General features: G+C 75.7%; 72 protein-coding genes and 3 pseudogenes. 41 read left to right on the forward strand and 34 right to left on the reverse strand.

Translation table 11 applies throughout. The annotated features are described in order from the left end of the window. Both ACZ7LB_RS28935 and ACZ7LB_RS28940 read right to left on the reverse strand, forming a co-directional pair. The coding region (locus ACZ7LB_RS28935) for a sugar phosphate nucleotidyltransferase (protein WP_365213003.1) at window positions 1-116 on the reverse strand (116 nt) is incomplete at its 3' end. After that, window positions 113-1,930, reverse strand: a complete 1,818-nt coding sequence (locus ACZ7LB_RS28940; protein ID WP_471472156.1) for a DUF5941 domain-containing protein — start codon at window positions 1,928-1,930, stop codon at window positions 113-115. The genes ACZ7LB_RS28940 and ACZ7LB_RS28935, both read right to left, overlap by 4 nt. A gap of 1,313 nt (window positions 1,931-3,243) precedes the next feature. On the opposite strand from ACZ7LB_RS28940, the gene idi reads away from it, so the two are divergent. Continuing rightward, entirely contained in the window at window positions 3,244-3,855 is a 612-nt protein-coding gene (idi, locus tag ACZ7LB_RS28945; protein ID WP_471472159.1) for an isopentenyl-diphosphate Delta-isomerase, read from the forward strand. Window positions 3,856-3,988: 133 nt separating this feature from the next. Here the strand turns inward: idi and ACZ7LB_RS28950 are convergent, their stop codons facing one another. Then, entirely contained in the window at window positions 3,989-4,441 is a 453-nt protein-coding gene (locus tag ACZ7LB_RS28950; RefSeq protein ID WP_471472278.1) for an ATP-binding protein, read from the reverse strand. Window positions 4,442-4,718: 277 nt separating this feature from the next. Here ACZ7LB_RS28950 and ACZ7LB_RS28955 point away from each other — a divergent pair, with 277 nt between their 5' ends. Together ACZ7LB_RS28955 and ACZ7LB_RS28960 are read left to right on the forward strand one after the other, a co-directional pair. Continuing rightward, a complete protein-coding gene (locus tag ACZ7LB_RS28955) occupies window positions 4,719-5,474 on the forward strand; it encodes an enoyl-CoA hydratase/isomerase family protein (RefSeq protein WP_471472162.1) in 756 nt (251 codons plus the stop codon). A gap of 260 nt (window positions 5,475-5,734) precedes the next feature. Then, window positions 5,735-8,185: a Tex family protein gene (locus tag ACZ7LB_RS28960; RefSeq protein ID WP_471472164.1), complete on the forward strand. Its 2,451-nt coding sequence runs from the start codon at window positions 5,735-5,737 to the stop codon at window positions 8,183-8,185. Between the two features lie 60 nt (window positions 8,186-8,245). Here ACZ7LB_RS28960 and ACZ7LB_RS28965 read toward each other — a convergent pair whose 3' ends face one another. From ACZ7LB_RS28965 to ACZ7LB_RS28995, 7 genes are all read right to left on the reverse strand, one after another. After that, entirely contained in the window at window positions 8,246-10,789 is a 2,544-nt protein-coding gene (locus tag ACZ7LB_RS28965; RefSeq protein ID WP_471472166.1) for an ATP-binding protein, read from the reverse strand. 2 nt (window positions 10,790-10,791) lie between these two features. Next, complete coding sequence (locus ACZ7LB_RS28970) at window positions 10,792-11,481, reverse strand: response regulator (RefSeq protein ID WP_471472168.1); 690 nt, start codon at window positions 11,479-11,481, stop codon at window positions 10,792-10,794. Between the two features lie 104 nt (window positions 11,482-11,585). Further along, window positions 11,586-12,260, reverse strand: coding sequence for a K(+)-transporting ATPase subunit C (gene kdpC / locus ACZ7LB_RS28975; RefSeq protein ID WP_471472171.1), 675 nt, complete (start codon window positions 12,258-12,260; stop codon window positions 11,586-11,588). 24 nt (window positions 12,261-12,284) lie between these two features. After that, window positions 12,285-14,387 (reverse strand): potassium-transporting ATPase subunit KdpB, encoded by a 2,103-nt coding sequence (kdpB, locus tag ACZ7LB_RS28980; protein ID WP_471472280.1) that lies wholly within the window; start codon window positions 14,385-14,387, stop codon window positions 12,285-12,287. 32 nt (window positions 14,388-14,419) lie between these two features. Beyond that, on the reverse strand, window positions 14,420-16,081 hold the full coding sequence (gene kdpA / locus ACZ7LB_RS28985; protein ID WP_471472173.1) for a potassium-transporting ATPase subunit KdpA: 1,662 nt from the start codon (window positions 16,079-16,081) through the stop codon (window positions 14,420-14,422). Between the two features lie 7 nt (window positions 16,082-16,088). Further along, entirely contained in the window at window positions 16,089-16,178 is a 90-nt protein-coding gene (gene kdpF / locus ACZ7LB_RS28990) for a K(+)-transporting ATPase subunit F (RefSeq protein ID WP_471472175.1), read from the reverse strand. A gap of 543 nt (window positions 16,179-16,721) precedes the next feature. Continuing rightward, complete coding sequence (locus ACZ7LB_RS28995) at window positions 16,722-18,365, reverse strand: ABC-F family ATP-binding cassette domain-containing protein (RefSeq protein WP_471472177.1); 1,644 nt, start codon at window positions 18,363-18,365, stop codon at window positions 16,722-16,724. A 196-nt stretch (window positions 18,366-18,561) separates the two neighbouring features. On the opposite strand from ACZ7LB_RS28995, the gene ACZ7LB_RS29000 reads away from it, so the two are divergent. Beyond that, window positions 18,562-19,518: an FAD-dependent oxidoreductase gene (locus ACZ7LB_RS29000; protein ID WP_471472178.1), complete on the forward strand. Its 957-nt coding sequence runs from the start codon at window positions 18,562-18,564 to the stop codon at window positions 19,516-19,518. Between the two features lie 259 nt (window positions 19,519-19,777). Continuing rightward, window positions 19,778-21,271, forward strand: coding sequence for a M1 family metallopeptidase (locus tag ACZ7LB_RS29005; RefSeq protein WP_471472180.1), 1,494 nt, complete (start codon window positions 19,778-19,780; stop codon window positions 21,269-21,271). An 89-nt stretch (window positions 21,272-21,360) separates the two neighbouring features. On the opposite strand, the gene ACZ7LB_RS29010 is transcribed toward ACZ7LB_RS29005, so the two are convergent. The 3 genes and pseudogenes from ACZ7LB_RS29010 to ACZ7LB_RS29020 form a co-directional block, all read right to left on the reverse strand. Further along, window positions 21,361-23,541, reverse strand: a complete 2,181-nt coding sequence (locus ACZ7LB_RS29010) for a 3-hydroxyacyl-CoA dehydrogenase NAD-binding domain-containing protein (protein WP_471472182.1) — start codon at window positions 23,539-23,541, stop codon at window positions 21,361-21,363. A 34-nt stretch (window positions 23,542-23,575) separates the two neighbouring features. Then, a complete protein-coding gene (locus ACZ7LB_RS29015) occupies window positions 23,576-24,790 on the reverse strand; it encodes an acetyl-CoA C-acetyltransferase (RefSeq protein ID WP_471472184.1) in 1,215 nt (404 codons plus the stop codon). Window positions 24,791-25,071: 281 nt separating this feature from the next. Beyond that, a pseudogene (locus ACZ7LB_RS29020) lies at window positions 25,072-26,151 on the reverse strand (CaiB/BaiF CoA transferase family protein); the annotation flags it as partial. A 489-nt stretch (window positions 26,152-26,640) separates the two neighbouring features. On the opposite strand from ACZ7LB_RS29020, the gene ACZ7LB_RS29025 reads away from it, so the two are divergent. Then, on the forward strand, window positions 26,641-27,843 hold the full coding sequence (locus ACZ7LB_RS29025) for a saccharopine dehydrogenase family protein (protein WP_471472186.1): 1,203 nt from the start codon (window positions 26,641-26,643) through the stop codon (window positions 27,841-27,843). A gap of 92 nt (window positions 27,844-27,935) precedes the next feature. Further along, window positions 27,936-28,124: a hypothetical protein gene (locus tag ACZ7LB_RS29030; RefSeq protein WP_161227594.1), complete on the forward strand. Its 189-nt coding sequence runs from the start codon at window positions 27,936-27,938 to the stop codon at window positions 28,122-28,124. Between the two features lie 3 nt (window positions 28,125-28,127). On the opposite strand, the gene ACZ7LB_RS29035 is transcribed toward ACZ7LB_RS29030, so the two are convergent. Next, a complete protein-coding gene (locus ACZ7LB_RS29035; protein ID WP_471472188.1) occupies window positions 28,128-28,826 on the reverse strand; it encodes an endonuclease V in 699 nt (232 codons plus the stop codon). 43 nt (window positions 28,827-28,869) lie between these two features. Between ACZ7LB_RS29035 and ACZ7LB_RS29040 the strand changes: the two genes are divergently transcribed. Next, window positions 28,870-29,166: a YciI family protein gene (locus tag ACZ7LB_RS29040; protein WP_471472190.1), complete on the forward strand. Its 297-nt coding sequence runs from the start codon at window positions 28,870-28,872 to the stop codon at window positions 29,164-29,166. Between the two features lie 108 nt (window positions 29,167-29,274). On the opposite strand, the gene ACZ7LB_RS29045 is transcribed toward ACZ7LB_RS29040, so the two are convergent. After that, window positions 29,275-30,327: a WD40/YVTN/BNR-like repeat-containing protein gene (locus tag ACZ7LB_RS29045; protein ID WP_471472282.1), complete on the reverse strand. Its 1,053-nt coding sequence runs from the start codon at window positions 30,325-30,327 to the stop codon at window positions 29,275-29,277. Between the two features lie 406 nt (window positions 30,328-30,733). On the opposite strand from ACZ7LB_RS29045, the gene ssgD reads away from it, so the two are divergent. Continuing rightward, window positions 30,734-31,150 (forward strand): spore wall synthesis regulator SsgD, encoded by a 417-nt coding sequence (gene ssgD, locus ACZ7LB_RS29050; RefSeq protein WP_471472191.1) that lies wholly within the window; start codon window positions 30,734-30,736, stop codon window positions 31,148-31,150. A 209-nt stretch (window positions 31,151-31,359) separates the two neighbouring features. On the opposite strand, the gene ACZ7LB_RS29055 is transcribed toward ssgD, so the two are convergent. Continuing rightward, window positions 31,360-32,031 carry a GOLPH3/VPS74 family protein gene (locus tag ACZ7LB_RS29055; protein ID WP_471472193.1) on the reverse strand — a complete coding sequence of 224 codons (672 nt, stop codon included), beginning with the start codon at window positions 32,029-32,031 and terminating at the stop codon, window positions 31,360-31,362. Between the two features lie 650 nt (window positions 32,032-32,681). On the opposite strand from ACZ7LB_RS29055, the gene ACZ7LB_RS29060 reads away from it, so the two are divergent. Next, a complete protein-coding gene (locus ACZ7LB_RS29060) occupies window positions 32,682-34,310 on the forward strand; it encodes an ABC-F family ATP-binding cassette domain-containing protein (RefSeq protein ID WP_471472195.1) in 1,629 nt (542 codons plus the stop codon). 312 nt (window positions 34,311-34,622) lie between these two features. Here ACZ7LB_RS29060 and ACZ7LB_RS29065 read toward each other — a convergent pair. Next, a pseudogene (locus ACZ7LB_RS29065) lies at window positions 34,623-35,148 on the reverse strand (alpha/beta fold hydrolase); the annotation flags it as partial. Between the two features lie 283 nt (window positions 35,149-35,431). Between ACZ7LB_RS29065 and ACZ7LB_RS29070 the strand changes: the two are divergent. After that, entirely contained in the window at window positions 35,432-35,968 is a 537-nt protein-coding gene (locus ACZ7LB_RS29070; RefSeq protein ID WP_471472197.1) for a hypothetical protein, read from the forward strand. 527 nt (window positions 35,969-36,495) lie between these two features. Here ACZ7LB_RS29070 and ACZ7LB_RS29075 read toward each other — a convergent pair. From ACZ7LB_RS29075 to ACZ7LB_RS29085, 3 genes are all read right to left on the reverse strand, one after another. Then, a complete protein-coding gene (locus ACZ7LB_RS29075) occupies window positions 36,496-37,221 on the reverse strand; it encodes a dienelactone hydrolase family protein (RefSeq protein WP_471472199.1) in 726 nt (241 codons plus the stop codon). A gap of 376 nt (window positions 37,222-37,597) precedes the next feature. After that, window positions 37,598-38,854, reverse strand: a complete 1,257-nt coding sequence (locus tag ACZ7LB_RS29080) for a DUF4241 domain-containing protein (protein ID WP_471472201.1) — start codon at window positions 38,852-38,854, stop codon at window positions 37,598-37,600. After that, on the reverse strand, window positions 38,851-39,555 hold the full coding sequence (locus tag ACZ7LB_RS29085) for a DUF6000 family protein (protein ID WP_471472202.1): 705 nt from the start codon (window positions 39,553-39,555) through the stop codon (window positions 38,851-38,853). Before ACZ7LB_RS29085 ends, ACZ7LB_RS29080 begins: the two co-directional genes overlap by 4 nt. Before the next feature lie 144 nt (window positions 39,556-39,699). On the opposite strand from ACZ7LB_RS29085, the gene ACZ7LB_RS29090 reads away from it, so the two are divergent. Next, window positions 39,700-40,674: an acyl-ACP desaturase gene (locus tag ACZ7LB_RS29090; RefSeq protein WP_471472204.1), complete on the forward strand. Its 975-nt coding sequence runs from the start codon at window positions 39,700-39,702 to the stop codon at window positions 40,672-40,674. Window positions 40,675-41,065: 391 nt separating this feature from the next. Here ACZ7LB_RS29090 and ACZ7LB_RS29095 read toward each other — a convergent pair whose 3' ends face one another. From ACZ7LB_RS29095 to ACZ7LB_RS29110, 4 genes are all read right to left on the reverse strand, one after another. Continuing rightward, complete coding sequence (locus tag ACZ7LB_RS29095; protein ID WP_471472206.1) at window positions 41,066-41,932, reverse strand: AraC family transcriptional regulator; 867 nt, start codon at window positions 41,930-41,932, stop codon at window positions 41,066-41,068. Between the two features lie 62 nt (window positions 41,933-41,994). Beyond that, on the reverse strand, window positions 41,995-42,807 hold the full coding sequence (locus tag ACZ7LB_RS29100; RefSeq protein WP_471472207.1) for a phytanoyl-CoA dioxygenase family protein: 813 nt from the start codon (window positions 42,805-42,807) through the stop codon (window positions 41,995-41,997). A gap of 304 nt (window positions 42,808-43,111) precedes the next feature. After that, window positions 43,112-43,459, reverse strand: a complete 348-nt coding sequence (locus ACZ7LB_RS29105) for a DUF4158 domain-containing protein (RefSeq protein WP_471472209.1) — start codon at window positions 43,457-43,459, stop codon at window positions 43,112-43,114. Between the two features lie 156 nt (window positions 43,460-43,615). Beyond that, complete coding sequence (locus ACZ7LB_RS29110) at window positions 43,616-43,861, reverse strand: WhiB family transcriptional regulator (protein WP_161227608.1); 246 nt, start codon at window positions 43,859-43,861, stop codon at window positions 43,616-43,618. 187 nt (window positions 43,862-44,048) lie between these two features. Here ACZ7LB_RS29110 and ACZ7LB_RS29115 point away from each other — a divergent pair, with 187 nt between their 5' ends. Further along, window positions 44,049-44,837, forward strand: a complete 789-nt coding sequence (locus ACZ7LB_RS29115; protein ID WP_471472211.1) for a VOC family protein — start codon at window positions 44,049-44,051, stop codon at window positions 44,835-44,837. Window positions 44,838-45,137: 300 nt separating this feature from the next. Here the strand turns inward: ACZ7LB_RS29115 and ligD are convergent, their stop codons facing one another. Continuing rightward, window positions 45,138-46,193, reverse strand: a complete 1,056-nt coding sequence (gene ligD / locus ACZ7LB_RS29120; RefSeq protein WP_471472213.1) for a non-homologous end-joining DNA ligase — start codon at window positions 46,191-46,193, stop codon at window positions 45,138-45,140. A 74-nt stretch (window positions 46,194-46,267) separates the two neighbouring features. Here ligD and ACZ7LB_RS29125 point away from each other — a divergent pair, with 74 nt between their 5' ends. Both ACZ7LB_RS29125 and ACZ7LB_RS29130 read left to right on the forward strand, forming a co-directional pair. Beyond that, entirely contained in the window at window positions 46,268-47,335 is a 1,068-nt protein-coding gene (locus tag ACZ7LB_RS29125; RefSeq protein WP_471472215.1) for an ATP-dependent DNA ligase, read from the forward strand. A 164-nt stretch (window positions 47,336-47,499) separates the two neighbouring features. Beyond that, window positions 47,500-48,516: a DUF3048 domain-containing protein gene (locus tag ACZ7LB_RS29130; RefSeq protein ID WP_471472217.1), complete on the forward strand. Its 1,017-nt coding sequence runs from the start codon at window positions 47,500-47,502 to the stop codon at window positions 48,514-48,516. Here the strand turns inward: ACZ7LB_RS29130 and ACZ7LB_RS29135 are convergent, their stop codons facing one another. Then, window positions 48,517-49,029 (reverse strand): MarR family winged helix-turn-helix transcriptional regulator, encoded by a 513-nt coding sequence (locus tag ACZ7LB_RS29135; RefSeq protein ID WP_471472219.1) that lies wholly within the window; start codon window positions 49,027-49,029, stop codon window positions 48,517-48,519. It lies immediately after the preceding gene. A gap of 592 nt (window positions 49,030-49,621) precedes the next feature. On the opposite strand from ACZ7LB_RS29135, the gene pcaH reads away from it, so the two are divergent. From pcaH to pcaDC, 4 genes are read left to right on the forward strand one after another with little or no spacing between them, the layout of a single operon-like run. Next, the gene (pcaH, locus tag ACZ7LB_RS29140; RefSeq protein ID WP_161227582.1) at window positions 49,622-50,395 is read left to right on the forward strand and encodes a protocatechuate 3,4-dioxygenase subunit beta; all 774 of its coding nucleotides are present in this window, start codon (window positions 49,622-49,624) and stop codon (window positions 50,393-50,395) included. A gap of 5 nt (window positions 50,396-50,400) precedes the next feature. Continuing rightward, entirely contained in the window at window positions 50,401-51,027 is a 627-nt protein-coding gene (pcaG, locus tag ACZ7LB_RS29145) for a protocatechuate 3,4-dioxygenase subunit alpha (RefSeq protein WP_471472222.1), read from the forward strand. Then, complete coding sequence (pcaB, locus tag ACZ7LB_RS29150; protein ID WP_471472224.1) at window positions 51,024-52,373, forward strand: 3-carboxy-cis,cis-muconate cycloisomerase; 1,350 nt, start codon at window positions 51,024-51,026, stop codon at window positions 52,371-52,373. The genes pcaG and pcaB overlap by 4 nt, the downstream gene beginning before the upstream one ends. Further along, complete coding sequence (gene pcaDC, locus ACZ7LB_RS29155) at window positions 52,370-53,491, forward strand: bifunctional 3-oxoadipate enol-lactonase/4-carboxymuconolactone decarboxylase PcaDC (protein ID WP_471472225.1); 1,122 nt, start codon at window positions 52,370-52,372, stop codon at window positions 53,489-53,491. Before pcaB ends, pcaDC begins: the two co-directional genes overlap by 4 nt. 49 nt (window positions 53,492-53,540) lie before the next feature. On the opposite strand, the gene ACZ7LB_RS29160 is transcribed toward pcaDC, so the two are convergent. After that, window positions 53,541-56,225: an ATP-binding protein gene (locus ACZ7LB_RS29160; protein WP_471472227.1), complete on the reverse strand. Its 2,685-nt coding sequence runs from the start codon at window positions 56,223-56,225 to the stop codon at window positions 53,541-53,543. An 844-nt stretch (window positions 56,226-57,069) separates the two neighbouring features. Here ACZ7LB_RS29160 and ACZ7LB_RS29165 point away from each other — a divergent pair. Continuing rightward, window positions 57,070-58,191 (forward strand): DUF2510 domain-containing protein, encoded by a 1,122-nt coding sequence (locus ACZ7LB_RS29165; protein ID WP_471472229.1) that lies wholly within the window; start codon window positions 57,070-57,072, stop codon window positions 58,189-58,191. Between the two features lie 236 nt (window positions 58,192-58,427). On the opposite strand, the gene ACZ7LB_RS29170 is transcribed toward ACZ7LB_RS29165, so the two are convergent. Beyond that, on the reverse strand, window positions 58,428-59,039 hold the full coding sequence (locus ACZ7LB_RS29170; protein ID WP_471472231.1) for a TetR/AcrR family transcriptional regulator: 612 nt from the start codon (window positions 59,037-59,039) through the stop codon (window positions 58,428-58,430). Between the two features lie 546 nt (window positions 59,040-59,585). Here ACZ7LB_RS29170 and ACZ7LB_RS29175 point away from each other — a divergent pair. Next, window positions 59,586-60,704, forward strand: coding sequence for a DMT family protein (locus ACZ7LB_RS29175; protein WP_471472233.1), 1,119 nt, complete (start codon window positions 59,586-59,588; stop codon window positions 60,702-60,704). 792 nt (window positions 60,705-61,496) lie between these two features. Here ACZ7LB_RS29175 and ACZ7LB_RS29180 read toward each other — a convergent pair. Then, on the reverse strand, window positions 61,497-62,156 hold the full coding sequence (locus ACZ7LB_RS29180) for an MmyB family transcriptional regulator (RefSeq protein ID WP_471472235.1): 660 nt from the start codon (window positions 62,154-62,156) through the stop codon (window positions 61,497-61,499). 232 nt (window positions 62,157-62,388) lie between these two features. On the opposite strand from ACZ7LB_RS29180, the gene ACZ7LB_RS29185 reads away from it, so the two are divergent. The 3 genes from ACZ7LB_RS29185 to ACZ7LB_RS29195 all read left to right on the forward strand — a co-directional run bounded on the left by ACZ7LB_RS29185 (window position 62,389) and on the right by ACZ7LB_RS29195 (window position 63,990). Beyond that, entirely contained in the window at window positions 62,389-63,045 is a 657-nt protein-coding gene (locus tag ACZ7LB_RS29185; RefSeq protein WP_471472237.1) for a helix-turn-helix domain-containing protein, read from the forward strand. A 45-nt stretch (window positions 63,046-63,090) separates the two neighbouring features. Beyond that, a complete protein-coding gene (locus ACZ7LB_RS29190) occupies window positions 63,091-63,630 on the forward strand; it encodes a toxin-antitoxin system, toxin component (protein ID WP_471472239.1) in 540 nt (179 codons plus the stop codon). A gap of 120 nt (window positions 63,631-63,750) precedes the next feature. Further along, window positions 63,751-63,990 carry a hypothetical protein gene (locus ACZ7LB_RS29195; RefSeq protein ID WP_471472241.1) on the forward strand — a complete coding sequence of 80 codons (240 nt, stop codon included), beginning with the start codon at window positions 63,751-63,753 and terminating at the stop codon, window positions 63,988-63,990. Between the two features lie 625 nt (window positions 63,991-64,615). Here ACZ7LB_RS29195 and ACZ7LB_RS29200 read toward each other — a convergent pair. The 3 genes from ACZ7LB_RS29200 to ACZ7LB_RS29210 all read right to left on the reverse strand — a co-directional run bounded on the left by ACZ7LB_RS29200 (window position 64,616) and on the right by ACZ7LB_RS29210 (window position 67,695). Beyond that, window positions 64,616-65,308 carry a 4'-phosphopantetheinyl transferase family protein gene (locus tag ACZ7LB_RS29200; protein WP_471472243.1) on the reverse strand — a complete coding sequence of 231 codons (693 nt, stop codon included), beginning with the start codon at window positions 65,306-65,308 and terminating at the stop codon, window positions 64,616-64,618. Beyond that, window positions 65,305-66,162: a metallophosphoesterase family protein gene (locus tag ACZ7LB_RS29205; protein WP_471472245.1), complete on the reverse strand. Its 858-nt coding sequence runs from the start codon at window positions 66,160-66,162 to the stop codon at window positions 65,305-65,307. Before ACZ7LB_RS29205 ends, ACZ7LB_RS29200 begins: the two co-directional genes overlap by 4 nt. A gap of 195 nt (window positions 66,163-66,357) precedes the next feature. Next, entirely contained in the window at window positions 66,358-67,695 is a 1,338-nt protein-coding gene (locus ACZ7LB_RS29210) for a 6-phospho-beta-glucosidase (RefSeq protein ID WP_471472247.1), read from the reverse strand. 705 nt (window positions 67,696-68,400) lie between these two features. Here ACZ7LB_RS29210 and zwf point away from each other — a divergent pair. The 4 genes and pseudogenes from zwf (at window position 68,401) to ACZ7LB_RS29230 (ending at window position 72,792) form a co-directional block, all read left to right on the forward strand. Next, window positions 68,401-70,167 carry a glucose-6-phosphate dehydrogenase gene (zwf, locus tag ACZ7LB_RS29215; RefSeq protein ID WP_471472249.1) on the forward strand — a complete coding sequence of 589 codons (1,767 nt, stop codon included), beginning with the start codon at window positions 68,401-68,403 and terminating at the stop codon, window positions 70,165-70,167. Then, the gene (gene opcA, locus ACZ7LB_RS29220; protein WP_471472250.1) at window positions 70,164-71,099 is read left to right on the forward strand and encodes a glucose-6-phosphate dehydrogenase assembly protein OpcA; all 936 of its coding nucleotides are present in this window, start codon (window positions 70,164-70,166) and stop codon (window positions 71,097-71,099) included. The genes zwf and opcA overlap by 4 nt, the downstream gene beginning before the upstream one ends. Before the next feature lie 131 nt (window positions 71,100-71,230). Continuing rightward, a pseudogene (gene gnd, locus ACZ7LB_RS29225) lies at window positions 71,231-72,118 on the forward strand (phosphogluconate dehydrogenase (NAD(+)-dependent, decarboxylating)); the annotation flags it as partial. Window positions 72,119-72,243: 125 nt separating this feature from the next. Then, window positions 72,244-72,792, forward strand: coding sequence for a GNAT family N-acetyltransferase (locus ACZ7LB_RS29230; protein ID WP_471472251.1), 549 nt, complete (start codon window positions 72,244-72,246; stop codon window positions 72,790-72,792). 96 nt (window positions 72,793-72,888) lie between these two features. On the opposite strand, the gene ACZ7LB_RS29235 is transcribed toward ACZ7LB_RS29230, so the two are convergent. After that, the gene (locus ACZ7LB_RS29235; RefSeq protein WP_471472253.1) at window positions 72,889-73,239 is read right to left on the reverse strand and encodes a hypothetical protein; all 351 of its coding nucleotides are present in this window, start codon (window positions 73,237-73,239) and stop codon (window positions 72,889-72,891) included. 524 nt (window positions 73,240-73,763) lie between these two features. On the opposite strand from ACZ7LB_RS29235, the gene ACZ7LB_RS29240 reads away from it, so the two are divergent. Genes ACZ7LB_RS29240 through ACZ7LB_RS29260 form a run of 5 tightly spaced genes read left to right on the forward strand, consistent with a single transcriptional unit; the run spans window position 73,764 to window position 81,265 of the window. Further along, window positions 73,764-74,282, forward strand: a complete 519-nt coding sequence (locus ACZ7LB_RS29240; protein ID WP_471472254.1) for a hypothetical protein — start codon at window positions 73,764-73,766, stop codon at window positions 74,280-74,282. After that, entirely contained in the window at window positions 74,282-75,673 is a 1,392-nt protein-coding gene (locus tag ACZ7LB_RS29245) for a hypothetical protein (protein ID WP_471472256.1), read from the forward strand. The genes ACZ7LB_RS29240 and ACZ7LB_RS29245 overlap by 1 nt, the downstream gene beginning before the upstream one ends. After that, window positions 75,670-77,184 carry a vWA domain-containing protein gene (locus ACZ7LB_RS29250; RefSeq protein WP_471472257.1) on the forward strand — a complete coding sequence of 505 codons (1,515 nt, stop codon included), beginning with the start codon at window positions 75,670-75,672 and terminating at the stop codon, window positions 77,182-77,184. The genes ACZ7LB_RS29245 and ACZ7LB_RS29250 overlap by 4 nt, the downstream gene beginning before the upstream one ends. Window positions 77,185-77,243: 59 nt before the next feature. Next, entirely contained in the window at window positions 77,244-78,368 is a 1,125-nt protein-coding gene (locus ACZ7LB_RS29255) for an ATP-binding protein (protein WP_471472259.1), read from the forward strand. Next, window positions 78,365-81,265 (forward strand): DUF5682 family protein, encoded by a 2,901-nt coding sequence (locus ACZ7LB_RS29260; RefSeq protein ID WP_471472261.1) that lies wholly within the window; start codon window positions 78,365-78,367, stop codon window positions 81,263-81,265. The genes ACZ7LB_RS29255 and ACZ7LB_RS29260 overlap by 4 nt, the downstream gene beginning before the upstream one ends. A 223-nt stretch (window positions 81,266-81,488) precedes the next feature. Here the strand turns inward: ACZ7LB_RS29260 and ACZ7LB_RS29265 are convergent, their stop codons facing one another. Further along, a complete protein-coding gene (locus ACZ7LB_RS29265; protein ID WP_471472263.1) occupies window positions 81,489-81,653 on the reverse strand; it encodes a hypothetical protein in 165 nt (54 codons plus the stop codon). Window positions 81,654-82,457: 804 nt separating this feature from the next. On the opposite strand from ACZ7LB_RS29265, the gene ACZ7LB_RS29270 reads away from it, so the two are divergent. The 8 genes from ACZ7LB_RS29270 to ACZ7LB_RS29305 are packed head-to-tail and all read left to right on the forward strand — an operon-like array spanning window position 82,458 to window position 100,074. Then, entirely contained in the window at window positions 82,458-85,721 is a 3,264-nt protein-coding gene (locus tag ACZ7LB_RS29270; RefSeq protein ID WP_471472264.1) for an amino acid adenylation domain-containing protein, read from the forward strand. Beyond that, a complete protein-coding gene (locus ACZ7LB_RS29275; protein WP_471472266.1) occupies window positions 85,718-91,570 on the forward strand; it encodes an amino acid adenylation domain-containing protein in 5,853 nt (1,950 codons plus the stop codon). The genes ACZ7LB_RS29270 and ACZ7LB_RS29275 overlap by 4 nt, the downstream gene beginning before the upstream one ends. After that, entirely contained in the window at window positions 91,567-93,072 is a 1,506-nt protein-coding gene (locus tag ACZ7LB_RS29280) for a class I adenylate-forming enzyme family protein (RefSeq protein WP_471472268.1), read from the forward strand. The genes ACZ7LB_RS29275 and ACZ7LB_RS29280 overlap by 4 nt, the downstream gene beginning before the upstream one ends. Then, the gene (locus ACZ7LB_RS29285) at window positions 93,069-96,137 is read left to right on the forward strand and encodes a non-ribosomal peptide synthetase (protein ID WP_471472270.1); all 3,069 of its coding nucleotides are present in this window, start codon (window positions 93,069-93,071) and stop codon (window positions 96,135-96,137) included. The genes ACZ7LB_RS29280 and ACZ7LB_RS29285 overlap by 4 nt, the downstream gene beginning before the upstream one ends. Before the next feature lie 4 nt (window positions 96,138-96,141). After that, a complete protein-coding gene (locus tag ACZ7LB_RS29290; RefSeq protein ID WP_161227557.1) occupies window positions 96,142-96,369 on the forward strand; it encodes an MbtH family protein in 228 nt (75 codons plus the stop codon). Beyond that, the gene (locus ACZ7LB_RS29295) at window positions 96,366-96,641 is read left to right on the forward strand and encodes a phosphopantetheine-binding protein (RefSeq protein ID WP_471472272.1); all 276 of its coding nucleotides are present in this window, start codon (window positions 96,366-96,368) and stop codon (window positions 96,639-96,641) included. The genes ACZ7LB_RS29290 and ACZ7LB_RS29295 overlap by 4 nt, the downstream gene beginning before the upstream one ends. Next, window positions 96,638-98,179 (forward strand): condensation domain-containing protein, encoded by a 1,542-nt coding sequence (locus ACZ7LB_RS29300; RefSeq protein ID WP_471472274.1) that lies wholly within the window; start codon window positions 96,638-96,640, stop codon window positions 98,177-98,179. The genes ACZ7LB_RS29295 and ACZ7LB_RS29300 overlap by 4 nt, the downstream gene beginning before the upstream one ends. Beyond that, window positions 98,176-100,074, forward strand: a complete 1,899-nt coding sequence (locus tag ACZ7LB_RS29305; protein ID WP_471472276.1) for a N,N-dimethylformamidase beta subunit family domain-containing protein — start codon at window positions 98,176-98,178, stop codon at window positions 100,072-100,074. Before ACZ7LB_RS29300 ends, ACZ7LB_RS29305 begins: the two co-directional genes overlap by 4 nt. The last annotated feature ends 613 nt before the right edge of the window (window positions 100,075-100,687 follow it).

Consider the following 100,687-nt stretch of genomic DNA (forward strand, 5'->3'; position numbering starts at 1 on the left):
ACCGTGATGCTCTCCTCCGCACCCTCCGGACCCACCGGCACCAAAGCCTTGGGCAGCGTCTCGGTGTAGGGGCGCAGACGCCGGCCGGCGCCGGCGGCCAGCACGAGGCCGATCATGCGGGTTCTCCTTCGTCGTGTACGGCGGGTGCGCCGCCCCGGTGGGCGGCGACCCAGAAGCGGATGCTCTCCACGAGCACCACGAGGGCGACGGCCACGGCGAGTGCCGTGAGCGCGGCGGTGAAACCGGTGGCGGTGAGCAGGACGGCCAGCACCGTGACCAGCAGGGTGCGGCCCTCGTGGCCCCCGATCGCCCGCACCAGCCAGTGCGGGGGGGCGCCCGCGTCACCGCGGATGCGGTAGACCGTGTCGTAGTGATGGTAGGCGACCGCGGAGACGAGTCCGAAGGCCGCCGGAAGGGCCCCGCCCACGTCCGCCCGGGCCGCGAGGACCAGGACGGTGCCGTACTCGGCGGCGCGCAGGAACGGGGGGACCAGCCAGTCGAGGGCGCCCTTGAGCGGGCGGGCGACCGCGAGGCCGGAGGTGAGGACGTAGCCGAGGGCGGCGAGGACCGGCCAGGGCCCGCCGAAGCCGGTCAGGGCCGCGGTGCCGACGACGAGGGCGCCGCCCAGCAGGGCGACGGCCGGGGCGGTGAAGGACGGCGCCCGCCGGGCGGGCCCGGCCAGCGCGTGGGCGGCGGCGCCGGCCAGCGGGCCGGAGTCCGCGAGGTCGGCCAGGGCGACGGCGGCCCGGTCGGTGCGCACGGCCCGGCGGGTCAGCGAGCGCAGCACCCGGCCCGCCGTGGTGTACGTCGCGGCGAGGGCGCAGCCGACGAGCAGCGCGTAGAAGGTGACGCGGGGTGTGGTGACGGCGGTCAGCACGGCGATCATGGCCCAGCGCTCGCCGATGGGCAGGACGATCATGCGGCGCAGCCAGACGGTCCAGCCGACGCTGTCCAGCCGGTCGGAGAGGGCGGCGGTGGGGCTGGTGTTGGCGGTGGCGTCGTGGTTCGCCTCGGTGAAGGAGAAGTCCACGACGTGCCGGCAGGTCTGGAGGACCATGGCGCCCAGCGCGAGGGCCCAGACGTCGTCGCCGCCGCGGGCGGCGCCGAGGGCGAGCCCCGCGTAGTAGGCGTACTCCTTGGCGCGGTCGAAGGTGGCGTCGAGCCAGGCGCCGAGCGTGGAGTACTGGAGGGAGTAGCGGGCGAGCTGTCCGTCGGTGCAGTCGAGGACGAACGACGCGATCAGCAGCACGCCGGCGGCGACGAAGCCGCCGCGGGTACCGGTGGCGGCGCAGCCCGCCGCTATGAGCGCGGTCAGCAGCGAGGCCGTGGTGACCTGGTTGGGGGTCAGCCCCCGGCGGGCGCACCAGCGGGCGAGGTAGCGGGAGTAGGGGCTGACCAGGAAGGTCGTGGCGAAGCCGTCACGGGCCTTGACCGCGGACTTCAGGCGTACGGCCTCGTCGTCGACCAGGGCCACGGCCTGGCGGGCCTCGTTGCGGGTCTGGGGGTCGGCGGGGACGGCGGCGACGAGGCGGCCGAGCTCCGGCCGGTGCACGGCGGCGCCGTCGGCGTCGAGGGCGGCGGTGACCCGGTCGGCGAGGGAGTCGACGGCGAGCGCGGTGCCGCCGCCGGGAGCGCCGCCCCCGGCCAGGGCGCGGGCCAGCGCGGGGCGGGCGTCGGGCCGGGCGGTGACGGCGCCGGGGACGGCGGCGAGCGGGAAGCGCGGGTCGGTGAGGCCGAGGCGCAGGGCGTGCGGGTGGCCCACGAAGCGGGCGTCGACCACGGCGACCCGTTCCCCGGCGGGGACCGCGGCCAGCAGCGCGCCGGTCCCGGCGGCGTCGGGAGCGTGGCGCACGTCGAAGCCGAGGGCCCGCAGATCGCCCTCGATCGACGAACCGGGAACCGGCGGACCGGTGAGGATGGCGGTCGACAACCGAACTCATCTCCCTGGATGCCGACGCCTGGGCGCCGGGGACCGTGCATGGTGGAACGCCCGTGCCTGCGGCTCCCGGGCGGCATGTCGGCAGAGGCTATCGGATGGCTCGAACACCGTGTTCACCGCCCGTTTCACGGTCGGTCGGCGTCGTGTGCACCCGCCTTCGCCGCGATCATCATTGTGGATGCGGGCCCCGGCCGACAAACCACACCGGTCCCGGCGGCCCTGGAACCGCCCGTTCCGTCCGGTATTCGCCCAGGTCGGGGCGGTGCGGCGGGGGACGGGCGGACAGCGTCCGCGGCCTTGACGGCGGGTGCGGGGCGCTCCGGCGCGCGGCCGGCCGGAGCGGGGGCGCGGTGCCCGGCGTGGGGGCCGCGGGTGACGTCGCGATCCCCACCGGTCGGGGGCGAGGTGCCGGGCCGGATGCGGAATGGGGTGCGGAACGGGGTGCGGTGCCGGGGCCCGGGTGCGGGGAGGTGTCCGGCGCGGGCGCCGGGGCGTGCGGGGCCGCGTGCCCGGCGCGGGCGCGCGGGGCGATCCGCCCGGGGAGCCGGTCCGCCCAGCGGAACGGTGCCCGGCGCGGGCGCGCGCGGGGCGATCCCGGTGAGCGGGACGGGAGCGTCCGGCGTCGGTGCCCGGCACTGGCGCGCGCGGAGGCGGTCTCCGCGGTGGCGGCGTCGGCCCAGCCGGTCATCGCCCGGCGCGGACGCGCACGAGGCGATCTCCAGGGGTCTGCCGCCCTTCTCGAAGGAGCCGTGCCCCATCGCGGACGGGCGTGGGGGTGAAGCCGGCCATGGGTGGGCGCCGCGGCCCCACCGTGCCGCGCGTGGGCGGGCGTGGGGCAACGGTCCGGGCTCGTGACCGCGCCGTGCGGCGCCACGACCGCCCGGGGCAGGCGCGGGCGGCGCGGCGGGCGACACGGGAACGCGGCGGTGCCGGGGAGCACGGCGGGTGCCGGTGGAAACCGGCGGCGGGCAGGGGCGGCGGGGTGGGAACCCGGCGGGCGCCGGAGGAACGCGCCGGGTGCCGTGGGGCACGGCGGGTGCCCGGCCATCGGGGGGCGCGCGGCCCTGGGAGTGCGCCGGGTGTTCGCGCCCTGGCAACCGTCGTGCTCCCCCGGGCGCGCCCGGGACGGTTCCAAGACCGCGGCCCCGGGAACGATCATCCATCGGGTCCCCATATCCCGGTGTCCCTGCGGTGCGGTCGCGCCCGCGCCGTGGCGCGCGGGACATGCGGTGCACCGGAAAGGGCCGGGACTGCCGCACGGGTACGGCACACTTGGGGCGCGAGGACCGAAGCGAAGGATGGGTATGCCGATCACACCTGCCACCGCGACGCACCGTTCACCGGACGCGTCGGACACGTCGAACGGCACCGCGGACGTGATTCTGCTGGAACTGGTCGACGAGAACGGCGCGACGATCGGCACCGAGGAGAAGCTGGCCGCGCACCAGCCGCCGGGCCTGCTGCACCGGGCGTTCTCCGTGTTCCTCTTCGACGAGCGCGGCCGCCTCCTGCTCCAGCAGCGGGCGCTGGGCAAGTACCACTCCCCCGGTGTGTGGTCCAACACCTGCTGCGGCCACCCCTACCCGGGGGAGGCGCCGTTCGCGGCGGCGGCCCGGCGGACCCACGAGGAGCTGGGGGTCTCCCCCTCGCTGCTCGCGGCGGCGGGCACGGTGCGCTACAACCACCCGGACCCGCTGTCGGGCCTGGTGGAGCAGGAGTACAACCACCTGTTCGTCGGACTGGTGCAGGGGACGCCGAGTCCCGATCCGGAGGAGGTGGCGCAGATCGTCTACGCCACGCCCGCCGAGCTGGCCGAGCGGCACGCCCGGGACACCTTCTCGGCGTGGTTCATGACGGTGCTGGACGCGGCGCGTCCGGCGGTGCGCGAGCTGACGGGGCCGGCCGCGGGCTGGTGAGCCCGGCGGGGGCAGGGCGGCCCCGGCCCGCCGGCGCCCCCGCCCTGCCCGTGCCCTCCCCGTCCCGTCCTCGCCCGGCCCCGTCGGCCCCGTCCCCGGTCCCGGCCGCGCCGCCCCGCCGGGCGGGCGCGGGTCAGTGCGGGGCGAGCGGCAGGGCGGCCCAGATCACCTTGCCGCCGCTCGCCGTGTGGGCGACGTCGCAGGCCCCGCCGGCCTCCACGGCGATCTCGCGCACCAGCAGCAGTCCGCGCCCGCCCGTCCGCCCGTGGTCGGCCTCCAGGGCGGTCGGGCGGTAGGGGTGGTCGTCCTCCACGGAGACCCTGACCCACACCGGCCCGACGGCGACCTCGACGGCCAGCACCGGTGACAGCACGGCGGCGTGCCGGACCGCGTTGGTGACCAGCTCGGAGACGATCACCAGCAGCCCGTGCGCCACCTCTTCGCTGACGGGCACGCGCAGGCGGCGGAGCAGGTCCCGCACCGCGTGCCGGGCCTGCGGCACCGAGGCGTCGACGGCGGGGGCGGTGAAGCGCCAGACCCCCTCGTACGGCACTGGTTGCGCGGGCGCGGGCCCGGTCTCGTCCATCGTCCGGTCGCCGCCCTTGGGCTCGATTGTCACCACGCCCCGAGTGTTGGCAACGCCCGGGTCCGTCCCGGGAGACTGAACGCAAGTCGGCGGGTATCGAGCGAAACTGACCGTCCCCGGCCGTCCCGGGCGGCAGCGGGACTGTTCCTGTCGCGCGGTGGCGGCCACGGACGCGGGGCGCCGCCCGCGGGACGCGGGGCACCCGCCGCGGGCACCGGCCGCGTGAGCGGGACACCGGCCGTGGGGCACCGCGCGCCCGGCGGCTACCATCCGTTGCATGGAGCCCCAGTTGACGCACCGGATCGCCGACTCGGTCGCCACCGTCGTCATCGACCACCCCGCCAGACGGAACGCCATGACGGCGGCGATGTGGCGGGCGCTGCCGGTGCTGCTGGAGAAGCTGGCGGCCGATCCGGCGGTGCGGGTGCTGGTGCTCACCGGAGCGGGCGGCACCTTCTGCGCCGGGGCCGACCTCACCTCGCTGCGGGACTCCCCCGAGGAGGGCACCGCGCTCGCCGTCGTCGCCGAGGAGGCCCTCGCGGCCTTCCCCCGGCCGACCCTGGCGGCGGTGCGCGGCCACTGCGTGGGCGGCGGCGCCCAGTTGGCGGCCGCCTGCGATCTGCGGTTCGCGGAGGAGGGGGCGCTGTTCGGGGTGCCGCCCGCGAAGCTGGGGGTGGTCTACCCGGCGCCGACCACCCGGCGGCTGGTGGCGCTGGTGGGCCCGTCCGCCGCCAAGTACCTGCTGTTCTCGGGCGAGTTGATCGACACCGGGCGCGCACTGCGCACCGGCCTGGTGGACGAGGTCCTGCCGGGCGGCGGACTCGACGACCGGGTCGCGGAGTTCACCCGCATCCTCGTCTCGCGCTCGGCGCTGACGCAGGGCGCGGCGAAGGAGTTCGCGGACGGCCGCGCCGGCCGGGAGGCGTACTGGGCCGGTGAGGCCCGCCGCAGCGGTGAGACCGCCGAGGGCGTCGCCGCCTTCCTGGAGCGCCGCGCCCCGCGGTTCGGCTGGCGGGCCACGGAGCCGGGCTGACGGACGCGCCGCCCCCTTCCGCGATGGCGCGGACGCGGTGCGGACCGGCCGCGGCCCCCTGCCCCCGCCCCCGCCGCGCTCCCCCGCCGTCCGCGCTCCCCCCACGCTCCGGACCGGCTCCCGGAGCGCCCGCGCCGAGGGGCCGGGGGCCGTCGCGCCGGGCCGGACGCGACCGGCCGGGACACCGCCCTGGCCCCCGTTCGCCGTCATCACCTGCCACAATTGCCGCGCAACCCCAGTGGAGAAGGCGGTACCGGATCGTGACGACACCCGGGTCCAGCGGCTCAGAGGCAGCGGGCTCCATCGAAGGCAGGATCGCCGAGGAACTCGGCGTACGGGAGCGGCAGGTGCGGGCCGCGGTGGAGCTGCTCGACGGCGGCTCCACGGTGCCCTTCATCGCCCGCTACCGCAAGGAGGCGACCGAGACCCTCGACGACGCGCAACTGCGCACGATCGAGGAGCGGCTGCGCTACCTGCGGGAGCTGGAGGACCGGCGGGCGGCGATCCTCGACTCGGTGCGCGAGCAGGGCAAGCTCACTCCGGAGCTGGAGGAGCGCATCCGCGGCGCGGAGACCAAGGCCCGCCTGGAGGACGTCTACCTGCCGTTCAAGCCGAAGCGGCGCACCAAGGCGCAGACCGCCCGGGAGGCGGGCCTCGGGCCGCTGGCCGAGCGCCTGCTCGGCGACCCCTCGGTGGACCCGTCGGCGGCGGCGTCCGCGTTCGTCGACCCCGACAGGGGCGTGGCCGATCCGCAGGCCGCCCTGGACGGGGCGCGGGCGATCCTCACCGAGAGGTTCTCGGAGGACGCCGACCTGATCGGCGAGTTGCGCGAGCGGATGTGGGGGCGCGGGCGGATCACGGCCCGGGTGAAGGAGGGCAAGGAGGAGGCGGGCGCCAAGTTCGCGGACTACTTCGACTTCGCCGAGCCGTTCACCGCGCTGCCCTCGCACCGGGTCCTGGCGATGCTGCGGGGCGAGAAGGAGGACGTGCTCGACCTCGTCCTGGAGCCCGAGGAGCCCACCGACGGCCCGTCCTCGTACGAGGGGATCGTGGCGCACCGGTTCGGCATCGCGGAGCGCGGACGGCCCGGTGACCGGTGGCTGAAGGACACGGTGCGGTGGGCCTGGCGCACCCGCATCCTGGTGCACCTCGGCATCGACCTGCGGCTGCGGCTGCGCACGGCCGCCGAGGACCAGGCGGTCGACGTCTTCGCGGCCAACCTGCGGGACCTGCTGCTCGCCGCGCCGGCGGGCACCCGGGCCACGCTCGGCCTGGACCCGGGCTTCCGCACCGGCGTCAAGGTCGCCGTGGTGGACGCGACGGGCAAGGTCGTCGCCACGGACGTGATCCATCCGCACGTCCCGGCCAACCGGTGGGACCAGTCGCTCGCGAAGCTGGCCCGGCTGGCGAAGGAGCACGCGGTCGAGCTGGTCGCGATCGGCAACGGCACGGCCTCCCGGGAGACGGACAAGCTGGCCGGTGACCTGATCGCCGCGCACCCGGAGCTGAACCTCACCAAGGTGATGGTGTCCGAGGCGGGCGCCTCCGTGTACTCGGCCTCCGCCTTCGCCTCGCAGGAGCTCCCGGACATGGACGTCTCGCTGCGCGGCGCGGTGTCCATCGCGCGCCGTCTCCAGGACCCGCTGGCCGAGCTGGTGAAGATCGACCCGAAGTCCATCGGCGTCGGCCAGTACCAGCACGACCTGTCCGAGGTGAAGCTGTCGCGTTCGCTGGACGCGGTGGTCGAGGACTGTGTGAACGGTGTGGGCGTGGACGTCAACACCGCCTCGGCGCCGCTGCTGGCCCGGGTCTCCGGGATCACCTCCGGGCTCGCCGAGAACATCGTGGCGCACCGCGACGCCAACGGGCCCTTCCGGTCCCGGACCGAGCTGAGGAAGGTGTCGCGGCTCGGGCCCAAGGCGTACGAGCAGTGCGCGGGCTTCCTGCGCATCCTCGGCGGCACCGACCCGCTGGACGCGTCCAGCGTGCACCCGGAGGCGTATCCGGTGGTGCGCCGGATGGTGAAGACCACCGGGCAGGAGGTGGCCGCGCTGATCGGCAACACGACGGTGCTGCGGTCGCTGCGGCCGGACGGGTTCGTGGACGGGACGTTCGGTCTGCCGACGGTCACGGACATCCTCCGGGAGCTGGAGAAGCCGGGGCGCGACCCGCGTCCGGCCTTCCGCACGGCCACCTTCAAGGAGGGCGTGGAGAAGATCTCCGACCTGGCGTCCGGGATGGTCCTGGAGGGCGTCGTCACCAATGTGGCCGCCTTCGGGGCGTTCGTCGACGTGGGCGTCCACCAGGACGGGCTGGTCCATGTGTCCGCGATGTCGAGGACGTTCGTGAAGGACCCGCGGGACGTGGCGAAGCCCGGGGACATCGTCCGGGTGAAGGTGCTGGACGTCGACATCCCGCGCAAGCGGATCTCGCTGACGCTGCGGCTGGACGACGAGGCGGCGCCGGACGGCGAGGAGCAGCGGGGCCGCCGCCAGGGCGGGCGTCCGCCGAAGCAGCGGCAGCAGCGCGAGGGCTCCGGGGCCGGGCAGGGCACCGGGAGCGACGGCCGGAGCCGGTCCGGAGGCGGCCAGGGCCGGTCCGGAGGCGGCGGGCAGGGCCGTTCGGGCGGCGGCGGGCAGGGCCGTTCCGGTGCGGCACCGGCCGCGAACGGGGCGATGGCCGACGCGCTGCGGCGGGCCGGACTGGCGTAGCCGCCGACGGCGACGCCGCCGGGGGCGGGCCGGACCCGGTCCGCCGCCGGGCGGCGTCGCTCAGGCCGGGGCGGTGTCCCGCGGCTCCGGCGGCCGGGGCCGGGCGGCCCGGGCCGTCGGCAGCGCCAGCACCATGGTCAGCCCGCCGCCCGGGGTGTCCTCCGCGCGCAGGGTGCCGCCGACGGCCTCGGTGAAGCCCCGGGCCACGGCGAGGCCCAGGCCGACGCCCGCGCCGGCCGGGGCGTCCCCGTACCGCTGGAAGGGCTCGAAGATGCGGTCCTTGGCCTCGTCGGGGACGCCGGGGCCGCGGTCGACGACGCGCAGTTCGACGCGGTCGCCGAGGGCGCTGGCCGATACCAGGACCGGGGAGCCGGGCGGGCTGTACCTCACCGCGTTCTCCACCACGTTGGCGACGGCGCGCTCCAGCAGGCCCCGGTCCACGTGGACCATGGGCAGCGTCTCGGGGATGTCCAGGTCGACCCCGTCCCCCGGGACGCCGACCAGCGCCATGGGGACCACCTCGTCGAGGTCGGTCTCGCGCGGCAGTGGTGTGACGGTGCCGGTGCGCAGCCGGGAGATGTCCAGCAGGTTGCCCACGAGCTGGTCGAGCCGGTCGGCGCCCTCCTCCACCGACCGGAGCAGTTCGGCCCGGTCCTGCTCGGACCACTCGACGTCGTCGGAGCGGAGCGAGGAGACCGCGGCCTTGATCCCGGCGAGCGGGGTGCGCAGGTCGTGGCTGACGGCGGCGAGCAGGGCGGTCCGGATCCGCCCGCCCTCGGCCATCCGGCGGGCGCGGCCCGCCTCCTCCCGCAGCCGCTGCTGGTCCAGCGCCACGGCGGCCTGCGCCGCGAACGCGGCGAGGACGCGGCGGTCGGCGGCGGGCAGGACCCGGCCGCGCAGCGACAGGAGCAGGTGCTCCCCGGCCGGGACGTCCACGTCCCCGGGCTCCGGCGGTCCGGCCGGGCGGGGGCCCACGCTGCCCGCGCTGGTCCAGGGGGCGGTCTCCGTCTCGCGTTCCAGCAGGGCCACCGACTCCTGGGCGAAGGTCGCCCGCACCCGCTCCAGGAGCGCTTCGAGGCTGGTCTCGCCGCGCAGGACGTTCCCGGCGAGGAAGGAGAGGATCTCCGACTCGACGCGCAGCCGGGCCGCCTGGTGGGCGCGGCGGGCCGCCAGGTCGACCACCGAGGCCACGGCGACGGCGACGCCGACGAATATGGCGATGGCGACCATGTTCTCCGGGTCGGCGACGGTCAGCGCGCGGGCGGGCGGGGTGAAGTACCAGTTGAGCAGCAGCGAGCCGACGGCGGCGGAGGCCAGCGCCGGGAACAGCCCGCCGACCAGCGCGGCGGCCACCGTCAGGGCCAGGTAGAGCAGCATGTCGTTGGCGAGGCCGACGGACGGCGCGGCGCCGGTGAGCAGCAGGGTGAGGAGGGCGGGGCCGAGCACCCCGGTCAGCCAGCCGGCCAGCACCCTGGACCTGCCCAGCCGGGCGCCCCGCGCCGCCGGCAGCCCCCGGCCCTTGCCCATGGCGTCGTGCGTGATGAGGTGGACGTCGATGTCCGTCCCGGACTCGCGGGCGACGGTGGCGCCGACACCGGGGCCGAAGACGTACTGCCAGGCCCTGCGGCGGGAGACGCCGAGGACGATCTGGGTGGCGTTGGCGCCCCGGGCGAAGTCGAGCAGGGCGGTGGGGATGTCGTCGCCGACCACCTGGTGGAAGGTGCCGCCCAGTTCCTCGGCCAGGGTGCGCTGGGCGGCGAGTTCCCCGGGCGGGACGGCGGTCAGGCCGTCGCTGCGGGTGACGTAGACGGCCATGACCTCGCCCCCGGCGCCCTTCTCGGCGAGCCGGGTCGCGCGGCGGATCAGGGTGCGGCCCTCGGGGCCGCCGGTGAGCCCGACGACGATCCGCTCCCGCGAGCCCCAGATCGCCTCGACCCGGTGGCGGCTGCGGTACTCGGTGAGGTACTCGTCGGCCCGGTCGGCGACCCAGAGCAGGGCGAGTTCGCGCAGGGCGGTGAGGTTGCCGGGGCGGAAGTAGTTGGAGAGCGCGGCGTCCACCTTGTCGGGCCGGTAGACGTTGCCGTGGGCCATGCGGCGGCGCAGCGCCTGGGGCGACATGTCGACCAGTTCGATCTGGTCGGCGCGGCGGACCACCTCGTCGGGCACGGTCTCGCGCTGGCGGACCCCGGTGATGGACTCGACGACGTCGCCGAGGGACTCCAGGTGCTGGATGTTGACGGTGGAGACCACGTCGATGCCCGCGGCGAGCAGTTCCTCCACGTCCTGCCAGCGCTTGGCGTTGCGCGAGCCGGGGACGTTGGTGTGGGCGAGTTCGTCGACCAGGGCGACCGCCGGGCGGCGGGCCAGCACCGCGTCCAGGTCCATCTCCGTGAAGGCGCCGCCGCGGTGGTCCAGCCGGACGCGGGGGATCCGCTCCAGCCCGCTCAGCATCAGCTCGGTGCGGGGCCGTCCGTGGTGCTCCACGAACGCCACGGCGCAGTCGGTGCCGCGCCCGACGCGCCGGTGCGCCTCGGAGAGCATGGCGTAGGTCTTGCCGACGCCGGGCGCCGCGCCGAGGTAGATCCGGAGTCTGCCGCGTGCCATGGTCATCCCTCGAAGCGGTAGCCCATGCCGGGCTCGGTGATCAGGTACCGGGGGTGGGAGGGGTCGGCCTCCAGTTTGCGCCGCAGCCGGGCCATGTAGACCCGCAGGTAGTTGCTCCGGCCGCGCTGGGAGGTGCCCCAGACCTCGTGGAGCAGGTGCCGCTGGGTGACCAGCCGCCCGGGGCTGGTCACCAGGATCTCCAGCAGGTGCCACTCGGTCGGGGTCAGCCGCACCTCGTGGCCGTCGCGCACGGTCCGCCGGGCGGACAGGTCGACCGTGAAGGTGTCCGTCTCGACGGTGGAGACCTCCGCCGCCGGTGCCGCGCCCTCGGTGCGCCGGACGGCGGCCCGGACCCGGGCCAGCAGCTCGTCCATGCTGAAGGGCTTGGTGATGTAGTCGTCCGCCCCGGCGTCCAGCGCGGCGACCTTCTCCCCGGACGCGTGCCGCGCGGAGAGCACCAGGACGGGCACCCGGGTCCAGCCGCGCAGCGCCCTGATGACGTCGACGCCGTCCATGTCGGTCAGGCCGAGGTCCAGCAGGACCACGTCGGGCCGCCGGACCCGCGCGGTGCGCAGCGCGGCGGCCCCGTCGGGCGCGGCGTCGGCCTCGTAGTCGCGGGCCCGGAGGTTGAGGAGCAGCGCGCGGGCCAGCCGGGCGTCGTCCTCCACCACCAGCAGGCGGGTCGCGGGCACGGGCGGCGCCTGCGGCGCGCGGCCGGGCGGCGTGGGCGGGGCGGGCGCGGCGGAGGCCGCCGGGAGGGGGGCCGGGGGTGTGACCCTCGGGCGGGCGGCGGTCGTCATCGGTCCGCCTCCGTCACGAGGCCGCGCAGCGCGATGTTCAGGGCGAGCACGTTGACCCGGGGCTCGCCGATGAACCCGAGGGTGCGGCCCTCGGTGTGCCGGCCGACGAGTTCCCGCACCCGTGCGAGGGGCAGGCCGTTGCGCAGGGCGACCCGGGGGGCCTGGAGGGCGGCGTAGGCCGGGGAGATGTGCGGGTCCAGGCCGGAGCCGGAGGAGGTGACGGCGTCGGCGGGGACGTCGGCGGGGTCCACCGGGTGGCCGGGAACGGAGTTGTCCCGGACGACGGCGGCCCGCGCGGCCCGGACCCGCCGGACGAGGACGGGGTTGTCGGCGGCGAGGTTGCTCGCGCCGGAGACGAGGAGGTCGTAGCGGGTGTTGAGGCTGTTGGTGCCCAGCCCCTCCCGGGGGCGGCCCTGGAACCACCTCGGGTCGGGCCGCGGGTCCTCCCCGGCCCCGCCGGACGGCAGGTCGTACGACTGGCCGATCAGCGCGGAGCCGGCGGTGCGGCCGTCGGCGCGCACCTCGGAGCCGTTCGCCCGGCCGGGGAGGAGCGCCTGGGCGGCGCCGGTGACCGCGAGGGGGTAGAGGACGCCGGTGAGGAGGGTGAGGGCGAGCAGGGCCCGCAGGCCCGCTCCGAGCGGACGGAGCGTACGGGAGACGGAGTTGTCCATGGCGGTCGGCACGCTTTCGGGGCGTCAGAGCCCGGGGACGAGGGAGAGGAGCAGGTCGATGAGCTTGATGCCGAGGAAGGGGGCGGCCAGGCCGCCGAGCCCGTAGACGGCGAGGTTGCGGCGGAGCATCCGGTCCGCGCTCATCGGGCGGTGGCGCACGCCCCGCAGGGCGAGGGGCACCAGGGCCACGATGACCAGCGCGTTGAAGATCACCGCGGAGAGGATCGCGGAGTGCGGCGTCGAGAGCCGCATCAGGTTGAGCGCGTCCAGCCCCGGATGCGCCCCGGCGAACAGCGCCGGGATGATCGCGAAGTACTTGGCGACGTCGTTGGCGAGGGAGAAGGTGGTCAGCGCGCCCCGGGTGACGAGCAGTTGCTTGCCGATCCCGACGATCTCGATGAGCTTGGTGGGGTCGGAGTCGAGGTCCACCATGTTGCCGGCCTCCTTGGCGGCCGACGTGCCGGTGTTCATCGCCACGCCCACGTCGGCCCGGGCCAGGGCCGGGGCGTCGTTGGTGCCGTCGCCGGTCATCGCGACCAGCCTGCCGCCGGCCTGCTCCCGTTCGATCAGGGCCATCTTGTCCTCGGGGGTGGCCTCGGCGAGGAAGTCGTCGACGCCCGCCTCCTCGGCGACGGCCCGCGCGGTCAGCGGGTTGTCGCCGGTGATCATCACCGTTCTGATGCCCATGCGGCGCAGCTCCGCGAACCGCTCCGGCATGCCGTCCTTGACCACGTCCTTGAGGTGGACGACGCCCAGGACGCGGGCGCCGTCCGTGTCCGCGTCCGCCACCAGCAGCGGGGTGCCGCCCGCCGCGGCGATCCCGTCGGCCCGGCGCAGCGCGTCCGGGGGGATCCGGCCGCCGCGCCCGGTCACCCAGGCGGCCACCGACGCGGCGGCACCCTTGCGGACCGCGCGCCCGCCGACGTCGACGCCGGACATCCGGCTCTGCGCCGTGAACGGGATCCACTCGGCGCCCTCCGGAGCCCGCCGCCCCGTGTCGCCCTCGCCGTGCAGCTCCTCGGCGAGGGCGACGACCGAACGGCCCTCGGGGGTCTCGTCGGCCAGTGAGGCGAGCCGGGCCGCCGCCGCCACCTCCGCCTCCGTCGCGCCGCCGACGGGGACGAACGCGGCGGCCCGCCGGTTGCCGTGGGTGATGGTGCCGGTCTTGTCCAGCAGCAGGGTGGAGACGTCGCCCGCGGCCTCGACCGCGCGGCCGGACATCGCCAGCACGTTGCGCCGCACCAGCCGGTCCATGCCCGCGATGCCGATGGCGGAGAGCAGGGCGCCGATGGTGGTGGGGATGAGGCAGACCAGCAGCGCCACCAGGACGGTCGTCGTCGGGCGGGCCCCGCTGTGCCCGGCGAGCGGCGGGAGCGTGGCGCAGGCCAGCAGGAAGACGATGGTCAGCGAGGCGAGCAGGATGTTCAGGGCGATCTCGTTGGGCGTGCGCTGCCGGGCCGCGCCCTCCACGAGACCGATCATCCGGTCGATGAAGGTCTCGCCGGGCCGGGCCGTGATCCGGACGACGATCCGGTCGGACAGCACCCTCGTGCCGCCGGTGACGGCGGACCGGTCGCCGCCGGACTCCCGGATGACCGGGGCGGACTCGCCGGTGATCGCCGACTCGTCCACCGAGGCCACGCCCTCGACGACGTCGCCGTCGCCAGGCACGGTGTCCCCGGCCTCGCAGACCACCCGGTCGCCGACGGCGAGCCCGGTGCCGGGCACCCGCTCCTCGGTTCCGTCCGCGCGCAGCCGCCGGGCGACGGTGCCGGTCCTGGCCCGGCGCAGGCTCTCGGCCTGGGCCCGGCCCCGGCCCTCGGCCACCGCCTCCGCCAGGTTGGCGAAGAGCACGGTCAGCCAGAGCCAGGCGCTGACGGCCCAGCCGAACGGATCGCCGGGGTCGGTGACGGCGAGGACGGTGGTCAGCACCGAGCCCGTCCACACGACGAACATCACGGGCGAGGCGATCTGCGCCCGGGGGTGCAGCTTGCGCAGCGCCCCCGGCAGGGCCCCGGCGAGCAGGGCGGGGCCGAGGGGTCCGGCGCCGGGGCGGGTCCCGGCGGGCGGACGGCGGGCGGCGGGGGCGTCGTCGGGGGACGTCCGGGCGGGTGTGGCGGTGGACATGGTGTCCTCGTGCCTCCGTGTACGGGTGGTCGTCACGCCAGCCCCTCGGCCAGCGGGCCCAGGGCGAGGGCCGGGAAGTAGGTGAGACCGGTGACGATGAGGACCGCGCCCGCCAGCAGTCCGGCGAAGAGCGGCTTCTCGGTGCGCAGCGTCCCGGCGGTGACCGGGACGGGCCGCTGCCCGGCGAGCGAGCCGGCCAGGGCGAGGACGAACACCATGGGCAGGAACCGGCCGAGCAGCATGGCGAGCCCGGTCGTGGTGTTGTACCAGTCGGTGTCGGCGGCGAGCCCCGCGAAGGCGGAGCCGTTGTTGTTGGCGGCCGAGGTGAAGGCGTAGAGCACCTCGGAGAGGCCGTGCGCGCCCGGGTTGAGGATCGAGTCCGGCGGGGTGGGCAGCGCCGTCGAGGCGGCGGTGAGGACCAGCACCAGGGCCGGGGTGACGAGGATGTTGAGCGCCGCGAGCTTCATCTCGCGGGGGCCGATCCGCTTGCCCAGGTACTCGGGGGTGCGGCCGACCAGCAGTCCGGCGACGAAGACCGCGACGACGGCCATCACGAGCATCCCGTACAGCCCGGAGCCGGTGCCGCCGGGCGCGACCTCGCCCAGCATCATCCCGGCCATCGCGACGCCGCCGCCCAGCCCGGTGAACGAGGAGTGGAAGGAGTCCACCGCGCCGGTCGAGGTCATCGTCGTCGCCACCGCGAAGATCGCCGAGCCGCCGACGCCGAAGCGCACCTCCTTGCCCTCCATGGCCCCGCCCGCCGCCTGGAGCGCGGGGCCATGGTGGGAGAACTCGGCCCACATCATCAGGGCGGTGAAGCCGAGCCAGAGGGCGGCCATGGTGCCGAGGACCGCCCGGCCCTGCCGCACCGATCCGGCCATCACGCCGAAGGTGCGGGTCAGAGCGAACGGGATCAGCAGGATCAGGAAGACCTGGAAGAGGTTGCTGAACGGGGTGGGGTTCTCGAAGGGGTGGGCGCTGTTGGCGTTGAAGTAGCCGCCGCCGTTGGTGCCCAGCACCTTGATGGCCTCCTGGGAGGCGACCGCGCCGCCGTTCCACTGCTGGACGCCGCCGGCGAACTGGCCGACCCCGTGGACGCCGGAGAGGTTCTGCAGGGCGCCGCAGGCGACCAGGACCAGCGCCCCGGCCGCCGCGACGGGCAGCAGCACCCGCACCACGCCGCGCACCAGATCGGCCCAGAAGTTGCCCAGTTCACCGGTGCGGGAGCGGGTGAAGCCGCGCACCAGGGCGACGGCCACGGCCATGCCCACCGCCGCCGAGACGAAGTTCTGCACGGTCAGGCCGGCGGTCTGCACCACGTGGCCCATCGTCTGCTCGCCCGCGTAGGACTGCCAGTTGGTGTTGGCGACGAAGGACGCGGCCGTGTTGAACGCCTGCGCCGGGTCCACCGGCCCGAAGCCCGGGGAGCCGGGCAGGAGGCCCTGCAGCCGCTGGAGCAGATAGAGGAGGAGGACGCCGACGGCGGAGAGGGCGAGGACGGCGCGCAGGTACGCGGGCCAGCGCATCCCGGCGTCGGGATCGGCTCCGATCCCCCGGTAGATCCACCGCTCGGCCCGCAGATGGCGGGTGGAGCGGTAGGTCCGGGCCATGTGGTCGCCCAGCGGGACGTGGAGCAGTGCCAGTGCCGCCACCAGGGCGAGCAGTTGGAGCACACCGGCGGTTACGGGACCCATGCGGCTCTCAGAACCTCTCCGGGAAGAGCAGGGCGAGGACGAGGTAGCCCAGCAGGGCGACCGCCACGACCAGGCCGGCGGTGTTCTCGGCGGTCACAGCTTCGCCACCCCCCGGGCGACGAGGGCCACCAGCGCGAAGACCGCGGTGGTGGTGAGGACGAAGGCCAGGTCGGCCATCGCTGGCTCCTTGGGCGTCGGGTCATCCGGCGAGCGGATCGGACGCCTTGAAGCAAACAGCCGGGCGGGGCCCGGTCACGAGGTCCGTTGACGCCTTCGATACGGCGCCCCGGCCACCTTTGACGGCTCCCTGACGAGGGGGCGGGCGGCGGGGCGGGGTCCGGCGCGGCCGTGCCGCCGCGCCGGGCCGAGGGCGCGGGAACGCACCGGGGCGCACCGGGGTGCCGGGAGGCGCGGTCCTCCCGGCCGGGCGCGGATGCGCGGGCCGTGCGCGGGGCCGCCGGGGGCGCGGGCGACGCGGGAGCCGTTGGGCGAGGGAGCCGCCGGGGCGCGGGCGACGCGGGGTCCGCCGGAGCCAGGGGGGGGCGGCGGGGGCGCCGGGACGCGGGCGCTGCGGGGCCGGGCCCCTGGCCGGGGCGCCCTTCCCCGGGCGCCGTCCGGGCGGGGAAGGGCGGCGGGGGACCTACGCGTGCTCGGTGAGGGTGCCGTCGGTCAGGTGCAGGCGCCGGGTCAGGCGTACGGAGTCGAGCATGCGGCGGTCGTGGGTCACCAGGAGCAGGGTGCCCTCGTAGTTGTCGAGGGCGGCCTCTAGCTGCTCGATGGCGGGCAGGTCGAGGTGGTTGGTCGGCTCGTCCAGGACGAGGAGGTTGACGCCCCGGCCCTGGAGCAGGGCGAGGGCGGCCCGGGTGCGCTCGCCCGGGGAGAGGGTGGCCGCCGGGCGCAGCACGTGGTCCGCCTTGAGGCCGAACTTGGCCAGCAGGGTGCGCACCTCGGCCGGTTCGGTGTCGGGGACGGCGCCGCGGAAGGCGTCCAGCAGCGGTTCGGGGCCGTGGAAGACGGCGCGCGCCTGGTCCACCTCGCCGAGCAGCACGCCGGAGCCGAGCGCCGCGTGGCCGGCGTCCAGCGGGACCCGGCCCAGCAGGGCGCCGAGCAGCGTGGACTTGCCCGCGCCGTTGGCGCCGGTGAGGGCGATCCGGTCGGCCCAGTCGACCTGGAGGGTGACCGGGCCGAGGGTGAAGCCGCCGCGGCGGACCTCGGCGTCCCGCAGGGTGGCGACGACCGCGCCGGACCGCGGGGCCGAGGCGATCTCCATGCGCAGCTCCCACTCCTTGCGCGGCTCCTCGACCACCTCCAGCCGTTCGATCATGCGCTGGGTCTGGCGGGCCTTGGCGGCCTGCTTCTCGCTGGCCTCGCTGCGGAACTTGCGGCCGATCTTGTCGTTGTCGGCGCCCGCCTTGCGCCGGGCGTTCTTGACGCCCTTGTCCATCCAGGCGCGCTGGGTCTGGGCCCGGTCCTGGAGGGCGGCCCGCTTGTCGGCGTACTCCTCGTACTCGTCGCGGGCGTGCCGGCGGGCCACCGCGCGCTCCTCCAGATAGCCCTCGTAGCCACCGCCGTAGAGGTTGATCCGCTGCTGGGCGAGGTCGAGTTCGAGGACCTTGGTGACGGTGCGGGCGAGGAACTCGCGGTCGTGGCTGACCAGGACGGTCCCGGCGCGGAGCGAGCGGACGAAGCGTTCGAGGCGCTCCAGGCCGTCCAGGTCGAGGTCGTTGGTCGGCTCGTCGAGCAGGAAGACGTCGTAGCGGGAGAGCAGGAGGGAGGCGAGACCGGCCCGGGCCGCCTGGCCGCCGGAGAGGGAGGTCATGAGCTGGTCCGGGCCGACCGTCAGTCCGAGGGTGGCGGCGACCTCCTCGGCCCGCTCGTCGAGGTCGGCGCCGCCCAGGGCGAGCCAGCGCTCCAGGGCTGTGGCGTAGGCGTCGTCGGCGCCGGGGGCGCCCTCGACCAGGGCCTCGGTCGCCTCGTCCATGACGCGCTGGGCCTCGGTGACCCCGGTGCGGCGGGCGAGGAAGTCCCGGACGGTCTCGCCGGGGCGGCGCTCGGGCTCCTGCGGGAGGTGGCCGACGGTGGCGGACGGCGGGGACAGGCTCAGCTCGCCCTGCTCCGGGGTCGCCAGCCCGGCGAGCATCCGCAGCAGGGTGGACTTGCCGGCGCCGTTGGCCCCGACGAGCCCGATCACGTCACCGGGCGCGACGACGAGGTCGAGCCCGGAGAACAGGGAGCGCTCGCCGTGGCCGGCGGCGAGGTTCTTGGCGACGAGGGTGGCAGTCATCAGGGCACCGATCCTAGGGCCTGCCGTCCCGCCGCCCTCGTCCGCCCGGAGGGGCCCGACGGCCCCGGGCGCGTGCTCGCGGTGCGCCGGGCCCCCGACCGGTCCCGGCGCCGCCCGGTCCGCCCGGTCCCGGTCCGCCCGGTCACCGGCCGCGGGGTCTCCCGCGGTCCGGCGGGCGGGGCCTATCGTCCCGGATGTGACGAGTGAAACGGATGACGGGATCGTCGTACTGGGCGGCGGGGTGATCGGGCTGACCACCGCCCTGGTCCTCGCCGAGCGGGGCCGCCGGGTGCGGCTGTGGACGCGGGAGCCCGTCGGGCGGACCACGTCGGCCGTGGCCGGGGCGCTGTGGTGGCCGTACCGGGTGGAACCGGTGGCGCTGGCCCGGCGGTGGGCGCTGCGCTCGCTCGACGTGTACGAGGAGCTGGCGGCGCGTCCCGGGGAGACCGGGGTCCGGCTGGTCGAGGGGGTCCTCGGCGAGACGGGCCGGGACGAGGTCGAGGGCTGGGCGGCGGCCCGGCTGCCGGGGCTGCGGGCGGCGACGGCCGGGGAGTACGCCGGGACGGGGCTGTGGGCCCGGCTGCCGCTGATCGACATGGCGGCCCATCTTCCGTGGCTGCGCGCGCGGCTGCTGGCGGCGGGCGGCACCGTGGAGACCCGGGCGGTGACCCGGCTGTCGGAGGCGGACGCGCCGGTGGTGGTCAACTGCACCGGGCTGGGCGCCCGGGAGCTGGTCCCGGACCCGTCGGTGCGGCCGGTGCGGGGGCAGTTGGTCGTGGTGGAGAACCCGGGCATCCGCACCTGGGTGGTCTCCACCGACCCGGTCTCGGGCGAGATGGCGTACTTCTTCCCGCAGCCCGGCCGCCTCCTCCTGGGCGGCACGGCGGAGGAGGACGCCTGGTCGGCGGAGCCGGACCCGGCGGTGGCGGCGGCCATCGTCCGGCGCTGCGCGGCGCTGCGGCCGGAGATCGCCGGGGCGCGGGTGCTGGAGCACCGGGTGGGGCTGCGGCCGGCCCGGGACACGGTGCGGCTGGAGCGCCGCGCCCTGCCGGACGGGCGGGTCCTGGTGCACAACTACGGGCACGGCGGCGGCGGGATCACCGTCGCCTGGGGCTGTGCGGAGGAGGCGGCGCGGCTGGCCGCGGGGGTCTGACGGGGCGGCGCCGGCCTGCGGCGGAGGGCGGGGGGCGGCGGGGCGGTGCCGTCGGCGACCGGGCGGTGGGCGGGCGACGGCCGGGCGGTGGCCGGGGCGCGTGCGGGGACGTGCGCCGGGGGGCGTGCGGCGGGGTGCGCCGGGGTCGTGTGGCGGCCGGATGACGATCGTGTGTCCGGTGGCACCGTCGACACGGCGGACGGCCCCGGGTCTCATTAGGCTCCGAACACCCCTACCGCCCCTACGACTTGGAGCTTACGTGCACCGCAGAATCCTCGTACCCGGCGCACTCGGCGCCGCCTCCCTGATGCTGGCGATCCCGGCCTCGGCCGCGGCCCACTCCCCCGGCGCTCCGGGCATCGGTGACCCCTACTACCCGACGTACGGCAACGGCGGCTACGACGTCTCCCACTACGACCTGCGCCTGCGGTACCAGCCGGCCACGGACCTGCTCGAGGGCACGGCGACGATCCTGGCCCGCACCACCCAGGACCTCGACCGCTTCGACCTGGACTTCCTGCTGGACGTGGAGGAGGTGCGGGTGAACGGCGCGAAGGCGTCCTTCGCCACCTCCGGCGAGCACGAGCTGGAGATCTCCCCGAAGTCCCCGCTGCGCAAGGACACGCAGGTCACCATCGTGGTCCGGTACACCGGGGTGCCCTCGTCGAAGCAGGCGTACGGCTTCACGAGCTGGCACCGCACCCCGGACGGCGGCATCGCCGCCAACGAGCCGGAGTCCGCCGCCTGGTGGTTCCCCAGCAACGACCACCCGCTGGACAAGGCCACCTACGACGTGTCGGTCCAGGTTCCGGACGGCGTTCAGGCCATCTCCAACGGCACGCTCCAGTCGACCAGTTCACGGCTCGGCTGGACCCGCTGGAACTGGCGCTCCGACAAGCCGCAGGCCACGTACCTCGCGACGCTGGCGGTCGGCCGGTTCGACCTCAGCACCGGCACCACCGAGAGCGGCATCCCCGTCATCAACGCCTACAGCAGGGACCTGGGCGCCAACGCCGGTGCCGCCCGGGCCAGCGTGGAGCGCACCGGCGAGATCGCCGACTGGCTGAGCGAGTACTTCGGGCCCTATCCGTACAACGCCGTCGGCGGCTATGTGCCCAACACCACCACCGGGTTCGCGCTGGAGACCCAGACCCGGCCGTACTACAGCCCCCGGCAGTTCGCCAACGGGTCGAACGTGTCGGTGGTCGTCCACGAGCTGGCCCACCAGTGGTACGGGGACCTCGTGTCGGTGCGGGGCTGGAAGGACATCTGGATCAACGAGGGCTTCGCCCGCTACGCCCAGTGGCTGTGGTCCGAGCACGAGGGCGAGGGGACGACACGGGAGCTGGCCGACCACGTCTACGCCACCTATCCGGCCGACTCCCCCTTCTGGACGGTGCGGCCCGGCGACCCGGGGCCGGACGACCAGTTCCACACCGCGGTCTACGACCGGGGCGCGCTGGCGGTGCAGGCGCTCCGCGAGACCATCGGTGACCGGGCGTTCTTCACCGTGCTCAAGGGCTGGCCGCGCCGGTACGCCCACGGCAACGCGTCGGTCGCGGACTTCCGCCGGTACGCCGAGGAGGTCTCCGGCAGGCCGCTGGCCGCCCTGTTCGACACCTGGCTGTTCCAGCCGTCGAAGCCGGCCGCCCGGTCCGCCCGCGCGGCCGCCCCGGCGGTGGCGCCCGCGGCGCCCGCCGAGCCCCGGTCGTGGCGCCGGATCGCCGCGACCAACACCGTCCACCAGCGCTGACGTTACGGGGGCGGGGCCCGTCGCGGCCCCGCCCCCGGGGTTCACCGTCCGGTGCGCGGGAGGTGTCGCGGCTCCCCGCGCGGCGGCGGTCAGTGTCCGTCGCTGAAGGTCTCGCCCCGCCCCGCCTTCTCCACCAGCAGCGCGGGCGGCGCGAACCGGTCGCCGTAGCGCCCGGCCAGCTCGCGGGCGCGGGCGACGAAGCCGGGCAGGCCGCCCTCGTAGCCGTTGATGTACTGGAGGACGCCGCCGGTCCAGCCGGGGAAGCCGATGCCGAACAGGGAGCCGATGTTGGCGTCGGCCACGGAGGTCAGCACGCCCTCCTCCAGGAGCCGGACGGTGTCCAGCGCCTCGGAGAACAGCATCCGCTCCTGCATGTCCCGGAACGGGACGCCGTGTCCGGGCCGGGTGAAGTGCTCGCGCAGCCCGGGCCACAGCCGGGTGCGCGTGCCGTCCTCCCCGTACTCGTAGAAGCCCGCGCCGCCGGCCCGCCCGGGGCGGCCGAACTCGTCGACCATGCGGTCGACGACCGTGTCGGCCGGGTGCTCCGTCCAGGTGCCGCCCGCCTCCTCCACGGCCCGCCGGGTCTCCTGGCGGATCCTGCGCGGGAGGGTCAGCGTCAGCTCGTCCATCAGGGCGAGCACCTTGGCCGGGTAGCCCGCCTGGGCCGCGGCCTGTTCGACGGAGGCGGGCTCGACGCCCTCGCCGATCATGGCGACGCCCTCGTCGATGAAGCGGCCGATGACGCGGGAGGTGAAGAAGCCGCGCGAGTCGTTGACGACGATGGGGGTCTTGCCGATCTGCCGCACCAGGTCGAAGGCGCGGGCCAGCGCCTCGTCGCCGGTCCGCCCGCCCCGGACGATCTCCACCAGGGGCATCCTGTCGACGGGCGAGAAGAAGTGCAGGCCGATGAAGTCGTCCTGGCGCTCGACGCCCTCGGCGAGGGCGGTGACGGGGAGGGTGGAGGTGTTGGAGCAGAGCAGGGCGTCGGGGGCGACGATGTGCTGGATCTCCTGGAACACCTTGTGCTTGAGGGCGGTGTCCTCGAACACCGCCTCGATGACCGCGTCGCACCCCGCGAGGTCGGCGGCCTCGGCGGTCGGGATGATGCGGGCCAGGAGCGCGTCGGCCCGCTCCCGGGTGGTGCGGCCCCGGGCGACGGCCCTGTCGCACAGCTTCTCGGAGTGGCCCCGGCCCCGGAGGGCGGCCTCGGGGGTGACGTCCTTGAGGACGACGTCGATGCCCGCGCGGGCGCACGCGTGGGCGATGCCGGCGCCCATCATGCCCGCGCCGAGGACGGCGACCCGGCGGACGGTGCGGGGCTCGACGTCCCGGGGGCGGCCGGCGCCGGAGTTGACGGCCTGGAGGTCGAAGAAGAACGCCTGGATCATGTTCTTCGCGGTCTGTCCGGCGGCCAGTTCCACGAAGTAGCGGGCCTCGATCACCTGGGCGGTCTCGAAGTCGACCTGGGCGCCCTCGACGGCGGCGGCGAGGACGGCGGCCGGCGCCGGGTAGGGCGCCCCGGCGGTCCGCTTGCGCAGGCCGGCCGGGAAGGAGGGCAGGTTGGCGGCGAACTTGGGGTGCGCGGGGGTGCCGCCGGGGATGCGGTACCCGGGGCGGTCCCAGGGCTGGGCGGACTCCGGGTGGGCGTCGATGAAGGCGCGGGCCCGGGCGAGCAGGTCGTCGGGGCTGTCGGCGACCTCGTCGACCAGGCCGTTCTCCAGGGCGCGGCGCGGGCTGTACTGGGTGCCCTGGAGGAGGACCTTGAGCAGGGCGTCGGCGATGCCCAGCAGCCGGACGGAGCGGACGACGCCGCCGCCCCCGGGCAGCAGGCCGAGGGTGACCTCGGGGCAGCCGATCCGGGAGCCGGGGGCGTCCAGGGCGACCCGGTGGTGGCAGGCGAGGGCGATCTCGTAACCGCCGCCGAGGGCCGCGCCGTTGAGTGCGGCGACGACGGGCCTGCCGAGGGTCTCGATGCGGCGCAGGTCGCGCTTGACGGCGAGGCCCCCCTCGAAGAGGTCCTGGGCGGTGTCGGGGGTGACGCGGATCAGGTCGCGCAGGTCGCCCCCGGCGAAGAAGGTCTTCTTGGCGGAGGTGACGATGACGCCGCGGACGGTGTCCCGCTCGGCCTCCAGGCGGTCCGCGACCGCGGCCAGGGAGTCGCGGAAGGCACGGTTCATGGTGTTCGCGGACTGGTCGGGGTCGTCGAGGACGAGGGTGACGACGCCGGTGTCGTCCCGCTCCCAGCGGATGGCGGTGGGCTCGGTGCTCATGAGGGGGTGCTCCAGGTGGTCCGTCGGGAGGGGGTCAGACGCGCTCGACGACGGTGGCGACGCCCATGCCGCCGCCGACGCAGAGGGTGGCGAGGCCGTAGCGCTTGTCCTGGCGCTCCAGTTCGTCGACGAGGGTGCCGAGGATCATCGCGCCGGTGGCCCCGAGGGGGTGGCCGAGCGCGATGGCGCCGCCGTTGACATTGATCCTGTCCAGGGAGAGCCCCATGTCCCTGGCGAAGCGCAGGACGACCGCCGCGAACGCCTCGTTGATCTCGACGAGGTCGATGTCGTCGATGGTCAGCCCGGCCCGGGCGAGCGCCTTGCGGGTGGCGGGGGCGGGGCCGGTGAGCATGATGGTGGGCTCGGAGCCGGAGACGGCGGCGGAGACGATCCGGGCCCGGGGGCGCATCCCGTTGCGCTCGCCCGCCTCGCGGGAGCCGATGGCGACGAGGGCGGCGCCGTCGACGATGCCGGAGGAGTTGCCCGCGTGGTGGACGTGGTCGATCCGCTCGATCCAGTGGTACTTCTGCAGGGCGACGGCGTCGAAGCCGCCGAGGTCCCCGATGTCCGCGAAGGACGGCTTGAGCCGGGCCAGCGAGTCGGCTGTGGTGCCGGGGCGCGGGTGCTCGTCGTGGTCGAGGACGGTCAGCCCGGCGCGGTCGAGGACGGGGACGACGGAGCGGGCGAAGCGGTCCTCCTTCCGGGCGGTGGCCGCGCGTTCCTGGGACAGGGCCGCGTACTCGTCGACGTCGCGGCGCGAGAAGCCCTCGATGGTGGCGATCAGGTCGGCGCCGATGCCCTGCGGGACGAAGCCGGTGGTCAGGTTGGTCATCGGGTCGTTGAACCAGGCGCCGCCGTCCGAGGCCATGGGGACCCGGGACATGGACTCGACGCCGCCCGCCAGGACCAGGTCCTCCCAGCCGGAGCGCACCTTGGCGGCGGCCATGTTGACGGCCTCCAGGCCCGAGGCACAGAAGCGGTTCTCCTGGACCCCGGCGACGGTGTCGGGCAGTCCGGCGGCGATGGCCGCGATGCGGGCGATGTCGGAGCCCTGGTCGCCGTGCGGGCTGACGACGCCGAGCACGATGTCGTCGACGGCGGCGGGGTCGAGGCCGGGGAAGCGGGCACGGATCTCGTGGAGGAGGCCGACGACCAGGTCGACGGGCTTGGTGCCGTGCAGGGCGCCGTCGGCCTTGCCGCGTCCGCGCGGGGTGCGGATCGCGTCGTACACAAACGCTTCGGTGGTCACGGGGTGGCCTTTCGCTGAGGGGAGCGCCCTGCGGAGTCGGGGCGGGCCGGGTCGGTGCGGAGTGCGTCGGCGCGGGGCGCGGCGGGGGCGGTGCGGGCGGAGGTGTCCGGGACGGCGGGGGCGCGCGGGTCCGGTCCGTCCGGGCGCGGGCGGTCGTCACCCGGGGCACCGTCGACCGGAGGGTCCTCGTTCGCGGGCCCGTCGCCCGGGAGGCCGCCGTCCCGGGAGAGGTCACCCGGGGAGCCGCCGTCCGGGAAGCGGCCGTCCCGGGAGCCGTCGTCGAGGAGGCCGGGCAGGTCCCAGTCCCGGGCGACCGCGGCGGTGTCCGCGCCGGGCCGGGCGGGGCCGGTGCGCACCGCGGTGGGGGTGGCGGAGAAGCGGGGGGCGGGGGCGGGCTGGGTGAGGCCGCCGTGGTCGGTGAAGGTGCCCCGGGCGGCGAGGTGCGGGTGGTGCGGGGCCTCGCGCAGCGACAGCACGGGCGCGACGCAGGCGTCGGAGTCCGCGAAGACGGCCGTCCACGCGTCCCGGGTGCGGGTGCGGAAGCGGGCGGCGACGGACTCGCGCAGCGCGCTCCAGCGGGCCGGGTCGTCGCGGTCGGCCTCGGCTCCCGTCAGCCCGAGCAGCCGGGTGAACTCGGCGTAGAAGCGCGGTTCCAGGGCGCCGACGGCCATGTGGCCGCCGTCGGCGGTCTCGTAGGTGCCGTAGAAGGGGGCACCCCCGTCGAGGAGGTTGGCGCCGCGCCGGTCCTGCCAGGCCCCGGCGGCGAGCATGCCGTGGATCATCGTGGCGAGGTGGGCGGTGCCGTCGACGACGGCGGCGTCGACGACCTGTCCGGTGCCGGTGGCGCGGGCGTGGTGGAGGGCGGCGAGGAGGCCCACCACCAGGTAGAGGGCGCCGCCCGCGTAGTCGCCGAGCAGGTTGGCCGGGGCGGCGGGCGGTGTGTCCGGGGCGCCGGTGAGACCGAGGGCACCGGTGAGGGCGATGTACCCGATGTCGTGGCCGGCCCGCAGGGCGAGGGGGCCGTCCTGGCCCCAGCCGGTCATCCGGCCGTAGACCAGGCGGGGGTTGCGGGCGTGGCACGCCGCGGGGCCGACGCCGAGGCGTTCCGCGACACGGGGGCGGTAGCCCTCGATCAGCAGGTCGGCGCGGGCGGCCAGGGCGAGGACCCGCCGGGCGCCGCCGGGCGCCTTGAGATCGACGACCACGGAGCGCTTGTTGCGGTTGGTGAGGTCGTACGCCGGGTCGACGCCGAGGACCGGCCCGCCCGGGCGGTCGACGCGGACCACGTCGGCGCCGAGGTCCGCGAGGAGCATGGCGGCGAAGGGGCCGGGGCCGATGCCCGCGAGTTCGACGACGCGCACCCCGTGGAGCGGCCCGCGCGCGACGGCCGTGGCGGGGGGCGGCGCGGGCGCGGGATGCGGCGCGGGCGCGTCGACGGGATGCGGCGCGGGCGCGGGGGGCGGCGCAGGGGCGGGGGGCGGCGCAGGGGCGGGGGGCGGCGCAGGGGCGGGGGGCGGCGCAGGGGCGGGGGGCGGCGACCCGCCGGGTCCGGCCGGGTCGCCGGGTCCGTCTGCCGTGGTCATGGGGCCCCCGTGTGTGACACCGATGAGGTAACACCTGTGATGCTAGGAACGCGTCCGGGCCGGCACAAGGCCGTGGGCGAGCAAGCGCTTAGTCCACCCGCGCCGACCGCCGCCCGGGAGCCCGTCCGAACGGGTCCGGACGCGTCCCGGTCCGGGTCCGGCGCCCCGTCCGCCCGCTCCCCACACGCTAGCCTCGGCCACCGGCGACGGCGCGCGCTGCGGACACCGGGTCCGCCGGCCGGCGTCCGCGGGGACGGCGGAGGCGGCATGGGGACGACGGACGGAGCCGGCAGGCCGTACGACATCGTGCTGTTCGGCGCGACGGGGTTCGTCGGGCGGCTGACCGCCGCCTACCTGGCGGCGCACGCGCCCCGGGGGCTGCGCTGGGCGGTCGCCGGACGCGATCCGGAACGGCTGCGGGGGCTCACCGGACGGCTGCCCGGCGGGTCCGGCGTCGGCGTCCTGCGGGCGGACGCGGACGACCCCGGCTCGCTGCGCTCCCTCGCCCGGCGGACGCGTGTCGTGGCCACCGCCGTGGGCCCCTACCTGCGTTACGGCGAGGCTCTGGTCGCCGCCTGCGCGGACGCCGGCACGGACTGCCTCGACCTCGCCGGGGAGCCCGAGTTCGTGGATCTGGTGTACCTGCGCCACGACGCCCGCGCACGGGAGACCGGGGCCCGGCTGGTGCACGCCTGCGGCTTCGACTCCGTCCCCCACGACCTGGGTGTGCGCTTCACCGTGGCGCACCTCCCGGAGGGGGTGCCGCTGACCGTGGACGGCTTCGTCAGCGCGGGCGCCGCCTTCTCCGGCGGGACCCTCGCCTCGGCGCTGGGCCAGTTCGCCCGGCCCGGCCGGATGCGGGCGGCGGCCCGGGAGCGGCGGCGGCGGGAACCCCGGCCGGCGGGCCGCCGCGTGGCGGTCCCGGTGGGGGCACCGAGGTTCGCCGGGGAGGTGGGCGCCTGGGCGCTGCCGCTGCCGACCGTCGACCCTCTGATCGTGCGCGGTTCGGCCCGCGCCCTGGAGCGGTACGGCCCCGACTTCCGCTACCGGCACTACGCGGCCGTACGGCGCCTCCCGGTGGCGGCCGGGGGTCTCGCGGCGGCGGGGGCGCTGCTGGCGGCGGCCCAGGTCCCGGCGGTGCGGCGGCGGCTGTCCGGGCTGCTCGCGCCGGGCGGCGGGCCGGACCCCGCGCGCCGGGCCGGGAGCTGGTTCCGGGTCCGCTTCGTCGGCACGGGCGGCGGACGGCGGGTGTTCACCGAGGTCTCCGGCGGCGACCCGGGCTACGACGAGACGGCGAAGATGTTCGCCGAGGCCGCGCTGGCGCCGGCCCTCGACGACCTGCCGCGGACCTCGGGGCAGGTGACCACGGCGGTGGCGATGGGCGACGCGCTCACCGCGCGCCTGACGGCGGCGGGCATCGGCTTCCGGCTGGCCGCCGTCCGCCCCGCCGCCGCCCTGCCACCCCTTTGAGGGTTCCCCTCCCGTCCACCCCTCCCACCAGGGGCCCGTGCGGCGCGGTCGGGGCGAAGTCTTCCTGGGAGCGTCCATGACACCCTTGAGGCATGGCGAAGTTCCTTCTCGAAGTCACCCTGGACGACGGCGCGGTCGCCGCGGACCCCGTCGGCGAACTCCAGCGCATCCTGCGGTACTGGGGCGGCAACCTGCACCACTACGCGCTGCGCCCCGGCGACGGCGCGGCCCTCCACGACTCCGGGTACGAGGAGGTGGGCCGCTGGAGCGTGGTGCCGTAGGCCCTACCGGGCGTCCCGCAGGGCGGCGCGGCAGAGGGCGTCGGCCCTGCGGGTGGTCTCCGGCAGCCGGTAGGAGGGGGTCAGGGCCAGCGTGTGCGCACAGGCGTTGCCGAGGCTCACCCGGTGGCCGACGGAGACGAACACCGGCTTGACGCCCGTCCGGGTGCGCACCGCCCGCCCGACCTCCTCCGCCCCGGCGAGCAGCGGCGCCGTACTGCCGCGCGGCGTGTCCGGTTCGTCGTGGGTGAAGGCGAACGGGTTCTTGGCGACGCCGATCGTGGGCAGCCCGGTGAGCACCCCGAGGTGGCTGGCGAGGCCGAAGCGGCGCGGGTGGGCGAGGCCGTAGCCGTCGCAGACCACCAGGCCGGGCGGGCAGGGCAGCGCGCCGAGGGCGGCGAGCACGGTGGGGATCTCCCGGAAGGCCAGCAGCCCCGGCACGTAGGGGAACGAGATCCGTCCCACGGCGGTGGCCTCGGCGACCACGGCCAGGGTCGAGACGTCCAGGACGACGGCCGCGGCGGCGACGACGTCCCGCTCGTCGTCGTAGGCCACGTCCACCCCGGTCACCCGGCCGGTGCCGGGCTCCGGGCCGGTCTCGTCCAGCACCACCCGGGCGCGCAGGGCGTCCTGCACGGCGCGGGCGCGCTCCTCGGTCGCGGGCCACTCGGCGGGAACACCCACCCGGGAGGTCTCGGTCGTCATGGTGGCCGCAACCCTACGGGACGGCCGCAGTAGGCTCGCGCCCATGTTCGTACTGGAGTTGTCCTACACCGCCCCGCTCGCCGCCGTCGACGCCGTGCTGGAGGAGCACGTGGCCTGGCTCGACGGCCTCTACACGCGGGGGGTGGTCCTGGCCTCCGGGCGCAAGGAGCCCCGCGACGGCGGGGTGCTCGTCGCGGTGGCGCCGGACCGGGCGGGGATCGAGGAGATCGTGGCGGGGGACCCGTTCGTCACGGCGGGTGTGTGCGCCTACCGGATCACGGAGTTCGTCGCGACGAGGACGGCGCCGGAGCTGGCCGCCCACCGGGAGACCCCGCGCTGAACGGCCCGGGCCGGGCCGCGCCGCGTCGTCCGGGCCCGGCGGGAGCGGGGACGGGAGCGGCCCGGCGGGAGCGCCTGGCCGGGTCCGGGCCAGTCCGCCGGGCCCGGGTCAGCGTTCCAGCCGGGCCACCCTGCCGCGTTCACCGGCGGCCCAGCAGCTCCGGTCCGGGGCGCAGTCGACCGTGTCGAAGGAGCCGGTGTCGACCGTGCGCCAGGTGCGGCCGCCGTCCGTGGTGAGGTCGGTGCCGGTGGGCCCGACGGCGAGGGCGGAGGTGCGGCTGTGCGGGAGCCAGGCGACGCCCGAGCGGTAGGAAGCCGGGGGCCGGGCGGCGGGCGTCCAGCCCCGGCCGCCGTCGGCGCTGCGGGCGGCGGAGCGCGGGGACGCCTGGTCGGGACGGTAGTCGCCGCCGACGGCGAGACCGTGGGCGCGGTCGCGGAAGGCGAGGGCGAAGACGCCCCGGGCCGGGTCGCCCGCCGGGACGGGCGCGTCGGACGCCTTCCAGGTCAGGCCCCGGTCGGCGGTGTGCAGCACCCGGGCGCGGGCGGCGCCGCCGGTGGCGATCCAGGCGTCCCGGGGACCGGCGGTGACGAGGCACTGGCCGCCCGCGGCGAAGGCGGCCTCGCCGTCCTGCGCGGCGGGCATGCCCCGGTCGGGCAGCACGCGCCAGGAGCGGCCGCCGTCGGCGGTGGACAGCACGCGGAACCGGCCGTCGACCGGGTCGCTCACGGCGAGCCCGTGGCGGCGGTCGAAGAAGGCCAGGCAGTCGTAGAAGGCCCGGGGGTCGGTGTTGCGGAAGGACTCGGCCCAGGTCGCCCCGCCGTCGTCGGTGCGGTAGACGCGGGAGTCCTCGCCCTCGCCGATGGTCAGGGCCACCGCGTGGCGGGCGTCGAACGCCTCGATGTCCCGGAACTGGAGCGCCCCGGCCCCGGGCGGCGAGACGTCGCGCCAGGTGGCCCCGCCGTCAGTGGTGCGCAGGACGGTGCCGCCGCTTCCGGCCGCCCAGGCGGTGCGCCGGTCGACGGCCGCGAGCCCCCGGAAGCGCGCGTCGGGGGCGCCGGTGTCCGTCAGCTCCCAGTGCGGGGAGCGGTGGGGGCCCGCCTCGGCGGGGGCGGCCGTCAGGGCGGCCAGCGCGGCGACGCACGCCGCCCCGGCGACGGCCAGCCGTACCGCGCGCCCGCCGGGGCTCCCGGCGGGATCCCCTGCGGGGTCCGGAGTGGTGCGTACCGTGCGTCGCGTGCTCCCCAAGCGCCTCATGGCGGGCGAAGCTAGCCGACCGCCCTCGGCGCCGTCCAGAGGGCCCGCCCCCGGCGACGCGCGGAGCACCGGGTACCGGAGGTGCGAACGGGCCATCGGAGCGCCACCCGAAGCGACTTGACGACACATCAGCCGAGTCGCGCCGGGCCGTCCGGCGGGGGTGGAGAGGATCACGCGGACCGCCCCGCGCATGAACGCGGTGACACAGGTCACTCGGATCCCGTGTGCACGGATCGGCCGCTTCCGGCGTCTCTTCCAGTGCCGGCCCGCACCACCCCGTCCAGCATTCCAGCCGTCACGAGGGAGCAAGGCGTTGTCCACCGTCATCGAGCAGCCCGTCGAGGCGCGCCTCGTCGCCGCCGCGCCGCGCATGCCGAGCATTCCCGCCGTCCTGCGCTACGAGCGGAGCGATCCGTTCGCCGTGAGCATGACCTTCCCGGCCCCCGCCACCCTGGAGGGCGTGGAGGTGTGCTGGGTCTTCGCCCGCGAACTGCTCGTCTCCGGGATGCGGGAGCCGGACGGCCACGGCGACGTCCGGATCCGCCCCTACGGGTACGACCGCACCGTGCTGGAGTTCCACGCCCCCGAGGGCACCGCCGTCGTCCACGTCCGCTCCGGCGAGCTGCGCCGGTTCCTGCGGGCGACGGAGGAACTGGTGCCGGCCGGGCACGAGCACCTCCAGCTCGACCTGGACCACGAACTGGCGGAGCTGATGCGCGGCACGTGCTGACGGAGGCTGTCCCGGCGGCGTGAGCCGTGCCCCCGACTGCTCGTTGGCCCTCCCGCCTCCGGTGCCCCTCCCGCTCCCAGCGCCCCTCCCGCCAGGGTTCCCTCAGGCCCGGGGCGGTTGCCCGCGTGGACGGGGCCGCGCCGCCCCGCGGTGTCCACGGAGGCACCGTGCTCCCCGCGCCGCCCGTTCCCTGGAGGACTCCGCGCCCGTCAGCCGCCGGTCGGCACCGTCGGCCGCTCCGGCTCCGCGGCCACCGCCGCCCGCAGTTCGCGCAGGGCCCTGCGGGCCGCGGGAGCCCCGGTTCCCGCGCGGGCGGTCAGCGCGTCGAGGCGACGCTCCCGGTCCGCTGCGGTCCGGCCGCCGCCGAGGGTGCGCAGTCCGGCCGCTCCCGCGAGGGCGGCGACGGCGGCGTCCCGCTCCGGGACCTCCGCCACCGGAAGCGGACCGTCCAGCACGTCGCGCACCCCCTCCCGCAGCGCCCGCGCCACCGCCGGCCGCGCCACGACGTGGTCCACCGACGGGAACACCCCGAGCACCCGCCTCCGCTCGGCGCGCAGGAACCCGTCGGCGACCAACTGCTCCCGTACGGCGTCGAAGGTCACCCGCGCGTACGGCCGCACCCAGCCGCGCCACCGGCGCGGCACGGACTCACGGACCAGTTCCAGCAGCCCGTCGAGGACCGCGTCGCCGGTGGTGTCGTCCGGTCCGGCGGGCACCGCGACACCGTCCTCGTCGACGAGGAGGCCGCGCCGGGCCAGCTCCGCGAGGGCACCGGCCCGCACCAGACGGCGCAGCCCGGCGGCATCGGCGCTCCCGGGCCGCGCGGCGTCCCAGCCCAGCAGGCAGAGCCGGGCCGGGACGGAGAGTGGGCGATCGGGCACGGGGTCTCCTCGGGATCGTGGGAACGGGGGCGGGGGCGGGGAGGTCGTCGAAGCGGGAGTCGCCGGCACGGAAGCCGCGGGCAGGGACGCCGCTGGTACGGGAGTGCCCGGCACGGAGGCCGCGGGTACGGGAGTGGCGCCGGAGGACGGGCGGCGAGGCGTGCCGGGGACGGGATCCGGGCGGGTACCCGTTCACGGGCCACCGGGACCGCCGGAACCGGCAGGACCAGCAGGACCGGCACGACCTGCAGGACCGACGGAACCGGCGGGCCCGGGCCACCGGGACCACCCGGGCACCCCGCCCCCGGGCCCGCCGGAACCGGGGTCCGGCGCCTCCGGACCCCCGCCGCCCGGCGCGCGGAAAACGCGTTGACACCGCTCCCCGCCGCCCTGCTACGTTGTAGGTGCTTCTGTTGCCGCCGATTGGAGAAGGACGTTGCTCGTCTGAGGTCCTGAGACACCGTGTCCCCCGTTCTCGTGGGGATGCCGCGTGCGACCTCGGCGTCAGAGCCGTCCTTGCGGAGCAGGATCCTTCCCGTTTCCCCACGCTCCCGGGCCTCACCTCTCTCCGGCCGACGGCGGGTCGCCGCCTCCCAGTGTCTCGATACGCGTTTGCCCCTGACCGCATCACGCAACCGCGGAGACCCCGTATGGCTCATTCCGTCACCTGTACGTCCCTCTCGTTCGCCTGGCCCGACGGCACGACCGTCTTCGAGGGACTCGACGCCGCCTTCGGCCCCGGAAGGACCGGGCTCGTCGGCGTCAACGGGTCGGGCAAGTCGACCCTGTTGAAACTGATCGCCGGCCGGCTCACCCCGGCCGAAGGAACCGTCCGCGTGGCCGGTACCGCCGGCTACCTCCCGCAGAACGTCACCCTCGACACCGCCCTGCGGGTGGACGAGGCGCTCGGCATCGCCGCCCGGCGGGCCGCGCTGCACGCCATCGAGTCCGGCGACGCCGCCGAGGAGCACTTCGAGACCGTCGGCGACGACTGGGACGTCGAGGAGCGCGCCCTCGCCACCCTCGGCGAACTCGGCCTCGGCGGCATCGGCCTCGACCGCACCGCCGGTGAGCTGTCCGGCGGCGAGTCCGTGCTGCTCCGGCTCGCGGCGCTGCTGCTGCGCCGCCCGGACGTCCTGCTGCTGGACGAACCGACCAACAACCTCGACCTCCACGCCCGGCGGCGGCTGCACGCGGCGGTCGCCTCCTGGCAGGGCGTCATGATCGTCGTCAGCCACGACCGGGAGCTGCTGGAACGCGTGGACCAGATCGCGGACCTGCGCGCGGGCTCCCTCACCTGGTTCGGCGGCAACTTCAGCGCCTACGAGGAGGCCCTCGCCGTCGAGCAGGACGCCGCCGAGCGCCTGGTCCGCGTCGCCGAGGCCGATCTGCGCAAGCAGAAGCGCGAACTGGTCGACGCCCAGGTCAAACTGGCCCGGCGCAAGCGGTACGGCCAGAAGATGCAGGAGCAGAAGCGCGAACCGAAGATCGTCATGGGGATGCGCAAGAACGCGGCCCAGCAGTCCGCGGGCAAGCACCGGATCATGCACGAGGAGAAGCTGGCCGAGGCCAGGGAGCGGCTCGACGACGCGGTGGAGGCCGTGCGGGACGACGACGAGATCCGCGTCGACCTGCCGTACACGGCGGTGCCGCCGGGCCGCTCGGTGCTGACACTGCGCGATCTGGAGCTGGCCCACGGCGCGCGCGTGACCGGCGGGTACGACCTGCACGGACCCGAGCGCATCGCCCTGGTCGGCCGCAACGGCGCGGGCAAGACGACACTGCTGCGCACCGTCGCCGGGGAGCTGGCCCCCGTCTCGGGCGAGGTGACGGCGCACGTGCCGACGCGGTTCCTGCCGCAGCGGCTGGACCTCCTGGACGCGGAGCTGAGCGTCGCGGAGAACGTGGCCCGGTTCGCGCCCGGCGCCACCAACAACCTGATCAGGTCGCGGCTGGCGCGCTTCCTGTTCCGGGGCTCCCGGGCCGACCAGAAGGCGGGCACCCTGTCCGGCGGCGAGCGCTTCCGGGCCTCGCTGGCCGCGCTGATGCTGGCCGATCCGGCGCCCCAGCTCCTGATGCTGGACGAGCCCACGAACAACCTGGACATGGCAAGCGTCCGCCAGCTCACCACGGCCCTGGAGTCCTACGAGGGCGCCCTGCTGGTGGCCAGCCACGACCTGCCGTTCCTGGCCTCGCTGGGCATCACGCGGTGGCTGCTGCTGGAGGAGGGGGAGCTGACGGAGACCACACCGGAGGCGGTCGGCGCGACGGACGACTGACGGGACCCGCACGCCCCCTTGCCGGGACTCATGTTCCGGCTCCGGCCAGGGCCCGGACCCCGGCCCTGGCCGGGCACGGGCGTGCCCCGGTGGCCCCCGCCACCGCCTCTTCCACCGCCACCGGCCCGTCCGCAAGGCCCCGGGACTCCGCGTCCCGGGACCTCACCCGTCCGCCGCTCCCTCCGGCGGCCGGGGCGGGTACGGGGCCGGACCGGCCCGCGGGACGCGGATGACCGCCGTGACGGCACGGCCGCGCCACCGGCGCCCGATCACAGGCCACGACCGGGCCGGACACGCCTCGACCGCCGGCTCTCACCGACTCACGAGAGGTGTCTCGGATGAATCGGGGGCCGTGGCCCGGCGGTCTGCGGCCCGGTTGCCCATCGGTGTCCTGCGGGGTGGCCCGGGGATCGCGGCGACGAGCGGAGTGTGCGCCTCGGGTGGGAGTGCGTGCCCCGTGCCGGGGATCCCGGTGGTGCGTGCGCCCATCTCGCCCGGGCGAGATGGTGGGGACGGTCGATGGGAAGACCGGTTCGGCGGGAGCGGAGATGACGAGGGTGGGCACTGTGGTCCCCTTCAGGTGCCCGGTGCGGTCCGGGACGGACGCGTCGGCGCGGGCATGCGCGGTGCTGGTGGCGTGGTGCCCGGTGTGCTCGATGACCCTCAGCTCCGGGGCGCGGGCGCGTACGGCGTCGAAGGGGAGCTGATCGCGACCCAGGATCCGCCAGTGCCCGACCCGGCGTTCCAACTCCGCTTCCGGACCGAGGTCCACCACGGGACGGGACCACATCTCCAGCAGGCGGGGCGCGATACCGGGGAGCTCCCTGGGCCGGATCCGGGAGGCTCACTTCAACGCCCCGGTCGGCCGACCCGTACGGCCCCAAGGTGCGGACCCCGCCGTTCCCCCCGCGCCGAACGCCCTGGCCGGGCGGTACGCCCCGGTCAGCCCGCAGGTCGGCCGGGGTGGCGGTGGCGGCCGGAAGGCAGCGGACCGCGGGACACGGCCTTGCCGGGGGCCCGCACCCCCTGACAGTCTTCCCGGCGCGCGCCCTGCGGCGGCCGGGGCCCGGGCCCCACCCGTCGACTCTGCCCGATGGACGAACCGACCAGGAGTGCCCGCCATGCCACGTACGACTCTCCGTGCGCCCCGCATGCTGCTCGCCGCCGTGGCGACGGCCGCCCTCACCCTCGCCGCGGCCCTCACCACGGCGACCGCCCCGGCCGCCGCCGCCCCAGCCACCGCCGCCGGGATCATCGCCCAGACCCCCGATGCCGGGGCCGCAGGGACCGACGGAGCCACCTCGGGCTTCTGGGCCTGCTCCGTCCCGTCCGGCTACACGTACACCTTGACCACCAGCTCCTACACCTGCTCGGGAGGCAGCTTCCGAACCACCGAGTTCTACGTCGAGCCGCCCGCCGACGGCCTCTGGGCCTGCAAGAGCGTGCCCGGCTACACGTACACCGGGGTCACGAGCAACCAGGCATGTTCCTCCGGCGGGAGCTACAAGACCAGCCAGTTCCTGCTCTACAAGCCCGTGACCGGCATGTGGGCCTGCTCCACGCCGTCCGGATTCACGTACACGGCCACCCAGCAGACCTACGCCTGCTCCGGTGACAACAGCTACACCACCACCCAATTCCTGCTGCGCGCCCTGTAGACGCCGAGGGCCACGGGTCCAGAGGCGCGCCGGCTCACGAGCCCGCCACGGGATCCGGGGCTGCCGTCGCTCGAATCCTGCCGCTGCGGGAGGAGTTCAGGGCGTCCGGCTGAAGGACGGGCCTCGGCCGTCTGCGCGGGAGACCCTTCGCGCATGGGTGGCTTGTAGTCATCTGCGCGGCTTGGTGGCGGAGGGTCGCCCTCTCAGCTCCTGACGGCCTCCGCATGTCCACGAGTGTCTCGGCCCGAAGGTCTCATCCAGTCGGACGGAACGGAGACGGAGAACGTCGAGCGGCGGTGGCCCGTGATCGTGGACGACACCGCATAGGGGCTGCCGTTCCCGCTCGCACGTGCGGCGGCCGTGACGACGCGCTTTGTCCTGGAGCGCCATCGGGTCGCGAAGTACCCGGCCCGGGCCCGGAACCCGTCGGCGCCTGCCTGGCGAGCGCTCGGCCGATGTGCGGAAGAACCAGGGCCCGCATGTGGCCGTGCCGTCCGGCTGGGCGGGCATCCTGGTTGCCGACCGGGTCACTCCGCGATGGGCAGGCACTCGGCTAGCAGGTCGGCGACGTCACGCCAGGCCCGCCGTGCGTGCCGTGGGTGGTGGCCGACGCCGGGGAGCACCGGGTGGTCGACCGGTGGGTGGTGGAAGGCGTGCAGGGCGCCGCCGTAGACCGTGAGGCGCCAGTCGACGCCCGCGGCCTGCATCTCGGCGGTGAACGCGTCCCGCTGAGCGGGCGGCATGATCGGGTCTTCCGATCCGACCCCGGCCCACACCGGGCAGCGGATGCGCGCCGTCTCGCCCGGGCGGCCCGTGGTCAGTGCGTTGACCGTCCCGATCGCGCGCAGGTCGACGCCGTCCCGACCGAGTTCCAGCGCGATGGCGCCTCCCGTGCCGTAGCCGATGGCGGCGATCCGGTCGGGGTCGGTCCTCGGCTCCGCGCGGAGCACGTCGAGCGCCGCCCGGCCGATGTCCCGCATCCGGTCGGGGTCGGCGAGCAGCGGCAGGCAACGGGCCAGCATCTCCTCGGGGTCGCCCACGTAGCGACCGCCGTGGAGGTCGAAGGCCAGCGCCACGTACCCCAGTTCGGCGAGGGCATCGGCCCGGCGGCGCTCGACGTCGCTGAGCCCCACCCCCTCGGGCCCGACCAGGACCCCGGGCCGGCGGCCGACACCGGCCGGGAGTGCGAGGTGCCCGGTCATCGTCAGTCCGTCGGCCGCATAGTCGATCGTGCGCGTTGTCACCGTCGTCATGAGCCCGGACCGTAGCGATCGTCGAGCCCGGTCGGGCCGGTGTTCTGCGGTCGGCAGAAGGGCAGCCCTCCGGCGGGTTCCGGAAGCTCCCGTCAACGGTTTCGGCCGATCCATCGAGTCCCCTTCCCGGAGTTCCCGGAGTTCCCGGAGCCCGCTTCGGCCGGGCGGTCCGGCGACGCGGTCATGCGTCACGGGGGCCAACCCCTGGTTCCGGACGTCCGGACGCCGGGCATCGCGCATGGTGTTCCGGGCGTCGCGCACGGTGTTCCTGATCGGCCCGACGGGTCGTCGGTCTCTCAATCGCCCCGCGCACACGGGAGGTTCGCCGTCGGCTCGGTCTCGAACGGCGCGGCCTCGCGGCGGTGGTCGAGGGCCCCTACTCTCCCCCGTCGGCGGAACGGAGACGGAGCTGGAAGTCGACGACGACGCAGCCGACCTCTCCGTCATCGGTGCGGCCGATCCAGACCGGGTAGGTCCCGTCACCCCGGCCCGAGCGGAAGGCGATGAGGTTCGGTTCGGGTCCCGGGCCGGGCAGTTCGACGGTGACACGGCCGTCCAGGGGGATGAACAGGTCCTCGTCCAGCCGGTCTTCGCTCACCGCCCGAGTCGCGTCCATGAAGGCCGCTGTGCCGGTGTCCACGCCCACCCCGTACAACTCGCCCTCGGCGAGCAGCCCCAGGTCCTCGTCGGGCAGGAGGGCCATCTCCCAGTCGCGGGGCGGGACGTCCAGGAGCGTCACCCTGGCCGCGGCGACACTGGGCCCGTGCGTCGTGCGCACGAGCGACAGCGTGACCGGGTACTCGCCCGGTGGCACAGCGACGGTCCGCGGGCTCTCTCCGACCCGGCCGGGGTCCGAGACCGCCAACTGCCCTGATGTGATCCGCAGCAGGCCGGCGTCGACGGGCTCGACGACGGCCGGCCCGTCCGGCGATTCGCACACGCCCGGACTGAACAGCCGCTCGATTCCGGCGGGGCGCGGCGGTCCCGATCCCTCGGCCACCGACACCTCGTTCAGGACCACGCTCGTGGCGGGCTCGTGTCCCTGCTGGGCGAGGAGCGGCACGAACACCTGCCAGTCGCCGAATTCCGGTACGGGACAGAGGAAGCCTTCGACGGGCGCCGGGAACCGCCGCACGGGGACGCCCGGCGGGTCCGACGCCCGACCCCGCGGTGGCTCCGCCGGCGCTCTCCTCGGCCCGGCGGACTCGGACCTCACCTCGACCTGCCCGTCGGCCGAGACGGTCGTGGTCTCCTGGACCTCCCACGTCCCGGACGCGTGATCCCGCTCGTCGGCGAACCGCCATCGGGTGCTCCGGTGAACCCGCAGCATCCCCGTGCTCTGCGGCTCCGTGCTCTGCGGCCCCGTGCTCTGCGACTCTGTGCTCTGCGGCTTGAGGTCGATCATCCGCACGCGCCAGGACCTGTCGTCGAACAGATACACCCGCCACATCCGGCGCGGCCAGTACTCGACCAGTGCCAGCGGCCGTTCCCGCGCGGACAGCAGAACCGCGTACTCCGTCCCGGCGGCATGTCGGCGCGCCGCGACCGCGCGCGGCATCGGGACCGGATGGCTCATCGCCTGCTGGGAACCCCACAGGTTGCCGTACGACACCTCAAGTCTGTCGAAGATCACAGCCGCGCATCCCTCCCCGTGGCGCCGGAAGCCCCCGAGCGGTCATGCTCGACGGGTGCCCCTGCCGCATCGCTCGGCTCCGTCGGAGCCGTCGTCGTGCCGCCACTCTGCCACCGGGGTGTGACACCCCGGACTCCGGAAGGCCGGCGACCCGCGCCCCCGCCCCCGGAAGGGGCGTGACCGCGACAGCGCGGAAGCATGAGGCGCGCCTCGAAGCCTCTCCTGCCGCGGACCACCGGATCCCGGAGACGATCGGCCCGGCCACCTCCGAGGTTCGGGCCGATGAACCGGAGAGCGCCCGTGACGACGGGCCGGTCGTCCGCGGGACCGGGGCGGCGGAGGCGGCGGTCAGGACAGGAGGCGAGCGGAACGACGTCACGCGCCGTTCCGGAGCCGGGCAGGGACACGCCGCGGCCGGGCCCGACGCGGACCTCGCCGACGGGCAGAGGTTCCCCGATGCGATCATGGGACTCGGTCCGGCGGAAGACGGCCACGAGCCGAGCGGGAGCCCTCCTCCTCCGTCCTCCCCGGCGTCCTCGGGAAGCGCGGCGATCCCGTCCGGACCACTGCCCCCGCCCCGGCCTCCCCGGAGCCCCGCACGGCCGCCCCGCACGGCCGCCCCGCACGGCCCCCGTACCGCGCCGGAGGCGCTCCGAGGCGGGCGCGCCACGCCGTACCGTTCCGTGGCCGCCTGCGCCCATTGCGTATCGTGCCTGGTCAGAGGCGCTTACAGCGCGCTTAACCTACGGTCTCGTAACCTACGGTTTCGTAGCCTACGATTCCGTAGGTTCCGGCACCGCTCGCCGGACGCATTCCGCTTCGCCGCACGTCCCCATGGAGTACCCGTGACGATCACGACCCCGCCCCTCGGCTCCGTCGCCGACTGGACCGACGCCCGCCTGCTCTTCGCGCTGGAGGAAGTCGTCGAGAAGGAGCTGAACCGGCACCTGTCCGTCACCAAGGACTGGATGCCGCACGAGTACGTGCCGTGGGGCGACGGCCGCAACTTCCCCGCCTTCTTCGAGGACGGCGAGGCGTGGTCCAAGGAGCAGTCGGGAGTCACCGAGATCGGCCGGATCGCCCTGGTGGTGAACCTGCTGACGGAGGACAACCTGCCCAGCTACCACCACGAGATCGCCACCCTGTTCGGCCGGGACGGCGCCTGGGGCACCTGGGTGCACCGCTGGACGGCGGAGGAGGGCCGGCACGGCATCGTGATGCGCGACTACCTGCTCGCCTCGCGCGCCGTCGACCCGGACGCGCTGGAACGGTTCCGCATGTCCCACATGAGCGAGGGCTTCGAGTCGGACAACCGCCACTCGATGCTGCACTCGATCGCCTACGTGGCCTTCCAGGAGCTGGCGACCCGCATCTCCCACCGCAACACCGGCCACCAGTCGGGCGACCCGGTCTGCGACCGCATGCTGTCCCGCATCGCGACCGACGAGAACCTGCACATGGTCTTCTACCGGAACCTGCTGAAGGCGGCCTTCGAGCTGGCGCCCGACCTGACGATGCGGGCGGTGCGGGACGTCGTCGTCAACTTCCGCATGCCCGGCCACGGCATCCCCGGCTTCGAGCGGGCCGCCGCGCAGATGGCCATCGGCGAGGTCTACAACCTGCGCATCCACCACGACGACGTGCTCCAGCCCGTGCTGCGCTTCCTGCGGATCATGGACATCGACGGGCTGGGCCCCGAGGGTCTGCGGGCGCAGGAGGAGCTGGGGCTGTTCATGGGCGGCCTGGACTCCGAGGCGGCCCGGTTCGACGAGCGGCTGGCCGCCCGCAAGGCCCGGATGGCGAGCCGCGCCGCGGGCTGAGCCGACCGCCCGCGGGGGCGGAGGACGGGTGTGAGTGGTTGAGGTGCGGGAAGTCCCGGTGAGAACGAGCACGGGCTCGGCCGGCAGGTTCGCTGCACCTCGGACCCGAGCCGTCCGGAGGCTTCGAGCGCGGTACGGCGGGCCTCGGCCCGGGTGCGGGCGTGGTGGTGCCGGTCGTGGCGCGGACGGCGGCCCTGCGCACGGCCCGGAGGTTGGCCGGATCGCAGCTCTCCGGAGTGTGGTCGAGGTGCGTGACGGTCAAGACGACACGCGAGCCGGTGCCGTACGGGGGCTGCCCGGTCTTTGAAGGGTTCCTCGAAGGCTCGGCGGGGGTGCACGGCCCCCGGTCCGGCGCTCTTCAGAGAACGAAGGTTCTTTGATGCCGCTGTGTTCAGCGGTGCTCGGGCTCCACCGGGAGCCACAGTTCGGCGTCGGCCCTGGTCCCGTCCGGCGACAGGCGGGTGCGCAGGATCTCGGGGCCGGCGCAGGTGCGGTACGGGTTCGACGGGAACCACTCGGTGAACACGTCCCGCCACAGCTCCTGAATGGCCTGCGGCGCCGGCCCGGAGGTGGTGAAGACCGCCCAGGTGCCGGCCGGGACGACCAGCGCGGTCGTGCCCTCAGGGGTGGCCGCGGAAGTGATCACGCCGTGGTGGTAGTCGAGTTCGGTGCCCTCGGCGCGGCTGGGATCCAGACCGTCGCAGACTGCGACGATGCCGTGCGGTTCCTGGTCCGACAGTTCCTCCAGGCGCTCCAGAGCCCGTGGGTCGATCCCGCGCAGAAAGTCCATGATCGCCCGGTTCGGTCCCGTGTGCACCAGCGGTACCCGGGTCCTGAACCCGACGACGGTGAAGCCCGCCCTGTCCACGATGCGGTACCGCATACTGCTGCTCCCTTCGATGGTGAGGCGGAAGGCCATCCGGGACTGGGAGCTGAGTGCGGCGCCGGTGCGCCGGGCCTCGCCCGGTCCGACGCCGTGCATGGTGCGGAACGCCCGTGCGAACGCCTCACCGGAGCTGTAGCCGTAGCGCACCGCGATCTCCAGCAGCGTCTCGCGCCCCGCGAGCACCTCGGCGCCCGCGAGGGTGAGCCGACGGCGCCGCACGTACTCCGACAGCGGCATGCCCGAGAGCGCGGAGAACATCCGGCGCAGGTGGTGCTCCGAGGTGGCCGCGATGCGTGCCAGCTCCTCCACGTCGACGGCCTGGTCGAGATGGCGCTCGATGTGCTCCATGGCCTGGTTCAGCCGCTCCAGCATGCCCGGCCTCCTTCCTCTTCCCTCGTCACGACCACCGTGCCGACGATGGACGTGAACGACCTCTACCCGGCGCCGTGGTCCGTGCCGTCCCCGTCCGGACCGGGGGTGTCCCGTCCCAGGCCCCGGCGGATCGCGATCTCCACGGGTGAGTACGCGCCGTCGGCCCGCTCCAGTTCGTACGGCGCGGCCGGCATCAGCGGCGGCTGGGCCATGAAGCGCGGCCGCACCCCATGGTGCGGTTGCGCCGCGTGCACCAGGAACGGATGGCACAGAAAGACGTCGCCCGGGGACCCGGTGGCGAGGGCGACCGGCCGGTGGTCGGACGCCGCCACCAGATCGGGGGCGAGGGTCAGCCCGCTCGCCCCGTCCTCTCCGTACTTCTCCAGCACCTTCGGCACGTCGAGGTGCGAGCCGACCCGGATCCGGGTCGGGGCGTCCTCCTCACCGACCTCGCTGAACAGGAACAGCATCAGCAGTGCCCGGCCCTGGGAGCGCAGGTTCGTGAAGTACCAGCTCTCGCCCTCCGGCAGATAGCTCCCCTCGATGTGCCAGCCCGCGTCGTCCGGCTCCTGCTCGTGCGGGAAGCGCAGCGGAAACGTGCCCAGTGAGTAGCGCGGGTCCCAGCGTCCCGCGCCGACGAGCATGTCATACGCGTGTTGCAGGGACGGGGAGTTGGGTGCGGCGGCGAACGGTCCCTGCGCCATGCCGCCCACCCAGTGCACGGGCTGCGTCCATGTGGACGGGTCGTCCGGATCGCAGCCCGTCTCCCGCCACAGCAGCCGCGCGCAGTCCGCCGCCACGCGCGGCGCGACGGCGCCCTCCAACTTCACGAAGCCGTCGCGGAGGAAACGGGATACCAAGGTCGTGTCATCCATGCCCCCATCGTGCGGCGACACCGGCCCCGGTCACCCGACATTCTCCGCACCGCCTTTGTCGGGCAGGAGGTGGGGCGTGTGGTCCCCCGTCACGCCGCCCGCTTGAACTCGTGCCCGGAAGAGGCGGCGCGCCGGCCGTCGGTCTTCGTCGTCCTCGAAGGCGTCCGGGGCCCGGAAGGGGCGAAGGCCCCGGCCCGGGCCGCCGGCCTTGATGTCGGAACAGGTGGCGGCCCCTCGGCATGCGTCCACGCCCGTGCAGGAAGCCGCGGAACTCCCGCCCCCACTTCCGAGCCATGAAGTCCCGCTACGCGAACCGCTTCCGGATCTCCGCCGCGTGCTCGTACACCGTCGACCGGCGCTCCGGGTACCGCTTCACTCGCGAGGTGTCGGCGGCGCCGAGTTGCCCGGCCAGGTACTCCACGGCCTCCCGCGGCACCGCGAGCGGGTCCTCACCGAGGGACCGGCCGTCGCAGCGGACCGTGCGGATCTGCACGGCCGTGTCCGGGCGATGTGCGTCCGTACGACGCGAGGCGATCAGGCCGCGGCCGTCATCGTCGGGGAAGAGGAACCGCTCCGGTTCCGGGCGGGTGGGCACCTCGGTGAACGTCCCGTACGTCTCGGCCCGCTCATCAGTCGCACATTCCACCGGCATGCGGCGGAGGGTGGCCATGCCCCGACGGCGATCGAGGATGATCCTCCTCCGGACCCCCGCACCAGGCCGATCGCGTGTGCCGGACGACCATGATCGTTCCGGCCGGGATTTCCAGTACGTCAACCACTCACACCCGGAGGACCGGCCCGGGCGGGATCAGAGGGAGGCGCGTCTGAGGGCGAGGCGCTCCTTCTCCGAGAGCCCGCCCCAGACCCCGAAGCGCTCGTCGTTGTCGAGGGCGTACTCCAGGCAGGCCGAGCGGATCGGACACATGGCGCAGATCCGCTTCGCGTCCCGGACGGAGCTGCCGGGCTCGGGGAAGAAGAAGTCGCCCCCGGTCTGCGCGCACAACGCCTCCTGCTGCCAGTCGAGGCCGGGCGTCACGGTCATGTCGAAGTGCATGTGCCCGAGCGTGCCCGGCGCCGCAAAACGTTTGCTCAACGCCGGATCAACGCCGCCGCGGCGGGCCCCGCCCACGATGGTGGCCCGGCCGGTCCGGCCGCGCACGGCGGCGCGCGGAAGCGCCGAGCGGCGGTCGGTGGAAGACTCGGCAGGGAAGGCAACGGGATTCCTTCCCTGGAGGGCCATCATGCTCACCACCCGCTTTGTCACCGGCGCCCCGAACTGGATCGATGTGGGTACGACCGACATCGACGGCGCCACCTCCTTCTACGGCGGCCTCTTCGGCTGGCGGTTCCGCTCCGCGGGGCCCGAGGCCGGGGGGTACGGCTTCTTCGAACGGGACGGCCGGATCGCCGCCGCGGGCATGCAGACCGGCCCGGAGCAGGGGCCGCCGTCGTGGACGGTGTACTTCCGGAGTCCGGACGCCCGGGCCGCGGCCGCCGCCTCCGAGGCGGCGCACGGCACGGTGCCGGTACCGCCGATGGAGGTGATGGACCAGGGCACCATGGCGGTCCTGGCCGACCGGGCGGGGGCCGGGTTCGGCATCTGGCAGCCGGGGCGGAGGGCCGGGTTCGACGTCGCCGGTGAGCCCGGCGCGCTGTGCTGGGTCGAGCTGTACACACCGGACACGGCCGCCGCCGCGGCCTACTACGGCGCGGTGCTCGGGCTGGAGACGTCCGCCGTGGACTTCCCCGGCGCGGGCACGTACACCTGCGTCAACCCGGCCGGGCAGGGCGAGGACGGCATGTTCGGCGGGATCGTCCCGCTCGCGGACGACGCGGAGGCGACCCTGCCGCACTGGCTGCCGTACTTCGCGGTGACCGACACCGACGCCACCCTCGCCCGCGCCGTGGAGACGGGCGGCACCGTGGTGGTGCCGGCCACCGACATCGAGGGCGTCGGCCGCCTGGCCCGGCTCACCGACCCGTACGGGGCCCGCTTCGCGGTGCTCACGCCCGCGCCCCGGTCGGAGTGACGGCGCGCGCGGCACGGCACCACGACGACGCGGCGGTGTCGTGCCGCGCCCCGGCACCGCCGCACCGGAGGGTGACGCGGCACGGGTCACGGCCCCGCGCGCCGGTTCGGTACGGATGCGCGGACAGGGCCCCGGGGACGGCACGGCGCGGCCCCGGGCACCGGTCCGGCGCCGGGGCACGGCACGGCTCCGCGTACGGGCGCGGCCCCCGCGCGCCGGTTCGGTACCGGCACGGCCCCGGGCACCGGCTCCGTACGGCGTGCCCCCGGGTACGGCACGGGGGTACCGGCACGGCCCCCGTCAGCCCTCCCGCGCGGCGCCCTCGTCCCGGCCGTCCTCCTCCGGAGGGCGCTTCCTGGCCCGGCTCGGCTGCACCCGCCGCGGTTCCCCGGGCATCTTCGGGTACTCGGGCGGATAGGGCAGGTCGCCCAGCCCGTGGTCGTGCTCGTCCTTCGTGGCGAGGTCGAGCAGCGCCTCCAGGGAGAAGGCGTGCTCGTCCATGTCCGCGTGCAGGTCGCCGAGTTCGGCGAACCGCGGGGGCATGGTCCGGATGTCGAAGTCCCGGGGGTGCGCCACGCCCACCTCGTCCCAGCGCAGCGGTGCCGAGACGGGGGCGTGCGGGCGCGGGCGCACCGAGTAGGCGGAGGCGATGGTGCGGTCGCGTGCGGTCTGGTTGTAGTCGACGAAGATCCGCTCGCCCCGCTCCTCCTTCCACCACTTGGTGGTGACCCGCTCCGGCATCCGCCGTTCCAGTTCACGTCCGGCGGCGATGGCGGCCCGCCGCACCTGGGTGAAGGTCCAGCGGGGTTCGATGGGCACGAAGACGTGCAGTCCGCGTCCGCCGGAGGTCTTGGGCCAGCCCCGCAGTCCCCCGAACTCCTCCAGCACCGCGCGCAGTTCGTGGGCGGCGCGGACGGCGTCGTCGAAGTCGGTGCCGGGCTGCGGATCGAGGTCGAGGCGCAGTTCGTCGGGGTGGTCGACATCGGCGCGGCGGACCGGCCAGGGGTGGAAGGTGAGGGTGCCGTACTGGGCGGCCCAGACGACGGCGGCCTGCTCGGTGGGGCACATCTCGTCGGCGCTGCGGCCGCTGGGAAAGGTGATGTGCGCGGTGGGGATCCAGTCGGGCATGCCCTTGGGCGCGCGCTTCTGGAAGAACCACTCGCCGTCGAGGCCGTCCGGATGGCGCTCCAGGGTGGTGGGGCGGTCCCGCAGGGCGCGCAGGATGCCGGGGCCGACGGCCCGGTAGTAGCGGGCGACGTCCAGCTTGGTGTAGCCGGGCCCGGGGAAGAACACCTTGTCGGGGCTGGAGAGCCGCACGGTCCGTCCGTCCACGTCCAGTTCCACCGCTCGCGCCATGCGAGCCACGGTAGGCGCGGCCCGGCCGCCGCGCACATCGGGCGGCCGGGGCGCCGGGCGCGCAGAATCGGACCATGGACCTGCCGGTGATGCCGCCCGTGAAGCCGATGCTCGCCAAGTCCGTGAAGGACATCCCGCCCGGCATGCAGTACGAGGCGAAGTGGGACGGGTTCCGGGCGATCGTGTTCCGCGACGGGGACGAGGTGGAGCTGGGCAGCCGTACCGGCAAGCCGCTGACCCGGTACTTCCCCGAGCTGGTGACGGCGGTGCGCGAGCGGCTGCCGGAGCGGTGCGTGGTGGACGGGGAGATCGTGGTCGCGCGGGAGGGCCGGCTGGACTTCGACGCGCTGAGCGAGCGCATCCATCCGGCGGACTCCCGGGTGCGGACGCTGGCGGAGCGGACCCCGTCCTCGCTGGTCGTCTTCGACCTGCTGGCCCTGGACGACGCGTCGCTGCTCGACGTGCCGCTGTCCGGCCGGCGGGCGCTGCTGGTCCGGGCGCTGACGGGGGTCACCGCCCCGGTGCACCTGGCCCCGGCGACGCTTGACGTGGCGGTGGCCCGGCGGTGGTTCGAGCAGTACGAGGGAGCGGGCCTGGACGGGGTGGTCGCCAAGCCGCCGGAGCTGCCGTACCGCCAGGACCAGCGGGCGATGTTCAAGGTGAAGCACGAGCGGACGGCGGACGTGGTGGTCGCCGGGTACCGCCCGCACAAGAGCGGCCCGGTGGTCGGCTCCCTGCTGCTCGGCCTCCACGACGACCGGGGCGTGCTCCAGCACGTGGGGGTGAGCGCGGCGTTCACCATGAAGCGGCGGGCGGAGCTGCTGGCGGAGCTGGAGCCGCTGCGCATGGACGATGTGCGGGAGCATCCGTGGGCGGCGTGGGGCGAGGAGGCGGCGCACGCCTCGGCGCGGCTGCCGGGTGCGCCGAGCCGCTGGTCGGGCGGGAAGGACCTGTCGTGGGTGCCGCTGCGGCCGGAGCGGGTCGCGGAGGTGGCGTACGACCACATGGAGAACGGGGCGCGGTTCCGCCACACGGCCCGGTTCCGCCGCTGGCGGCCGGACCGGACGCCGGAGAGCTGCACCTACGCGCAGCTGGAGGAGCCGGTCCGCTACGACCTGGGGGAGATCCTGGGCGGCCCGTGAGCGGTCCGAGCGCCGCCCTCGGGTTCCGCACGGCCCCTCCCCCCGGGCCGCGGCTGCGCCGGCCGGCGGAGCCCCGGGGTGCGCGGGAGGATCCGGCCGGGTAGGGACCGGGGGTCTTCATCGGCGCACAATCGATGGCACGGAACGGGTGGCGGGTGGTCGTGATGCGACGGGGAACGCGGAGACGGAACGGCGGCGCGGGACGGCACAGCGGCGTGCGGCGGCACGGCGGAACGGGGCGGGCCGGGGTCCGGGCGGCCCTGTCGGCCGTCGTCCTGGCGGCGGTGCTGGCCTCGGGCTGCACCGTGACCGGTTCCGGCCCGGACGGGCGGACGCCGTCCGCACGGCCGTCCGGGGGGACCGGCGCCGGTCCGGTGCTCGCGGTGAAGGTCGACAACGTCGGCGGGGCCCGGCCGCAGACCGGTCTGGACGCGGCGGACGTCGTCTACGTGGAGCCGGTCGAGGCGGGGCTGAGCCGTCTCATGGCGGTCTACGCGACCCGGCTGCCGGACCGGGTCGGCCCGGTGCGCAGCGCCCGCGAGTCCGATCTGGAGCTGCTGCGCCAGTTCGACCGGCCGGAACTGGCGTTCTCCGGCGCGCAGAGCGCGCTGCTGCCGCTGATCGACGCCGCTCCGCTGCGGGCCCGTACGCCCGAGGAGGCACCCGGCGCGTACGAGCGGGACGGTTCCCGCCCCGCCCCGCACAACCTCTACGTGCGGCCCGGCCGGCTGCTGCCGTCACCCGCCGGGGCCGCCGGGCTGACCACCGGATTCTCCTACGGCGAGGCCCCCGCGGGCGGCCGGGCCGCCGCCTCGCGCTCGGTGCGCTACCCGGCGGCGGGCTTCACCTTCACCTGGTCCGGCGAGCGGCACCGGTGGCTGGTCGCGATGGACGGCACCCCGGCGCGCACGGCCGGGGGCGAGCCGCTGGCACCGGCGACGGTGGTGGTGCAGCACGTCCGGGTGCGCGCGTCGCGGTTCCAGGACTTCCGGGGCAGCAACTCCCCCTACACCGAGTCGGTCGGCAGCGGCCGCGCCGAGGTGCTGCGCGACGGGCGGGCGTACGAGGCGGCCTGGAGGCGGCCGGCGGCGGAGCGGGGCACGGTCTTCACCGACCGGAACGGCGCGCCGGTGAACTTCGCCCGGGGCCAGGTGTGGGTGGTCTTCGCCCCGGACTCCTGATCAGCCCGGCGCGCCCGTGGGCGTGGGCGCCGGTGCCTGCGCCGGGCCGTCCGCCCGCGCGGCCGCGGGCGGCGCCGGGTTGCGGAGCCCCTCGGCGGTGTCGGCCAGCCGCCGGACGAGGTCGAAGAAGACCGCCTGCTCCTCGGCGGAGAGCGGGGCGAGGAAGACCTGGTTCATCCGCGCGGTGCGCACGGTCAGCCGCCGGTGGACGCGCAGGCCCTCGTCGGTCAGCCGGAGCAGGAAGCGGCGCCCGTCGTGCGGGTCGCGGACCTTGTCCAGCAGCCCCCGGCGGCCGAGGCGGCTGATCACCTCCGCGATGGTGGACCGGTCCAGCCCCACCCGCTCGCCCACGGTGCGCTGGTCGAGCCCCGGTTCGGCCACCAGGGTGTTCAGGACGGCGAACTGCGGCGAGGTCGTCTCCTCGGAGACCATGGTGTTCCACAGCAGGTGGTGCGCCTGCTGGAGACGCCGGGCGAGATGCCCGGGGTGGGTGGTCAGATCGACCGCTGCCATGTGCGCTCCCCTGGGTCCACTTTCGTAGGTGCACTGACGATACCCCGACCCCCATGGATTTGATCAGCACCCTGACACGTCTCTCACCTTGTGTTTCTTCTCCTCTTGACGGTTCGACCCGGCGATGGCAGCGTGTGGGGCACCTCGCCGAATTAGTCAGTGCCCTGACTAATTCCGGATCACCGGCTTCCGGTCGCACACCCGGAGCCGTCCGGGACCCGGTACGGGACCGCGGACCCGGTCCCCGGTCCGGCGGCGCGGCCGTGGGCGCACCCGCAGGAGAGGGGCTTCTCGGATGGACGAGGTGGTGGCAGCGGCCGGGGACACCCCGGCCCGCGCACCGGACGGCACGCCCGCACCCGGCCCCGCCGGAGACCCCCGCGCCACCCGGGCGGAGGGCGTGCGGAACACCGGCTCCGAACCACCGGGCCCCCGCCCCACGGCCGTCCCCCGTCCCAGGGGGACCCCGACGCCCCGGGCCCCGCACCGCCGGACGACCTCACCCGCGGCCCCGCTCACGGGACCACGGCCCCGGTCCCCCTCCCCCCGACGGGGACCGCACCGACCACCGACCACCCCCAGGGAACCCACCATGACCCTCACCCAGGCGGACATCGACGCGGAGATAGCCGCCGCGCGCACCGCGTACCGCGAGCGGACCGCCGACGGCGCGCCCGTCGAGCACCACCCCCGCCGCGACTACGCCCCCTACCGGTCCTCGCTGCTGCGCCACCCCCGGCAGCCCCTCGTCACCGTCGACACCGCGCGGGACCCCGAGCTGGTGGAGCTGTCCTCCCCGGCCTTCGGGGACCGGGACGTGACCGAGGTCGACAACGACCTGACCCGGCAGCACACCGGGGAGCCGATCGGTGAGCGCATCACCGTCTCCGGCCGTCTGCTGGACCGCGACGGGCGTCCGGTGCGCGGCCAGCTCGTGGAGATCTGGCAGGCCAACGCGGCCGGCCGCTACGCCCACCGGCGCGAGCAGCACGACGCCCCGCTGGACCCCCACTTCACCGGCGCGGGCCGCACCCTCACCGGCGACGACGGCTCGTACCACTTCACCACCATCCAGCCCGGCCCCTACCCGTGGCGCAACCACCACAACGCCTGGCGCCCGGCGCACATCCACTTCTCGCTGTTCGGCTCGGCGTTCACCCAGCGGCTCGTCACCCAGATGTACTTCCCCAACGACCCGCTCTTCCCCTACGACCCGATCCTGCAGTCGGTCACCGACGACGCCGCCCGGCAGCGGCTCGTCGCGGCCTACGACCACGGCCTGTCGGTGCCCGAGTTCTCCCTGGGCTACCACTGGGACATCGTGCTCGACGGCCCGAACGCCACCTGGATCGAGGAAGGACGCTGACCGTCATGACACAGGACACCACGCCGGGAACCGGTACGGAGACGGCCGGCACCGGCCACCCGCTGCCCACCCCCTCGCACACCATCGGCCCCTTCTACGGCTACGCGCTGCCCTTCCCCGGCGGCGAGGAGATCGCCCCGCTCGGCCATCCCGCCACGGTCACCGTCCACGGCCGGGTGCTCGACGGCGCGGGCGACCCGCTGCCGGACGCCCTGGTGGAGATCTGGGGACCGGACCCCGACGGACACCTCCCCCCGGTCGACGGATCGATGCGGCGCGACCCCGCCTCCGGCGGCTTCACCGGCCGCAACGGGGTGGAGTTCACCGGCTTCGGGCGCGCCCAGACCGACGCCGACGGCCACTGGTACGCGCGGACCCTGCGCCCCGGCGGACGCGGCGGGAGCGCCGGGTACCTCAGCGTGTGCGTGTTCGCGCGCGGGCTGCTCACCCATCTGTTCACCCGGATCTACCTGCCGGGCGACGACGCGGCGCTCGCCGCCGACCCGCTGCTCTCCCGGGTGGACCCGGAGCGGCGCGACACGCTGATCGCCGTGCCGGAGGCCGACGCCACGTACCGTTTCGACATCCGCCTTCAGGGCGAGGGCGAAACGGTTTTCCTGGAGTTCCGGTGACATCACCCGACGGCCCCGGCGCCGACGACGCAGGCCTGCTCGCCCCCGGGTGGGCGGACTCGCCGGCCGCGGCGGCGACCGGCGACCGCGCCTATCTGCGGGCGCTGCTCGATGCCGAGGCCGCCCTCACCCGGGCCCAGGCCGCCCTGGGCCTGGTGCCCGCGGCGGCGGGTCCGGCGGTGACGGAGGCCGCCGACCCCGACCGGTTCGACCTCCGTGCCCTGGCGCTCCGGGCCCGCTCCGGCGGCAACCCGGTGATCCCCCTGGTCGCGGAGCTGACCCGGGCCGTCGGCGACCCCTACGGCCCCTGTGTCCACCGGGGGGCGACCAGCCAGGACATCCTGGACACCGCGACGATGCTGGTCGCCGCCCGCACCCTGGACCTCCTGCTCGGCGACCTCGACCGCGTCCAGCGGGCGCTGGCCCGGCTCGCCGCCGAGCACCGGGACAGCGTGCTGCCGGGCCGGACACTCACCCAGCACGCCGTGCCGACGTCCTTCGGGCTCAAGGCGGCGGGCTGGCGCTCCCTGGTGCTCGACGCCCGGGACCGGGTCACCGCCGTGCGGGACGCGCTGCCCGCGCAGCTCGGCGGCGCGGCGGGCACCCTGGCCGCCCTCGCCTCGTACGGTGCCCCGGACCCGCTCGCGCTGGTGGCCGCGTACGCCCGCGAGGTGGGCCTGCGGGCACCGGCGCTGCCGTGGCACACCCTGCGCACCCCGGTCGCCGACCTGGCCGGCTGTCTGGCGCTGACCGCCGGGGCGCTGGGGAAGATGGCGGTGGACGTGCTGACCCTGTCCCGCACCGAGATCGCGGAGGTGGCCGAGGGCAGCGGCGGCGGCTCCTCCGCCATGCCGCACAAGGCCAACCCCGTGCGCTCGACGCTGATCGCGGCGGCGGCCCGGCGGGCGCCCCAGCTCGCGGCCACCCTGTACGGGTCGCTGGCCGCCGAGGACGAACGGCCGCCCGGCGCCTGGCACGCCGAATGGGAGCCGCTGCGGGACCTGCTGCGGCTGGCCGGCGGTGCCGCGCGGGACGCCGCCGAACTGGCCGAGGGACTGCGGGTGCGCCCCGAGGCGATGCGCGCCCATCTGGACCTCACCCGCGGGCTGATCGCCTCCGAGCACCTGTCCGCCGTACTGGAGCCGCTGCTCGGCCGTACCCACGCCAAGGAGCTGCTCGGCGAACTGGCCCGCCGCGCCCACGAGGAGGACCTGCCCCTGGGCCGACTCCTCGCCGACGTGCCCGAGTTGCGCGACAGCGGACTCGACCTCGACGCCCTGACCGATCCCGCCCGCCGCACCGGCTGTGCCGGCGAGCTCACCGACCGTGCCCTGGAGCGACGTTGACCCTGCTCGACCATCTGTCCGAAGGCCCCTCCTCCGCTCCCCCGCTGCTGCTGGGCCCCTCCCTGGGCACCTCGTACGCGCTCTGGGACACGGTGGCTCCCGAACTGTCCGTTCGGCACCGGGTGATCCGCTGGAACCTGCCGGGACACGGCGGTTCGGCGCCGGACCCGATCGGTCCCGGCGCCACCGTCGGCGACCTGGCCGGGCTGGTGCTGGAGCTGGCCGACTCGCTCGGGCTGGACCGCTTCGCCTACGCCGGGGTCTCCCTGGGCGGCGCGGTGGGACTGCACCTGGCCGTGCACCACCCCGACCGGGTGGCGTCGCTGGCCGTGCTCTGCTCCGCGGCGCGGTTCGGCGACGGGGGGCCGTGGCGGGAGCGCGCGGCGCGGGCGCGGGCCGAGGGTCTGGGATGGCTGCTGGAGAGCGCGCCGCGGCGCTGGTTCACCCCCGGGTTCACGGTGCCCGGGCTGCTCCGGGACCACCGGGAGGCCGACCCCGGGGCGTACGCCGCCTGCTGCGACGCGCTGGCCGCCTTCGACCTGCGGGACCGGCTCGGGGAGATCACCGCGCCGACGCTGCTCGTCGCCGGGCGGGAGGATCCGGCCACGCCCCCGGCACGGCTGCGGGAGATCGCCGACGCGGTCCCCGGCGCCGCGCTGACGGAGATCCCGGGAGCCTCGCACCTGGCGCCCGCCGAACGCCCGGAGGCGGTGCTCGCCGCGCTGCGCGGGCATCTGGACGGGAACGCGAGGCGGGGCATGGCGGTGCGGCGGGAGGTGCTGGGCGACGCGCACGTGGACCGGGCGCAGCAGCGGCAGACGCCCTTCACGGCGGGCTTCCAGGACTTCATCTCCCGCTACGCCTGGGGGGAGATCTGGACCGATCCGACGCTCTCGCGGCGCGAGCGCAGCATGATCACGCTGACCGCGCTGGTCGCGCACGGCCACTACGAGGAGCTGGCCATGCATGTGCGGGCGGCGCGGCGCAACGGGCTGACGCCGGACGAGATCGGCGCCGTCCTGCTCCAGACGGCCGTGTACTGCGGGGTGCCCGCGGCCAACTCGGCGTTCGCGGCGGCGCAGCGGGTGCTGGCCGAGGAGGACGGCGCCGGGAGGTGAGCCGGACGGCGCGCCGGAGGGCGGGCCGGGCGGCGCCCCGGGCGGCCCGTCATCCGGCGACGCGGAGCGCGTCCAGCGCCCGGCGGGCGCGGGCCGCCAGTCCGTCGGCGCCGCAGGACAGGGCGAGGTCCAGACCCTGCCGCAGATCGGCGGCGGACCCGGTGAGCAGTCCGTACTCGACCCGGGCGGCGGCGTACTCGTACTGGCAGGGCGACGCCTCCAGGTAGGTGACGGCCTGGGCGGCGAGCCGGACCGCGCGCTGTCCGCTCTCCAGGGCGGCGGCGCAGCGCAGGGCCTCTCCTATGGCGGTGTCGGTGCCGAGGCGTTCGGCCTGGAGCCGGGCGTCGGAGGCGAGCCGGGCGGCGCGTGCCGGGTCGGTCACGGCGAGGGCCCGGGCGAGGTCGACGGCCCAGGGCACGAGGACCGGGTTCTGCCGGCCGGGTGCCGTCGACGCCCGCTCGGCGGCTTCCAGTTCGGCGACGCCCTCCTCGGTGCGGCCGGTGGCGAGCAGCAGGCGGCCCCGGACGGCGTGCGGGTCGGGCAGCACGATGGTGGAGGGGTAGGGCGGGGCGAAGCCGTACTGGTCGGCCACCGCGCGGGCCTCCTCGACATGGCCCCGGGCCAGCAGGGTGTCGACCAGGTTGCAGGTGGCGGACCAGTACAACGGCAGCCGCCTGCCGACCCGTTCGGCGATGCGCAGGGATTCCCGCAGGGAGCGCTCGGCCTCCTCGAGACGGCCGCGCCTGCGGTGGCCGAGACCGACGTAGGCGTGGGCGAGGGCCAGGTGGCCGCCGCTCCAGCCCGCCGACTCATAGGCGCGCAGGGCCCCGTTGAACAGCGTCTCGGCACGGTCGAGCCGGTCGGTGTAGGCATAGGCGCTGGCCAGCATCATGGGCAGTTCGAGGCCCCACTCGCTGTCGGTCCAGCCGAGTCCGGGCGCGAGCCGCCCGTTGACCAGGGCGCGGTCGCAGACCTCGGCGACCTCCTCCGCGCTCTCGCCGTGGATCATGGCGTCGAAGCCGCGCAGGATCAGCAGGGCGCGTTCGGCGTTGTCGCGGCCGGTGCAGGTGGCGGCGAGGTCCGCGAGGCGGGCGGAGCGGTCGGGCGAGGAGGTCTGGCTGGCGTGGACGCCCTCCCACATGTACTGGGCGGCCTGGAGCCGCAGTCTGACCGCCGGGTCCTCGGTCCGGGCCGCCTCGTCGGCCACGGTGCGCACCGCCTCCTCCAACTGGTCGTTGTGGAGCAGGGCCTGGGACAGCCGGAAGACGGCGTCGGCGCGCTCCTCGCGGTCGAGGCCGCCCACGGCGAGGGCGGCGCGCAGGTGCCCGACGGTGACGGCGGGCGCCGTGAGCAGGGTGGCGCAGCCGAGTTCGTAGAGGACGCGGGCGTTGCAGCCGGGTTCCGGAGGTTCCCGCAGGGCCCGTTCGAGACAGCGGCGGGCCGCGTCGGGGGCGCCGACGGCGAGGTGTTCGCGGGCGGCGTCGCGGAGCTGGGCGACGACCTCCTGGTCGTCGTCGGGGTGCACCTGGAGCAGGTGGCGGGAGGCCGCCGCGGCGCCGAGGCCGGAGTCGGTGACCAGTTGGGCGGCGATGCCGTGCATGGCGGTGCGCAGCCCGCCGGGGATGGAGTTGTAGACGGCCGTGGCGATGATCGGGTGGACGAACTCCAGCTCGTCGCCGGGCGGACGGCCGGAAGGCCCCTCGGGTTCGGTGAGGATGCGGGCGCCGCAGAGCAGGTTGGCGCAGCGGACGGCGGCGGTCCGGTCGAGGGTGGAGAGACTGGCCACCATGTCGACGGTGATGCCGGTGCCGAGGATCGCGGCGGCCCAGGCGAACCGGGTGGCGTCGATGCCGAGTTGTTCGAGGCGGGCGACGAGTCCGCCGCCCCGGGCGGAGCTGTTGAGGGTGCGCAGGTCGCCCGCGTGGGCCTCGACCGGGTCCAGTTCGCTGTCCTCGACCTTGGCGAGGAGTTCGACGGTGTTGTAGGGGTTGCCGTCGGTGACGGCCCAGACCTCGCGGCAGAACGCGGCGTCGGCGTACTCGCCGAGGGTGGCGCGGGTGAGCCCGGCGGTCGCCTCGGGGGTGAGGGCGCTGAGCGGGGCCAGGGACCGGCCGGCGGCGGTGGCGGTGTCGAGGTGCCGGGCGCTCTCCTCGTCGGCGGGCTCGCCGGGGCGGCGGGCGAGGACGACCAGGACGGCGGTCTCGTCCAGTCGCCGGGCGAGCGAGGCCAGCCAGTGCAGGGTCTCCTGGTCGGCCCAGTGGACGTCGTCGATCAGCAGGACGAGCGGCCACTCCCGCCCGGCGAACCGGCGCACGGCGGCGACCAGGCCGTCGACCACGCCCTGGGGATCGGCGCGGCCCTCGCCCGGTTCCGTTATGCCGAGGGCGGGTCCCGCTATGTCGTACCAGTCGCCGAGGTACTCGCGGACCTCCTCCGGGTACATCGACACCAGGGCGGGCTGCAGCAGTTGCCGTACGACGTTGAAGGGCACGGAGCTGAGGGTCTCGCCGCCGCGGGCCGACCAGACGGTGCACCCGGCCGCCTCCGCGATGCGCCGGGTCTCCGCCAGCAGCGCGGTCTTCCCGAGCCCTGCCTCACCCCGGTATTCCAGCAGGGTCCCGGAGGAGGCGCGGCCCCCGGTCAGTTCGTCGACGGCTTCTCTGACGGCGGCGATCTCCGCGTCGCGCTCCCACAGGAAAGGCGAGGCGGCGGCCATCGGCCGTCCCTCCGTCATCCCGTTACCTCCCCGAGTCGCCCGAACGACGTACAGACCCGAGCGTAGCCGTCCGAGCGGCCGAGTGGTGGATGCTCGGCCCGGTAGTTGCCGTGACGGATGACATGCGGTAAAGCGGCTCCCGGCCGTGGTCGGGAGGCCGCCTTCCGCCCGGTCCGGACCCCGACCGGCCCGCGGGGACGGAAGGGTGGCGGCGTGTCAGCCAGGTGATCCGGCCGGAAGGGGACGCGGGACGGGTTCCCGGGGAGGGGACACGGGCCTGCCGCGGAGCGCGGGCGGCGCCGCCGTGGGACGGACCGGGCGGACGGTGCGGAGGCGAACGGGCGGCGGCCCGGAGCGCGTTCGCGCGGACGGACCCGGCGGGCGGACGCCTCGGGCGGGCGCGGCGCGGGGTCCTTCACGGAAGGCGCGGTCCCGGCGTCCGCGAGCGGATCTCCCGGCCTCCGCGGGGGGACCTCCCGGCGGACGACCGGGGCGGGAGTCGCCTCCGGACGGAACGGCCGGGCGTGGAGGACGGTTCCGGTCCGGACCCCCAGGGGCGCGCCCTCGGCCGGGGCGGCCGGTGGACACGGCGGGCGGGCCCGGGCCGAACGGCCGGAGCGAGAAGGGCAGTTCCCGGCGGGACACCCGGGACGGAGCCGGCCTCGGGCGGGGCGGCGACCTCTGGCCTGACGGCCGGGGCGGGGTAGGCGGGTCCCGGCGGGACACCCAGGGGCGCGCCCTCGGCCGGGACGACCGGACCGCCGGCCGGAAGGCGGCCCCGGTCGGGGCGATCGGCGCTGGAGCCCCGGTTCCGGGTGGGGGCTCTCATCCGGATCTCACGGTCGCCTCATACGGTGGGGCCATGACGCAGGTGACCCCTCCCGGGTGGTACCCGGACCCCGGACATTCAGGTGACGGTCCCGTCGGCGAGCGCTGGTGGGACGGGACGGCGTGGACGGACCGGGTCCGGCCGGCGGACCGTGCCGCCGCGGGGGGACCGCCGTCCCTCCCTCCCGAGCCCCCCGAGCCGCGGCCGGACCGGACCGCCGCGCACCCGGCCGCCCCGGAGCCGTACGAGGTGCCTCCCGAGCCGTATGCCGCGGGTCCCGCGCCGTACGCGGCGCCCACGGGTCCGTACGGGACGCCGCCCGGGCCCTACGGGGCGCCCGCGCCGTACCCCGCGCACCCCGGCTACCCGGGGGTCCCCTCCCCGCCGCCGGGCAGACGGCGGCTGCGGACCGGCATAGCCGTCGCCGTCGTCGTGGCCGTGCTGGGGGCGATAGGCGTCGGGACGTACGTACTGGTCGACGGTGACGGCGGCGGGAACGGGAGCGACCGCGCCCGCGCCCAGGACGACCGGCGGCCGGGCGGACGCGACGACCGCGGCGGACAGCCGCGTGACGAGGAGTCCTCGGAGCCGGAGTCGCCCGGCCGGTCGGAGCCGCCCCGGATCAGGAGCGGTTCGGTGCCGGACCGAGTCAACGGGATCAGCCTGCCGATCCCCGAGGGGTGGTCCGGGCGGGAGCACGGCGGCGGCGCCCTGATCTCCTCGGACGACGTCTACCCGTGCCCCGGCGACACCTCCGACGAGTGCACGAAGGGCGGCGCGCACTCGATCCCCGCGGCGCTCGGCGCCGAGGGCCGCAGCGCGGAGGAGGTCGCCAAGGCCGACATCGGGAAGAACGCCGAGGAGTCCTACGGCGGCACGTCGTACGGCGGCGTCACCTCGCACGACGTGCTCGTCTCGAAGGCGGTGACGGTCGCCGGGCAGAAGGGCTACACGGTCCGCTGGAAGGCGGTCACCGCCAAGGGGTCCGACGGATACGTCGAGTCGCTCGCCTTCCCCGCGCCCGCCGACCCCCGGCGGATCGTCGTCGTCCGCCTCGGTGTGGACGTGTCGGAGACGCAGAAGGTGCTCGACGAGATCACCGAGGGCATCAAGGTCTCCTCGGCGCGCGGCGGCGGCAGCGGCCAGGACATCTGAGCGGACGCGGGGCGGCGCGGGCGCCGGGGGCGGGGCATTGTCCGGCGGGGGACGTCCGGGCGGGTCATGTCCGGCGGGGCCCCCGTCCCGGCCCTCCCGGGTGACGGGATGGGCCGGGCGGGCGCCCCTCCGCTCAAGGGGCGCCCGCCCGGCCCGGGGTGTGCGCCGCCCCCGTCCCCACGGTGCGGCGCAGGCAGGCCTCCGTCCGGTCATCCCGTGGACGGCGGCCTGGGTTCTCAGGGGAGGCCCAGCGCGGGCAGCACCACGGCCTCCACGAAGCGGACGAGGTAGTCCGCGTCGGCGCGCCGCCCCTCGACGACGCTGCGCATCCGCAGCACGCCGAAGAGCTGGGTCGGCACGAACTCCAGCGCCGGGTGCCCGGCGGGGACCTCGCCCCGCTCCACCCCGCGCCGCAGGATCTCCCGCAGCGCGGCGATCTCCGGGTCCATCAGCCCCTCGCGCAGGGCGCACTGGAGCTCCTGGTCCTGGGTCGCTGCGTGGCCGAGCGCCTGGAGCAGGGTGTCCTTGCCCGACCACTCCCCCGCCATGCGGGCCACCCGGCGCAGGTCCTCCGCGAGCGACCCGGTGTCGATGCCCGCGAACCGCACCCGGCGGTGCGAGCGCAGGGCCGCCGCGACGAACTGCGGCTTGGACCGCCACTGGCGGTAGAGCGTGGACTTGCTGCACCGGGTGCTGGCGGCCACGCCCTCCATGGTCACGGCGTCGTATCCGCAGCGGCGGATCTGTTCGAGGACGGCGTCGAAGAACTCCTGCTCACGCTCGGGCGTCAGCTTGGAGCGGCGCGAGGTGCCGACCGTGTCCGGTCGGTCCGCGGCCTGCGACGTCATCGTTCTCTCCCTGTCCGGTGTGCGGTCCCGCGACGGCCCGGTGCGGCGCCGGCACCGCGTCCCCGCCCCCCGGGAGGGGCCGGTTCACGCCACGGTGTCGCGAAGTCGTCCATCGCCACTGTACCGGTACCGGGCCGTATCGATACAGCAGCGTATCGGTACATCGTCGTATCGGTACAGGGTCGTATCGGTACACCAACGTATCGGTACACTCTCGTTTCGGAACGATGTCGTATCGATGAGAGGGGGGCGGATGGCCGCCCGCACCGAGCCCGGGGAAGCGGCGCCGGACGCCCCCGACCGGCCTCCGCCGGGCCGCCGACTCCCGCTCCCCGCAGGCCCGTTCCGGCTCCACCGGATGCTCGGCGCCGCGGTGTCCGGGCAGGGCCCCGCCGGTTCCCGCGAGCCGCTCCGGGACCGCGCGGTCCACGACCCCTTGCCGCCCCGCGCGGCCGTGGCCGGGGCCCCGGCGGCACACCTCGGTGACCGTCCCCCTGTGACCTTCGCCTCCCGCTCCGGGACGCCGGAGCCGGTGCGGGCGGGCCGGTGAGCGCCGCCCTCGTCGCCGTCCTGCTCTCGCTCGTCTCGGCGCTCGCCTACGCGGGCGCGGCGGTCGCCCAGGAGCGGCTGGCGGCGCGCGGTGCGGACGGGGGGCTGCTGCGGATGTTCGGCCGCGGCGGCTGGTGGTGGTCGGTGGCGCTCAACGCGTCCGCCGCGCTGCTGCACGTCGTGGCCCTCAAGTACGGTCCCCTGACCGTGGTGCAGCCGCTCGGCGCGCTCACCCTGGTCGCGGCGGTGCCGCTCGGGGCGCGGCTGGCGGGGCGGCGGGTGAACCCCGTCGAGTGGCGGGGCACCGGCCTGACCCTGCTGGGGCTGGGCGCGCTGCTGCTCACGGCGTCCGGCCCGGCCCCCGACGACGTGCTGAGCGTGCCGGAGGCACTGGCGGTGTCGGGCGCGACGGCCGCGCTGATCGGCCTGCTCTCCCGGCCCGGCGCGCGGCCGGGGCTGCGCCACGCGACGGCGTCCGGGGTCGCCTCGGGGGTGGCGTCGGCGCTCACCCAGACCGTCACGGTGGCCGTCACGGACCGCTCGGGGCCGCTGCTCAGCGTCCAGGTGATCGGGGTGGCCGTCCTGGTGGCGGCCTTCGCCGCCGGAGGTCTGCTGCTGGCCCAGACCGCGTACCGGGGCGGGCTGGGCGCCCCGCTCGCGGTGGTGACCCTGGCCAACCCGGTGGCCGCGGCGGTGATCGGCGTGGCGCTGCTGGGCGAACGGCTGCGCGGCGGCCCGGCGGGGGTGCTGCTCGCGCTGGCGGGGGCGGCGCTGGCCGGCCTGGGCGTGGTCCAGCTCAGCCGCGCGGCACCGGGGCGGCCCGGCGGCGACGCGTCACCGGCACCCCCACCGGTGACCCTCCCGTCGCCCGTCCGGCCGTCCGTCCCGGGGACCGCCCGAACGGTCCCCCGAGCGGTGGCGGTCCATGCGACGACGCCCCTGCCCGCGGCGCGGGCTGCGGGGCCGCGACCGGTGGGGTCCGGTGCGACGGCGACGGCCGCCGGGGAGGCCGCGGGTACCGGGGCGGGCCTCTCGCCGGAGCCGGTCACGGCCGTACGGGACGCGAAGCCGGCGGCGCCTCCGCCCCGGAGCGGACCGGAACGGCTCAGCGCGTAGCGCGCCGTCGGCGCGGCGGTGACGCCCTGAACGCGGCGCGGCGGGTGCGGAGGGGGCCGTCACACCCCGGGGCGCGCCAATGACCGTGACACCCGGGCCCGGCGGGCGGCGGCGCGGCGGGCGGCGATCCGGAGGGCGGCGCCACGGCCGACCGGGCGCCGGGCGCGGCGGCACCGGTGCTCACCCGCCGCGGCGGGTGCCATGGACGCGGCGGACGCCTCGGCCGTGGCCCTCTGCCGTGCGGCGGAGCCGCCCGGGCGAGCCGATGGCAGTGGCCCCGGAGGCGTGCCGGACGGCCCCGCGGCACGGCAGAGGGCCACGGCCGCCGCGATGGATTCCGCGGGCCGGACGAGCACCACGGGGCCGCGGCGCCCGAGCACGCCGATGCCCCCGCCCCGAGGTGAGCCGGGAGGCGGCGCGGCGAGCGGGGCACGCCGGGCAGCCGCACCCCGGACCACCCCCTGCGACGAGTGCCATGGACGCGGCGGACACCTCGGGCCGACGGGTGCCGTGGGCGTGGCGGGCGCCATGGATGTGGCGGGCGCCATGGATGTGGCGGGCGCCATGGATGTGGCGGGCGCCGCCTCCCGGGGCGCCCCGGCGGCCGGGGCACGGGTGCGCCGGGCGGCGCGGTGGGCGGGCACCGCGGGCGGCGGCGTGGCGCGCGGGCCGCGGCGTGACGGAGGGCGCCACCGTCGACGGCGCCGCCCTCCCTCGCCCGGTTCCGGCGGACCCCGTCCGCGGCGGTCCCCGGCGGACCCCCGGATCACGCCGGTCCGGTCCCGCGTCCGCTCACTCCCCGGCCGACACGACCCTGAGGTGGGAGGCGGAGCGCCGGGGGCGGGCGGAGCGGTGCGGGGTGCGGGGGGTCTCGCGCAGGACGAGCGTCAGCCGGGTGTACCCCTGCTCCTCCAGGGACCGGGGCGTCTCGACGACGACCCGGCACTCGGTGGCGCCCCAGCGCGGATCGGGATGGAGCAGGGGGCGCATCGCCCCGTCGTGCTCGACCGCCGCCGGGCCGACGGCGCGGATCCAGTGCGGCAGGCCCTGCCGGAAGGCGGCCTCCATCAGGGGGTCCTGGGCGATGTCGCCGCGGATCGCCTGGAGGTCGTGGTCCTGCCCGTAGCGCTCCACGGAGGCGGCGAAGTGGGCCAGCATCGGCAGGCACCAGCGCGCCTCGTGCTCCCCCAGGACCGCCGACGCGTCCGGGTGGAAGAGGACGAACCGCAGGAAGTTGTCGCAGGGCATGGCGCTCGGATGCGGCCCTACGCCCCGGAAGAGTGTCCGGAAGGCACTGTTGGCGAGCACCACGTCCCAGCGGTGGTCGACGACGAAGGAAGGGAAGGAGCAGGCCTCCAGGAACGTCGCGTAGTCCTGGAGGTAGGCCTGGGCCTCGGGAGTCGTGGGAGCGGGCCGCGGTGCCGGCCGCCGCCCTCTTGCCTGAAATGCCATCGGGAGGTCACCCCTCTTGCCTATGCGGCCTTCTCGCGGCGTCCCGATCCTGCTGCCCCGACGCAAGGCGTGTCAACTATCGTGGCATTTCGTGCCTGTTGACGGCTGAAATAGGCCACAGTTGTGGCGAGACCTGGATGTGGGTTCGAGCGACAAGCTACTCTCCGGGAAGTTCACGGCGACTGCTTGTGAAAAGCCTGTGAGGCCAGTGAGAGACGTAGGAGATCTGTCGGTGACGGGTGGCTTCGAGGGTCCGGGTGCCATGCCGGCGGCCACACTGCCCGCCGTGGTCTCCCGTGTCACCGCGCTCGCGGACCGGCTCGGCGTGCCGCACGCCGAGGTCTTCGACATCGGCGGCCTGTCCGCCGCGTCCGGCGTCCCCGAGCCGGTCGTGCGGGCGCTGCTCGGCGGCCGTCCGGCGGGCGAGCCGGACGTGCAGGCGCGTTTCCTCCAGCGTCTGGACCTGCTGCGGCGCACCCGGCTCAAACCGAACGGGCGCCGGTACACCCAGCAGGAGATCGCGGACGGCGCCGGGATGTCCCGGCAGCAGGCGGGCGCCCTCATCAACGGGGACCGGCGGCCGACCATGGAGCACTGCGACGCGATCCAGCGCTTCTTCCGGGTGCACGCCGGATTCCTCACCGCGGAGGAGCCCGAGGCGCTGATGAGCGCGCTCCAGCACACCGAGCAGGAACTGCTCCAGCAGCTCGCCGACCGCGAACGGGCGGCGGCCGCCGCCGAGAACGATCCGCTGGAGCGGCTGCTCCAGGACCACGGCGTGCGCGGCATCGCCTGGCGGGCCGCCCAGCTCCCCACCGACCAGCACCGCGACAAGGTCGCCGAATGGCTGGACATGCTCCTGGAAAGTGTCAAACGACCCGAGTCGTGAGCCGAGCGGTGAGGGTGGGGGGACGACGTGTGCATCCGCTGGCAGATGCGCCGCCTGTGTGGCGAGTTGGTGACGGAGCTGACCCTGTCCGCTCCCGAGAGCCCGGTCGACCTGTACGGCTCGCTGTGCGCGGCGATGAGCCGTCGCCGGGGCCGGCCGGTCCGCTTCCGGATGGCCGCCTTCCCGCCCGGCACCGCCAGCGGGCTCTGGCTGGACATGGCCGACCAGGATCTGGTGGTGGTCGAGGAACGGACCGCTCCCGACCACCAGTTGGTCATCCTGGGCCATGAGCTGTGGCACATGACGGCGGGGCACCACGGCGGGATCGTCGGCGGCACCCCGGTGGCCCACCGGCTGCTCACCGGGCACGGGGGTCCGGTGGACGAGGAGGCCCTGCGGGCCACCGTGCGGGCGGTCGCCGCGCGCTCCCGGTTCGACCTGGCCGACGAACGGGAGGCCGAGAGCTTCGGCCTGCTGCTGGCCAGCAAGTGCCGTACCTGGATGGCGGGTTCGGCCCCGTCCGGCGCGGTGCGGCGGGACCACCTGGCCGCCCGCATCGAGGCGTCGCTGGGCTACCCGGGCTGACCCGGCGGCCCCGCGCGGGCGCGGCTCGGACGGATTGTCGGTGGTGCGCGGCAAGCTGGTGAGCGGGCCGCCCCGGAGCGGGGCGCGCGCGACCGCCGACGCCGTTGTGGGGAGCCGAGGATGACCACCGCCGCCGTACCGACCGATCGTGAACGCACCGCCGTACGGGCGTATCTGAGGCTGTTGCAGACCGTGCGGGCGGGCCTCGACACGACCCCGCTGGGATCCCTGGCGCCCCTGCCGCCGATGGTCCCGCCCGCCGTGCTCGCGGAGGCGGAACGGGCCCTGGCGGAGGCGGGGCTGGCGGGCAACGAGGAGGCGTTCTTCCGGCTGCTGCGCGACTGGTACCGGCGGCCCTGACCCCGCGGCCCGCGCAGCCCCCTCGGGGCCCCTCGCGGCCCCGCCGCGCCCGGCGGAGGTGCGCGGCCCCCGGCGGACCCGGCGTCCGGGGTGCCCCGGCGCGTCGGGCGGGGGGGGCGCGCTGCCCGGCACGGGACGCGCGGGGCCCGGCGGGCGGGGGCACGGAGCGCGGCCGGCGGGAGGCTTCGGCAGGCGCCTCACGGAGCCGACGACCGGGGACCGGGGCGGGGCCGAGGCGCGACGGCCGGGCGGAGAGGGCAGCCGGGAGAAGACGTGCGGCCGGGCATGCGCGGGGCGGGCGGAGGTGCGTCCGGGCCCCGGGCATCGGCCACGGCCGGGGCGGACGAGCGTGGTCCGGACGTGGCCGGGGCAGGTGACCTCATGGCCGCGCCCCGGACCGCCCACCCGCCGGCCGTGCCCATGCCCGGCACGGCGCCCCGGACGCGCCGTCGGGAGCCCGGCGGCCAAGACCGGGCGCCCGCGGTTTCACATGTGCGGCGTCGGACGCCAGGAATCCGTGGTCATGCGGGCGGCGTCAGGCGTCCGGCGCCGGACCCCGCAGCCACGTGCGCGGTGTCGGGCGCTCGGCGTCGGCCGTCAGCCGTCAGCCGTCAGCCGTCAGCCGTCAGCCGTGCGGGACGGTGATCGCGGTGGCGACCAGCCCGTCGCGGGCGGTCCAGCGGCCCTCGAAGTGGGTGAGCCGCCGCCCGGAGACGGTCGGACCCGGCACCAGCAGCTCGGCGCGCAGCGCCCCGGTCGCCTCGGAGCCCCCGAAGGCCCCGTCGTCCGGGAGGATCTCGATGTCGGCCTCGCTGAAGTCCAGCCACTTCCCGGTGAGCGGGAACCACGCCTTGTACACGGACTCCTTGGCGCTGAACAGCAGCCGGTCCCAGTGGACTTCGGGACGCCGCGCGCTCAGCCCGCGCAGCCGTTCCGCCTCGGGGGGCAGGGCCACGGCGGCGAGCACGCCCTCGGGAAGGGGGCCGTGGGGTTCGGCGTCTATGCCCAGGGAGGCCAGTTCGGTGGCGTGGGCGAGGGCGGCGGCGCAGAAGCCGTCGCAGTGGGTCATGCTGCCGATCAGTCCGTCCGGCCAGAGCGGGACGCCTCGTTCGCCGCGCAGCACCGCCTGCGGGGGCACGCCGAGCCGCTCCATCGCGCGGCGGGCGCAGGACCGTACGACGGTGAACTCGCGGCGGCGCTTGGCGACCGCGCGCTCCACCAGCTCGGCCTCGCCCGGGTAGAGCGGGCCGTGGCCGGTCTCGTCGTGGCCGTGGGCCTCCACGGTGACGACGCCCCCGGGCAGCAGGGTCTCGATCACGACGCCTTCTCCTCGGCGGGCAGGATGAGGCGCAGCCGGCCGGGCGGGGTGTCGCGCTTGCGCCACTCCCTGGGGTAGCCGACCGAGACCTCCTCGAAGCGCACCCCCTCGTGCCAGGTGGTGCGGGGGATGTGCAGATGGCCGTAGACCATGGTCCGCACCCGGTACCGGTGGTGCCAGTCGGCGGTCAGCGCGGTGCCGCACCACATGGCGAACTCCGGGTGCCACAGCACCTCGGTGGGGTGCCGGTCCAGCGGATAGTGGTTGACGAGCACCGTCGGCAGGTCGGCGGGGAGCGCGTCGAGCCGCTCGGCGGTCAGCGCGACCCGCTCGCGGCACCAGGCCTCGCGGCTCGGGTGCGGGTCGGGGTGCAGCAGGTACTCGTCGGCGCACACCACACCGGTGCCGTGCGCGTGGGCGAGGCCCTCCTCCTTGGTGGTGGAGCCGGAGGGGAGGAAGGAGTAGTCGTAGAGGAGGAACAGCGGGGCGACGGCCACGGGGCCGCCCTCGCCCTCCCACACGGGGTAGGGGTCCTCGGGCGTGATCACGCCGAGTTCGCGGCACATCTCGACCAGATGGGCGTAGCGCTCGGCGCCGCGCAGGGTGACCGCGTCCTTGGGGTGGGTCCACAACTCGTGGTTGCCGGGGGCCCAGACGACCCGGCGGAACCGGCTCGCGAGGAGGCCGAGCGCCCAGCGGACGTCCTCGACGGTCTCCGCCACGTCACCGGCCACCAGGAGCCAGTCGTCGTCGCCCTCGGGACGCATCCTCTCCACGAGGGCGCGGTTCTCCTGGTAGCCGATGTGCAGGTCGCTGATGGCCCACAGCTTCCCCGAGCCACCCTTGCCGGACATCGTCCCCACCCCTTCCAACCCGCCGTCGACGCAAAGAGATCACATCCGGGCCGGGAGTCACAAGACGGCCCGCTGCTTTGTCCCCCGACGGCCGGATTCGGGCTCCCGCGACGCCCCGGACCCCTTCCCCGGGGCCCCTCTCCGGGAGCACGCCCGGGGAGGACCCCGGGGCGGCGGAGACCCGGAGCGGGATCCTTAGCCGAGGTAGGCCAGGCCGGGGTGGACGGCCCGGTATCCGTCGAGCAGACGCCGGGCGACGGTCACCGAGTCGACGAGCGGGTGCAGGGCGAACGCCTTGACGGCGGCGGCGCGGGAGCCGGTGCGGGCGGCGGTCAGCACCTCCCGTTCCACCGCCTTGACGGCGCAGACCAGGCCGGTGGCGTGGCCCGGCAGCGGGTCGACGGAGACCGGGTGCGCGCCGCTCGCGCCGACCGCGCACGGGACCTCGATGACGGCGTCCGCGTCGAGGGCCGACAGGGTCGTGCCGTTGCGGACGTTGAGGATCAGCGTCGCGCGTTCGTCGCGGGCGATGGCCCGCATCAGGGCCAGCGCGACCTTCTCGTAGCCGCCGGACAGGTCCTCGGGCTCGCGCTCCCCGGCGCCCGCCGTCTCCCGGTTCTCCGCCATGTAGGTGGCCTCGCGCTCGGCGCGGGTGCGGTCCCAGGCGGCGAGGGCGGAGGTGCCGGGGCTCCGCGCCCCCTCGTAGAAGCGGGCCTGCTGGTCGCGCAGGAAGGCGCCCCGGGTGCGGTCGGACTCCCGGTGGGCGAGGACGGCCTCGCGGTTGAAGTAGTAGTAGTGCAGGTACTCGTTGGGGATCGCGCCGAGCGACCGGAGCCACTCGGTGCCGAAGAGGCGGCCCTCCTCGAAGGAGCCGAGCAGGGCGGGGTCGGCCAGCAGGCGCGGGAGTTCGTCGCGCCCGTCGACGCGCAGCCCCCGCACCCAGCCGAGGTGGTTGAGGCCGACGTAGTCGATCCACGCGCGCTCCGGGTCGGCACCGAGCATCCGGGCGATGCGGCGGCCGAGGCCGACCGGGGAGTCGCAGATGCCGATGACCCGGTCGCCGAGGTGGCGGGACATGGCCTCGGTGACCAGCCCGGCGGGGTTGGTGAAGTTGATGACCCAGGCGTCGGGCGCCAGCAGGGCCACCCGGCGGGCGACGGCGTCGGCGACGGGGACGGTCCGCAGGCCGTAGGCGATGCCGCCCGCGCCCACGGTCTCCTGGCCGAGGACGCCCTCGGCGAACGCCACCCGCTCGTCCTCGGCCCGGCCCTCCAGTCCGCCGACACGGATCGCGGAGAACACGAAGTCGGCTCCGCGCAGCGCCTCGTCCAGGTCCGTGGTGGCCGTCACCCCGGGGGCGTCCGGGACTCCGGCGGCCTGCTCGGCCAGGACGCGGGTGATCGCGGAGAGCCGCGCCCGGTCCCGGTCGTACAGGACCACCCGGGTCACCCGTCCCTCACCCCGGTCGGCGAGCAGGGCCCCGTACACCAGCGGCACCCGGAATCCGCCACCGCCCAGAATCACCAGCCGCACGTCCATGTCCTTCCGCCGCACACCCCACCGGTCACCGCACGCCGATCATGGCACGCCCGGGGGACGCGGCGGTGCGCGTCACGTCACGGGGGGACGGTGCCGGGCGGCGGGGCGGCGGGGCGGCGGGAGGACGGGGCGGCCCGGCGGCGGGCCGACGCGCCGGTGTCCTGTGGTCCCGGTGGGCCGGTGACCCCGATGGGCCAGTGGTTCCCATGACCCCCATGACCTCGGTGCCACCGGTGGACCGGTGGGGTCGTGGGCCGGTGCGCCGGTTGGGGCCGGGCCCACGGGGAAGCCGGAGCGGGTGGCGGACCGGGGGACACGGGCGGGCGACGACCGGCGGGGAGGCCCCCGGCCGGGCCCCCGGCCTCCCCGACCACCGGGCGAACACACGTTCCCGGCCGGCACCGCACGCCACCCCCCGCGGGCCCGCTCCCCCGGGGTGAGGGACCCGGCGTCCCGGGACACCCTGGACAGGAAGGATCCGTTCGCCCCCGGTGCCGTGACCTCGGCGCCGGGGCTGCCCCGGTCGCCCCACCGGGCACGGTGGCACCCGGGGCGGGACGCGGCCACCGGTGGTCGCGTCCCGGCGGGCGGGGCGGCGCGGTGGCCGGTAGGCACGGGTTCCGGCGAGGTGGCCGCGGTCCGGAGGGAGATGCTGGATACGGTGACGAAGGCGCTCGACGGCAAGGGAGTTGACGGGCAATGAGCGAGGAGCTTCCCGCCACGACGGTCCAGGGGACCGGGGCGGCGGAGGAGGCGGGGAAGGCGGCGCCGGGCCGGGCGCGGGCGGACCGGGCACCGTCCGGGAGGTCCCGCGGGGCCCGGGGCCGGGCGGCGCCCGGCACGTCCGGCGAACGGGACGGCGGCGGCTCCCCCCGGGCCGCGACGGGGTCCGGTGAACGGCGCGGGGCCCGGGGCGGAAGAGGTGCCGCCCCCGTGCCACCGCTCGACTGGAGCAATCCGCTCCGGGATCCCCGGGACCGGCGGCTGCCCCGGATCGCGGGCCCGTCCGGACTGGTGATCTTCGGCGTCACCGGCGACCTGTCCCGCAAGAAGCTGATGCCCGCCGTCTACGACCTGGCCGAGCGCGGTCTGCTGCCGCCGGGCTTCTCCCTGGTCGGCTTCGCCCGCCGGGACTGGGCGGACCAGGACTTCGCGCAGGTGGTGCACGACGCCGTCAAGGAGTACGCCCGCACCCCCTTCCGCGAGGAGGTGTGGCAGCAGCTCAGCGAGGGCATGCGCTTCGTCCCGGGCGACTTCGACGACGACGCCGCCTTCGGCCAGTTGCGGGAGGCCGTCGAGGAGCTGGACGCCTCCCGGGGGACCAGCGGGAACTACGCCTTCTACCTCTCCGTGCCGCCGAGGTTCTTCCCGAAGGTGGTGCGGCAGCTCAAGAAGCACGGGCTGACGGACGCCCCGGAGGGCTCCTGGCGCCGGGCGGTGATCGAGAAGCCGTTCGGGCGCGACCTGGCGAGCGCCCGCGACCTCAACGCGCTGGTGCACGAGGTGTTCGAACCGGACCAGGTGTTCCGCATCGACCACTACCTCGGCAAGGAGACCGTCCAGAACATCCTGGCGCTCCGCTTCGCCAACCAGATGTACGAGCCGATCTGGAACCGGTCCTACGTCGACCACGTGCAGATCACCATGGCGGAGGACATCGGGATCGGCGGCCGGGCCGGGTACTACGACGGCATCGGCGCCGCCCGCGACGTGCTCCAGAACCACCTGCTGCAACTGATGGCGCTGACCGCCATGGAGGAGCCCGCCTCCTTCGACGCGGCGTCGCTGCTCACCGAGAAGCTGAAGGTGCTGCGGGCGGTGCGGCTGCCGGACGACCTCGGGGCGCACACCGTGCGCGGGCAGTACGCGGCGGGCTGGCAGGGCGGCGCGCCGGTGCCGGGGTACACGGAGGAGGAGGGCATCGACCCGGACTCCACCACCGACACCTACGCCGCCGCAGCGCTGGCGATCGACAACCGCCGCTGGGCGGGCGTCCCCTTCTACCTGCGCACCGGCAAGCGGCTGGGCCGCCGGGTGACGGAGATCGCGGTGGTCTTCCAGCGGGCCCCGCACTCCCCCTTCGACGCCACCGCGACGGAGGAACTGGGCGAGAACGCCGTGGTGATCCGGGTCCAGCCCGACGAGGGCATGACGGTGCGGTTCGGCTCCAAGGTGCCCGGCACCTCGATGGAGATCCGGGACGTGTCCATGGACTTCGCCTACGGGGAGTCCTTCACCGAGTCCAGCCCGGAGGCGTACGAACGCCTCATCCTGGACGTACTGCTCGGCGACGCCAACCTCTTCCCCCGCCACCAGGAGGTGGAGGAGTCCTGGCGCATCCTGGACCCCGTGGAGGAGTACTGGGCCGGACACGGCCGGCCCGCGCGGTACGCCTCGGGAAGCTGGGGACCCGGGGAGGCCGACGAGATGCTCGCACGAGACGGACGGAGCTGGCGCAGGCCATGAGGATCGATCTGACCGACACCACGGCGAGCAGCATCAACAAGGCGCTGGTACGGGGCCGCCGGGCCATCGGCACCCCGGCCGTCGGCATGGTGCTGACCCTGGTGATCGTCACCGACGAGGAGAACGCCTACGACGCGGTCAAGGCCGCCGAGGACGCCTCGCGCGAGCACCCCTCGCGCACCCTCGTCGTCATCAAGCGGCATCCGCGCAACCTGCGCGACCGCACCCGCTCGCACCTGGACGCCGAGGTCCGGGTGGGCTCGGAGGCGGGAACCGGCGAGACGGTGGTGCTGCGCATGTACGGCGAGGTGTCCGAGCACGCCGACTCGGTGGTGCTGCCGCTGCTGCTGCCGGACGCGCCGGTGGTGGTGTGGTGGCCGGTGGAGGGGCCGGAGAACCCGTCGCGGGACCCGCTGGGGGCGCTGGCGCAGCGCCGGATCACCGACCTGTACGCGGTCGAGCGGCCGATGGAGGCCCTGCGGAACCGGGTCCGCACCTACGCCCCCGGCGACACCGACCTGGCCTGGACCCGGCTGACCCTGTGGCGCTCCATGCTGGCCGCCGCCCTGGACCAGGCGCGGGTGCCGGTGTCGGCGGCGACGGTGGAGGCCGAGGCGGACAATCCGGCGGCCGAGCTGCTGGCCCGCTGGCTGGAGGTGCGGCTCGGGGTGCGCGTCGACCGGGTGGTGAGCGACGGCCCGTTCGTCACCGCCGTCCGGCTGGGCACCTCCGGCGGCGAGATCGTCATCGACCGCCCCGACGGCCCGCTGGCCACACTGACCCTGCCGGACCAGCCCCCGCGCTCCCTGGCGCTGAAGGTGCGCCCGACCTCCGAGCTGATCGCCGAGGAGCTGCGGCGCCTCGACGCCGACGAGATGTACGCCATCGCCCTGCGCGGCGAGGCCCCCGAGGAGGGCCCGGCCCGTGTCTGACCCGGCCGGAGCCCGTGCCGTCACGGAGCCGGACCGGCGGCCCGAGCGGGCCGCGCCGAGCGGGCACCACGCCCGCACCGTCCCCGACCCGACCCCGCGCGGGCCCTTCGCCCGCGCACCGAAGGAAGTGCGCTGACATGCAGATCGGTCTCGTTGGCCTCGGCAGGATGGGCGGCAACATGCGCACCCGGCTGCGCGGCGCCGGGCACACCGTCATCGGATACGACACCGACCCCGGGCGGTCCGACGCCACTGACCTGGCCGATCTGGTCGACCGGCTGGCGGCGCCCCGCGCGGTGTGGGTGATGGTCCCGGCCGGCCACGCCACGCAGGGCGTCGTCGACCTGCTGGCGACCCTGCTCAAGCCGGGCGACGTGGTCGTCGACGGCGGCAACTCCCGCTGGACCGACGACGAGCGGCACGCCGAGGAACTGGGCAGGCGCGGCATCGGCTTCGTGGACGCCGGGGTCTCGGGCGGCGTGTGGGGGCTGGAGAACGGCTACGCGCTGATGGTCGGCGGCGAGGCGGAGCACGTGGACCGGCTGCGGCCGGTCTTCGACGCGCTCAAGCCGGACGGCCCCTACGGCTTCGTCCACGCGGGCGGGGTGGGGGCCGGGCACTTCGCCAAGATGGTCCACAACGGCATCGAGTACGCCATGATGCAGGCCTACGCTGAGGGCTGGGAGCTGCTGGAGCGGGCCGACTCCGTGGACAACGTCCGCGAGGTCTTCCGCTCCTGGCAGGAGGGCACGGTCATCCGCTCCTGGCTGCTCGACCTCGCCGTGAACGCCCTCGACGAGGACCCGCACCTGGAGCGGCTGCGCGGCTACGCCGAGGACTCCGGCGAGGGGCGCTGGACGGTGGAGGCCGCCATCGACCACGCGGTGCCGCTGCCGGCGATCACCGCCTCGCTGTTCGCGCGGTTCGCGTCCCGGCAGGACGACTCGCCGCAGATGAAGATGATCGCCGCGCTGCGCAACCAGTTCGGCGGCCACGCGGTGGAGTCGGCGAAGGAGTAGCCCCCGCCGGGGTGCGGCGGGCGCGGTTCCCCCGGGCCGGGCGGGACCGCCCCCGCTCCGCCCTCCGGCCGGGTGGCGCCGGACCGGGTCCCGGGGCGCCTCCCCCGATCGTCTAGGGTTCCCCAATGTTCGAGGGACGACTGGTCAGACTGCGCGCGCTGCGCCCCGGGGACGCCGTGCACCACCTCCGGTGGCGCAACGACCCGGAGGTGGTGCACTGGGCGGCGGCCGGGGACCCGTTGTTCGGCCCGGTCACGGCGGAGGCGGTCGCCCTCGCCTTCGAGGGCATGCTGCGGCTGGTCCCGAGGGAGTCGGCCGTGTTCACCGTCGAGGACCTGGCGAGCGGCGCGGTGATCGGCATGGCCGACTACCGGGACCTCGACCCCTGGGCCGGGGTGGCGACGCTGGGGGTCACCGTCGGGGAGCGGGGGTTCTGGGGCGCGGGCCACGGACGGGACGCGCTGCGGCTGCTGGTGGACCACCTGTTCGGCGCGTACGGCCTGGCCCGGCTGGAGCTGGACACCTGGAGCGGCAACGAGCGCGCGGTGCGCGCCTTCACCGGGCTGGGCTTCCGGGAGGAGGGCCGCCGCCGGTCGGCGGTGCTGGTCCGGGGGGAGCGCCACGACCGGGTGCTGTTCGGCATGCTCCGCGAGGAGTGGGCGGGCCCGGCCTGACTCCGCGGGCGCCCTCGCGCGGACGGTGGCGGGAGCGCCCCGCACTCCACGTGCCCGCCGTGCCGCCGGGCACGCCGGGCACGGACCGTTCCGGGGTCAGTCCCCCTGGGACCATGCGGCCACCGGCAGGGACAGGTAGACGCCGAAGGAGTCGAGCCCGGTGGCGGCGCGGATCCCCGCGTGGAGCGCGTCCACGCGCTCCTGCCGGCCGGCCTCCCGGTGCGGCGTCCACTTCGACCTGATCTCGATCACCACCGGCAGGCCGCAGCGGTCCAGCGGGCCCAGCGGCCGGAAGCGGATCTCGACGTCACCGGGCCCCGGGTCGCCGTCGTACGGCTCCTCGGGGCACTCCACCGCCAGGGACACCAAGTGCGGGAGTACCGAGCCCAGTTGACGCAGTATGGCCTCGGTCACGGTGGGCGCGTGGGTCACTTCGACGAGCGGCATTCCCGACACGTTAGAGCATCGGCCCTTCCCCCACATCGAAGGGGAGCCCGTGGGGCGCCGGGGCGGGACGGCGGGACCGGCTCCGGCGGCGGGACCCTCGCCGGGCCGCCCACGCCCACACGGCCGGGGCGGGGTCCGGGGACGGCGCCCCCGGGCGCGGTCCGGGCCGTCCTCCTCCACGGGACCGGGCACCCGTCCGACTCCACGGGGGCGGGCACCCGGGCGCGGACCACCGGCGCCACGGGCGGCCGGCCGGAACCGGCGGGCGACGGAACCGGCGGGCGCCTCCGTCGCGCGGTGCGCGCCGCCGACCGGGCGATACGTCGGCGGGCGGTCGGCCGATACGTCGGCGCCGTCCGGGCGGTACGGCGGCGGGGCGGCCGGAACGGCGGCGGGCCGGCGGAACCGGTCCGGTGGTCCGGTCCTGGGCGGGTGTTCACCTGCGGGCGGGGGCGTTGTCAGTGGTCGCCGCTAGGTTTTTCCCTGTTCCGCCGGGGAGGCGTGGACGTTCCCCTTTCGCATGCATGGGAGATGGTGCGTTGTCCGTCTGGGAGAGGTCGAGCACGGTACGGGTGGTGCCGTCCGCGCGACCGCGCAAACTTGCCAAGGTTCCGTTCGTGGAGCTGGCCGACGGGCGGTTGCAGGGCGTGGTGTCCAGCGGGTCCGACATCGGCCGGGTGTACGTGTCGTCGGTGGCGGCGGGGACGTACGCCTACGCCTGCAGCACCAACAACAACCGGCCCTGCGGCGGGGCCCGGGGCGGCTTCTGCAACCACATCCGCGCGCTGGTCGTCGAGGCCGTGCTCCAGTACGGCGTGGACCGGGTCGCCCGGTACCTCGGGGCGGAGGACGACGCCGAGCGGCCCGACGCGGGGAGTGTGACCGCCGTGATGGCCGCCGCGCGCCCCGGCCCGGGGGACTCCTCGGCGGCGGCGCAGGTCTTCAGCCGGTTCCTGCGGCACCTCGGCTACCTCGAACTGGAGCCGGTCACCGCGCCGCTGCCCGAGATGCACTGGTTCCCGACGGCGGGGGCGGTGGCCTGATGCGCACCGACGCGCTGAGCGCGCCCGTCGACGGCCTCGACGAGGTCCTGGCCGCCGTGGACGGTTTCGACGACGCCCTGTGCGGGGGCCTGCTGCGCCCCCAGCCGGGGCAGGCCGGCGGGCTCGTGGCGCTCGCGGACGCCGTCGAGGGGACACCGCTGGCCGCGCGGGTCGGCGAGGCCGCCGACAAGACGGTCGCCGGAGCCGCCGAGGAGGACCACCTGGTGGCGCTCGCCGCCGCCCGGGTGGCGCTGCTCGGCTCCGCGCACGACGCGCTGGCCGCCCGGGTCGACGAGGCCACCGGCCGGCGGACCGCCGGGGAGCCCGCCGGACCGGGAGGGGACGACGGGCACGCGGCCGGGCTGCTCACCGCCGCCCGCGGCTGGCTGTGCGACCTGGCCCGCGCGGGGTGGCGGGGCATCGAGCACGAACTGGTCGGCGGTGCCGCCCCGGTGGTCGCCGCGATGCTGCCCGATCCCGCGCTGCGCCGCCAGGCCGTCCTGCTCGACGGTTTCGCCGCCGAACTGGCCGCCTCCTGTCCGGGGGCCGCCCTGGAGCGGGTGCCGGTGCGCCGCTGGGCGGACCTCTGGTCCCGGGCCGTGCTGCTGACGCTGCCCGGAGCCGCCCCGGCCCCGGCGGTGTCCGAGGTCTCCGGCCGACTGCTGCCGCTCGGCGTGGACCTCCAGGAGCACGCCACCGCCGTGCAGGCGCAGGTGCACGCCGTGTTCGAACCGGCGGACGGCTCGGAGCCCCGGCTGGTGCGGGCCTCGGTCTCGGCGCCGAAGCCGGACACGGTCGTGGGGGCGGGGCTGTGGCAGGTGCTGCGCCCGCGCATGGCGCTGCTGGCCGCCGTGGGCGAGGGCCGGACCATGGACCTGGACGCGATGCCGCTGACCGCCGGGGGCGATCTGCTCTGGGACGACGGCCGGGCCCGCGCGGGCGGGGCGGCCGAGGTCTTCGCCACCGCCCGGGTCGCCCTCCCGGCGGCCGTCGCCTTCGCCGCCCCGCCCCTGGAGCGGCATCCGGCGGCCCTCGCGGCTCCCGTCCTGCTGGAGGGGTACGGCGTGGCGGAGGGCGAGGACGGGACGGTGTTCGAGATCGCCGGACACCGGCTGGCCGTCGACGCCGGGCGGCTGCCCGCCGCCGGGCCGCTCACCCGCGAGCTGGTCGCCTCCTCGGCGGCCTGCCTGGGCCTGCTGCGGTGGGACGCCGGGGAGTTCCGGCTCCAGCCGCTGGCCGTGGAGCGGACGGTGCGCAAGAAGGCCGTGGCGGTGCATGCCGGGGCCTGGGCGGGCGGGACGTCCGACAAGGCCGGGATCCGGGCCGAGAAGGCCGCCACCGACGCGGTCACCGTACTGCGCGAGCGCGCCGGAAAGCTGCTGCGGAAATGACCGAGGACATCCGGGAGATCCCGGGCCCCCAGACCCGGCCCGTTCCGGGCACCGACGGCCGTGCCGGGCCCGGCGGCGCCGCCGCCGCGGCCTCCGACGGCGCACCGCCCGAAGCCGGGCCCGGCACGGGGGCCGGCACCGCGCCCGACCCCGACGACAACCGCCGGCAGGTGCTCTACTGGCGGCTGCTGGCCCGCCTCTTCGACCACGAGGAGCAGGCGGCCCTGGAGTCGGCGAGCCTCGCCGTGGTCGAGGACATCGGGCTGCCGCCCGCCCTGCTCGACCCGGACGCCTCCGTGGACTCCGTCGTCCAGCGCCACCCCGGGCTGGCCGCCGAGTTCGACGGGCTGATGGTCCCAGGCCAGGAGGAGGACGGGGCGCGCGACCGCGGCGCCGAGGTGCGGCGCGCGGCGCTCGTCTCCAAGGTGCTGCTGAACGTCTTCGCCTCCGCCCGCGGCACCGTCACCGCGGGTCGGTTGGCCCGCTGGCAGTCCGACGCCGACTGGCTGGAGCGCGCCCTCGGCTGCCGCCCGGGCGAACTGCGCGGCGGCCGCGGGGGCCGGAGCGCGGGCACCGGGACCGGCGGCGGGGCGTCCCTTCCCGACCTGGGCCGGCTGATCCCCGCCATCGGGCCCGAACTCGGCGCCATCGAGGGCGACCTCGTCAAGCGGATGCATCTGCGCGAGGTGCTGGCCGATCCGAAGCTGGCCTCCCGGCTGACCCCGAGCATGTCCCTGATCGAGCAGTTGCTCCGCGACAAGGACAACCTCTCCGGCGTGGCCCTGGCCAACGCCAAGGCGCTGATCCGGCGGTACGTCGACGAGGTCACCGAGGTGCTGCGCACCCAGGTCGAGAAGTCCACCGTGGGCGAGATCGACCGTTCCGTGCCGCCCAAGCGGGTCTTCCGCAACCTGGACATCGACCGCACCATCTGGAAGAACCTGACCAACTGGAGCCCGGAGGAGGAGCGGCTCTACGTCGACCGCCTGTACTACCGGCACACCAGCCGCAGGACGACGCCGCAGCGGCTGATCGTCGTCGTGGACCAGTCGGGCTCCATGGTCGACTCCATGGTCAACTGCACCATCCTGGCGTCCATCTTCGCCGGGCTGCCCAAGGTCGACGTCCATCTGATCGCCTACGACACCCAGGCGCTCGACCTCACCCCCTGGGCCCACGACCCGTTCGAGACGCTGCTGCGCACCAAGCTGGGCGGCGGGACCGACGGCACCGTCGCCATGGCGCTCGCCCAGCCGAAGATCGCGGAGCCGCGCAACACCGTGGTGGTCTGGATATCCGACTTCTACGAGTGGCGCCAGCAGGAGCTGTTCGACAGCATGGCCGCCGTCCACCGCTCCGGGGCGAAGTTCATCCCGGTCGGCTCGGTGACCAGCTCCGGGCGGGGCAGCGTCAACCCGTGGTACCGGGAGCGGTTCAAGGACCTCGGCACGCCGGTGATCTCCGGCCACATCAAGAAGCTCGTGCACGAACTCAAGACGTTCCTCACCTGATCCCCGGCGTACGCCCGCGTCGCCCGTGATGACCATCCGTACGGAAAGGCCCTTTCGACATGTCCGACCTGCTGCGCGCCCCCGCCGAGATCAAGTACGCCGAGGAACTCGACTGGCTGGAGTCCGTCGACGACGGCCCCAAGCCGTTCTCCTGGCGCCTGTCCCCCAAGATGGTCCGCCTGTTCATCCTCGGCTCCGAGCGCTCGGACGGCCTGGACCGGGAGATCGCGCAGAAGTGGTTCGGTGACCGCAGCTTCGTCGAGCGGTCCGTCGTCACCCTCGCCTCCGACCGCGGCCTGCTGCTGATCGGCGACCCCGGCACCGGCAAGAGCTGGCTGGCGGAGCTGCTGTCCGCCGCCATCAGCCGCAACTCCACCCAGGTGGTGCAGGGCACGGCCGGCACCACCGAGGACCACATCAAGTACTCGTGGAACGTGTCCATGGTCATCGCCAAGGGCCAGTCCCGGGAGTCGATGATCCCCTCCCCGATCATGAACGCGATGGAGACCGGCACCATCGGCCGCTTCGAGGAGCTGACCCGGTCCACGAGCGATGTGCAGGACGCGCTGATCTCGATCCTCTCCGAGAAGTACATCTCCGTGCCCGAGCTGGAGAGCGGCGGCGGTGACGACAACATCGTCTTCGCCAGGCCCGGCTTCTCGATCATCGCCACGGCCAACAGCCGGGACCGCGGCGTCAACGACCTGTCGTCCGCGCTCAAGCGGCGCTTCAACTTCGTGCGCATCCCGGTCGTGACGAACAAGAAGAGCGAGGCGGAGATCGTCCGCTTCCGCACCGAGGAGCTGCTCCGCCGGCACTCGATCGACCTGGACGTGCCGCCGACCCTGCTGGACGTGCTGCTGCAGAGCTTCGCGGACCTGCGGGCGTCCGCCGCGGCGGCCGGCAGCGACGACGAGAAGCTGGAGTCGGCCCTGTCGACGGCCGAGCAGATCGGCGTGCTGGAGGACGCCGTCCTGCACGGCACCTTCTTCGGGGAGAGCGCCCTGACCGCCCGTACCCTGGCCTCCTCGCTCGTCGGCTCGCTGACCCGCCGCGAGCCGGAGGACCTGGCGATACTCAACAAGTACCTGCACGGCGTGGTGGAGCCGCGCAGCAGGGAACAGGGCGGTTCCTGGCCGGAGTTCCTCGAGGGCGGGCGCGACGCGATCGCCACCCTGTCGTGAGCGGGGTCCTGGAGAGCGGCCCCGGCACCGGCGGCGGGACCCCGGACGACGCCCCGGTCCCCGGCGGGACACCCGGGGACGGCGGCGCGTTCGGCGCGCTGCGGGGGCAGTTGCGGGAGGCGGCGACCGCCTTCGCGGGCGGGCCGGACGCCCTGGAGGAGATCCTGCTGGGCATGGTCGACGACGTCGACCGGGCGTCCCGCGAGCCCCTGGAGATCTTCCCCGTCTGCCACCACTCCCCCGCCTCGGCCACGGCCATGGCCCGGCGGCTGCGCGAGAAGCGGCCCAGGGTCGTGTACCTGGAGATGTGCGAGGACATGGCACCGCTCCTGACCGAGCTGCGCAACTGCCGGCTGCCGGTGGCGGTGCAGGCCTTCGCCGGCGACGTCGACGGCTTCCCCGCCGAATGGGCCCCGCTGTCGGTGGTCGCGCCGATGACCGAGGCGTCCGCCGAGTACCAGGCCATCGCCTACGCCCTGGACACCCCGGGGGTGGAACTGGTCCTGGTGGACCGCTCCGCCGACCACGTCTTCCAGTGGGACGGCCGCGACCGGGGCACCGGCGGGCCCGACCCGGAGGACGACGACGCGCCGGCCGAGCCCGAGGCCGCGCTGCACGGCGAGGCCGTCGGCGTGGAGATCGGCGACCTGCGGCCCCGCTTCGCGGAGCTGGAGCGGCACCTGCTGCGCCACGGCAGGGTGCGGCACTGGTCGGAGTGGTGGCACCAGTACGTCGAGGTGCCGCTCGCGGACGGCTCCGCCGGCCACGACACCTACCGCCAGGTCATGTTCCTGATCGGCAGCCTGTTCCGCAGGCTCGCCCCGGGCGACGGCGACCGGCTGCGGGTGGACGAGGACCGCGAGCGCCACATGTGGACCAGGATGCGCGAGCACCTGGCGGCCACCGGCACCGACCCGGCCGACTGCCTCTACGTCTGCGGGGCGTTCCACGCGGCCAGCCGGGTCGAGGAGTTCGGGGTGGGCGGCAGCGGCGGCTTCACCGTCACGCCGCGCACGGACACCGTCTGGCAGTACGGGCTGATCCCGTCCAGCCACGCGGCGATCGAGGCGCAGTTCGGGCTCGCCCCGGGCTCGGTGTCGATCGCGGCGACGGAGTGGGCCAAGGGCCTCAAGCGGGCCCGGGTGCGTCCGTTCCGGCTGGCCGGGCAGGCGGGCACCGGGAAGAGCACGGCGAAGACGGCGGCCCAGGCGCCCCCGGAGCCCGTTCCGGCGCCGGCCGGGGACACGGACCGGCTGTCGGGCTTCCTGCGCCGCCCGCCGGTGCTGGACGGACTGGACGAGGCCGAGCTGCTCGGCTGGTCCGTGGGCATCGTGCACGCGGCCCGGCGCAACGGCTATCTCGCCTCGACCGCCGACGCCATCGCCGTCTTCGAGACGTCGATCCTGCTCGCCGGGATGCGCGACCGCGCCAAGCCGACGCCGTACGACTTCCAGGACGCGGCGGTCACCTGCATCGAGAAGGACCGCGTCCCCGGGCGGCGGGACGTGCGCCGGCTGGTCGAGATCATGATGGGCGGCGACCGGATCGGCCAGGTCGGCTACGAGGCGCTGCCCCCGCTGGCCCGGGACGTGCACGACCGGCTCGCGCCGCTCGGGCTGAAGCTCCAGCAGCGCGGGGTGCGGCGGGCCCTGCTGGACATGACCGCCCAGCCGGAGCTGAACGCCTGCTCGGACGTGCTGTGGATGCTGCGGCGGCTGCTGCCGCACGGCGCGGCCCGTCCGGTCATGGGCGAGCGGCGGCTCGGCGAGCGCTCGGTGCAGGAGTCGTGGGACCTGGCCCTCGGCACCCACCAGCGGGCGCTGATCGAGCTGGGCTACGAGGGCGTCAGCATCGAGCAGGTGCTGGAGCAGCGGCTGCGGCGGGACGCGTACGCGCCCGACGCGACGACGGCGGGCGTGCTGGCCGCCGTCGAGGACGCGACGCTGTACCTGGGCGGCCGGCGTCTGGCGGAGGAGCTGGGCCATCACGCGCTGAAGGTGCTCGCCACCGAGCGCGGCGTCGACGGGGCGCCGGAGGTGCTGCGCCGGGTGCGGACCCTGCTGGCGTACTACCGCACCGGCGAACCGGCGCTCCCGGCGTGGATCGAGTCGTTCGTCCGGACCGGGTACGCGCACTACTGCACGCTGCTGCCGATGGCGTTCCGGGACGAGGACGCGACGGTCGGGCAGGTCGCGGCGATGCTGGGCTTCCTGTTCGGCATGGAGGGGCTGGCGCTCTCCCTGGGCTGCGACCGGACCCAGCTGGAGCTGGCCGTCGCCCAGTCGCATCCGGAGGACCCGTCGAAGACGGCCCTGCTGTGGGCGGCGCGGGTGCGGATCGGCACGCTGTCCCGGGCGGAGCTGCGCTCCCGTTGCGACGAACTGCTCGACAACCCGCTGGTGGTGCCCTCCTATCCGCAGTACCTCAGCGGCTTCGTGCACGCGCTGGAGCCGGTGCCGGCGCTGGCGGACGTGGTGGTGGAGGCGGTGTCCAACGCCTTCGGGCGGCTGCCGGACGCGGTGCTGCTGCCGTGGCTGCCGCTGCTGATCACGACACTGCGCTCGGGCGCCGGGGAGCTGGCACCGCTGCTGGTCCGGGAGGCCGGGCGGATCTTCCCGGGGCGGCTGGCGGAGCTGGACGCGTGGACACCGCCGTGGCGCACACCCCCGGTCCAGGTCCCCGTGCGCCGCGCGGCCGGGGACGGCGGGCAGGGCGCGGGCGCCCGCGGTGCCGCGCTGCTGGGCAGGCACCCGGCGGCCTGCGACGCGGTGGCGGAAATGCTGGGCTGCGAAGGGGCGTGGGCGGCGCCCGGTTCCGGGGCCCCGGTCGGCGCGCTCCTCGTGTCCCGGCACCCGGCGACGGCAGCGGCGGCGGAGCGGCTCCTCGCGGGCGGCTGAGCGTGCGCGCGGCCGCTGAGTGCGCGCGGGCGGCTGAGCGTTCAAGTGGGCGGTGGGGTCCCCGGCGGGGCTCCGCCGCCCCGCGTGTGCCGCCCGCCCAGGGACGGCGGCACCACACCGGAGCCGGGCGGCGCCCGTCGGAGCATCCGCCCGGGACCGGCCGCGCGCCAGGCAGGCACAACCGCGCCGGTGCCCGCCCGCGTACGGCGCCCGGGCCACCGGCTCAGCCGTAGCAGGCGGGCAGTGGTTCGAGTCCCTCGGGCACGCCGTACTTCAGGACCGCGGTGTACGCCTCCGCGATGTCGCAGCCCTTGTCGTACCACTGGTAGGCGAACAAGCTCCAGATCAGGACGAGCACGACCAGCACCCAGCGCAGCCCCTTCGACATACGGGGAGTGTCCCGCCCGTACCGGCGGAATACTCCGTACCGTCCGGCATCCGCCCGGATTCCACCCACCGACCGCCCTGCGCCGGGCCCGTATCGCGCGATCCGTGAACACCTGCGACCGAAGTGTTCACCGATTCCGACGGGTTCAAGGGCCCGGCTTCAGGGGCCGGAGGTCGGGGGTCCGGAACGGAGTCCCCCAACCCGCCCCATCGCAGTGCCTCGCGGCAGAACTCGTACCCGCCCGGCGGGAGTAGGGATCCGGCGCGGGCACCCTTGCCGGACGGCGGGATTCCCGCGCTCGGCCCACGGCACGGTTCCGGTCACCGCGAGGGCGATGCCGGGCACCGCCGGCGTGTCCCCTTCGCCCCCGTACGGCCCCGTTTCCCCCGTCCCCCGCGGCGGACGGATTTCGGCCGGAATTCGGTCGCCGCCCCTCAAGGAGGTTTGACCCGGCGACACTTGGATCCGGGTCCGCCCGGCGCTCGCGGCACGACTCCCCGGGAGGGGCGCGCGCGGGCACGGCGGGGTGGCCCGGCCGACGCGGCGGAGCATCCGGATTTCCCTCCCCGCCCCCCGCAGGGCCTCCGTGTGCAGGAAGAACACCGGCGAGCACGGTCCGGGACGCATAAACTTAATGGTCCAGACCATTGACCTCGCGGGCGGTCGCTCCCTAGCATCATCGCCATCACGGCCGCCCCACGAGGGCACCTTCCCACACCCGAGCGTCCGCCGCCTCGCACACGAGCGCTGTACACGGTTTCCGGCCAGGCTCGGGCACCAGCCCAGCACGGCCCCAGGAGCACCATGCCCAGAATCGACCAGGAGTCCCGTTCCTTGCCCTCCGGGACCGGCGGACCGAGACCGGGCGACGATGCCGCCGTGCTCTCCGTGGGACAGGAACGTCTCTGGTTCCTGGACCAGTTCGACCCGGGCGACCCGTCCTACAACATCCCGCTCGTCCTGCGGTTCACCGGCCCGCTCGCCCCCGGCTCCCTGCGGGCGGCCCTGGACGCGGTGGTGGCCCGGCACGAGGCGCTGCGCAGCCGCTTCCCCGCCGTCGACGGACGCCCCTACGTGGTGATAGACCCGCCCTCGCCGGTCCCGCTGGACGAGCGCGACATGCGCGGACACCCCGAGGCGGCGACGTCCGCCGCCGTCGCCTCGCTGACCAACGCGGGCTTCGACCTCGCCCGGGGCCCACTGCTGCGCGCGGCCCTGCTGCGCACCGGTGACGAGGCGTACACGTTCTGCCTCGTCCTGCACCACACAGTCGCCGACGGCTGGTCCCTCGGTCTGCTGCGCGCCGAACTCGCCGAGCACTACGCCGCCCACCGGGCGGGCCACCCGGCCGAACTTCCCGAGCCGCCCTCCTACCTGGCCCACGCCGCCGCCGAGCGCGCCTGGCTGGACGGTCCCGACGCCGCCGCCGCGCTCACCCACTGGCGTGAACTCCTCGCGGGCGCACCGCCGTTGGAACTTCCCCTGGACCGCCCCCGGCCCACCGTGCCCGGCAGCGACGGCGCCTACCACACGCGTCTGCTGCACGGCCTGGGCCCGGAGCTGGAGTCGTTCGCCCGTGCCCGGCGCATGACCCCGTTCATGGTGCTGGCCGCCGCCTACGAGACCCTGCTGCACCGCTGCACCGGCCAGGACGACTTCTGCGTCGGCGTCCCCACCGCGGCCCGCACCACCGTCGACAGCGAGCGGACCGTCGGCTACTTCTCCTCCACCGTCGTCCTGCGCGCCGACCTCGCCGGGGCGCCCACCTTCGACGCCGTGCTGCGCCGGACGCGCGGCGACTGGATGCGGGCCCTCACCCACGGCCGGGTCCCCTTCGAGCGGCTCACCGAGGAACTGGGGCAGGACCGGGACACCGGGCGCACCCCCGTCTTCCAGACCCTGCTGACGGTCCACACCCAGAGCGGCGGGGCGCTCGACGAGCACGCCTTCGCGGACCTGGTCTGCACCGAGACGGACGGCGGGCACACCGCCGCCAAGTTCGAACTCACCCTGGACGTGCGGCCGGACGGCGACGACCTGCACGCCGTCTTCGGACACCGCACCGACCTGCTGGACGGCGCGGCGGTGGCCCGGATCGCCGCCCGCTTCGAGACGCTGCTGCGCGGCGCCCTGGCGGCCCCCGACACCCCGGTGCGGCTGCTGCCGCTGCTGGACGCCGACGACCTGGCGCTGCTGCGCGCGGAGGCCACCGGTCCCGCCCTCCCCCCGTACGAGCCGACCGTGCTCGACACCATCGACCGGGTCGCGGCCGAGGCACCGGGCGCGACCGCGCTGACCGGGCCCGGCGAGACCTTCAGCCGCAGTGGACTCGCCGACGCCTCGCGCGAGTTGGCCGGGCGGCTGCTGGCCGGCGGGGCGGGCCGCGGCGATCTGGTCGCGTTCTGCCTGCCGCGCGGGCCGAGGGCCGTGGTCGCGATGCTGGCGGCCTGGCGGATCGGCGCCGGATTCCTCCCCCTGGACCCCGAGTACCCGGCCGCCCGGCTCGACTTCATGCTCCGCGACAGCCGCGCCGCGCTGCTGCTCACCCCGGACGGCGCGCCGGTGGAGGGGCTGACGGCCGAGGTGCCGGTCCTGCCGGTCGCCCCGCCCGCGGCACCGGAGCGGACGGCGGCGCCCGACGGCGCCCTCACCGGGCCGGGGCCGGACGACCCCGCCTACGTCATCTACACCTCCGGTTCCACCGGCACCCCCAAGGGTGTCCTGGTGCCGCACCGCGCGCTCGCCGCCCGGGTCGCCTGGATGCGCGAGGGGTACGGGCTGACCGGGGACGACCGCGTCCTCCAGTACGCCTCCCTGTCCTTCGACACCAGCGCCGAGGAGGTGTTCCCCGCCCTCGCCGCCGGTGCCGTCCTGGTCACCGCGCGCCCCGGCGCCGCCCTCCCCGACCAGCTCGCGGAGCCCTGCTCGGCCGGGATCACCGTCCTCGACCTGCCCACTCCGTACTGGCACCATCTGGTGGCGGACCTCGACGAGACGCCCTGGCCGGCCGGGCTGCGGCTGCTGATCCTCGGCGCCGACCAGGTGCGGCCCGAGGCCGTCGCCGCCTGGCGGGACCGGTTCGGCGACACCGTCCGGGTGGTCAACTCCTACGGCCCGACCGAGACGACCGTCATCGCCACCACCGCCGACCTGGGTGACGGCGACGCCCGGCACCGGCCGCCCATCGGCCGCCCGATCGGCGGGACCACCCTGGCCGTGCTCGACCGCCACGGCGTGCCGGTGCCGCCCGGCACCCCCGGTGAACTGGTCGTCGGCGGCTCCGGCGTGACCGACGGCTACCTCGGCCGGCCCGGCGCCACGGCCCGGGCCTTCGTGCCCGACCCCGACGGGCCGCCCGGCGCCCGCCGCTACCGCACCGGCGACCTGGTGCGCCGCCGCGCCGACGGGCGGCTGGAGTTCCTCGGCCGCCTCGACGGCCAGGTGAAGGTGCGCGGCTACCGGATCGAGCCCGGCGAGATCGAGTCCGCGCTGCTCGCCGTGGAGGGCGTGGCCCAGGCCGTGGTGTCCGCCCGGGGCGATGTCCTGGTCGCCCACCTGGTGCCCGCGCCGGGGACCGGGGCACCCGATCCGGCCGCGCTGCGCGCCGAGTTGTCCGCCGTCCTGCCGCCGCACATGGTGCCGGGCGCGCTGGTCGTCCTCGACGCCCTCCCGCTCACCCCGAACGGCAAGCTGGACCGGGCGGCCCTGCCCGCGCCCGACCCCGGCTCACGGCTGCGCGCCGCGCACGTGCCGCCCCGCACCGAGGCCGAGGAACTGGTCGCGGACGTATGGCGGGAGGTGCTGGGCACCGGCCCGGTCGGCGCCCATGACGACTTCTTCGACCTCGGGGGCCACTCGCTCCTCGCCACCCGTGTCGTCGCCCGCGTCCGCGCCGCGATCGACCTCGCCGTCCCCCTGCGCGCCCTGTTCACCCACCGCACCGTGGCCGCCTTCGCGGAGGCCGTCGAAGACGCCCTGGCCGACGAGATCGACGGCCTGTCGGACGCGGCGGCCGAGGAACTGCTCGCCGCGCAGGACGCACTGGAAGGAAGCCGGCCCACCTCATGAGCGCCGACACCACCGCCCCGGCGGTCCCCGATCCCACCACCCCCGCGGCCTCCGGTGCCACCGCGCCCACGCGGGACGTCCCCGCCGCCCCGGCCGCGGAGCCCGCGCCGGCCGCGGAGCCCGCACCGCACGACGGCTCCCGCCCCTCCGTGCCCGCTCCCCGGGGTGCCGGACTCTCCGCCGCCAAGCGGGAGTTGCTGCGCCGCCGGCTCGCCTCCCGCGCCCCGGCCCGCGCCACCGTGCCCCGCCGGGACCCCGACACACCCGTTCCGCTGTCGTTCGCGCAGGAACGGCTGTGGTTCATGGAGCAGTACGCCCCCGGCACCGCCGCGTACAACATCCCGGTGGTGCGGCGGCTGCGCGGCGCGCTGGACACCGAGGCGCTGCGCGCCGCCCTGGACGCCTGCGTGGCCCGCCACGAGACGCTGCGCTCCCGCTACCCCGCCACCGAGGACGGCCGCCCGCGCCTGGTCATCGACCCGCCCGGTCCCGCCGCCCTCGAACTGGCCGGTGCCGCCGACCGGGACGAGGCCGAGCGGCTGGTCGACGAGGCGTCCGCGGTCCCGTTCGACCTGGAGGAGGGTCCGCTGCTGCGGGCGCTCCTGGTGCGCCTCGCCGACGACGACCACGTCCTGCTGCTGGTCGTCCACCACAGCGTGAGCGACGGCTGGTCCAGCGAGGTCCTGCTCGGCGAGGTCCTGCGCGGCTACGCCGCCCGGGTGGCCGGAGAGCCCGACCCGTTGCCCGAACTCGTCGTCCAGTACGGCGACTTCGCCCTCTGGCAGCGCGAACAGCTCAGCGGCGAGCGGCTCGACGCCGAGGTCGCCCACTGGGCCGGGGCACTGGCCGGCACCGAACCGCTGGAGCTGGCCTTCTCCCGTCCGCGCCCGCCCCGCCAGACCTTCGAGGGCGCCGGGTTCTCCTTCTCCGTGGACCGTGCGCTCCTCGACCGCCTCTCCGCGCTCGCCCACCGCCACGACGCGACCGTCTACATGGTGCTGCTGGCCGCCTTCCAGACGCTCCTGTCCCGCTACAGCGGCCAGCGCGACTTCGCCGTGGGCTCGCCCGTCGCCGGGCGCCCCGAGCCCGAACTCGAACCGCTCGTCGGCATGTTCGTCAACGTCCTCGCGCTCCCGGCCCGGCTGGAGGGCGACCCCTCCTTCGGCGAGCTGGTCCGCCGCACCCGCGACACCTGCCTGGACGCCTACGCCCACCAGGACCTGCCGTTCGCCCAGCTGGTGAGCGAGCTCAAGGTCCCCCGGGACGTCTCCCGGCCGCCGGTCTTCCAGGCCGTCCTCGCCGTGCAGAACTACGCCACCCAGCGCGACGCGGCGGGCGAACTCCCCCTCACCGTCCAGCCGTTCGGGGTGCGCGCCGCCGGTACCCGGTTCGACCTGGAACTCTTCCTCCAGGAGTGGCCGCACGGGCTCGACGGATCCTTCAACTACAACACCGACCTGTTCGACGAGGCCGACATCGCCCGCCTCTCCGGCCACCTCGGCCGGTTCCTCCGGGCCGCCGCGGACTCCCCCGACACCCCGCTGTCGGCCCTGGGCGGTCTCACCGAGGAGGAACGGGACTTCGAGACCCGGCGGTTCAACGAGACCGCCGTGGACCGTCCCGCGACCACCCTGACCGCCCTGGTGGCCGAGCAGATCGCCCGCACCCCCGACGCGGTCGCCGTGGCGACGGAGGACCGCCCGGCCCTCACCTACCGCGAACTCGACGCGCTGGCCGACCGGATCGCCGCCCGGCTGGCCGCCGAGGGGGTCGGCCCGGGCAGCCTCGTCGCGATCAGCGCCGAACGCTCGCCGGAGCTGGTCGCCGGTCTCCTCGGCATCCTGCGCGCGGGCGCCGGCTACACCCCGCTGGAGCCCGGCTACCCCGCCGAGCGCCTCGCCTTCCTGCTGGCGGACAGCGACGCGCCGGTGCTCCTCACCCAGCGCGGGCTGCCCACCCCGGACGGCTGCGCGGCCCGGGTGCTGCTCCTGGACGACCCGGCCGAATGGCCGAAGGCCCGCACCCGACCCGCCGGCCCCCGGCCGGACGACACCGCCTACCTCATCTACACCTCCGGCTCCACCGGCCGTCCCAAGGGCGTCCCCAACACCCACCGGGCCATCGCCAACCGGCTCCAGTGGATGCAGGAGACCTACCGGATGGGGCCCGAGGACGCCGTCCTGCAGAAGACGCCCTCCGGCTTCGACGTCTCCGTCTGGGAGTTCTTCTGGCCGCTGATCTCCGGTGCCCGGCTGGTGCTCGCCAAGCCCGGCGGGCAGAAGGACAGCGGCTATCTGCGCGACGTCATCGCCGGGGCCGGGATCACCGTCGCCCACTTCGTGCCCGCCATGCTCACCGTGTTCCTCGCGGAGGAGGGAATCGAGCGCTGCACCGGTCTGCGCCGGGTCATCAGCAGCGGCGAGGCCCTGCCGCCGGACGCCGCCCGGGAGCTGACCGCCCGTCTGCCGCACTGCTCCGTCGCCAACCTCTACGGTCCCACCGAGGCCGCCGTCGACGTCTCCTCCTGGGAGTGCGAGGGCCCGCTGGAGACGGTGCCGATCGGGCTGCCCATCGACAACACCCGGCTCTACGTGCTCGACGCCGCCCTGCGGCCGGTGCCGCCCGGCGCCCCCGGCGAACTCCACATCGGCGGCACCGCCGTCGCCCTCGGCTACCACCGGCGGCCCGGACTGACCGCGGCCCGCTTCGTCCCCGACCCCTACGGGCCGCCCGGCTCCCGCCTCTACCGCACCGGGGACCTGGCCCGCCGCCGCCCCGACGGCACCCTGGAGCACCTCGGCCGGATCGACCAGCAGGTCAAGCTGCGCGGACTGCGGATCGAGCCCGGCGAGACGGAGGCCGCGCTGCGGGCCCGGCCGGACATCGCCGACGCCGCCGTCGTGCTGCGCGAGGACCGGCCCGGCGACAAGCGCCTCGTCGGCTATCTGGTCGCCGCCCCCGGTGCCGAGGAGCCCGAGCCCGCCGCGCTGCGGGCCGCCCTCAAACGGGTGCTGCCCGACCACCAGGTCCCGGCCGCCTTCGCCGTCGTCCCCGCCCTGCCGCTCACCCCCAACGGCAAGCTGGACCGCCGTGCCCTGCCCGCGCCGCAGATCAAGCGGGCCGGAGGGGCCACCAGGCCCGCGACCCCGGCCGAGCACGTGCTCGCCGCGATCTGGGCCGAGGTGCTGGGACTCACCGAGGTCGGCACCGACGAGGACTTCTTCGACCTCGGCGGGCACTCCCTGCTGGCCACCCAGGTCGTCGCCAAGGCCCGCAACCGGCTCGGCGAGGCCGGGGCGCGGCCGATCAGCGTCATGGACCTCTTCACCCACCGCACCGTCCGCGACCTGGCCGCCGTCGCCGCGCGGGACGAGCACGACGACACCCCGAGGCCGCTGCTGCACCGGCTCACCCCGCCGGTCCCGGCCGCCCGCCGCGCCCGCACCTACGTGTGCGTGCCGTACGGCGGCGGCAGCGCCGTCGTCTACCAGCCCATCGCGGACGCGCTGCCCCCCGACGCGGAGCTGTGGGCGGTGGCGATCCCCGGGCACGACGTGGGACTCACCGAGGAGCCGCTGCCCTTCGACGAGCTGGCCGAACGGGTCGCCGCCGAGGTGGCCGAGCGCGTCGAGGGCCCCGTCGTGGTCTACGGGCACTGCGGGGTGGGCACCGCCCTGGCCATCGCCGTCTCCCGGCTCCTGGAGGCCGCCGGGCAGGAGCTGGAGGCGGTCTACGCGGGCGCCCAGTTCCCCTTCGCCCGGCCGCAGAGCCGTCTGCTGAGCGCGCTCAGCCGCTTCGCCTCGCTGGAGCCGCTGCTCGGCGACCGGGTCTATCTGAACTGGCTGACCGGGCTCGGCGTCGACACCTCCGAACTGGGCGAGGAGCAGACCAGGTTCATCATCGGCAACATGCGCCGCGACTCCCAGGCGGCCGAGGAGTACTTCACCCGCGCCATCGCCGAGGTCGCCGCGGGCGCCCCCCGGCTGCGCGCCCCGCTGGTCTCGCTGATCGGCGACCAGGACCCGGCCGCCGACTTCTACCAGGAGCGCTACCGCGAGTGGCTGCTGCTGGCCGAGCGGTCCGCCGTCGCCGTCCTCGACCAGGGCGGGCACTTCTTCCTCAAGTACCGGGCCGCCGAGGTGGCCGAGGCCATCACCACCGTGCACACCGCCGTCCTCGACGGCACCACCGCCGCCCTGCCGGCCCCCGACCCCGACAACTCCTGGTGGTTCCACGCCGAGACCGGCCCCGCCGACGGGCCGGGGACCGAAGACGACGCGGACGCCGCGGCCGCTCCCGGCACGGCGGCCGGTACCGCCGCCGGGGACACCGGAACCGGGCACACCGGAACCGCCGGGAACACCGGAGACAGCGGAGACAGCGCAGAGACCGGGACCGACGGCACGGGCACCGCCGCCACCGCCCCGGCGGGACCGGGCGCGCCCGGCACGGGCACCCGGTCCAGGGCGGCGACCGCCACCGAGGACGACGGGCCGCAGCCCAGCATGCGCCGCTTCCTCCTCGTCGCCTCCGGACAGCTCGCCTCCATCACCGGCTCCGCGCTGACCGAGTTCGCCCTGCCCATCTGGATCCTGCTCCAGACCGGCTCACTGACCCGCTACGCCCTGTACGCGGTGGTCGCGATGGTGCCCGGCATCCTCGTCGGCCCGCTGGCCGGCGCCCTCGTCGACCGGCTGGACCGGCGCAAGGTGCTGCTCGCCGGCGACGTCGCCGCCTGCTCCACCCAGGCCGGGCTGCTGACCCTGCTGCTCCTCGGGCAACTGCACTCCTGGGAGGTCTACGTCCTGCTCGGGGTGCTCTCCGTCGCCCTGACCTTCCAACGGCTCGCCTACGCCTCCGCCGTACCGCAGATCGTCCCCAAGCAGTACCTCGGCCACGCCAACGGCATCATCCAGCTCGCCTTCGGTACCGCCCAGTTCGTGGTCCCGCTGGTCGCGGTGGCGCTGATGGCGGCGATCGGCCTCAAGGGCATCCTCATCATCGACGTGATCAGCTACGTGGTGGCCATCGGCATCCTGCTCGCCGTCAAGTTCCCCCGGACACTGCCCTGGACCCGGCGCGAGTCGCTGGTCTCCGAGATCAAGCACGGCTTCGCGCTGTCCTGGCGCAACCGGGGCTTCCGGGCCATGCTCCTCTGGTTCGCGGGCCTGAACATCTTCCTGTCCCCGCTGTTCCTCCTCACCACCCCCATGGTCCTGGCCTTCGACGACCTGTCGGGCGCGGCCCGGGTCGCCGTCGCCGGCGGGGCCGGGGCCATCCTCGGCGGCATCGTCATGGGCTTCTGGGGCGGTCCGCGCCGCCAGCGGCTGCGCGGCATGCTCGGCCTCGCCGGGCTGCTCGCCCTGGCCGGCGCGGTCACCGGACTGCACGCCAGCCTGTGGGTGATCGCCGCCGGGGCGTTCGGCATGTCCTTCGCGCTGTCCATGGTCAACGGCGTCTACTCGACCATCGTCCAGGTGAAGGTGCCCCAGCGGTTCCACGGCCGGGTCTTCGCCCTGAACACCCTGGTCGCCTGGTCCACGCTGCCGCTCGGCCACGGGGTCATCGCCCCGCTGGGCTCCTCCCTGTTCGGCCCGCTGATGGAGCGGGGCGGCGCGCTCGCCCCGGTCTTCGGCCCGCTGATCGGCACCGGCCCGGGGCGCGGCATCGCCCTGATGTACGTCCTGTTCGGGCTCGCCATGCTCGGACTGGTCGCCCTCGGGCTGCGGCTGCCGGTGCTGGCCCGCTTCGACCGCGAGGTCCCCGACGCCGAACCCGACGACCTGGTCGGGCTGCGCGAGCGGGCCCGCACGGCCGCCGCCCGCCGCGCGAAGGCGGTCGCGCCGTGAACCACGCCCCCGCCACCCTGCCCGAACTCCTGGCCCGCCGCGCCGCCGAGCAGGGCGACCGCACGGCCGTCGTCAGCGGCGCCGCCCGGCTCGACTTCGCCTCCTGGCAGTCCCGTTCGGGCGCGCTGGCCGGGGCGCTGCGCGCGGCCGGGACCGCGCCCGGCGACCGGGTCGCCCTGTCCTACGGGGCGGGCGGCTGGACGGAGTTCGCCGTCGCGTTCCTCGCCGTCCTGCGCGCCGGGGCGGTCGCGGTGCCGCTGTCGGACCGGTCGGCGCCCGCCGCGACGGCGCACGTCCTGGCCGACTCCGGGGCGCGCCTCGTCCTGCACGGCGGGCCGGACGCGCCGCCCGGCACCCCCGCCGACGTCCGGGCGCTGACCGAGGCGGCGGCGGTGGCCGACGCCGCTCCCGGCGAACCAGAGCCGCCCGCACCCGACCCGGGGGCGCCCGCGCAGATCCTCTACACCTCGGGTACCACCGGCACCCCCAAGGGCGTCGTGGCCCGGCACGCCAACCTGGCGCACGGCTGCACCCTGGACCCCCGGCGGCGCCCGCTGCGCCACTCCGAATCCTTCGTGCACGCCTTCCCGGTCGGCACCAACGCCGGGCAGACCATGCTCGTCAACGCGCTGAACGCGCACGCCCGGTGCGTCACCGCGCCGTACTTCACCCCGGCGCGCCTGCTGCGGCTGATCGCCGAGCACGGGGCGGGCAGCGTCTTCCTGGTCCCCGCCATGGCGATCGAGCTGCTCGCCTCGCCCGCCCTGGCCGGGGCCACCGCCTCGGGCGCGCTGGACGGGGTGCGGCTGGTGGGCTCCACCGCCGCCGCCCTGCCGCAGCCCGTGGCGCTCGGCCTCGACCGGGCCTTCCCCCGCGCCCAGATCGTCAACTACTACACCTCGACCGAGGCGGCTCCCGCCCAGATCACCCTGCTGTTCGACCCCGCCCGCCCCGGCTCCCCCGGCCGCCCCGCCTCCCTGGCCGACCTGCGGGTGACCGGCCCCGACGGACGGGACGCGGACGCCGGGGAGCCGGGCGAACTCTGGCTGCGCTCCCCCGCCGCGCCCCGCGCCTACCTCGGGGAGCGGGACGGGGAGGTGTTCCGGGGCCGCTGGGTGCGGATGGGCGACCTGGGGCGGATCGACGGGGACGGCTTCCTCCACCTGCTGGACCGGGAACGCGACGTGGTCAAGTCCGGTGCGCACAAGGTCTCCACGCTCCAGGTCGAGGACGCCCTGCACGCCCACCCCCGGGTCCTGGACACCGCCGCGGTGGGTGTGCCGCACCCGGTGCTCGGCAGCGTCGTGGCCGCCGTCGTCGTCCCGGACGGCGAGCTGACGGCCGCGGAGCTGCGGACCTTCCTCCTGGACCGGCTCGCGGTCCACGAACTCCCCGCCACCGTGCTGTTCCTCGACGCGCTGCCCCGCAACGAGGGCGGCAAGGTCCTCAAGCGCGAACTGCGCCGACTGCTCACCCAAGAACCCCGCGAGGCCACCCGATGAACGTTCCCCGCACCGCGCCGCTCGGCACCGCCCCGCTCACCCCGGCGCAGCACGGCGTCTGGCTCACCGAACGCACCCTGCGCGCCGGGGCCGCCTACCACCTGGCGGTGACCGTCGAGTTGACCGGCGCCCTCGACGCCGACGCGCTCGCCGACGCCTGCGCGGCCGTCGCCGCGCACCATCCCGCCCTGGGCCTCGCGGTGGCACCGGACGGCACCACCCGCCCCGCCGCGCCGCCGGCCCCGCCCCGCCCCGTGAGCTGCGCCGCCGGGCAGCTGGCGGAGCTGCTCGACCGGGAGCGGTCCCGGCCCTTCGACCCGGCGGCCGGGCCGCTGCACCGCTTCGCCCTCTTCCGCACCGGCCCGTTCCGGCACGTCCTGCTGCTGACGGCGCACCACCTCGTCTTCGACGGCGAGTCCAAGGACCAACTGGTCGACGACCTCGCCGCCGCCTACCGGGGCGAGCCGCTGCCGCCCGCCGCCCCGCTGCCGGGCGGCGAGCCCACCGCCGACGCCGTCGCCGCCGCCACCGCGCACTGGGCGGACCGCCCGCACGACACCGGGGTGCCCGTACTGCCCGGCCTCGCCCCGCTCACCGACCCGGGCACCGTCCCGGCGCCCGGCGCCGAGACCTCCTTCCGCATCGACGGCGAGCGCGCCCTCGCCCTGGACGACCGCGCGCAGGAACTCGGCGTCACCCGCTTCGAACTGCTCACCGCGACCTGGCACGCGCTGCTCGCCCGCTACGGCAACGCCGCCCCGGCCACCGCCGTCGAGCTGTCCCTGCGCCGCCCGGGGGAACCGGTCGGAATCGGGCTCGCCGTCAACGAGCTGCCGCTGGTCACCGCGCCGGACCCGGGCACCCCGTTCGCCGTCTGGGCCCGCGGCGTCCGGGACGAGCTGCGCGCCCTGTACCGGCACCGCGCCGTGCCGCTGGGCCGCGCCGTCCGGGGGCTGACCCCCCGCACCGCGCTGACCCCGCTGTCGCTGAGCTACCGGCGCCGCCCGGTCACCGCCGCGCCCGACTTCGGCGCCGGGCTGACCGCCTCGGTCCGCTGGATCGGCTTCGCCGGGACCGTGCGCAACCTGCTCCACCTCCAGCTCGTGGACAGCTCGGGCGAGATCGACGTCAGCCTCCAATACCGGGCGGACGCGCTCACCCCCGCGGCGGCCGAGCGGATCGCCGGGCACTGGAGCACCCTGCTGGACGGCGCCCTCGCCGAGCCCGGCACCGCCCTGGGCGACCTGCCGCTGCTGGGGATGGCCGAGCGGGGCGCCCAGCTCTGCGCTCCGGAGCCGCGGCCCGGGCTCGCGGCCACCACGGTGCCCGCGCTGTTCGCCGCGCGGGCCGCCGCGGACCCCGGCGCCGTCGCCGTCATCGGCGACGGGGAGAGCCTCGGGTACGGGGAGCTGGCCCGCCTGGTCGCCCACGCCGCCGCCGCGCTGCGCCGCCGCGGCGCGGGTCCGGGCACGCTGGTCGGCATCGGCCTGCCCCGCGGCCGGGACCAGCTCGTCGCCGTGCTCGCCGTCCTGGCGTCGGGGGCGGCGTATCTGCCGCTCGACCCCGGATACCCCGCCGAACGGCTGGAGTTCATCCGCTCCGACGCGCGGTCGGCGCTGCGGATCACCGAGCGCCCCGAGGGCCCGGGCGACCTCGCTCCGGCGGAGCTGGCCCCCCCGGACACCCCGGGAGCCGGGGCGGGGGTCCCGGCGCTGCCCACCGGGCCCGGTCCCGAGCACGCCGCGTATGTGCTGTACACCTCCGGCTCCACCGGCCGCCCCAAGGGCGTGGAGGTCCCGCACTCGGCGCTCGCCAACGTCCTCGGCTCGCTCCGCGACCACCTCGGCTCCGGTCCGCGGGACCGCTGGCTCGGGCTGACCTCGCTCTCCTTCGACATCTCCGCCGTCGAACTGCTGCTGCCGCTGATCACCGGCGGGCGCGTCGTCCTCGTCCCCGAGGGCGACCACCGCAACGGCCCCGCGCTCCTGAAGCTGCTCCGCTCCGAGGGCGTGACCCACGCCCAGGCCACTCCCAGCGGCTGGCGGCTGCTCCTGGACGCGGGCCTGACCGGCGCCGCCCCGGGGCTGACCGCGCTCACCGGCGGCGAGGCGCTGCCCCCGTCGCTGGCCACCGCGCTGGCCGGGGCCACCGGCCGCCTGGTCAACGTGTACGGGCCGACCGAGACGACCATCTGGTCCACCCTGGCGGAGCCCGCGCTCACCGCCGAGGGCCGGGTCGGCATCGGCGAGCCGGTGGCCAACACCCGGACCTACGTGCTCGACGCCCGGCTGCACCCCGTCCCCTACGGGCTGCCCGGTGAGCTGTACCTGGGCGGCGCCGGTGTCGCCCACGGCTACCGGCACCGCCCCGGGCTCACCGCCGCCCGCTTCGTCCCCGACCCCTACGGGCCGCCCGGCTCCCGCCTCTACCGCACCGGTGACCTCGTGCGCCGGCTGCCCGGCGCGGGGCTGGAGTACCTGGGCCGCTCGGACACCCAGGTCAAGCTGCGCGGGCACCGGATCGAACTCGGGGAGATCGAGACCCTGCTGGCCGCCCACCCGGGCGTGGCCCAGGCCGCCGCCGCCCTCCACGGCACCGGGAGCGACCTGCGGCTGACCGCCTACGTCGTCCCCCTCGGCCCCGCCCCCGGTCCGGACGCCCTGCGCGCCCATCTCGCCGCCGCCCTCCCGGCCGCCGTCCTGCCCGGCGCCTACGTCGTCCTGGACGCCTTCCCGCTGACCCCCAACGGGAAGCTGGACCGCGCCGCGCTGCCCGAGCCCGCCCCGGTCCGCGCGGAGGCGCCCCCGGCCGGCCACGGCGGGGCCGCGGAGGAGACCGGACCGGTCACCGAGGCGGTGCTCGCCATCTGGCGGGAGGTCCTGGAACTGGACGACCTGCGGCCCGACGAGGACCTGTTCGACCTCGGCGGCCACTCGCTGACCATCACCGCCATCGCCGCCCGCGTCCACCAGAAGTTCGGCGTGGACGTCCCCCTGGACGTCTTCTTCGACACCCCGACCGTGCACGGCGTCGCCGCCGCCGTCACCGCACTGTGCAAGGAGTAACCCCATGAGCGACGAGACCCGCTACCTCGTGGCCGTCAACGACGAGGAACAGCACGCCCTGTGGCCGGAGGTGGCCCCGCTGCCCGCGGGCTGGCGCGCCGAGGGCTTCAGCGGCACCGAGGAGGAGTGCGCCGCCCACGTCGACCGGGTGTGGCCGGACATCCGCCCGCTGAGCCTGCGCCGCCGGCTGGCCGAGCAGACCGCCGCCGACACCGCCGGGGGCTCCCGGTGACCGCCCCCGCCGCCCCCGCACGGCTCCGCCACCGCCTCGCCGAGCTGGTCTCCGGGGCCACCGACGGCATGCTCTCCGCCGAGGAGCTCCTCGCCTCCACCGAGCCCCTGGCCGCGCTGGGGGTCGGCTCGCTCGCCCTGCTGCGGCTGGCCGACGGCCTGGAGGAGGAGTTCGGCATCCTCGTCGACCTCGGCGACCCCGGCCTGCACACCGGGGGCCTGGACGGCCTGACGGCCCATGTGGAGCGCCTGACCTCGGCGGGCGCGCCGTGACGGCGGCGGCCCCGAAGGCCCCGGCGCCGCGGGCGGCGGACCCGGGCGCCCCGGCGGCGGAAGCGCCGCCGGGGCCGCCCCCGGGCCGGCCGGACCGGCTCACCGTCCCGTTCACCGGCGCCCGTGCCGGTGACGCGCCCCTCACCTGGGGCCAGCGCGCCATCTGGCACGCCGTCCGCCGCACCGCGCCCAACGACCACTACTTCAACATCGGCCGGGTCCTCCCCCTCGCCGACCGGGGCACCCCCGTCGACGGGCCCCGGCTGACCGCGGCCCTCACCGCGCTGCTCACCCGGCACGAGTCGCTGCGCACCCGGTTCCCGTCGGACCCCGACGGCACACCGCGCCAGCGGCTGTGCGCCGAGGGCCGCATCGAGGTCACCGTCCACGACGAGCCCGACCCCTCGCGGACCGGGCCCGCCGCCGAGGAGCTGCTGGCCTCGCTCACCTCCCGCCGCTTCGCCTACGGGGCGGAGTGGCCGGTGCGGATCGGCGCCGTGCGCGGCACCGGCGGCCGGATCACCCATGTCGTCCTGGCCCTGTGCCACCTGGCCGCCGACGGGCACGGCGCCGAGGTGCTGGTGCGGGACCTGCGGCTGCTGGTGCGGCGCGGTTCGGCCGGCGCCGCCTGTGCCGCGACCCCGTACGACCTCGCGCTGCGCCAGGACTCCCCCGCCGGGCGCCGGGCGAGCCGGGCGGCCCTGGACCACTGGGAGTCCGGGCTGCGGCAGGCGCCGCCGACGATGTTCCCCACGCCGGCCGCCCCGCCGCGCACCCCCCGGTTCTGGACCGGGCGGCTGGTGTCGGCCGCCCTGCCCCGCGCCGTGGACGCGCTGGCGGCCGGGCACCGCGTCAGCGGCTCCACCGTCCTGCTCACGGCCGCGACCGCGCTGGTCGCCGCCGACCAGGGGCACCGGGTGGCGGCCATGATGCCGATCGCGGGCAACCGGGCCGCGCAGGACCACCGCACCCTGGTCAGCACCCTGTCCCAGGACGCCCTGTTCGTGCTGCGCCTGCCGGAGGACCCGGAACGGCCGGACGGCGAGCGGGCGGTCTTCACCGACCTGCTGCCGCCGGCCTGGTCGGCCGCCCTCGCCGGGTACCGGGCCGCCGCCTACGATCCGGCCGACTGGGACGCACTGCTGGAGCGGGCCTCCCGGGAGCGCGGCACCGAGGTCCATCCGTACTGCTGCTTCAACGACATGCGGCTCGCGGAACGCCACGCGGTCCCCGCGCCCGCGCCGGACGCGGACGAGCTGGCCGCGCTGCGGGCCCGTACCGTGCTGGACTTCCCGGCGACCCAGGACCGCGTCGCGTGCCGCTACTGCCTCCATCTGACCGGCGACGACACCGCGCTGACGGTCACGCTCACCGCCGACACCGCGTATCTGCCGCCGGAGGCGGTCCACGCCCATCTGAGCGCGCTGGAGCAGGTGCTGACCGCCTCGGCGGCCGGTTCCCCGCCCCGGCTGGCCGATCTGCCCGCGCTGCTCTCCGCCCACCGGGGCGCGGCCGCCGCGGAAGGCGCCGGGCGATGAGTGCGGGACGGGTCGCCCGCCCGGTCGCGCGGACGGATTCCACCTCCTGCGTCCAGGGCGGCCGGATGCGCTTCGGGCTGGCCGCGGGCGACGGCGGCCCCCTCACCGGCCGGGTCGTCGTCACGGACGTCGTCGGCGGCCGGGACGTGCTCCGGGAACCCGTGCGGGGCACCGAGTGGACCCTCGACGTCCCCGGGGACTGGGCGAGTTCGCTGTACCGGGCGAGCTTCCACGACGACCGGCCGGAGGTCCCGGAGCCGGAGCGGGACGCCGAGCACGAGGTCTGGTTCGTGGTGCGCGCCGCCCGGCCCGGCGCCGCCGCCTCCGTCCTGGTCTCCGTCCCGTTCGCCACCTGGCGCGCGTACCACCGGGCGGGCGAGCCGGGCCGCAGCATCTACTACGCCGAACAGCCGCACCGCGCCGCCCGGGTCTCCCTGACCGGGCCGGGCGGCGGCCCGCCGCCGGAGCGCTGGGAGGAGCCGCTGCTGCGCTGGCTGCCGCGCGCCGGGTACGAGGTCGAGTTCTGCTCGGGCTTCGACCTGGACGACGGGGCCGGGCTCCTCTCCGCCTACCGCCTGCTGGTCGTCAACGGGCACGACGAGTACTGGTCGGCCGGGATGCGCGACAGCGTCGAGGAGTTCGTCCGCCGGGGCGGCAACCTGGCCGTCTTCGCGGCCAACACCTCCTGGTGGCAGATCCGTCTGGAGGACGGCGGACGCACCATGGTCTGCCACCGTGACGCCGCCGCCGACCCGGTCACCGCCGTGGACCCGCGGCGCGCCACGGTCGAGTGGTCCAGCTCCCCCGTGGACCGGCCCGAGAACACCATGACCGGGGTCAGCTTCCGGAACGGCGCGGGCGCGTGGGGCGAGGGCATGGCGGTGATCGGCCGGGAGGCGTACACCGTCCGCTTCGCCGACCACTGGGTCTTCGAGGGGACGGGCCTGTCCGACGGCGACTCCTTCGCCCCGGGCGCGCTCGGCTACGAGACCGACGCGGCCGAACTGGACTGGTCGCTCGGTGTGCCCCGGCCCACCGGGCGGGACGGCACCCCCCGCTCGTTCGCCGTGCTGGCCACGGCCGACCTGCGGCACTGGCGGCGGTACGGCCAGGGCGGCTGGGCCACCATGGGGGTCTTCCGGCTGGGCGGCGGCACCGTGTTCAACGCGGCCACCATCAACTGGGGCCGGGCGCTGGGCGATCCGGCCGTGGACCGGGTCACCCGCAACGTCCTGGACCGCCTGTCCGAGGCGGCCCCGGCCCCCCGCTGGCACACCGTGGGCCGTACGCCGCGGCTGCGGGCGCTCACCGCCTGCGAGGGACTGCTGTTCGCGGTGGCGGAGGACGGCCGGACCCTGCTGCACCGCGAGCCGTCCGACCAGAACCTGCCCTGGACGCCCTGCCCGCCCGCCGCGGGCCCGGCACCGGAGATCCGCTGCCTGACCTCCGCGCGCGAGGCGTGCCATCCGCTGCCGCTGGCGCTGCTCGCGGTCTCCGCCGACGACCGTCTCCTGTACCGCGATCCGGTGCCGGAGGCGGCGCCCTGGGTGCCGGTGGGGCCGGTGCCCGCCGGGACGACGGCTCTCGCGATGTGCGACAACACCCTGTTCGCGGTGACCGCGCACGACGACGCCCTGCACCACCGCCCCTCCGGGGACGCGGCGGCCGCGTGGGCCCCGCTGGGCTCCGCCGCCAAGGCCGCCTCCCTGACCGTGCTCAACGCCCGGCTGCACGCCCTGACCCCCGACGGCCTCCGCACCCGCCCTCCGACCACCGTCCCCGAACCCTTCACCCCGGCCGTCCCGTTCCCGCCCGCCGTGCTGCTGGCGTCGTACGCGGGCCGCCTCCTGGCGACGACGGAGGACGACCACCTGATCAGCCACCCGCCCCTGTGACCCGGCCCGCCCGGCGCACCGCGCCCGCCCGGGGGTGACGGCGGGGACCACCCGGGAATGACGCCCGGGCCGGGCCACCCCGAAGCACCGAAGCCAACGCGTGTGGGCCCGGGAGGAATTCACGTCTCCTTCCGGGCCCCGGCACGTCGCTCCGTACACCGGCCGCCCCGTGCGCCCCGGTGGACGGGCTCGGCGCTGTCGGCCCCAAAGGTGCGGGCGCCGGCCGTGCTCGGGGACCTGCGGGCCTCCGAAGACGGTCACGGCCCGGCCTGCGCGAGGCCCTCGTCCCGGGCGGGTCACCGGACGCAGCCGGTGGTCCGGTGGACCACGGGCCGAGCCGGGCCCGCGAGGGCCTGGACCACCTGGCCCGGCATCCGGCACCGCGTCGGACGAGGCGGTGGAGCCCTGGGTACCGAAGGCCGCTCGGAGGCCGGGGACCGGACCGGTACGACGGGCTCCCGGTCCTCGGTGACCGTGGTCGGGGGCGGGTGGTGGTGCGCACGAGGGGTGATCCGCGTGAGGGGTTGACAACCACATTGGTCTGGACCAAGTTGAACGCGCTCCGCCCTCCCCATCTCCCCCATGTCCGGAGGCATTTGTGGACCGTCCCAGA

It is taken from the genome of Streptomyces sp. NPDC107521, from assembly GCF_055598485.1.

Bases quoted from the DNA above. Each gene is read 5' to 3' on its own strand.
- ACZ7LB_RS29230 (WP_471472251.1), top strand. From the start codon at position 72,244: ATGTTCGAGGGACGACTGGTCAGACTGCGCGCGCTGCGCCCCGGGGAC.
- ACZ7LB_RS29100 (WP_471472207.1), bottom strand. From the start codon at position 42,807: ATGGATGACACGACCTTGGTATCCCGTTTCCTCCGCGACGGCTTCGTG.
- idi (WP_471472159.1), top strand. From the start codon at position 3,244: ATGCCGATCACACCTGCCACCGCGACGCACCGTTCACCGGACGCGTCG.
- ACZ7LB_RS28965 (WP_471472166.1), bottom strand. From the start codon at position 10,789: ATGGCACGCGGCAGACTCCGGATCTACCTCGGCGCGGCGCCCGGCGTC.
- ACZ7LB_RS29060 (WP_471472195.1), top strand. From the start codon at position 32,682: ATGGCTCATTCCGTCACCTGTACGTCCCTCTCGTTCGCCTGGCCCGAC.
- ACZ7LB_RS28995 (WP_471472177.1), bottom strand. From the start codon at position 18,365: ATGACTGCCACCCTCGTCGCCAAGAACCTCGCCGCCGGCCACGGCGAG.
- ACZ7LB_RS29195 (WP_471472241.1), top strand. From the start codon at position 63,751: ATGACCACCGCCGCCGTACCGACCGATCGTGAACGCACCGCCGTACGG.
- ACZ7LB_RS29085 (WP_471472202.1), bottom strand. From the start codon at position 39,555: ATGGGCGCAGGCGGCCACGGAACGGTACGGCGTGGCGCGCCCGCCTCG.
- kdpC (WP_471472171.1), bottom strand. From the start codon at position 12,260: ATGGACAACTCCGTCTCCCGTACGCTCCGTCCGCTCGGAGCGGGCCTG.
- ACZ7LB_RS29265 (WP_471472263.1), bottom strand. From the start codon at position 81,653: ATGTCGAAGGGGCTGCGCTGGGTGCTGGTCGTGCTCGTCCTGATCTGG.
- ACZ7LB_RS29235 (WP_471472253.1), bottom strand. From the start codon at position 73,239: ATGCCGCTCGTCGAAGTGACCCACGCGCCCACCGTGACCGAGGCCATA.
- ACZ7LB_RS29075 (WP_471472199.1), bottom strand. From the start codon at position 37,221: ATGACGACGGTGACAACGCGCACGATCGACTATGCGGCCGACGGACTG.
- ligD (WP_471472213.1), bottom strand. From the start codon at position 46,193: ATGGCGCGAGCGGTGGAACTGGACGTGGACGGACGGACCGTGCGGCTC.
- ACZ7LB_RS29285 (WP_471472270.1), top strand. From the start codon at position 93,069: ATGAACGTTCCCCGCACCGCGCCGCTCGGCACCGCCCCGCTCACCCCG.
- zwf (WP_471472249.1), top strand. From the start codon at position 68,401: ATGAGCGAGGAGCTTCCCGCCACGACGGTCCAGGGGACCGGGGCGGCG.
- pcaG (WP_471472222.1), top strand. From the start codon at position 50,401: ATGACACAGGACACCACGCCGGGAACCGGTACGGAGACGGCCGGCACC.
- ACZ7LB_RS29135 (WP_471472219.1), bottom strand. From the start codon at position 49,029: ATGGCAGCGGTCGATCTGACCACCCACCCCGGGCATCTCGCCCGGCGT.
- ACZ7LB_RS29040 (WP_471472190.1), top strand. From the start codon at position 28,870: ATGTTCGTACTGGAGTTGTCCTACACCGCCCCGCTCGCCGCCGTCGAC.
- ACZ7LB_RS29170 (WP_471472231.1), bottom strand. From the start codon at position 59,039: ATGACGTCGCAGGCCGCGGACCGACCGGACACGGTCGGCACCTCGCGC.
- ACZ7LB_RS28950 (WP_471472278.1), bottom strand. From the start codon at position 4,441: ATGGACGAGACCGGGCCCGCGCCCGCGCAACCAGTGCCGTACGAGGGG.
- ACZ7LB_RS29180 (WP_471472235.1), bottom strand. From the start codon at position 62,156: ATGGCATTTCAGGCAAGAGGGCGGCGGCCGGCACCGCGGCCCGCTCCC.
- ACZ7LB_RS29160 (WP_471472227.1), bottom strand. From the start codon at position 56,225: ATGACGGAGGGACGGCCGATGGCCGCCGCCTCGCCTTTCCTGTGGGAG.
- ACZ7LB_RS29105 (WP_471472209.1), bottom strand. From the start codon at position 43,459: ATGCCGGTGGAATGTGCGACTGATGAGCGGGCCGAGACGTACGGGACG.
- ACZ7LB_RS29290 (WP_161227557.1), top strand. From the start codon at position 96,142: ATGAGCGACGAGACCCGCTACCTCGTGGCCGTCAACGACGAGGAACAG.
- ACZ7LB_RS29205 (WP_471472245.1), bottom strand. From the start codon at position 66,162: ATGTCCGGCAAGGGTGGCTCGGGGAAGCTGTGGGCCATCAGCGACCTG.
- ACZ7LB_RS29250 (WP_471472257.1), top strand. From the start codon at position 75,670: ATGACCGAGGACATCCGGGAGATCCCGGGCCCCCAGACCCGGCCCGTT.
- kdpA (WP_471472173.1), bottom strand. From the start codon at position 16,081: ATGGGTCCCGTAACCGCCGGTGTGCTCCAACTGCTCGCCCTGGTGGCG.
- ACZ7LB_RS29125 (WP_471472215.1), top strand. From the start codon at position 46,268: ATGGACCTGCCGGTGATGCCGCCCGTGAAGCCGATGCTCGCCAAGTCC.
- ACZ7LB_RS29110 (WP_161227608.1), bottom strand. From the start codon at position 43,861: ATGCACTTCGACATGACCGTGACGCCCGGCCTCGACTGGCAGCAGGAG.
- pcaH (WP_161227582.1), top strand. From the start codon at position 49,622: ATGACCCTCACCCAGGCGGACATCGACGCGGAGATAGCCGCCGCGCGC.
- ACZ7LB_RS29095 (WP_471472206.1), bottom strand. From the start codon at position 41,932: ATGCTGGAGCGGCTGAACCAGGCCATGGAGCACATCGAGCGCCATCTC.
- ACZ7LB_RS28955 (WP_471472162.1), top strand. From the start codon at position 4,719: ATGGAGCCCCAGTTGACGCACCGGATCGCCGACTCGGTCGCCACCGTC.
- ACZ7LB_RS29245 (WP_471472256.1), top strand. From the start codon at position 74,282: ATGCGCACCGACGCGCTGAGCGCGCCCGTCGACGGCCTCGACGAGGTC.
- ACZ7LB_RS29025 (WP_471472186.1), top strand. From the start codon at position 26,641: ATGGGGACGACGGACGGAGCCGGCAGGCCGTACGACATCGTGCTGTTC.
- ACZ7LB_RS29190 (WP_471472239.1), top strand. From the start codon at position 63,091: ATGCGCCGCCTGTGTGGCGAGTTGGTGACGGAGCTGACCCTGTCCGCT.
- ACZ7LB_RS29270 (WP_471472264.1), top strand. From the start codon at position 82,458: ATGCCCAGAATCGACCAGGAGTCCCGTTCCTTGCCCTCCGGGACCGGC.
- ACZ7LB_RS29165 (WP_471472229.1), top strand. From the start codon at position 57,070: ATGACGCAGGTGACCCCTCCCGGGTGGTACCCGGACCCCGGACATTCA.
- opcA (WP_471472250.1), top strand. From the start codon at position 70,164: ATGAGGATCGATCTGACCGACACCACGGCGAGCAGCATCAACAAGGCG.
- kdpB (WP_471472280.1), bottom strand. From the start codon at position 14,387: ATGTCCACCGCCACACCCGCCCGGACGTCCCCCGACGACGCCCCCGCC.
- ACZ7LB_RS29115 (WP_471472211.1), top strand. From the start codon at position 44,049: ATGCTCACCACCCGCTTTGTCACCGGCGCCCCGAACTGGATCGATGTG.
- ACZ7LB_RS29030 (WP_161227594.1), top strand. From the start codon at position 27,936: ATGGCGAAGTTCCTTCTCGAAGTCACCCTGGACGACGGCGCGGTCGCC.
- ACZ7LB_RS29255 (WP_471472259.1), top strand. From the start codon at position 77,244: ATGTCCGACCTGCTGCGCGCCCCCGCCGAGATCAAGTACGCCGAGGAA.
- ACZ7LB_RS29070 (WP_471472197.1), top strand. From the start codon at position 35,432: ATGCCACGTACGACTCTCCGTGCGCCCCGCATGCTGCTCGCCGCCGTG.
- ACZ7LB_RS29275 (WP_471472266.1), top strand. From the start codon at position 85,718: ATGAGCGCCGACACCACCGCCCCGGCGGTCCCCGATCCCACCACCCCC.
- ACZ7LB_RS29305 (WP_471472276.1), top strand. From the start codon at position 98,176: ATGAGTGCGGGACGGGTCGCCCGCCCGGTCGCGCGGACGGATTCCACC.
- ACZ7LB_RS29240 (WP_471472254.1), top strand. From the start codon at position 73,764: ATGGGAGATGGTGCGTTGTCCGTCTGGGAGAGGTCGAGCACGGTACGG.
- ACZ7LB_RS29010 (WP_471472182.1), bottom strand. From the start codon at position 23,541: ATGAGCACCGAGCCCACCGCCATCCGCTGGGAGCGGGACGACACCGGC.
- ACZ7LB_RS29130 (WP_471472217.1), top strand. From the start codon at position 47,500: ATGCGACGGGGAACGCGGAGACGGAACGGCGGCGCGGGACGGCACAGC.
- ACZ7LB_RS29035 (WP_471472188.1), bottom strand. From the start codon at position 28,826: ATGACGACCGAGACCTCCCGGGTGGGTGTTCCCGCCGAGTGGCCCGCG.